Origin of the sequence: Kitasatospora sp. NPDC059795 (assembly GCF_042732175.1) — a bacterium.
Taxonomy (GTDB): Bacteria; Actinomycetota; Actinomycetes; order Streptomycetales; family Streptomycetaceae; genus Kitasatospora.
In genome coordinates, this window is record NZ_JBHWID010000021.1 from 1 (window position 1) to 89,588 (window position 89,588).

An 89,588-nucleotide genomic window follows, 5' to 3' on the forward strand; every position below is an offset into this window, starting at 1 on the left:
GGTTACATTCCGAACCCGGAAGCTAAGCCTCACAGCGCCGATGGTACTGCAGGGGGGACCCTGTGGGAGAGTAGGACGCCGCCGAACAATCTTTCTGGAGAAGCCCCCTGACGGGATGTCAGGGGGCTTTTCTGTTGTAAGGTCAATCCGCACACTTGTCGTTGGTACCACAGGAGGCTCCCCACCGTGGAGGTTCAGGAGACGCGCGTCCAGACCGACCGGGTCCTTACGATTCCCAATCTGCTGAGCATGGCTCGGCTGGTGGGCGTGCCGATCTTTCTGTGGTTGGTGTTGTGGCCGGTCTTCGGGGGGCCGAAGAACGACGGGTGGGCGATTGTCATCCTGATGCTGAGTGGCGTCAGTGACTATCTGGACGGGAAGCTGGCGCGGCGGTGGGGGCAGGTCAGCCGGCTGGGGCAGTTGCTGGATCCGGCGGCGGACCGGCTGTACATCGTGTCGACGCTGGTGGGGCTGACGTGGCGGGAGATCCTGCCGTGGTGGCTGACGGCGTTGCTGGTGGCCCGGGAGGCGTTCGTCGGGGTGGTGCTGCTGCGGCTGAACCGGGCCGGATACGGGCCGTTGAACGTGAGTTTTGTGGGGAAGGCGGCCACGTTCAATCTGATGTACGCGTTTCCGCTGTTGCTGCTGGGGGTCGGTGACGGATGGGTGCACCGGGTTGCGGAAGTGGTGAGTTGGGCGTTCATCTGGTGGGGGACGACGCTGTACTGGTGGGCCGGCGCGATGTATGCCGTTCAGGCTCGGCAGATGCTGCAGGCGGAGCGTACGGCTGCTGTTTGAGATCGGGCTGAGACGTTTCACACGGCCTCCACGGTGAGTCGGATCATTTCTTCCGGGTAGACATGCGTCGGACCGGTTTGATGGACCCGCAGGGGTTCACCACCGCGAAGGAGGACGCACCCGTAATGAAAGCCGTTGTGATGGCGGGCGGGGAGGGCACTCGACTCCGCCCGATGACTTCCAGCATGCCCAAGCCACTGTTGCCGGTCGCCAATCGGCCGATCATGGAGCACGTGCTGCGGTTGCTGAAGCGGCACGGCCTCACTGACACCGTGGTGACTGTGCAGTTCCTGGCGTCGCTGGTGAAGAACTACTTCGGCGACGGTGAGGAACTGGGGATTCACCTCACCTATGCCAACGAGGAAACACCGCTGGGGACGGCCGGCAGCGTCAAGAACGCGGAGGACGCGCTGCGGGACGATTCGTTTTTGGTGATCTCCGGTGACGCGCTGACGGATTTTGATCTTTCCGAGCTGATTGCTTTTCACCGGGAGAAGGGCGCACTGGTCACGGTGTGCCTGACCCGGGTGCCGAACCCGTTGGAATTCGGTATCACGATCACCGATGACGAGGGCAAGGTCGAACGCTTCCTGGAGAAGCCCACCTGGGGGCAGGTGTTCTCGGACACCGTGAACACCGGTATCTACGTGATGGAGCCGGAGGTGTTCGACTACGTGGCCGCGGGGGAGTCGGTCGACTGGTCGAGCGACGTGTTCCCGCAGTTGCTCAAGGAGGGCAAGCCGGTGTTCGGCTATGTCGCCGAGGGCTACTGGGAGGACGTGGGCACCCACGAGAGCTACCTGAAGGCCCAGGCGGACGTGCTGGAGGGGAAGGTCCAGGTCGAGCTGGACGGCTTCGAGATCTCACCCGGGGTGTGGGTGGCCGAGGGCGCCGAGGTGGACCCGGAGGCGGTGCTGCGCGGGCCGCTGTACATCGGCGACTACGCCAAGGTCGAGGCCGGCGTGGAGCTGCGCGAGCACACCGTGCTGGGGTCGAACGTGGTCGTGAAGCGCGGCGCGTTCCTGCACAAGGCGGTGGTGCACGACAACGTGTACGTGGGGCCGCAGTCGAATCTGCGCGGGTGCGTGGTCGGGAAGAACACCGACGTGATGCAGGCCGCGCGGATCGACGAAGGGGCGGTGATCGGCGACGAGTGCCTGATCGGCGAGGAGTCGATCATCGCGGGCAACGTCCGGGTGTACCCGTTCAAGACGATCGAGGCCGGCGCGTTCGTCAACACGTCGGTGATCTGGGAGTCCCGCGGCCAGGAGCACCTGTTCGGGGTGCGCGGTGTGTCGGGCATCCTGAACGTGGAGATCACGCCGGAGCTGGCGGTGCGGCTGGCGGGGGCGTACGCGACGACGTTGAAGAAGGGCGCCACCGTCACCATCGCGCGTGACCACTCGCGTGGTGCGCGGGCGTTGAAGCGGGCGATGATCTCGTCGCTGCAGACCAGTGCGATCGACGTGCGCGACCTGGAGAACGTGCCGATGCCGGTGGCCCGGCAGGCGACGGCGCGGGGGAGTGCGGGCGGGATCTTCCTGCGGACCACGCCGGGGGTGCCGGACTCGCTGGACATCCTGTTCTTCGACGAGCGCGGTGCGGACCTGTCGCAGGCCGGGCAGCGGAAGCTGGACCGGGTGTACGCGCGGCAGGAGTTCCGGCGGGCGTTCCCGGGCGAGATCGGCGACCTGCTGCACCCGGCGAGCGTCTTCGACTCGTACGCGACGAACCTGCTGCGGGCGGTGGACACCACCGGGGTGCGGGAGGCCGGGCTGAAGGTGGTGGTGGACGCCGCGCACGGCAGTGCGGGGCTGGTGCTGCCGAGCATCCTGGGCCGACTCGGGGTGGAGACGCTGACGGTGGCCGGCGGTCTGGACGAGGCGCGGCCGACCGAGGGCGCGGACGAGCGGCGGGCGGCGCTGGCCAGGCTGGGTGAGCTGGTGGCGTCCTCGCGGGCCGCGTTCGGGGTGCGGTTCGACCCGGTCGGCGAGCGGGTGTCCTTCGTGGACGAGCAGGGCCGGGTGATCGAGGACGACCGGGCGCTGCTGGTGCTGCTGGACCTGGTCGCGGCCGAGCGCCGGGCCGGGCAGGTGGCGCTGCCGGTGACGACGACCCGGATCGCCGAGCAGGTGGCGGCGTACCACGGCACCCAGGTGATCTGGACGACGACCTCGCCGGACGACCTGGCGAAGGCCGCGGCGGCGGACGGCACGATCTTCGGTGGCGACGGGCGCGGCGGTTTCGTGGTGCCGGAGTTCTCCGGGGTGCTGGACGGCGCGGCGGCGTTCGTCCGGCTGGTGGGCCTGGTGGCGCGGACGCAGCTGACGTTGAGTCAGATCGACGCGCGGATCCCGCAGGCGCACATCCAGAAGCGGGACATCGCGACGCCGTGGGCCGCGAAGGGCATGGTGATGCGTTCGGTGGTGGAGGCGGCGGGCAACCGCAAGCTGGACACCACGGACGGGGTGCGGGTGGTCGAGGCCGACGGCCGGTGGACGCTGGTGCTGCCGGACCCGGCGGAGGCCGTCACGCACCTGTGGGCGGAGGGCCCGGACGACGAGGCGACGGAGCGGCTGCTCGACGAATGGGCCGCAGTCGTGGACGGCGCCGGGAGGTAGTGCGGAGAAGTTCTGGTGGGGGCGGGCCTGCGGGTCCGTCCCCTCCGGGCGTTTGTCACGATCGTGTGCCGAATAGGCCTTGCGGGCCCGGGGGCTGGTCGTGGGCCGCCGCGCGGTCGTGAAACGATGTGGCGCATGCCAGCAACGTCGACGCCGAATGACCCGGACGGGCGATTCCGCCGTCCGGACGCATCGATGTCCCTGCTGACCACGGTGATGGACCACTCGCTGGACGACGGGTACGCGGAAGCGGCCCGGGCGCGCGGGGCGGAGGGCCGGTCGCGGTTGCCGACGACGGCGAAGGGGCGGCTGGTGCTGGCGCTGGGGCTGGCGTTGGCGACGACGGTGGTGACGGTCGGGGCGGTGAACACGCAGGAGGCGGCGCCCGTCCTGGCGCAGGAGCGGGACGCCCTGGTGAGCCGGGTCAACGACGCGAACAAGGCGGCGGACGCGCTGCAGCGGCAGGTCGAGGAGGACCGCGACAAGGTCGCGGACGCCCAGGCGCAGGCGCTGCAGTCCGGTGACGACGGCGGGCTGGCGCGGCTGGCGGCGCAGACCGGCACGGGGGAGATCGCCGGGCCGGGCGTCAAGCTGGTGATCGAGGACGCGGCGGGTACGGGCACCGGCGGCAATGTGAGCAACCCGCGGAACGCGGACGGCTTCGGCAACAAGGGCCGGGTGCAGGACCACGACCTCCAGTACGCGGTGAACGGCCTGTGGCTGGCGGGCGCGGAGGCGGTGTCGGTGAACGGGCAGCGATTGACCGCGCTGTCGGCGATCCGGGCCGCGGGCGACGCGATCCTGGTGGACAACCGGCCGCTTGTGCCGCCGTACACGCTGCTGGCGATCGGGGACGGGCCGCGGCTGGCGCAGGCGTTCCAGGAGAACGAGGGCGGCCACTACCTGAAGGTCATCCAGGACAGTTACGGGATCCGTTCGACGGTGTCCGCGCAGAAGTCGGTGACGCTGCCGGCCGCGCTGGGCGTGACGCTGCGGGTGGCCGGGCCGGAGTCGCCGGAGCCGTCGCCCGGGCCGTCGCAGTCGCCGTCGCCGCAGTCCTCGTCGCCCGCACCGCAGTCGTCGGCGCCCGCGAAGCCGAAGTCGCCGACGCCGTCGAAGTCCACGCGTTCGAGTGCGAAGTCCACTCCCACCGGAACAGGAGCAGCTACACCGTGATTGCCGTACTTGGTCTCGTGATCGGCGTGGTCGTCGGCATCTTCGTGCAGCCGGAGGTGCCGAACGCGGTGGTGCCGTACCTGCCGATCGCGGTGGTGGCGGCGCTGGACGCGGTGTTCGGCGGTGTCCGGGCGATGCTGGACGGGATCTTCGACGACAAGGTCTTCGTGGTGTCGTTCCTGTCGAACGTGGTGGTGGCCGCGCTGATCGTGTTCCTGGGCGACCAGCTGGGCGTGGGCTCGCAGCTGTCCACCGGCGTGGTGGTGGTGCTGGGCATCCGGATCTTCTCGAACGCGGCGGCGATCCGTCGGCATGTGTTCAGGGCCTAGGGGGCGGTTGTGAGCGAGGAGAAGAAGCCGCAGGAGCAGGGCCAGGAGCAGCCGGCCGAGGCGAAGGAGCCGGAGCAGCCGGAGCAGTCGAAGGAGCCGGAGACGGCGGAGCCCCGGGTCGAGCCCGAGGTCGAGCCCGAGCCCGGGACGGTGGCGGAGAAGGCCGAGGAGCCGGTGGCGGCGCGTCAGGCCGCACCGGTGCCGGTGGCGTTGCCGTCGGACGGCCGGGAGCAGCTGAAGGCGGCGCTGTGGCCGCCGCGGGTGTCGCGCGGTCAGTTGGTGGTGGCGCTGCTGCTGTTCGCGCTGGGGCTGGCGCTGGCGATCCAGGTGCGGTCGACGAACGACCACAGCCAGCTGCGCGGGGCGCGGCAGGAGGACCTGGTGCGGATCCTGGACGAACTGGACGGCCGGCAGCAGCGTCTCCAGTTCGAGAAGACGCAGCTGGAGCAGAACCTGGCGCAGTTGGAGAACTCGTCCAACCAGGCCAAGGAGGCGCAGGAGCAGACCCGGAAGCGGGCGTCCGAGCTGGGGGTGCTGGCGGGGACGGAGAAGGCGACCGGTCCGGGGATCGTGCTGACGATCGATGATCCCCAAGGGCAGGTGAAGGCGGATATGCTGCTGGACACCCTGCAGGAACTCCGAGCGGCGGGGGCGGAGGCGATTCAGATCAACGACGTGCGCGTGGTGGCCGGGACGTATTTCACCGACAACGCTTCGGGCAGCGGTGTGCGGATCGACGGGAAGAGCGTGTCGCAGCCGTTCCGCTTCACCGTGGTGGGCAACCCGCAGGATCTGACTCCGGCGCTGAACATTCCCGGTGGTGTGGTGCGCAGCTTGGAGAAGCAGCAGGCGCGGGCGACCATCGTCCAGCAGCAGAAGGTGGTGGTGGACGTGTTGGCCACCCCGCGGCCGTTGCAGTACGGCAAGCCGGCGGCGAAGTGACGGGGCGCGCTCCGTACGGTTCGTCAGCTGCGGGAAGCCCCCGGTGGTGGGCGCCCGCAGGGAGTCGGCGACACTGGGTCTTGTCGATCGTCAGTTTCCGGCCGGATGCCGGGCTTACCGCCACATCGAGCCCTGAACCCTGCCCCGCGGGCGGTTCTGTCACACGCAAGGGGATTCGCCCGTGAGTTTTTTCTCGAAGCTTTTCGGCCGTAACAAGAAGGCGGCGGCGGAGGCGCCGACCGCCCGGTACCGCCAGGACGACGCCGGGGTGCCGGCGGCGCGTCCGGCGCCGGACGGGCAGCGTCCGATGTACCGGGAGGACGTGACCCAGGGGGCCGGCGTGCCGACCGGGCAGATCGACGCGGGTTACGGCGCGTCGGTTGATTCGTCGGGCGCGCCGCGCATAGGTTTCCCGTCAGGACCCTCAACCTCCGGTGGAGGGTTTGCCCCGGACACCTACGCCGGGCACCCCCAGTCGGGTGTGCCGCGCCAGGAGGCTGTGAACATGGCTGGCACCAGCCCGTGCCCGCGGTGCGGGAACCAGAACCCGGCGCAGGCCCGGTTCTGCTCGAACTGCGGTACTCAGCTGCGTGGCGGCGGTTTCCCGGAGGGCGCGGCGGAGACCACGTCGACCATTTCGATCTCCGGCATCGAGTCGTACGACCCGACCGCGACGTCAACGGGCGCCACTCCGACGCTGTCGGCCGAGGTGATGGCGGCGATCGACGCGCTGCCGCCGGGTTCGGCGCTGCTGATCGTGCAGCGCGGCCCGAACTCGGGGAGCCGGTTCCTGCTCGACTCGGACGTCACCACGGCGGGCCGTCACCCGCAGGGGGACATCTTCCTGGACGACGTGACGGTGTCGCGTCGGCACGTGGAGTTCCGCCGGCAGCCCGACGGTGGCTTCTCGGTCGCGGACGTGGGCAGCCTGAACGGCACCTACGTCAACCGGGAGCGGATCGACGAGGTGCTGCTGAGCAACGGCGACGAGGTGCAGATCGGTAAGTACCGGCTGGTGTTCTTCGCCAGTCACCACCGGGGGTACTGACCACTTCTCCGTTTGGAGCCCGAGTGACCCCACAGACTCCGACCCCGTCCCTCGGGTCCTCGCCCGTGCCGGCTTCGCGCCGCGCGGGCGAGGCGCGCCGACGGGGTGACGAACTGCTGTCCATCGGCGCGGTGCTGGCCTTCCTGCGGGACGACTTCCCGGAGGTGACGATCTCGAAGATCCGCTTCCTGGAGGCGGAGGGCCTGGTCGAGCCGCAGCGCACCCCGTCCGGCTACCGGAAGTTCTCGGCGGCGGACGTGGAGCGGCTGGCGTACGTGCTGCGGATGCAGCGCGACCACTATCTGCCGTTGCGGGTGATCCGCGAGCACTTGGACGCGATCGAGCGCGGCGAGCAGCCGCCGGCGCTGCCGGGGCCGGACGCGCGTCCGGGGCCGGTGGAGGAGGCGGACCGGGAACTGGCCGGGTCGTCGTCGGTGGGCGGGGTGCGGCTGGGCCGGGCCGAGCTGATCGCGGCGGCGGAGGCGCAGGAGCGGGAACTCGTCGAGTGGGAGGCGTACGGACTGGTGCAGCCCGGGCCGGACGGCGGGTACGACGGCGAGGCGCTGCAGATCGCGCGGCTGGTGGCGGAGCTGGGCCGGTTCGGTCTGGAGCCGCGGCACCTGCGGGCGATGAAGGCGGCCGCGGACCGCGAGGTCTCGCTGGTGGAGCAGGTGGTGGCGCCGTTGCGGCGGCACCGCAACCCGCAGACCCGGGCGCACGCGGAGGCGACGGCGCGGGAGCTGGCGACGCTGTCGGTGCGGTTGCACGCGGCGATGGTCCAGGCGGGGCTGCGGGCGCGGACATGAGCGGCCGACGGGCGGGCGGCGTCCGGATCGCGGCGGCCGGTGCCTGCTGCGCTTTCCTATCGGGGGCGCGCGCCATAGGGTTGCTGGTGTGAATGAGCTCGATGTTGTGGGTGTCCGGGTGGAGATGCCCTCCAACCAGCCGATCGTGCTGCTGCGGGAGGTCGGCGGGGACCGCTACCTGCCGATCTGGATCGGGCCGGGGGAAGCCACCGCGATCGCTTTCGCCCAGCAGGGCATGACTCCGGTGCGGCCGCTGACGCACGACCTGTTCAAGGACGTGCTGGAGGCGACCGGCCAGCAGCTGACCGAGGTGCGGATCAACGACCTTCGGGACGGGGTGTTCTACGCGAACCTGGTGTTCTCCGGCGGTGTGGAGGTCAGCGCGCGTCCGTCCGACGCGATAGCGCTGGCGCTGCGCACCGGTACGCCGATCTTCGGGAGCGAGGAGGTGCTGGCGGAGGCCGGCATCTCGATCCCGGACGAGCAGGAGGACGAGGTCGAGAAGTTCCGGGAGTTCCTGGACCAGGTCTCGCCGGAGGACTTCGGCGGCGGCCCGCAGTAGCCGCCGGTTCGGCCCGCAGCGGCCGACCGTTCCCGCGGCGGGGCGACCACCGGTGACCGGTGCTGGACGCTCTGCTAGCGGGGCAGGCCACGGCCCGCAACTCGGCTGTGGTAGAAATCCATTCCGCTACCCGCACATGGGGCACGAATAACCACTCGATGGGGTGAAGTTTGTGCGAGGCCCCGGCGTGGCGATCGTTGACGGTGCTCGGGCCACTGCCTACCGTCAGGTGATGGCCCGCCGGACGGGCCGCCCGCAGCCTGGGCCCTTCGGGTCCGTGCGGTGCCACAGGGGCCTTGAGGCGGAATGGACGGAGGTTGGCGATGAGCGGCACCGGCGACGAGACGCGTTCCGGAGCCCTGTGCGCGGTGCACGTGCCGCGCGCCGGCCGCGGTCCGATCGGGCGGCCCTGGCGGCCCGAACCGGACGGTGACGACCTGCCCCGACTCGGCCGTTTCCCGGCCGTCCAGCCCGGGCAGCCCGCGATCGAACGGCTCACCCCCACCTCCGCCCTGGTCGGCTACCGCGGCCCCACGGCCTGCGCGGCCGCCGGCATCACCTACCGGCAGCTCGACTACTGGGCGCGCACCGGCCTGCTGGAGCCCTCGGTGCGCACCGGCCACCCGGCCGGCGCACAGCGGCTGTACAGCTTCCGGGACATCCTGCTGCTGAAGATCGTCAAGCGGCTGCTGGACGCCGGGGTCTCGCTCCAGAACATCCGGGTGGCCGTCACCCACCTGCAGTCCGCGGACCAGGCCGGGCTGGCGGGCCTGACCCTGATGTGCGACGGCGCGACGGTGTACGAGTGCACCTCCCCGCAGCAGGTCGTCGATCTGCTGAACGGCGGCCAGGGCGTGTTCGGCATCGCGGTCGGCGCGGTCCGGCAGGAGCTGGAGGCCACCCTCGGCCGACTGCACGGCGAGCGCACCGACACCGGCGAGACGCTGCTCGGGCACGACCCGGCCGACGAGCTGGCGCAGCGCCGCAACCGCGCGGTCTGACCGGCCGGCCACGGCCTCGGGAACCGGTCGGGTGGGCGGTTCGTCCACTCCCGTGTGCAGACGATCATGCAGGGGCTCGGGCGGCGCGGACGGTGGCTGCTGACGTGGCGGCCGTCCGGTTGGGGCAGCAGGCGCGGGCAGCGGCGCCGGTTCCAGGCGCTGGTGGTGTGCGCGGTGCTGGGCGTCACGCCGAACGCCTGGCTCTTCGTGACGCAGAACCACAAGATCGGCACCGTGCAGAGCGTGCCGGCCGCACCGGTCGCGGTGGTGTTCGGCGCCGGCCTGATGGAGGGCAGGCCCTCCCCGTACCTGGCGCACCGGCTGGACGCCGCCCTGGAGCTGTACCGGGCGGACAAGGTGCAGGCGATCCTGGTGACCGGCGACAACGGCACCCGCGAGTACGACGAGACCGACGCGATGCGCGCCTACCTGATCGAACGCGGCGTGCCCGAGGTACGGGTGGTCGGCGACTACGCGGGCTTCGACACCTGGGACTCCTGCACCCGCGCGCACCGCATATTCGGGGTGAACAAGGCGGTGCTGATCAGTCAGACCTTCCATGTGCGGCGGGCGTTGGCGCTGTGCCGGGCCGCCGGGATCGACTCGTCCGGCGTCGGCGTGGAGGAGTGGCACGACACCACCTGGCGCTACGGCGAGGTGCGGGAGATCGGCAGCGCGGCGAAGGCGTTCCTGAACGTGGTGGTGCGGCCCGATCCGGCGCTGCTGGGGCGGCACGAGGACGGGGTGGCGCGGGCGTTGGCGGACGCGGCGCGAGGGTAGAGCTCCGGCGGGGAGGGGACGGTCGGGGGGCTGTCGGGCTGCGTGGGGCCGGGCGCGGGCCGGGTGGGGGCCGGGTGGGGGCTCGGTTCGGTGGTTCGGTTCGGTGGTTCGGGCGGGGGATTGCCCGGGGATTGTCGGTGGGGCGCGGGATGATCGGGCGGTGCGGTCCGTGCCGAGCATCATCCACCTCGACATGGACGCCTTCTTCGCGGCGGTGGAGCAGGCGTCCAAGCCGAGCCTGCGCGGAAAGCCGGTGGTCGTGGGCGGTCTTGGCGGGCGGGGCGTGGTGGCCACTGCCTCGTACGAGGCGCGGAAGTTCGGCGTGCACTCGGCGATGCCGACGGCGCAGGCGCGGCGGCTGTGCCCGAACGCGGCGTTCCTGACCGGCCGGTTCGAGGCGTACCGGGCCAACAGCGAGATCGTCATGGGCCTGCTGCGGGAGCGCTCCCCGCTGGTCGAACCGCTCAGCCTGGACGAGGCGTTCGTCGACCTGGAGGCCGGGCCGTACGGGCCGGCGCTGGCCGCCGCGACGCCCGCCGAGGGCGCGCAGCTGGTGCTGGCGCTGGCGGAGGACCTGCGGGCGGACATCGTGGAGCGGACCGGGCTGACGGCCTCGGTCGGGGCCGCCGCGTCCAAGCTGATGGCGAAGATCGCCTCCGAGCAGGCCAAACCGGACGGGCTGGTGCTGATCGAACCCGGCTCGGAGCAGTCGGTGCTCGCGCCGATGCCGGTGCGGGCGCTGCCGGGCATCGGGCCGGCCACCGAGCAGGCGCTGCGGCGGGCCGGGCTGACGAGCGTCGCGGATCTGGCGGAGGCCGGGTTCGAGGATCTGGTCGGGCTGCTGGGGAAGGCGCACGGGGCGGGCGTCTTCCAGATGGCGCTGGGGTGGGACGAGCGGCCGGTGGTGCCGGACCGGGACGCGAAGTCGGTCTCGGTGGAGGACACGTTCGAGGTCGACCTGGCCGATCGGGACCGCATTCTGCGCGAGATCGACCAGTTGTCCGCGCGGTGCGTGCGACGGCTGCGGGCGGCCGGGCGGTCCGGGCGGACGGTGGTGCTGAAGGTGCGGCGGTTCGACTTCTCGACGCTGACCCGGTCGGAGACGCTGCGCGGGCCGACGGACGATCCCGAGGTGATCGGCGCGACGGCGCGGCGCCTGGCGATGCAGGTGGACATCACGGGAGGTGTGCGGCTGCTGGGGGTGGGCGTGACGCAGCTCGCGGACTACACGCAGGAGGATCTGTTCGCGCAGTTGGAGCGGGAGGAGAGGGGAGAGAGGGAGAAGGAAGGGGAGGGGGAGGGGGATGGGGCGGAGGTCGGTGAGGTGGAGGAGGTGCCGGCCGAGCCCGTGGTCCGGCGGTGGTGGCCGGGGCAGGACGTGACGCACCGGGAGTACGGGCCGGGGTGGGTGCAGGGGAGCGGGGTCGGGCGGGTGACGGTGCGGTTCGAGACGCCGTACTCGGAGCGGCCGGGGCGGGTGCGGACGTTTTCGGTGGATGACGAGGGGTTGGAGGCTTCGGGGGCGCTTCCGCTCAGGCCTCCGGCGGTTGAGGGGTAGGGCGGGGGCGGGCGGGGCGGGGTTTTGGGGTGGGGCAGCAGCTCGGGGCGCCTTGGGGTGTGGGGCACCAGGTAGGGGAGGCGAGTTGGGGGAGGGGGGTGGCTGGGCGCGCAGTTCCTCGCGCCCCTGGTTTCGCACCCTCTCGCGCCTTCGGGGCGTGGGGGCGGGTTGGGGAGGCGAGTTGGGGGAGGGGGGTGGCTGGGCGCGCAGTTCCTCGCGCCCCTGGATTCGCGTCCGGTGGTGCAAGACGGACACCCCCCGCCGATGCCCTGGGCGGGGGGTGTCCGTGTGACTCGCGTGTGTCCAGTACGCGAGGGGGACGCCGTCAGGCGTCGGTCTTGGCGAGGGCCGGGGTGGGCTGCTCGGTGGGGGTGGAGGCGGGCTTGGTGGCGCGGATGGCGAAGGGGACGATCGCGGCGACCAGGCACATGGCTCCGGCGATCCAGAACGCGTTCTGGTAGGCGTTCAGGGTGGGGAGGTGGACCGGGATGGGGAGCTTGAGGGTGTCGCCGGTGAGGATCGCGGCCATCACGGCGGTGCCGATGGCGCCGCCGACGGTGCGCAGGACGGCGTTCATGCCGTTGGCGATGCCGGACTGCTCGGCGGGGACGGCGCCGTTGATGTAGGCGGGCATGGCGGCGTAGGCCAGGCCGACGCCGAGGCCGAAGACGGCGGAGGAGAAGTAGATGTCGAACTCGGCGTCGTGGCGCAGCGCCAGGTAGGCCATGGCGACGGCGCCGAGCAGGCCGCCGAGGACCAGCGGGAGGCGGGGGCCGCGGCGGGCGATGAGCAGGGCGCCGACGGGGGCGGCGACCATGGAGCCGATCGCGGAGGGCAGCAGCATGATGCCGGCGTGCAGGACGGTGGCGGTGAAGCCGTAGTGGGTGAGCTTCTCCGGGGTCTGCGCGAAGTTGCTGATCACCATGAACGAGCCGTACATGCCGAAGCCGATGAGCAGGCCGGAGATGTTGGTGAAGGCGACGGCGGGGCGGGCCATCATCTTCAGGTCGACCAGCGGGTGGGCGACCTTGGCCTCGACCAGCAGCCACAGCAGGGCGACGACGGCGGCGACGGCGAACAGGCCGAGGGTGCGAGTGGAGCCCCAGCCCCATTCGTTGCCGCGGCTGACGGCGATCAGCAGGGCGGACAGCCAGCCGGCCAGGGTGAGCGCGCCGAGCGGGTCGGCGCCGCCGTTCTTGTCGACGACCGGGTCGCTGGGCACCCGCAGGATCACCAGCGCGACGGCGGCCAGACCGAAGACCAGGCCCATCCAGAAGATCGACTTGTAGTCCCAGTGCTCCAGCAGCAGGCCGGTGGCGACCAGACCGAGGCCGGAGCCGACGCCCATCGAGGCGGAGATGGCGGCGACGCCGGCGGTGACCTTCTGCTTCGGCAGTTCGTCACGGACGATGGCGATCGCCAGCGGCAGCACGCCGCCGCCCGCGCCCTGGAGCACCCGGGCGACGACCAGCAGGCCGAAGGAGTGGGTGCAGACCGCGAGGCCGGAGCCGAGCACCAGGCCGGCCAGCGAGATCAGCAGTACGGGCTTGCGGCCGCGCAGGTCGCCGAAGCGGCCCAGCAGCGGGGTGAGGACCGCTGCGGAGAGCAGGTTGGCCGTCATCAGCCAGGTGATGTCGGAGCCCGACACCTTCAGCTCGGCGGCCAGGCTCGGAAGGATCGGGACGACTGCGGTCTGGACCACGCTGTAGGCCAGCATGGCGAGGATCAGCGCGGGCAGGACCTTGGCGCTGGTGGGTTTGGCGGCCGCGGCGGTGGGCTGTGGTGCCTCACTCACGGGAATCCTCCGGGTTGCTTCATACGGCGATAGTGCAGGGACTGAAGTAACGATCCAGGGAGATGCTTCAATCTGTCAAATATCTAATGGTTAAACTTTGGCAAAGTCGAAGCCCCGGCCCGCCGAGGCGGACCGGGGCCGGGAGTTGGCGATCCGTCAGACCGGAGAGGTCGCCGGAGACTGCGGCTGCGCGTTCCACGGCTGGTGCTGCCGGGCGGAGGCGTCGCCGTCCGCGGCGGTGGTCGGGCCGTGCACCTCGACCTGCTCGCGGCGCAGCTCCTCGCGGACCACCTCCTCCTCGGTGTACCGCTCCACCACCAGCCGCACCCGTTCCACCGGCGCCAGGTACTTGCGGATCACCGGGCGCTCCTCGCGCAGGGTGACCTCCTCGACGGCCTCGGCGATCTCCTGGTCGCTCAGTGCCGCGCGCTCCGCCTCCGACACCGGGATGCGCTCCACCCGCACCCGCTCGCGCACCAGCGGCACCCGGCGCTCCACCGCCTCGGTGGTCACGTACTTGCGCAGCCGGGTGGTGCCGACGGTGTGCCACTCGGTGGTGATGTCCAGGCGCTCCTCGCGGCAGGTGATCTCCACCGGCGCGTTCTGCTTGCGGGGGTGGTCGGTCCGGGCGGCCGGCTCGGCGGGGCGGGCCGGCTGCTCCGGCGCGGCCTTCGGCTTCGGCGGGGCGTAGCCCGGCGGCGCCGGGGCCGGGCCCTGGACCGGGCCGGGCGAGGCGGAGGCGAGGTCGCCGAAGTCGCGGTCGGCGAAGTCGCGGTCGGCGACCTTCTCCGAGTACTCCTTCGGGCCGGCCGGGGGCGCCGCGGCGAACCGGGCGGGCTGCCGGCCGCCCGCCGTGTCCAGGCCGTAGTAGCGGTACAGCTCCAACTCCTGCTCCGGCGAGAGGTGCTGGCCCACCCCGAAGTCCGGGGACTCTTTGATCAGCGACTTGTCGTACGGGACGTGCAGCTCGTCGCCGGAGAACTCGCTGGTGGTCAGCGGGACGAAGGCGTCCCGGCCGAAGATCCCGGTGCGGACGGCCGCCCACTCCGGCTCCCCGGTCGCGTCGTCCAGGTACACCTCGTCGACCGTGCCGATCTTGTCACCGTTCCGGTCGACCGCCTTGTGTCCGATCAGGTCGCGCGGATCGATATCGGTCTGCACGCTGTCCTCCGGTTGCTGCTCCTGGGAGACCCGTCGGGGGAGCGGTCGGAGGAGCGTGCCGGACCGCTATTCCACACCAAAAGGTACGTAACGGACGGTGTCGCTCCGAGCGCCGCCGTACGGGGCGGTTCGCAGGGCCGTACCGGTGATCGTCCAGGTCGGCGCTGGTACCCTGGGCGGCGACCGCCGAGCCCGCTCGGGAGAGTCCCGGCCCCCTGATTCGAGAGGGTTGCGGGACGCCGAAGGAGCAACCCCTCCCCGGAATCTCTCAGGCATCCGTACCGAGTGGGACCAGGTCACTCTGGAAAGCAGGGCAGGACCGTCGGCACCGAAGCCATCGGACGCTGCTCTCGCCGACGGTGCAAGCCGACCGGGCCACCACCCGGGCGCGCGAAGCTCTCAGGTACCGATGACAGAGGGGGAGGCTGACGGGTTCGTGCGCCCCGACGCTCCCACAGCGGCCGGCCGGCGTGCGTACCACCGCCGGTCCGCGACCAGGAGGCCCGACCCCCATGAACGCCCAGCCGACGCTCACCGAGCTTGAGCAGGCCAGCCCCTTCGAGCACCGCCACATCGGCCCCGACAGCGACGCCCAGCAGAAGATGCTGGCCCAGGTCGGCTACACCTCGCTGGACGAACTGTCCGACGCGGCCGTGCCGGACGCCATCCGCAGCCTCACCGCGCTCGGCCTGCCCGCCGGCCGCAGCGAGGCCCAGGTCCTCGCCGAGCTCCGCGAGCTCGCCGGCCGCAACCAGGTCCTCACCTCGATGATCGGCCTCGGCTACTACGGCACCTTCACCCCGCCGGTCATCCTGCGCAACGTCCTCGAGAACCCCGCCTGGTACACCGCCTACACCCCGTACCAGCCGGAGATCTCCCAGGGCCGCCTGGAGGCCCTGCTCAACTTCCAGACCGCGGTCTCCGACCTGACCGGCATGGCCACCTCCGGCTCCTCGCTGCTCGACGAGGGCACCGCCGCCGCCGAGGCGATGGCCCTGGCCCGGCGCGTCACCAAGGTCAAGGGCGGCGTCTTCCTGGTCGACGCCGACACCCTGCCGCAGACCCTCGCCGTGATCGAGACCCGCGCCGAACCGACCGGCGTCGAGGTCGTCACCGCCGACCTGTCCGACGGCATCCCGGCCGAGATCGCCGAACGCGGCGTCTTCGGCGTGCTGCTCCAGTACCCCGGCGCGTCCGGCGCCGTGCGCGAGATCAAGCCCGTCATCGAGCAGGCCCACCAGCTCGGCGCGGTCGTCGCCGTCGCCGCCGACCTGCTCGCCCTCACCCTGCTGCGCTCGCCCGGCGAGCTCGGCGCCGACATCGCCTGCGGCACCTCGCAGCGCTTCGGCGTCCCGATGGGCTTCGGCGGCCCGCACGCCGGCTACCTCGCCGTGCGCGCCGAGTACGCCCGCAACCTGCCCGGCCGCCTGGTCGGCGTCTCCGTCGACGCCGACGGCAACCGCGCCTACCGCCTCGCCCTGCAGACCCGCGAGCAGCACATCCGCCGCGAGAAGGCCACCTCCAACATCTGCACCGCGCAGGTGCTGCTCGCCGTGATGGCCTCCATGTACGCCGTCTACCACGGCCCCGACGGCCTCGCCGACATCGCCCGCCGCACCCACCGCTACGCCGCCGCACTCGCCTCCGGCCTGCGCGCGGGCGGCGTCGAGCTCGCCCACGAGGCGTTCTTCGACACCGTCACCGCGATCGTGCCCGGCAAGGCCGACGAGGTCGTCGCCGCGGCGCTGGCCGGTGGCGTGAACGTGTACAAGGTCGACGGCGACCGCGTGTCGGTCTCGTGCGACGAGACGACGACGCGTGAGCACCTGGCGGCCGTGTTCGCCGCGTTCGGGGTCTCCGGGGAGATCGCCGAGGACGCGGACGCGCTGCCGGCCGCGCTGCTGCGCGAGGACGAGTACCTGACGCACCCGGTGTTCCACAGCCACCGCTCCGAGACGGCGATGCTGCGCTACCTGCGCCGCCTGTCGGACCGTGACTACGCGCTCGACCGCGGCATGATCCCGCTGGGCTCCTGCACCATGAAGCTCAACGCGACCACCGAGATGGAGCCGATCACCTGGCCCGAGTTCGGTCAGCTGCACCCGTTCGCGCCGGTCGACCAGGCGGCGGGCTTCCTGACGCTGATCCGCGGGCTGGAGCAGCAGCTGGTGGAGGTCACCGGGTACGACGCCGTGTCGATCCAGCCGAACGCGGGCTCGCAGGGCGAGCTGGCCGGTCTGCTGGCCGTCCGGGCCTACCACCGGGCGAACGGCGACACCCAGCGCGACGTCTGCCTGATCCCGTCCTCGGCGCACGGCACCAACGCGGCCTCGGCGGCGATGGCCGGCATGCGGGTCGTCGTGGTCAAGACGCTGGCCGACGGCGACGTCGACGTCGAGGACCTGAAGGCCAAGATCGAGCAGCACCGTGAGCAGCTCGCCGTGCTGATGGTCACCTACCCGTCCACCCACGGCGTGTTCGAGACCCAGATCACCGAGATCTGCGCGCTCGTCCACGAGGCCGGCGGCCAGGTGTACGTCGACGGCGCCAACCTGAACGCGCTGGTCGGCCTCGCCAAGCCCGGCAAGTTCGGCGCGGACGTCTCGCACCTGAACCTGCACAAGACCTTCTGCATCCCGCACGGCGGCGGCGGCCCCGGCGTCGGCCCGGTCGCGGTGCGCGAGCACCTCGCGCCGTACCTGCCCAACCACCCGCTTCAGGCCGAGGCCGGCCCCGCGACCGGTGTCGGCCCGATCTCGGCCGCGCCGTGGGGCTCCGCGGCGATCCTGCCGATCTCCTGGTCGTACGTGCGACTGATGGGCGGCGAGGGCCTCAAGCGCGCCACCCAGGTGGCCGTGCTGAACGCCAACTACATCGCCAAGCGGCTCGCCCCGCACTTCCCGGTGCTGTACACCGGCCCCGGCGGGCTGGTCGCGCACGAGTGCATCATCGACCTGCGGCCGCTCAGCAAGGAGACGGGCGTCAGCGTCGACGACATCGCGAAGCGCCTGATCGACTACGGCTTCCACGCGCCGACGATGTCGTTCCCGGTGGCCGGCACGCTGATGATCGAGCCGACGGAGTCCGAGGACCTGTACGAGATCGACCGGTTCTGCGAGGCGATGATCGCTATCCGCGGGGAGATCGAGAAGGTCGGCTCGGGCGAGTGGGCGGCGGACGACAACCCGCTGGGCAACGCGCCGCACACCGCGGCGATGCTGGCGGGGGAGTGGACGCACTCCTACACCCGCGAGGAGGCGGTCTTCCCGGCGGGTGTGAACCCGGCGGACAAGTACTGGCCGGCGGTGCGACGCATCGACGGCGCGTACGGCGACCGGAACCTGGTGTGCTCGTGCCCGCCGCTCAGTGAGTACGACGCCTGAGTGGTGACCGCATAGAGCCGGAGCCGCCCGTCGAGGGATCTTTCCTCGGCGGGCGGCTCCGGCGTTGGGGTCAGAAGGCGCCTGCGGCGGGACAGGGACGCATAGCGAAAGCCGCCCGTCGGGGGAGTTCCCTCGGCGGGCGGCTCTGGCGTTGGGTCTTCCGCTGCGCGCAGCGCCCCTGGCGGGGCGGAAGGCGAAGGCGCCTGCGGCGGGGCCCTGCGGGGCTGGGGGCGGGAGGCGCCTTCGGCGGGGGGTGGGGGGGGTCAGGAGTAGACGGGGCCCGTGAACTTTTCGCCGGGGCCGGTGCCGGGGGCGTCGGGGATGAGGGAGGCTTCGCGGAAGGCGAGCTGGAGGGAGCGGAGGCCGTCGCGGAGGGGGGCGGCGTGGAAGTTGGAGATCTCGGGGGCTCCGGCGGTGACCAGGCCGGCGAGGGCGGTGATCAGCTTGCGGGCCTCGTCGAGGTCCTTGTCGGCCTCGCCGCCCTCGGCCAGGCCGCACTTGACGGCGGCGGCGCTCATCAGGTGGACGGCGACGGTGGTGATCACCTCGACGGCGGGGACCTCTGCGATGTCGCGGGTCAGGTCGTCGAAACCGAGGGCCTGGTCGGACTCGGGCGAGTGGTCGGGCTGGCTGGTCAAGGTGTCACTCCGGGATGCTGGTGCGAAAGCGCAGTACAAAGGGAGGGTACAAGGCGGGCGGAGGCGGACCGGAATACCGGTCGGCCCCGGAACGCTGGTATGCTTCGAGACTGACCGGCCAGGAACCCGATTCGGGAGCCAGGCCAGCAAGTGGAGGCTCCACTTCAGGAGGCCCGAGAGGGCAACCGCGACAGTCTCCCACCCGAGCGGCCGAAGGGTCGACGGGTCCGGTCCGTGGCGAGCGCCGCAAGGAATGCTTGCTGCCAGTGGTGTCCGTCAGGGCATCCCGGAACGTGTGGAGCCCCGCCTGTACCGTGCGGGGCTTTTTTCGTGCGTTCGGTGCTTCTGCCAGACGGCGGAGGGGCAGCGAAGCATGAATGAAGCCCCGCCCAGTGGTCGAAACCACTACGTGCGACCGCCGTCCGACGGCCGCATCGAAGAAGGTGCAACCGAGGAGGCCCCATCAGCACCGAGCCCCGCATCAACGACCGGATTCGCGTCCCCGAGGTGCGACTCGTCGGTCCCAGCGGCGAGCAGGTCGGCATCGTCCCGCTCGCGAAGGCGCTGGAGCTTGCCCAGGAGTACGACCTGGACCTGGTCGAGGTCGCCGCCACGGCGCGCCCGCCGGTGTGCAAGCTCATGGACTACGGCAAGTTCAAGTACGAGTCGGCCATGAAGGCCCGTGAGGCGCGCAAGAACCAGGCGCACACGGTCATCAAGGAGATGAAGCTCCGGCCGAAGATCGACCCGCACGACTATGACACCAAGAAGGGTCACGTCGTCCGGTTCCTCAAGCAGGGCGACAAGGTCAAGATCACGATCATGTTCCGCGGTCGTGAGCAGTCTCGCCCCGAGCTGGGCTTCCGACTGCTGCAGCGGCTCGCGGAGGACGTCCAGGAGCTCGGCTTCGTGGAGTCCGCGGCCAAGCAGGACGGCCGAAACATGATCATGGTTCTCGGCCCGCACAAGAAGAAGACCGAGGCGATGGCCGAGGCCCGCGCCGCCGCCGACGCCCGCAAGGCGGAGCGGCTGGGTCGCGGCCCGGCCGCGGATCAGGCGGACGAGGCCGACGAGGTGGATCAGGTCGAGGAGACCGAGACCGCCGAGGTGGACCAGGTCGAGGAGACCGAGACCGCCGAGGTCGAGCCCGTTGCCGAGACCGCCGAGGTCGAGCAGCCCGCCGAGACCGCCCAGGACGCCTGAGCCTTCGGGTTCAGAATCCGGGCGGGATCGGCACCGGTTCCGGGGCATCCGTCCCGGAGACGAGATCCATCCAGTTCCGGCCCGCACCCCCGGGGTGCGGGCCGCGAACGGACCGACGAGGAGATACGGCGACATGCCGAAGCAGAAGACGCACAGCGGCGCCAGCAAGCGCTTCAAGATCACTGGCTCCGGGAAGGTGCTGCGCGAGCGTGCCGGCCGTCGCCACCTGCTTGAGCACAAGCCCTCGACGCTGACCCGCAAGCTGGCCGGCAACGCCGAGATGGCCCCCGGCGACGCCAAGAAGATCAAGAAGCTTCTCGGCAAGTGATCGCCCGCCCGCGGCCACGCTGCGGGCACAGCTGATCCTTTCCGACCGAATCGAATAACGGACCGGCGGCACGAACCCGGGGTCCGGAACCAAGGAGTAATGAAGTGGCACGCGTCAAGCGGGCAGTGAACGCCCACAAGAAGCGCCGGGTCATCCTGGAGCGCGCCTCCGGCTACCGTGGCCAGCGCTCGCGCCTGTACCGCAAGGCCAAGGAGCAGGTCACCCACTCGCTCGTTTACAACTTCAACGACCGCAAGAAGCGCAAGGGCGACTTCCGTCAGCTGTGGATCCAGCGCATCAACGCCGCTGCCCGCGCCAACGGCATGACCTACAACCGCTTCGTGCAGGGCCTGAAGGCCGCGGGCGTCGAGATCGACCGCAAGATGCTCGCCGAGCTCGCGGTCAACGACACCGTCGCGTTCCGCGCGCTGGTCGAGGTTGCCCAGAAGGCGCTGCCGGAGGACGTCAACGCCCCCAAGGTCGCCGCCTGATCCAGGCCGTGCCCTGACTGCTTTCCCGGACCCGCAGGCCGCCCGGCCTGCGGGTCCGTGCGTTGTTCCCTCTTGTCCTCCCGCCCCTCCGTGACGAAGAACGTGAGCATGAGCATCGAGACCCCCCTGCTGACCTCCCTGCGCTCCCCGCGCGTCGTCGCCGCCCGCCGTCTGGCCAAGCGCAACCAGCGGAGCAAGGAGCGGCGTTTCCTGGCCGAGGGCCCGCAGGCCGTGCGGGAGGCGGTGGCGTTCGGGCGGCTGCCCGGCGGGGAGCACGCCGTGGTGGAGGTCTACCTGACCCGGGAGGCCGCCGAGCGGCACGCCGAGATCGTGGAGGCGGCGCGGGCCGAGGGGCTGCCGGTGCTGACCGCGACCGAAGAGGTGATCGCGGAGATCTGCGACACCGTCACCCCGCAGGGCATCGTCGCGCTGTGCCGGTTCATCGACACGCCGTTCGAGCAGGTGCTGGCGGCCCGGCCGAAGCTGGTCGCGGTGCTCGCGCACGTGCGCGACCCCGGGAACGCGGGCACGGTGCTGCGGACGGCGGACGCGGCGGGCGCGGACGCGGTGGTGCTGACCGACGCCTCGGTCGACCCGTACAACCCGAAGGCGGTGCGGGCGTCGGTGGGCAGCCTGTTCCACCTGCCGGTCGCCACCGGGGTGCCGGTGGAGGAGGCGGTGGCGCGGCTGCGGGAGGCCGGGGTGCGGGTGCTGGCCGCGGACGGCGCCGGGCAGCGCGACCTGGACCAGGAGCTCGACGAGGGCACCCTTGAGGGCTCGTGCGCGTGGGTGTTCGGCAACGAGGCGTGGGGCCTGCCGGAGGAGACCCGGGCGCTGGCGGACGAGGTGGTGCGCGTCCCCATTCACGGGCACGCGGAGAGCTTGAACCTCGCCACGGCCGCCGCCGTGTGCCTGTACGCCTCCGCGCGCGCCCAGCGCTCCCCCGGCGGGTGTCGCGGCACGGCCTGAGCGCGCTAGGGTCGGTCCTCAAAGCCGGTGCGGGCGGGGGAGGACACCCATGGGCGGCGACGACGGCTTGGCGACCCTGGAACCGGACGACCTGCCGGACGGGCTGGTGGTCGCGGACGCACAGGGCCGGGTGGTGGTGTTCAACCGGGCCGCGGAACGCATCACCGGCCGCTCCGCGCACTGCGCGATCGGCGTCGGACTGGAGCAGGCGTTGCCGCTGGAGGACCTGGACGGGCGGCGCTGGTGGCCGCTGACCGACCCGTACGGCGGGCTGGCGGTGCGCAGCGGGCAGCCCGAGCGGAACCTGCTGCTGCCCGGCGGCCGCGAGGTGCTGGTGTGCGCCCGCTACGTGCGGGAGCGGCCGGGCGGGCCGGTGCGGCGGGTGGTGGTGACGCTGCGCGGCACCGAGGCGCGGCGGCGCACCGAGCGCAGCCACGCCGAGCTGATCGCGACCGTCGCGCACGAGCTGCGGTCGCCGCTGACCAGCGTGAAGGGCTTCACGGCGACGCTGCTGGCGAAGTGGGAGCGCTTCAACGACGGCCAGAAGCGGGTGATGCTGGAGACCGTCGACGCGGACGCGGACCGGGTGACCCGGCTGATCGCGGAGCTGCTGGACATCTCGCGGATCGACGCGGGCCGGCTGGAGATTCGCCGCCAGCGCCTGGACCTGGCGGCGGCGGTGCGCCGGCACGTGGAGGGGAAGGTCGCGGCGGGCATCCCCGAGGAGCGGTTCGACATCCGGGTCGCGGGGCCGCTGGGCGAGCAGTGGGGCGACCCCGACAAGATCGACCAGGTGCTGGCGAACCTGCTGGAGAACGCGGTCCGGCACGGCGAGGGCACCGTGACGATCGAACTCGGGCCGGCCAACGACGTGGTGGAGGCCGCCGGTTCGCCGCCGCGGACGATCGAGGGCACCGCCGTCACCGTCAGCGACCAGGGCACGGGCATCGCGGAGGAGGCGATGCCGCGGGTGTTCACCCGGTTCTGGCGGGGCTCCAAGCGCGGCGGGACGGGCCTCGGGCTGTACATCGTGAAGGGCATCGTGGAGGCGCACGGCGGGGTGATCCGGATCAGTCGGGCCGAGGGCGGCGGGGCCCGGTTCCGGTTCGTGCTGCCCGCCGGCATCCCGGACTTCATGCTCTGATCGTCTCCCGCCCGGTGGTCGCCCCACGTGGCCGGTCGCGGCCTGCGACTACACTCGACCCCTGGCGTTCTCGCGGACGCCCGGCGAGGCAGCAGACCTGATCACGAGCAGGAGCACGGGAAGCATAGAGATGTCGGCACCCAACAAGTCGTACGACCCGGTCGAGGTCGAGGCCCTCAAGCCCGAGGTGGTGGAACAGGCCCGGGACGAGGCGATCTCCGCCTTCGCCGCCGCCGCCGACCTCGACGAGCTCAAGCAGGCGAAGGTCGCGCACACCGGCGACCGCTCCCCGCTCTCGCTCGCCAACCGTGAGATCGGCGCGCTGCCCCCGCAGGCCAAGGCCGCCGCGGGCAAGCTGATCGGCCAGGCCCGCGGAGCGGTCAACCAGGCCCTCGCCAAGCGGCAGACCGAGCTGGAGGCGGAGCGCGACGCCCGGGTGCTGGTCGAGGAGGCGGTGGACGTCACGCTGCCCTACGGCCGTGTCCCGCGCGGTGCCCGGCACCCGCTGACCACGCTCGCCGAGCGCATCGAGGACACCTTCGTCGCGATGGGCTACCAGGTGGCGTCCGGCCCCGAGGTCGAGGCGGAGTGGCTGAACTTCGACGCCCTGAACCTGCACGCCGACCACCCGGCCCGCTCGATGCAGGACACCTTCTTCGTCGAGGCCCCCGACGGCACCGCCGACTCCGGCATCGTGCTGCGCACCCAGACCTCGCCGGTGCAGATCCGCGCGATGCTGGCCGGCGAGCCGCCGCTGTACGCGGTCTCCCCGGGCCGGGTGTACCGGACCGACGAGCTCGACGCGACGCACACCCCGGTGTTCCGCCAGGTCGAGGCGATCGCGGTGGACGAGGGCCTGACCTTCGGCCACCTGAAGGGCACCATCGAGGTGCTGGTGGAGAAGCTGATCGGCGGCGGCCTGGAGCTGCGCTGGCGGCCCTCGTACTTCCCGTTCACCGAGCCGAGCGCCGAGATCGACCTGCAGTGCTTCGTGTGCCGCGGCGCCTCGGTGGGCAACCCCGACCGTCCGTGCCGGACCTGCTCCTCCGAGGGCTGGATCGAGCTGGGCGGCTGCGGCGTGGTCAACCCCCGCGTGCTGGTCGCCGCGGGCATCGACCCGAACCGCTACAGCGGATTCGCGTTCGGCCTGGGCCTGGAGCGGATCCTGATGAACCGTCACAACGTCGCCGACATGCGCGACATGGTCGAGGGTGACGTCCGCTTCACCCTCCCGTTCGGGATGGAGATCTGATGCGCGTCCCGCTTTCCTGGCTGCGCGAGTACGTCGACCTGCCGGCGGGTGAGACCGGACGCGACGTCGCGGCCCGGCTGGTCCGCGCCGGCCTTGAGGTCGAGACGGTCGAGCAGCTCGGCACCGACATCAAGGGCCCGCTGGTGGTCGGCGAGGTCCTCTCCATCGAGGAACTGCCCGGCTTCAAGAAGCCGATCCGGCACTGCTTCGTCAACGTGGGCAACGCCAACGGCACCGGCGAGCCGCAGGAGATCGTCTGCGGCGCGACCAACTTCCGGGTCGGCGACAAGGTCGTGGTGATCCTGCCCGGCGGCGTGCTGCCCGGCCCGTTCCCGATCGCCGCCCGGCAGACCTACGGCCACACCTCGGCCGGCATGATCTGCTCCGCCCGCGAGCTGGGCATGGGCGACGACCACAACGGCATCATCGTGCTGCCGCCCGAGTACGAGGCCGGCACCGACGCGATCGAGCTGCTCCAGCTGGTCGACGAGGTCCTCGACATCGCCGTCACCCCGGACCGCGGCTACTGCCTGTCGATGCGCGGCGTGGCCCGCGAGGCCGCCGCCGCGTACGGCCTGCCGCTGGCCGACCCGGCGCTGCTGGACGTGCCGCCGGCGAACTCGTACGGCTACCTGGTGAAGGTCGCCGACCCGGTCGGCTGCGACCGCTTCGTGGCGCGCACCGTCACCGGCGTGAACCCGGCCGCGCAGTCGCCGATCTGGCTGCAGCGCCGCCTGCAGAAGTCCGGCATCCGGCCGATCTCGCTGGCCGTCGACATCACCAACTACGTGATGCTGGAGGTCGGCCAGCCGCTGCACGCGTACGACCGCGAGCGCGTCGACGGGCCGATCCAGGTCCGCCGCGCCGCCGACGGCGAGACGCTGACCACGCTGGACGGCGTCAAGCGCAAGCTGTCCGCCGAGGATCTGCTGATCTGCGACAACTCCGGCCCGATCGGCCTGGCCGGCGTGATGGGCGGGGCGACCACCGAGATCCTGGAGCCGGTCTACGACCCGGAGACCGGCGTCGTCACCGGCTCCACCGAGATCATCATCGAGGCCGCGCACTTCGAGCCGGTCGCGATCGCCCGCTCCGCGAAGCGCCACAAGCTGCCCTCCGAGGCGTCCAAGCGCTTCGAGCGCGGCGTCGACCCGGAGGCCACCCGGGCCGCCGCGCAGCGCGCCGTGGACCTGCTGGTGCTGATCGCCGGCGGCACCGCCGAGGCCGGTGTCACCGACATCGCCGCCCCGCGCCCGGTGCGCACCATCACCATCGACGCCGGCCTGCCCGACCGCGTCGCCGGCGCCGAGTACGGCCGCGAGACCGTCACCCGCCGCCTGCAGGAGGTCGGCTGCGGGGTCGTCGGCGCGGACGTCCTGGAGGTCACCCCGCCGTCCTGGCGGCCCGACCTGACCGACCCGTACGACCTGGTCGAGGAGGTCGTCCGGCTGGAGGGCTACGACAACGTCCCCGCCCGGATGCCCACCACCCCGCCCGGCCGCGGCCTGAGCGAGGCGCAGCGCTTCCACCGCCGCGTCGGCGTGGCGCTGGCCGGCGCCGGCTACGTGGAGATCAACGCGTACCCGTTCGTCGGCGAGGCCGCGTTCGACGGCCTCGGCCTGGACGCGGACGACGCGCGCCGCCGCACCGTGAAGCTGGTCAACCCGCTGAACGACGCCGAGCCGGCGCTGCGCACCACGCTGCTGCCGGGTCTGCTGGGCGCGCTGCGCCGCAACGTGGGCCGCGGCAACACCGACCTGGCGCTGTTCGAGACGGGCACGGTGTTCCTGCCGAAGGCGGAGCCGAAGGTCGCGCCGCGACTGCCGGTCGACCGCCGCCCGACCGAGGAGCAGCTCGCCGAGCTGGACGCGGCGCTGCCGGACCAGCCGCGCCGGGTCGCCGTCGCGCTGACCGGCGAGCGGCTGCCGTCGGGCTGGTGGGGCAAGGGCGCGCCGTCCGGCTGGGCGGACGCGATCGAGGCGGCCCGCACGGTCGCCGCGGCCGCGGGTGTGGAGCTGACGGTCCGCCAGGCGCAGTACGCGCCGTGGCACCCGGGCCGCTGCGCCGAGCTGCTGGTCGGCGACGAGGTCGTCGGCCACGCCGGTGAGCTGCACCCGCGGGTCATCAAGGCGCTGCACCTGCCGGAGCGGACCTCCGCGATGGAGATCGACCTGGACCTGGTGTTCGAGGACGGCCGCCGGGTCTCCGGCCCGCCGGTCTCGGCGTACCCGGTGGCGACGCAGGACGTGGCGCTGATCGTGGACGCGGGCGTGCACGCGGCGGACGTGGAGGCGGCGCTGCGCGAGGGCGCGGGCGAACTGCTGGAGTCGCTGCGGCTGTTCGACGTGTTCACGGGCGAGCAGGCCGGTGAGGGCAAGAAGTCGCTGGCGTACACGCTGCGCTTCCGTGCCGCGGACCGGACGCTGACCGCGGACGAGGCGTCCGCGGCGCGCGAGTCGGCGGTCGCGGTGGCTGCGGAGCGCACCGGCGCGGTGCTGCGCGGGGCCTGACGCGACGGGCGGAGCCCCGCCGGGCCGGGACCTTCGGGTCGCGGCGCGGCGGGGCTCCGTCGTGTCTGCCTGCGGGCGGGGCTGCCTGCGGGTGGGGCTGCCTGCGGGTGGGGCTGATTGCGGGCGGGCCGTGGGCAGGCGGGGCTACTTGCAGGCAGGGCTGATTGCAGGTGGGGCTACTTGCAGATGGTGTCCTTCAGGACGGTGACGATCTTGTCGCCGTCCGTGGGGGTGAGGCCCTTGGCGTCGGGGAACTTGCTCACGGCGAGGGCGCCGAGGCCCGCGCTGTCGGCGGAGGGCTTCTTGATCTCCTTGCAGATCTCGGCGGCGGCGTCGATCGCCTTCTGCTGATCGTCGATCAGGTCCGGGTTGATGCCCTTCAGGCCGGTGAGCATGTTGAGTTCGGCGTCGATCGCCTGGTCCCAGTTGTCGTCCGAGGGTTCCGCGGCGGCCGGCGTCTTGGCCTTGCTCTTGGAGCCGGTGCCCGGGAAGTCGCACGAGGTGAGAGTGAGGGCGACACCGAGGGCCAGGCAGCCCAGGGCGGTTCGCGTGATGACGGATCGCATGGGGGACACTGTGCCAGAACGGCGGCGCGGGGCGGGTTCGGTCCCGAAAAGGTGTGCGGGACACCACGGTTGACGGGTGCTTCGCGGTGGGCGGCTTTGGGGCGGGCGGCGCCGTTCGGGCGGGCGGTGGCTTCCGGGTGGGCCGCGGGCGTTACAGCGGGCGGTGCATGATGTGCAGTCCGACGAGGCCGTGGGCGGGGTGGCGGAAGCCCTCCGGGACGGTGCCGAGGACGGTGAACCCGAGGGACTCGTACAGGCGCACGGCGGGCGTGTTGGTGGCGACCACGGCGTTGAACTGCATGGCGCGGAAGCCCTGTTGGCGGGCCCAGTCGAGGGTGTGCGCGCACAGGGCGCGGCCGATGCCGCGGCCGGCGTGGTCGGGGTCGACCAGGTAGCTGGCACTGGCGACGTGCGCGCCGTTGCCCCACTGGTTGTTGTTCATCTTGGCGGTGCCGAGGACGGCGCCGTCCTCGTCCACGGCGACGACGGTGCGGTTGGGGGCCGTCAGCAGCCACCAGGCGCGGGCGGTGTCGGCGTCGAGGTCGACCGGGTAGGTGAAGGTCTCGCCGGCGCGGACGATGCGTCGGAAGAACGGCCAGATGGCGGCCCAGTCCTCGGGGGTGGCGTCGCGGATCATCATCCGGGACAGCATGGCGGTGCCGCGCCGGGTGGTCCAGCGGTTTTCCGCCGTGTGCTGCGTCGCGTGTCGTGCTGTGCCGCGGGGCGGCGCGGTGGGGGCGGCGGGCGAGTTCCGGCGGCTTTGTCGGCGAGTACCCATCAGATCCGGTCGGACGTCTTGCGGGTCTGCGAGGCGTTCGCTTCAATCCTGGTTAGGAAACTTTCCTAACCCTCTCCTGCGGGCACTCCCATGCCCGCAGCCGGCCGACGGAGCGTCAGATGCAGACCAAGCACCGCACCACCCGCGCCGCCCTCGCGGTCCTGTTCGCCGCCCTCCCGCTCACCCTGGCCGCCGCCGGGACGGGCACCGCCGCCGCGGCGTCCGTGGGCCTGGACGACCCGCACAAGAAGGACATCGCCATGCAGTTGGTCTCCTCGGCGGAGAACTCCTCGCTCGACTGGAAGGCCCAGTACGGGTACATCGAGGACATCGGCGACGGGCGCGGCTACACGGCCGGGATCATCGGGTTCTGCTCGGGCACCGGCGACATGTTGGAGCTGGTGCAGCATTACACCGACCTCAAGTCCGGCAACGTGCTGGCGAAGTACCTGCCCGCACTGAAGAAGGTCAACGGCAGCGAGTCGCACTCCGGCCTCGGCAGCGCGTTCGTCAACGACTGGAAGTCCGCCGCCAAGGACACCGTCTTCCAGACCGCGCAGAACGACGAGCGCGACCGGGTGTACTTCAACCCCTCGGTGAAGCAGGCCAAGACCGACGGGCTGCGCGCGCTCGGCCAGTTCGTCTACTACGACGCGATCGTGATGCACGGCCCCGGCACCAGCTCCGACTCCTTCGGCGGCATTCGCGCGGCCGCCATGAAGAAGGCCAAGACGCCCGCCCAGGGCGGCGACGAGGCGACCTACCTGAACGCCTTCCTGGACGCCCGGAAGGTGGTCATGAAGCAGGAGGAGGCGCACGCCGACACCAGCCGGGTCGACACCGAGCAGCGGGTGTTCCTGAACGCCAAGAACTTCGACCTGAACCCGCCGTTGAAGTGGAAGGTCTACGGCGACGCGTACCAGATCAACAGCTGATCGCACCGTCGGTCGCGTGCCCGGTTCCCGCGCTGGCCGGGGCCGGGCGCTCGCGATTGTCGATGGTTCGTCAACACACCTACTGCGCACGGTTATTACAACTTGGACACAACCGGGGTGTCGGGGCTCGGCCGGTCGGTAGCGTCGGCCCCGACCCGCGCCCGTTTCCGAGGGGGAGCCATGCGCATCCGAGCGACCGTCGTCGCCGCCGCCTGCCTGACCGCCGTCCTCGCGGTGGCCGGCTGCGCACCGGCCGGCGGCGTGCGCGACCTGGCGTTCGAGGCCGACCGGGCCGCCGGCGACGTCGAACTGACCGCCTGCGCCGTCGACGACGAACTGCACTGGCCCGCCGCGACCGTCAGGATCACCAACCACTCCGCCACCACCAGCAACTACGTGGTGCAGATCGCCTTCCTCGACCGCTCCGGCCGCCAGGTCACCGAGGGCGTCGCCGCCGCCAGCACCCTCGCCCCCGCGCAGGACGCCCTCGAACAGGCCCAGGGCACCGCAGACCCGAACGGCCCGGTCAGCTGCCGGGTCGTCGACATCGCGCGGTACGCCACGCCCTGACCCCCTGATCGGCAAGGCCCGGAACGGCCTCGGCCGTCGCCCGCCGGGAAGCAGGGGACGGCCGAGGGGCGGTGCGGAAGGTCAGGCGGTGTAGTCGTAGAAGCCGCGGCCGGACTTGCGGCCCAACAGGCCCGCGTCCACCATCCGCGACAGCAGCGGCGGGGCGGCGAACAGCGGCTCCTTGTACTCCTCGTACATCGACTCGGCGATCGACACGATGGTGTCCAGACCGATCAGGTCGCACAGCCGCAGCGGGCCCATCGGGTGGGCGCAGCCGGCCTCCATGCCCTTGTCGATGTCCGCGGCCGTCGCCACGCCCGACTCGAACATCCGCACCGCCGACAGCAGGTACGGCACCAGCAGCGCGTTGACCACGAAACCGGCCCGGTCGCGGGCCCGGATCGGCTCCTTGCCGAGCACCTCGACGGCGAACTGCTCGGCGCGGGTGGTGGTCTCCGCCGAGGTGGTCAGCGTCGGGATGACCTCGACCAGCTTCTGCACCGGCGCCGGGTTGAAGAAGTGCAGGCCGATCACCTGCTCCGGGCGGCTGGTCGCCGCCGCCAGCTTCACGATCGGGATCGAGGAGGTGTTCGACGCCAGGATCGCGTCACGGCGGGACACCACCTGGTCCAGCGTCTGGAAGATCTTGACCTTGATGTCCTCGCGCTCCGCGACCGCCTCGACCACCAGGTCACGGTCGTGGAAGTCCGACAGTTCGGTGGTGAACGCCAGCCGCGACAGCGCCTCGTCGCGCTGCTCCTCCGTCAGCTTGCCGCGTCGAACGGCGGTCTCCAGGGAGTTGGTCAGCCGGGTCCGGCCCAGCTCCAGCGCCTCGCCACTGGCCTCCGAGACCAGCACGTCCAGGCCGGAACGGGCGAAGACCTCGGCGATGCCCGACCCCATGAGGCCGCAGCCGACTACTCCGACACGCGCGATGTCACTCACTCAGATGCCCTTCACGTGGAGCTGGGGGTCACCCAGCCGGTGGTGTCACGGCCACCGCACCCCGGTCGGGGCCCGGCAGTCCGCCCGGACGACGGTACTACCTGCCTTAACGCTCGTTCACCCCGGACCGGTCCCGGCCCCGCCCCACCGATCGGGTGAGTGTCGGCGGTGCGCCCGCGTCCGCCGCGCGGCCGGGACCAGAATGCGAACGTCCATCCGCAGGAGGGAGCAGGCAGGTGGGAACCGGATCACTCGCCGGACAGGTCGGACTGGTCACCGGCGCCGGGCGCGGCATCGGCCGGGAGATCGCCATCGGCCTCGCCGCCGAGGGCATGGCCGTCGGCCTGCTCGGACGCACCCAGCAGACGCTGATCGACACCCTCAAGGAGTGCGTCCGGCACGGGTCGCGCGGCGTCGCCGTCACCGCCGACGTCTGCAACCCCGGCGCCGTCCGCGAAGCCGTCCGCGCCGTCGAACGCGACCTCGGACCCGTCGACCTGCTGGTCAACAACGCCGGGCAGGTCGACCGCGCCGAAGTGCCGATCTGGGAGACCGACCCCGTCCAGTGGTGGCAGGTCGTCGAGACCAACCTGCGCGGCCCCTACAACCTGCTGCGGCACCTGCTGCCCGGGATGGTGGAACGCGGACGGGGCCGGGTCGTCAACCTGAACAGCGGATTCGCGCTGCGCCCCGACGGCGACTACACCGCGTACGCGACGTCCAAGGGCGCGCTGCTGCAGCTCTCCGACAACATCGCCGACTCGGTCGGGCAGCACGGCATCGTGGTGCTCGACATCAGCCCCGGCGCCGTCGAGACCGAGATGACCGCAGGGATGCCGATGTTCCACGACAGGAAGACGTGGGGCTCCATTCCGTACATGGTCGCCGTCACGGTGGACGCCGCGCGGGGGCGGTTCGACGCGCTGCACGGCCGCTTCCTGCACGCCGGGCGGGACAACCTGGAGACGCTGGTCTCCGCCGCCGAGGCCATCCGGGCCGTGGACGCGCGCACGCTGCGGCTGCGGGCGTACGGGGCGGACGATCCGATGGGCTGACGGTCGGATGAGCTGGTGCTCGGATGAGCTGGTGGTCGGTTGACGGTTCCGGTCGGCGGTTTCTAGAGGTCGAGCAGGGCGGCGAGGTCGGATTCGGGGAGGGAACCGGCCGGGCGGCCCTCGCGGGCGAAGTCGCCCGCCAGCTGTTGGAGGGTGGTGTTGAGGGGCGTCGGCACGCCGTGCAGGCGGCCGAGCAGGACGATCTCGCCGTTCAGCCAGTCCGCCTCGATGTCGCCGGTGCCGCGCGCCAGACTCTGCCAGGACGAGCCGCCGCCGCGCTCCACACCGGGCAGCGGCATCAGCGTCATCCGGTCGCCGCGCCGGGCTCGCTGCTCCTCCTCCGACGGGTGGGCGATGCCCGCCGCCGCCAGGACCGCCCGGCCCTCCGCCTGGCCGCGCTCCCACAGCCGCATGCGCAGCTCGCCGTCGATCGGTCCTGCCACCGCCTCCAGGGCGTTCGGGAGGTTGCTCAGCAGCTTTCCGTACTTCCAGTCCATCACCCGATCGGTGACCGGGGCGTCGAAGAACGAGGCGGTGAGGTCGGCCGAGATCCGCTCCGCGAGGTCGTCCGTGCCGTGCGGGAAGCGGCCCAGGTGCAGCATGCCCGTGCGCGGTGCGCCCGCCGCCGAGACCCGGCCCGGCTCCAGGTGCGCGGACGGCAGCCACACGCACATCCCGTACACCCGGGCGAAGCGGCGCAGCGCCAGGCGTTCGTTCTCCACGCCGTTCTGCGCGCACACCAGCGGCAGCCGCTCGCCCGCCGTGCCGCCGCCCTCGACCGGGCGGGGCGCCCACTGGTCGATCAGCTCCGCCGAGTGCTGGGTCTTCACCGCCAGCACCAGGACGTCGTCCGGCCGCAGCTCGATCTCCTCCGGCCCGCCGATCGCCGGGACGGGCAGCCGGTGCGCGCCGTCCGGGGTGGTCAGGTGCAGGCCGTCCTTGCGCAGTGCCGCGAGGTGCGGGCCGCGGGCGACCAGGACCACGTCGTGGCCGCTCTGGTGGAGACGTCCGCCGATGGTGCCGCCGACCGCGCCGGCGCCGAGGAAGAGATAGCGCATGGGTCGAGCATCGCACGTGCGGGGGAGGGGAGTTGAGGGGGTCTGCTACGAGCAGAGTGTGCGGGGGTGGGGAGTTGAGGGGGTCTGCTACGAGCAGAGTGTGCGGGGGTGGGGAGTTGAGGGGAGCTGAGGGGAGGTGAAGGGAGCTGGGGCGGGCTGCTAGGAGCAGAGTTCGGAGGCGGTCACTGCGTGCAGGCCCTTGGCGGTGAGTCCGTCGAGGACGGCGGGGAGGGCTGTCACGGTGCCCTGGTGGTCCATGTGGAGGGCGACCACCGAGCCGGCCGCCGCGGAGTTGAGCACCCGTTTGGTGATGGTGTCCGGGCCGGGGTCGGTGTAGTCGAGCGGGTCGATGTCGAAGGACAGGATGTGGTCGTAACCGACCTGCTGTGCCTGTTCCTTGACCATTCGTGTCGCATATTGCGCGGCGGACGGGCGGAACCAGCGACCTATCGATCCGGTCAGGCGTTGGAGGCGTTCGGCGCACTGGGCTATCTCGTCGCGGGCCTGCTCCGGGCGCATCGAGGATATGTCCAGGTGGTTCTGGGTGTGGTTGCCGAGTTCGTGGCCGCCGTCGAGTATTCGCCGCGCCATCTGCGGCTGCTCGTCCAGCCAACTGCCCACCACCAGCACAGTCAGCCGCGCCCCGTGCTCCTCGGCGGCCTCCAGCAGCGCCGTCGCGAGGGCCGGGTCGCCCTGGCCGTGGAAGGTCAGGGCGAGTTGGGGACGGCTGTGCGGGCCGCTGATCACCTCCTGCGGGGTGTCCGGGGCGAGCGGCGGCAGGGCGGACGCGGAGGGGGCGGCGGGTTCGGTGCCGGCTTCGGGTTCGGCGGACGGGCTTTCGGCGAGGTGGGAGGGCTGCGGGCGGGCGGCGACGGAGTCGGTGCCGTGATGGTTCCGGTCGGCGGCGTGACTGCACGTGGCGGTGAGCCCGGCGGTGGCGGTGATCGCGGCCAGACGGGCGGAGGAACGCAGCACAGTGCGGCGGTCGAGAGTCATCGCGGCCCACCCTATGCGGAGGCCTCGGCGGTGCGACAACGGTTGCCGCCCAGACGGGTGGACGGGTGGACGGGGGTGAGAGGGGATGGGTGGGGAGGGGCGGGCGGTGGGCGTCAGGTGGGGACGGAGGCCTCGGTGGGGGTCTTGGCGAGGGCTTTGGCAGGGCGGGGCGGGCCGAGGAGGAGGGCGGCGGTGACGAGCGCGGCTCCGAGGAGTTGGAGCGGGGTGGGGGCGGTGGAGGTGAGGACCGCGCCGGACAGGGTCGCGGTGAGCGGGATCAGGCCGCCGAACAGGCCGGCGTGCTCCGGGGTGAGACGGCTCAGCGCCGAGTACCAGAGCAGGAAGGCGGTGGTGGTCATCAGCAGGGCGAGGAAGAGCAGGGCGAGCAGTTCGGCGACGGTCGGGAGACGGAGGGGGGAGGAGGAGACCGCGGCTGTCACGGCGAACAGGGGGACGGCGAGGGCGGTGGTGTACGCGGAGACCCGGACCGGGCCGAGACGTGGCAGGAGCGGCACCGCGAGGAGGGAGAACGCGGCCTCGCAGAGGAGCGTTCCGGCGGCGCACAGCACGCCGGTCGTGTCGCCGTGGCCGAAGCCCTGGGTGAGCGCGGCGCCGAGGACGACGAGGGCGGCGGCCAGAAGGAGGCGTCCGGCGGGGCGGCGGCGGGTGAGGAGCGGGCCGAGGACGCCCATGAGGAGAGGCGTGCCGCCGACGATGCTGCCGACGACGGCGGGGTCGGTGTGGCGCAGGGCGGTGACGAGGAGGAGGTTGAACGCGAAGAGGCCGGTGGCGGAGAGGGCGAGGAGAAGCCCGAGCTCGCGGGGGGTCGGGCGGGTGGCGAGCCTTGGTTGGCGGCGGACGAGGGGGAGGAGGATGGCGGCGGCGAGAGCGTAGCGGAGGGCCTGGCCGGCGGCGACGGGGTAGGAGGAGAAGGTCGCGGTGACGCCGGTGGAACAGCCGAGAAGGGTCATGGCGGCGGCGGCTTGCAGGGTGCCGGTGGCGCGAGGGGTGGTGACGGGCATGACTGCGACGCTAGGGGGGAAGTGGTTCGGTTCCCAGGGCCACTGACGGGCCGCTGGAGAGGACCACTTTGGGGGAGGGAGAGCCCCTGACCGGGCCGGGCTCCTGCCGGTGTCCGCCATGATGGGGGCATGCGGGAGTTGCTGATCGAGTGGGGGGACGGGGCGGACGGGCTTGTGGGGCGGGTGGTGCGGGGGTTGCGGGAGGCCGTGCGGGAGGGGCGGTTGGGGGCGGGGGAGCGGTTGCCGGGGAGCCGGGCGTTGGCGGCGGAGTTGGGGGTGTCGCGGGGCGTCGTGGTGGAGGCGTACGAGCAACTCGCCGCGGAGGGTTACCTGGTGGGGCGTCGCGGGTCGGGGACGCGGGTCGCCGCGGGGGTCGCGGTGGCGGGGCCGGGGCGGGTGGAGCGGGCGGTGCCGGCCGAGTGGCGGTACGACCTGAAGCCGGGGACCCCGGACCTCGGGGCGTTCCCGCGGGCGGCATGGGCGGCGGCGGTGCGGCGGGCCTTGCAGGGGGCGGCCAACAGTGAGCTGGGATATCCGGATCCGGCCGGACTCCCGTTGCTGCGAGGGGAGTTGGCGGCGTACCTGGGCCGGGTGCGGGGGGTGGTGGCGCGGCCCGAGCGGGTGGCGGTGGTGAGTGGAGTGGGGCAGGGACTGGCGTTGCTGTTGCAGGTGCTCGCGGCGGGCGGGCGGCGTCGGATCGCGGTGGAGGACCCGGGTTCGCCGGGCACGCTGGAGCTGCTGCGGGCGCACGGGGTGCGGCCGGTGGGCGTCCGGGTGGACGAAGAGGGCCTGGTGGTGGGGGAGTTGGCGGCGAGCGGGGCGCAGGCGGTGCTGGTGACGCCGGCCCACCAGTACCCGACGGGGGTCGTGCTCTCGGCGCGTCGGCGGACCGAGCTCGCCGCGTGGGCGCGGGCCGGCGGGCTGGTGATCGAGGACGACTACGACGCCGAGTTCCGGTACGACCGTGAACCACTGGGCGCCGTCCAGGGGTTGGCGCCGGAACGGACGGTGTACCTGGGGTCGCTCAGCAAGACGCTGGCACCCGGGCTGCGGCTGGGCTGGGCCGTGCTGCCGGAGCACCTGAGGGAGGAGTTCGCGCACGCCAAGCAGTACGCGGATCTCGGTACCGGCGCGATCGACCAACTCGCCTTCGCCGCCCTGCTGGAGAGCGGCGGCTACGACCGTCACCTGCGCACCGTCCGCCCGCGCTACCGGGCCCGCCGGGACGCCCTGGTCGAGGCGCTGCGCACGCACCTGTCGGAGGCCGAACTGCGGGGCGTGGCAGCCGGGTTGCACCTGTACCTGGACCTGCCGGACGGGGTGGACGAGCAGACGGTGGCGGACGCGGCGCTGCGCCGGGGGGTGCGGGTGGCGACGGTCGGGCCCGGGCGGCTCGGGCCCGGGCGTCCGGCAATTGCCGTGGGGTATGCGGGAGTTGTCGAGCAGCGGCTGCGGGACGCGGCGGCGCTGCTCGGCGAGGCGGTGCGGGAGGCGAGTTGACGGAGCGTCAGATCGAGGTGAGGTGGCCGGTGGCGGCGTAGATCAGGGTGGCGAGCAGGAGCAGCACGGCGGACAGGCAGACGGCCTGGACCAGGCCGCGCTGTCGGTGCGGGGCGAGGCCGAGCGCGGCGCCGGCGGCTATGCCGGTGAGCAGGCCGCCGAGGTGGCCCTGCCAGGAGGTGATGCTTGCGGAGATCACCATCCACAGCACCATGGTGCCCAGCAGTTGGTTGCCGCCGAGCGGGTCGTAGCCCTGGCGGCGGCTGAGGATCCAGTAGCCGCCGGCCAGGCCGAAGACCGCGCCGGACGCGCCGAGGGTCTCGGTGTGCGGGGCGATCAGGTAGACCAGGGTGGAGCTGCCGAGGGCGGCCAGCAGGTACAGGCCGAGGAAGCGCAGCACGCCGAGACGGTCCTCGACGACCCGGCCGAGCGTCCACAGCCAGTACATGTTGAACACGATGTGGGTGATCGCGATCGGGCCGAGGCCGGTGTACGCGTCCGGCTGCAGGTGCAGGAACGTTCCGGTCAGCAGCCGGTACCACTCGCCGTGCGCGACGCCGGCCTGGTGGTACATCGTCGCGAGGTCCAACGGGTCGTCGTTCGGGTTGTTCTGTATCGAGCCCGCGCCGAGCATGTCGAACTGCGGGACGATCCCCGGCCGGACCAGTTCGAGCACGTACGCGGCGATGTTCAGCACGATCAGCGCGATGGTGGCGTACGGCCGGGAGGTGATCCGCCCGCCGAACACCGTGCGGGCCTGCCGGACGCTCTGGTGGCCGGACTTGACGCACTCCACGCACTGGTAGCCGACCGCGGCGTCGCGCCGGCAGTCCGGGCAGACGTTGCGGTCGCAGCGGGTGCAGCGCACGTACGACTCGCGGTCGGAGTGCCGGAAGCAGGTCGGTGACGGAGCCTCAGGAGCCGGGGCTCCCGGGGCGGGCTGTGCGGCGTCCATGGTGGGGCCTCCTCGGGGCAGTGGTGCTCGGCCGAGGGGCGTCCACGGCGATGGTCCACGACGAAACGGCGCTCACCCTAGAACACCGCCGGGGGTCGATGCGACGTCAGCCCTGGTGCGCCTCACGGCGGGTACGGGCGCGGGCGGTGGTTCACCAGCTGTCGGTCGCGGCGTGGCTCGGGCCGGTGGTTGTGGCGGGTGTCAGCGGCGGACGGTGCTGAGGATGGTGAACTTCGGGCTGCCTGCCACGGTGCGGCAGTTGCCGAAGAGGCGGCGGAGTTTGACGTGGTAGCCGAGGTGGCGGTTGCCGACCACGCGGAGTTCGCCGCCGGGGCGCAGGACGCGGCGGGCGCCGGTGAACATGCGCCAGGCGATGGCGTCCGTGGTGGCCTGGTGGGAGTGGAACGGGGGGTTCAGCAGGACCACGTCGACGGAGGCGGTCGGGATGTCCGCGAGGGCGTCGCCGACCAGGAACTCCGCGGGGGCGTCCGGGCCGAGGGCGGTGCGGAAGGTCTCCTCGGCGGAGGCCACGGCCTGGAACGACTCGTCCACGAAGAGGAGTTCGGCGTGCGGGGCGGTCAGGGCGGCGGCGGTGCCGACGATGCCGTTGCCGCAGCCGAGGTCGACGATGCGGCGGGCGTCGCTCAGATCGGGCAGGTGCTGGAGGAGGAAGCGGGTGCCGATGTCGAGGCGGTCCGCGCAGAACACGCCCGCCTGGTTGGCGACCTGGCGGCCCGACAGCACGCCGATGTCGTCCGGGAGGCGGTAGCGCAGCGGCCACGGGTTGGCCGGGGGAGTCAGCGCCCGGTCGGGGGTGGTGTGGATCAGGCGGGCCTTGCGGACGGCCAGCGAGGTACGGGTCGGGCCGAGGATCCGCTCGAACAGCTGGAGGGTGGAGGTGTGGATCTCGGTGACCATGCCGGTGCCGAGGACGACGGTGTTCTCGTGCAGGGCGGGCGCGAGGCGGTGCAGCTGGTCCTCCAGCAGCGCCAGGCTCTTGGGCACGCGGACCAGCAGTACGTCGATCCGCCGCGGGGGTTCCTGCTGGGTGGTGCGGACGTCCACCAGGGCCGGGTCGAGGCCGTTGCGGGCCAGGTTCGCGGTGATCGCGCGGGCGGACAGGTACGAGTCGGTGATCGCCGTCAGCGGGCCGGCCGTCCCCGCGAGCGCCGCGGAGATCGCACCCCAGCGGTCGCCGAGGACGGTCACCGCGCCGTCCAGCGGCACCGGGCCGGCGCCCTCGGGCCCCTCCTTCAGATACCGCAGCAGGTACTCGTCGGCGGCGTCCCGGGCACGCAGCTGCTCACGCGGGTTCTCCGGGAATCGGGCCAGCTCGAAAGTGCCCCAGGCGGTGGTGAAAGAGTCGTTCATCGTGCCCCCAGGCTATCGGAGGGGGCGAGGGCCGCCGGACGGCGGCGGAGGCGAGGGGCGGCATGCGACGGCGGGACAGGGGGCGCACCACCGTCTCCTTTCCCGCTGCGCTGCGGGCCGCTGTCGATCTCGGTGGTGACACCGACACCGTTGCCGCCGTCACCGGGGCGCTCGCGGGTGCGGTGTACGGCGTCGACGGGATCCCGGGGGAGTGGGCGGCGGTGCTGCACGTGCCGCTTCCGCCGACCCGACGGGTGCTGGGGGCAGGGGAGTTGGCGGCGCTGGCGGAGGCGCTGGAAGCGGCGGGACGGGTGGCGGGACGGGGTGGCGCCCCCACGAGCCCCTGACGGGACTCGACGACGGCGGGGAAGGCGGCGGCGGCGGGCGGGGCGGGTGTCAGTCGGTGGTGAAGACCAGGCTCGCGTTGTGGCCGCCGAAGCCGAAGGCGTTGGTGAGGGCGGCGTCGGTGGTGATCGGGCGGGCGGTGGTGACCAGGTCGAGGTCGGCGGCGGGGTCGGGGGTGGTGAGGTTGCGGATCGGCGGGACGAGCTGGTCGTGCAGGGAGTAGGCGGTGGCGAGGGCGGCGAGGGCGCCCGCGGCGCCGAAGAGGTGGCCGGTCATGGACTTGGTGGCGGTGACGGCGGGGCGGTGCGGGCCGAAGACCCGTGCCAGGGTCTCCGCCTCGGTGAGGTCGCCCTTGGGCGTGGAGGTGGCGTGGGCGTGCACCACGCCGATCCGCTCCGGGGCGACGCCGGCCTCGGCGAGGGCGCGGCGCACGGCGCGGCTCTGCCCGTCCGGGTGGCCGGCGGTGATGTGGTGGGCGTCGGAGGTGACGGCGGCCCCGGCGAGCGTCGCGTAGGAGCGTCGGCCCGGGCGCAGTGAGGCGCGTTCCAGGACCAGGACGGCCGCGCCTTCGCCGATCACGAAGCCGTCCCGGTCCAGGTCGAACGGGCGGGAGGCGTGCTCGGGGTCGTGGTTGCGCAGCGAGTGCGCGCGGGCCTGGGCGAACCCGGCCAGCGGCAGCGGGTGCAGGCAGGCCTCGGTGCCGCCCGCGATCACCATGTCGGCGCGGCCGAGGCGGATCAGGTCCAGGCCGAGGGCGACCGCCTCCGCGCCGGACGCGCAGGCGCTGACCGGCGTGTGGGCGCCCGCGCGGGCCCCGAGGTCGATCGACACCCAGGCGGCCGGGCCGTTCGCCATCAGCATCGGCACGGTGTGCGGCGAGACCTTGCGGACGCCGGAGCGCTCCAGGATGTCGTCCTGCTCCAGCATGGTCACGGCGCCGCCGGTGCCGGTGCCGATCACCACGGCGAGCCGTTCGCCGTCGATCTCCGGCCGGCCGGCGTCCGCCCACGCCTCGCGGGCGGCGATCAGCGCCAACTGCTCGCTGCGGTCGAGGCGTCGGGCCTCGATGCGGTCGAGTGCCTCGGAGGGTTCGACGGCGAGCTGCCCGGCGATCCGGATCGGCAGTTCGGCCAGCCAGTCGCGTTCGATCGGCCGGATGCCGTTGCGGCCCTCGCGCATCGCCTGCCAGGTGGCCGGGGCGGTGCCGCCGAGCGGCGTGGTGGCCCCGAGGCCGGTGACCAGGACGCTGTCGGTTTCCATGCGCACGGTGGAGCTCCCTTTGTGTGAATGGCACAACGAACGCCGGCCCGGCGGTCGGCCGGGTCGGTCCATGTCGGCCACTCTGCCAAGCGGGAAGGGGGAGTTCGGGTACCGGACGGCACTGATTCGGGTCCGACGATTTTGGAGGGACCGGACAGGTTGAGCTGACGGTCCGTCGGGAAGGCGGACGGGCTCCGGGCGTCAGGGGAGCAGCGTGCGGGCGCGGTCCAGGAGGGCGCCGAGGGCCAGGTCGAAGGCGGTGTCGGCGCGGGCCGGGCCGGCGGCGTCCAGGGCGGCGGCGAGCAGCGGGGTGTCGGCGTCGGTGTCCCAGACCGTCGCGGGCGCGGCCAGGTCGAGCGCGGAGCCGAGGACGAGGCTCTCGAAGGCGGTGAGCAGCGGCATCACCGTGGGCGGCGGGAAGCCGGCCTCGCCGAGCAGGGCGACCGCCCGCTCGTAGTGGGCGAGCACCTCGGGCGCGACGACCTGACTGGTCGTCAACAGCGGGATGGCGCGCGGGTGGGCGGCGAACGCGGCCCGGTAGGAGCGTGCCCAGGCCTCCAGGGCGGCGTCCCAGGGGCGCAGATCGAGTGCGGTCAGGTCGATCCCGGAGGCGATCTGGATGCGCAGGAGTTCGACGATGCCGGTGCGGCCGTCCACGTGGTGGTAGACGGAGGCGGTCTGCACGCCGAGCCGGCGGGCGATCTGCGGGACGCTGAAGTCGCCGTGCTCGTCGACCAGGGCGAGTGCGGTCGCGCCGATCCGTTCGCGGTCGAGCAGGGCCTTGCTGGGCCGTCCCACCGGTGTGCCCCTCTCGTGTGGTGTGCGTCGAGACTGCCGTTCCGACCTCGGGAAACGCCTCGGAAATCGGGTCTTCCCAGAGGGTAGTCGGCCGGGCTATGGTGCCGAAACCAACGGAAACCATCAACCTTTAGGTTTATGGTCCCCGGAGCCGGACCCCCACCAGCCGGCCGCCTGAAGGGTTCCCCATGACCGAAACCCCCGCCCCCGCGCCCACCCTCCGCGGCGGCAGCCTCGGCACCGCCGACATCGCCTTCTTCGTGGTCTCCGCCGCCGCGCCGCTCACCGTGATGGCCGGCGTCGCCCCGCTCGCCCTGCTGATCGGCGGCATCGGCGCCCCCGCCGGCTACCTCGCCGCAGGCATCACGCTGACCGTCTTCGCGGTCGGCTTCACCGCGATGAGCCGACACGTCCGCAACGCCGGCGGCTTCTACGCCTACATCACCCGCGGCCTCGGCCGGCCCGCCGGATTCGGCGCCGCCCTGCTCGCCCTGCTCGGCTACCTCGGCATGAACATCGGCGTGTACGGCCTGCTCGGCACCGCCACCCACGACACCGTGAAAGCGCTAACCGGACACGACGTTCCGTGGCTGCTGCCCGCACTGATCGGACTGGCCGTCATCTGGTACGGCGGCTTCCGCTCGATCGACTTCGGCGCGAAACTGCTCGGCGTCCTGCTGCTCGCCGAGACCGGCATCCTGGTGCTGCTGGCCGCCGCGGTGCTGCTCAGGGGCGGTGCGCACGGCCTGAGCCTGGCGTCGTTCGCGCCCGGCAACGTGCTGACCGGCGGCATGCCCGGCGTCCTCGCGATGGCGTTCGCCGCGTTCACCGGCTTCGAATCCACCGTCATCTACCGCCGCGAGGCCCGGAACCCCGACCGCACCGTCCCGCGCGCCACCTACCTGGCCGTCGCCTTCCTCGGCCTGTTCTACGCCTTCGTGGTGTGGACCGTCATCCAGGCGTACGGTGACGCCGAGGTCGTGGCCGCCGCCGCCGACGACCCGGGCGGACTGTTCTTCACCGCCATCGACCAGTACGTCGGCGGCTGGGCCGCGGACCTGATGCACGTACTGATCGTCACCAGCATCCTGGCCTCGCTGCTCGCCTTCCACAACGCCACCAGCCGCTACGGACTCGCCCTCGCCGAGGAGGGCCTGCTGCCCCGCGCGCTCGGCCGGATCCACCCCCGGCACCGCTCCCCGTACGTCGCCGGGATCGCGCAGACCCTGCTCGGACTGCTCGTCGTCGCACTCTTCGCCGCCGCCGGGGCGGACCCCTACCGGCAGCTGCTGCTCTGGGTGAACACCCCCGGCATGCTGTCCCTGGTCGCGCTCCAACTGCTGGCCGCGATCGCCGTCCCCTGCTGGTTCCGCCGCCGCAGCCACGGCGAGGGCGTGCTGCGCACCGTCGTCGCGCCGGTCGTCGCCGCGCTGCTGCTGGCCGCCGCGCTGTGGCTGGTGATCGACCACATCGAGCTGCTCACCGGCGCGTCCGACACCGTCAACCGCGTCCTGATCGCCGTCGTCCCCGCCGTCTTCGCCGCCGGCGTGCTGTACGCGCTGCGCACCCGCTCCCGGCGGCCGGAGGTGTACGCGGCCTTCGCCGCCGAACCGCCGTCGGAGGCGGCCCCGGACGCGCCGTCCGCGGCCGACCTCCCCGTGCGCAGCGCCGCCTGACCCAGACTCGAACCGCACCCCCCGCACCCTCAGGAGCACGCCATGTCGCCCGACATCATCGTCCTCGCCCGCACCGTCCACACCCTCGACGCCGCCCACCCCGCCGTCACCGCCGTCGCCGTCGAGAACGGGCTGATCGCCGCCGTCGGCGACGCCGCCGACGCCCGCGACTGGGCCGGACCCGGCACCGAGACCATCGACCTCGGCGACGCCGTCCTCGTCCCCGGCCTGGTCGACGGGCACAGCCACCCCGCGTTCGGACTCGAACTCTCCGACGGCGTCGACCTGTCCGACGTCCAGGACCTCGACGCGCTGCGCGCCGCCCTCGCCCGCGCCGAACGCCTCGACGGCTGGGTGCTCGCCTGGAACCTCGACCACAACGTGTTCGGCGGCCGGCCCGTGCACCGCGCCCTGATCGAGGACGTCCTCGGCCCCGAGGTGCCCGCCTTCGTCCGCCTCTACGACGGCCACTCCGCGCTCGCCACCGGCGCCGCGCTGCGCGCCGCCGGCATCACCGGGCCGCGCGAGTTCGCCCAGCGTGCCACCGTGGTCTGCGACCCCGACGGCACCCCCACCGGCCACCTGATCGAGCACGCCGCGATGGACCTGGTCGACGCCGTCCTGCCCAGCCGCCCGCTCGCCGAACGCCGGGACGCCCTCCACGAGTTGCTGCTGGAGATGGCCGCCGGGGGCCTGGCCGGCGCGCACGTGATGGACGCCGGCGGCGACATCCTCGACCTGGTCCGCGCCATCGAGGCCGACCGCCACCTGCCGCTGCGGCTGCGCATCGCCCCCTGGTGCATGCCCGGAGCGAGCGCCGCCGACCTGCGCCAACTCGCCGACCTCCAGGGCGAGTCCGGCCGCAACTGGCTGGTCGGCGGCGTGAAGCTCTTCATGGACGGCACCGTCGAGGGCGGCTCAGCCTGGCTGGAACGCCCCGACTGCCACGGCGAGGGAACCGCCGCGCTCTGGCTCGACCCCGCCGAATACACCGACGTCGTCCGGCGGTTGGACGCGTACGGGGTGCGCACCGCGACCCACGCCATCGGCGACGCGGGCGTGCGCCACGTCCTCGACACCATCGCCGGCCTGCCGTACACCGCCCGGGGCCGGCACCGGATCGAGCACATCGAGACGCTCGGCGACGAACAGGCCCGGCGCTTCGCCGAGTTGGGTGTCCACGCGTCGATGCAGCCCACCCACTCCGCGTACACCCGGGCCGACCACACCGACGCCTGGTCCACCCGCCTCGGCGTCGAACGCGCCGAACGCGCCTGGATCTGCCGCACCCTGCGCGACACCGGCGCGACCCTCGCGCTCGGCTCCGACTGGCCGATCGCCCACCACGACCCGCGCGGCGTCCTCGCCTACGCGCAGCTGCGCCGCCACGCCGGCACCGACACCGCGCCCGTCGTCCCCGAGCAGGCCCTCACCGCGCTGATGGCCCTGGAGGGCTACACCACCCACGCGGCGCGCGCCGCAGGCGAGTTCGACCGTACCGGCCGGATCGCCCCCGGCCTGCGCGCCGACCTCAGCGCCTTCGCCCTCGACCCGCTGACCGCACCGGCCGACGAGTTCGCGACCAGCACCGTGCCGCTGACCATGTCGGGCGGCGTGGTGACGAACCGTCAGGTCTGAACAGCCTCCAGGTAGGAGTGGAGCGCTGCCGCGCCCGCGAGGAGGGCGCGGGCGCGGGTGGTGAGGCGGTGCTGCCAGGCGGCGAGGGTGGGGCGGAGGGCGTCCGGGTGGCCGGCGGTGCGCAGGCGGTGGAGGATCTCCGCGGTGCGGGCCAAGTCGTGCCCGCCGCGCCGGAGTTGCTCGGCGATCTGCAGCTCGCGGACCTGGCCGGGAGTGTACGTCCGGTAGCCGGTGCGGGCGTCCCGGGACGGGGTGACCAGCCCGGCACGCTCCCACTCGCGGAGGGTGGCCGGGTGCAGCCCGAGCCGGTGGGCGACCGGGCCGATGTGGGTGAACTCGGCCTCGACGGACTGGGATCGGTCGGCCGGAAGGTGCTGGAGGGCGGTGCGGACCGCGTCCAGGGTGCGGCGGTCCTCGGCGAGGAGGGCATGGCTGTCGTCGATCAGCCGCAGTGCCTCGTCCGGCTGCCCGGCGTTGACGGCGCACAGGATGGCGGCGGCGGCGCGGTGGCCGTGCCCCGGCAGCAGCGCCAGGAAGGCGCGGAGCGCGGCGGCGTGCCGCTCGCCGTACTGCCGGTACCCGTGCGGGGACCGCTCGGCGGGCGGCAGGATGCCCGCCTCCTCGTAGTTGCGCACCGCCTGGGTGGACAGGCCGTGCTCCCGGGCCAGATCGATCGGCCGTAGCGCCATGATGGAGACTTTTCTGCTCGATTCTCGGGGTGAGAGCGGAAAAGTTTACATCGTCACTTCAACGATACGGTGGAAGTCATGACTGTCTCGCCCGCGCTCCGGGACGCTGCTCGTCCCTTCTCGCCGTCCGCCGTCACCGACCTCCTCCCGCCCGGCACCAGGGTGCTGGCCCTGGGCGAACCCACCCACGGCGTCGAGGCGTTCCTCGACCTCCGCAACGAACTCTTCCGGCACCTGGTCGTCGAACACGGCTACCGGTCGATCGCCGTGGAGAGCGACTGCCTGGCGGCGCTCGACGTGGACGCCTACGCGGCCGGCGCGGAGGGCGAACTCGACACGGTGGTGTGGGAAGGATTCAGCCACGGCTTCGGCGAGTTCGCGGGCAACCGCGAACTGGTCCGGTGGATGCGGGAGTTCAACGGCGCGCTGGGGGCGGGGGAGGAACGGCTGCGGTTCTACGGGGCGGACGGTCCGCTGGAGATGACCGGCGCGGCGGCGCCCGGGCCCCCGCTGATGCGACTGCGGGACTTCCTGGCGGCCCACCTGGCAGTTGAACTGCCGGTGGGGGAGGAGGAGTTGGCGGACGTATGCGGGCCGGACGGGCGGTGGACCGAGCCGGCGGCCTCCTTCGACCCCGGGCGATCGGTGGGGCGGACCGACGACGCGCTTCAACTGCGGCTGATCGCCGACGAGTTGGCGGCGCTGATCGCGGCGAACGGGCCGCAGTTCGCGGCGGAGGCGGACCCCGAGGCGTACTGGCGGGCGCAGGTGGACGCGCGGACCGCGACCGGGTTGCTGCGGTACCACGCGGCGATGGCGGACACCGGTTCGGACCGCTTCAACTCGCTGATGCGGCAACGGGGTCTGATGATCGCCGACAATCTCGAAGCGCTCACCCGACGCGAGGCGCGGCGCGGCCCCACACTGGTCTTCGCCCACCACCGCCACCTGCAGCGCGAGGCCGCCCGCATCCCGCTCGGCACCGGCGAGCTGCGCTGGTGGAGCGCCGGCTCCCTGCTCGCCGACCGCCTCGGCGAGGGCTACGCGTTCGTCGCCACCGCGTTCGGCCACCGGGCACCCGACGACCACCCCGCCCCCGACACGCTGGAGGGCCGGCTCGCGGCCCTCGGCGAAGCCCGCGCGGTCCTCGACCCGCGCCTGCTGGCTTCGGCGACGGCCGGGACGGTGATGCCGCGAGTACCGGCGGACCACACGTACATCGGGCTCGACCCGGAGACGCTGGGGTCGGTGGACGGGGTCGTGTTCGTACGGGAGATCCCCCGACAGGCGGGGATGTTCGGCGGCGGGTGAAGACCCGCGGGGCGGCGGCCGGGCCGCGGCTTGCCGGGCCGATCGGGTGTTATTGAGGCCCGGCAGGAGCCGGGGAGGCTGGCGGGCGTCGGGCCGCGCGGCGGGTGTTGGGGAGGGCGGGCGTGCGAAGGGCGGGAACGGCGATCGGCGTGCTCGCGGCGGAGGAGTTCGGCAGGCGGGGCCGCGCGCGGGCACCCCGACCTCCGGGCGAGGGGTAATGCGTGGCGGCGGGTGGGCGCGGTCGGGGAGGATGCCGGGATGCGTCGTCATGTGTGGGCCGGGCTGGCCGAGAACCCTGCGCTGCCGGTCGAGGCGGTGGACCGGCTGGTGGAGCTGCCGGAGCTGTCGATGGAACTGTCCGAGCGGAGTGTGCTGACGGCGGGGCAGGTCGAGGTACTGGCCGGGCGCGGCGTCGTGGAGGCGCGAATCCTGGCGGAGAGCGGGCAGTTGACCGCCGCGCGGGTCGATCCGGTGCGGCAGCCGGTGGCCGCGCTCGGCCTGCTGAGGGCCGGGCTCGCACCCACCCGGTGGGCCGCCGTGCTGGTCGAACGGCCCGAGCTGCGCGCGGAGTTGGCGGCCTGCCCGGGCCTCCCGGCGGAGGTGGCGCGGCGGCTGGCGGGCGACGCCGAACTCGCCGTGGTGGTCGAACTGGCCGAGGAGACCACCGACCCGGAGGTCGCCGCGCTACTGGCGGCCCACCCGTCGGAACACGTCCGCGCCGCACTCGGGTTCAACGAGGGCGCGCCGCCCGCCGTCCTGGCCGACCTGATCAACGACCGTCCACCGCTGGCGAGTTGCGACACCTGTGCGCGACACCCCGTCCCCTGGGTGCACCCGCCGGACTGCCCGGACCCGGACTGCACCCTGCCCGGTGGCGCGGCGTGCGACGGGACACACCAGTACGCCCGGCACATGATCCTGAGAGTCGTGCTCTGGAACCCGGCCACGCCCGTCGCCGCGGCGATGCGGTACCTCGACGCCCCGTCGGCGTTCCTGCGGGAGAGACTCGCCGCCCGCACCGACCTGCCCGCACACGCCTACGCCGCGCTCGCCGCCGACCCGGCGATCTGGGTGCGCGAGCCACTGGCGAGCAACCCCGCGATCGGGGACGAACTGCTGCGGCGCCTGGCCGAGGACCCGTCCGACGAGGTACGCCGAAGTGCCGCCCACCATCCGCTGATCGCGCTGGACGTCCTCGACCGGCTGTGCGGCACCGTTCGGCTCGGGCCGCTGCTGCCGCCCCGGATCGCCGCCGCCACCCGGGCCGAACTGGACGCGACGGCCACCGCCGCCAACCCCGAACTGCGCCGCCTCACCGCACTCCGCCGCGACCTGCCCGACCCCGTCCGCGACCTGCTCGCCGCCGACCCCGTCGCCAAGGTCGCCGCCGCCGTCGCCCCCCACCCCGGCCTGGACGACGGGCAGTTGAGAGCCATGCGCCGACGGCACGGCCGCGCCGTCGCGGCCGGAATCGCTGCCAACCCCGATGCGAGTACCGACCTGCTCGCCGAACTCGTCCACGCCGACCACAACGTCGCCACCCTGCGCGCCCTCGCCGACCACCCCGCCGCCGACGGGGCCACCCTCACCGCCTGCCTGCGCGACGCCCGCGCCCGCCGCAAGGCCGCCGCCCATCCGGCCCTTCCGCTGCCCCAACTCCTGGCCATGCTCGACGACTCGGACCCGGTGACCGCCCAGAGCGCCGCGGCCAACCCGGCGTTGCCGGTGGCCGAACTGCTGCGCCTGATGCCTGGGGCGGGTTGACGGCCACAGGGCCTGACGGCTCAACGGCTTGACGGCACCGGGACCATGGCCGTGTGAACACTCAACTCCCGCCCGACACAACGGCCGAGAGGCTCGCCCAGGTCCGCTGGATCGCAGGCGGGACAGCGGCCGGAAAGAGCACGGCGGCCCGCGCGCTCGCCGAACAGTACGGCGTCGAGATCTTCAACGGCGATCGCGCGGAACACAGTTGGCTCGCCCGCTGCACGCCGCAACGCCACCCGCACCTGGCCGCACTCCGCGGCACGCCGCCGGGCGGCGGGTGGGAGGGGCGGACGCCGGAGCAGGTGTTCCGGTCGATGGCGGGCCTGCACGGCGAGACCGTCGACTTCCTCGTCGACGACCTCGACGACCTCGACGAGCTCTGCGAGCGCTGCGGCCGCTGCGGCCGCGGAACGGCCGAACGGCTCGTCGTGGTCGACTACTTCGGCATCCTGCCCGACCACCTCGCACCGCTGCTCACCCGGCCCGAACAGGCAGTCTTCCTGCTGCCCACACCCGAGTTCCGCGCCGAGGCCCTCCGGGCGCGCTACGCCGACCGGCAGCGCGCCCGGGCGACCTGGGGCAGCGGCGACCCCTCGGACCTGCTGGCGCTCCGGTTGGCGCGCGACGCCCTGTGGGACCGGGAGGTCCGCCGCCAGGCGGAGCGGCACGGCCTCGACGTCGTCACGGTGGACGGCAGCGTCCCGGCGGCCGAGCGGACCCGGTGGCTGGCCGCACGGTTCGGCCTGGCCGGGCCCGGCGGCGGGCAGCCGCCGCACCGCTGAGCCCGGACCGGCCGCCCCAAGCGGGGCGTCAGCTGCGGCGTCGGCTGCGGCGTCAGTTGTGGAGAAAGCCCTCCAGGGACGCCGCGAGGGCCACCGGCGTCTCGTACATCGGGTAGTGGCCGCTGCCGCCCAGCTCCTCGAGTTCGGCGTTGGGGTAGTGGGTGAGGAAGGTGCCGCGCATCACGTCGGCGGTGAGGGCGAGGTCGTGCTCGCCGACGATCACCTTGACCGGCACCGGGTTGCCGCTGATCCGCTGCTCCAGGTCGGCCGTCGCCCAGTCGCGGACGTAGCCGCCGAACGCCTCGGGGCTGGACAGCCGGAGCGACTGGTTGACCATGCGCTCCAGCCAGATCCGGCCGGCCCGCTGCCCGGTGACCAGGTCGAGGATCGCGAGGCGCTTCTCCGGGTCCTCGGCGGCGCCGTAGAACAGCGCCTCGCCCGCCTCGTCCAGCGGGTACGCCCCGGCCGGCACCGGGGCCAGGCCGACCAGCTTGCGCACCCGCAGCGGCGCCTCGGCAAGGACCTGCTGGGCCGCTTTCCCGCCCATCGAGTGGCCGACCAGGGAGAAGCGTTCCCAGCCGAGTTGATCGGCCAGGGCGAGCGCGTCCGCGGCGATCTCGGCGAGCGTGTACGCGCCGGCGACGTCCTTGCGCTGCCCGTAGCCGCGGTAGTCGAGGAAGGCGTAGCTGAAGGCGTCGCCGTCGAGGTAGTCGAGGAACGGGCCCCAGCCGGCGCTGGTGCCGAACCAGTCGTGGAGGACCAGGACGTGGTGGTCGCCGGTGCCGGTCAAGCGGTGAGCAATCGTCATGCACTCGGTCGTTCCCCGAGAACCGCCCGCCCGAACGGCCGGTCCGCCAGTTCGTACGCGGGGACGGAGGCAGGCCGTAGGCTCGGGACCCGTGAACAGCGCGGATGGCCGACAGTTCCCCGCCGCACTGGCCGCCGTGACGGCCGCCGTCCTGGGCGGAGCGGGCGACCGGATCGACTTCGAGCCGTACCCGGGGTTCCTGTCCGCCGAGGACACCGCCTTCTGGTTCCGGGCCTGGACGGGCAACGAGGAGACGGACGGCCGGGAGTTCCGGGTGTTCGGACAGGACGGCAGCGGCGGGTTCGCGGCGTTCTGGCTGGTCCGTGCGGGGCGGCCGTTGGACGAGCAACCGGTCGTCCATCTCGGCTCCGAGGGCGGGACCGCCGTGGTGGCCCGCGACCCGGCGGCCTTCCTGTGGCTGCTGGCAGGCGGCTGCGGGCCCACCGAGGCCGCCGAACCCCGACAGTGCCGGACCGCCCGGACGTGGCCCGAACTCCTTTCCGTCGCCGAGGAGTTGGCGGCCGGGCGGAGGCAGTCGCCCGCCGAGGTGATCGAGGAGGCGGCCGCGGAGTTCCCCGGGTTCGACGACACGATCCAGGAGCTCTGCCGCTGAGCGCGCGGCGCGCGTCTCCGGACGGTCAGCGGTGGTGGCGCCCGGCCGGCGGGTCGAGCAGCCGGTTCGCCAACTCGCGGGCGGCGGAACGGTGGTCTGGGGAACGGTGGTCTGGGGAACGGTGTTCGGCGGAACGGTGTTCGGCGGAACGGTGTTCGGCGGAACGGTGGTCGGCGGAACGGTGGTCGGGGCGCGGGAAGGGGACGCGCGGGCCCCGGAGGCGGTCGTCCGGGACGGTGCGGCCGAGGGCGGAGACCCAGTCGGGGCACTCCAGGACGACCACGTGGGCCTCCCGGTGCGCGGCGTCGTCCTTGTAGTCGTCGTGCGGGGCGAGGTGCAGGCGCAGCCGGGTGTCGTCCAGCCACTCGGCGGCGAGCACCTGGCGGCCCCAGTCGTGCGCGAACATCGCCCGCTCGGTGCCGTTGTCGAGGCCCAGCAGCAGCAGTTGGCCCTCGAAGTGGTAGCCGCCGTCGTAGTCGCCGATGCCCACCGCGAGCAGCGGCTTGCCCGGGTGGAACGCCAGCGCGTGGACGGGGTACGCGCAGTCGGTCCGGCGCAGCAGCCGGGGCCGGGCACCGGTCTCGAACAGGCCGAGCGTCATGGCGTCGCCGTACTCGTCGGCGCACGCCACGGCGAGCAGCCGGCGGGCGGGGTCGGCGACGGCGAGGGCGGGCTCGCCGAGGGCGGCGAGCTCGGAGAGGGCGGTCACGGGGGCAACTCCGGTGCGGGGGAAGGGCGGTGGATCAGTGCGGCGGGGCGCCCGTCCAGATCACGTCCTTGCGTTCCAGCCGGGTGCCGTGGGTGAACTGGAGCGAGAACGGGTCGGCCGAGGCGTTCGGCAGGCCGTACGTCTCCAGTGCGGTCGCCTCCTGGCCGGGCGCGAGGGACTGCGGCAGGCCCTTGTACTGGCCGCCGCCGAACAGCGGGTGCAGCAGGGTGCCGTTGGCGTCCTTGACGATGAGCAGGCCCGAGCCGTACAGCGACAGTTCGGCGGACGTGGTGTTGACCACCGTCACCTGAACCTGCACGAACGTCGCGTCCTCGGGGAGCTGTGCGCCGCCGCTGCGGCTCGGCGTGGTGGCCGTCGGCCGGGCCATGGTGACCTTCAGGCCGTCGGGGTAGGTGTAGGTCCCGCCGAAGGACAGGCGACGGGCCCGCTCGTCGGCGGCCTTCGCCTCCTGCTCGGCGGCGCTCCGCTGCCGCTGCTCGTCCGCGAGGCGCTGCCGCTCGGCCGTGCTGTGCTGCTGCTCCTGCACCGTGCGGTCGTGCTCGCGGATGGTGTCGCGCAGCTCGACGACGGCGAGGACGCCGGTGCCGACGGACGCCAGCAGGCCCACGCCGCCCAGGACGACGCCGGTCAGCGCCAACCCCCGGTTGGTGGCCAGGCCCTTGCGGGCCAGGTTCATGCCGATGATGCCGAAGATCACCGCGAGCAGGGCGGGCAGCCAGGTGAACCAGAACAGGATCAGCGGCAGCGAGAGCACCACGGCGACGATCCCGAGCACCAGCGCCGTCACGCCCATGCCGTTCCGCGCCTGCGGGGCCGGGGCGGTGAACGGCTGCTGCCAGTACCCGCCCGCCGCGACCGGTGCCTGCGCCACCGGCGGGACCGCGTTCGGATCCGGCGCGGCCCACGGGTTCTTGACGGGCTGCGCCGCCGCCGCGGTTTCGACGGCCAGCGCGGCGGCCGGTGCGGCCTCGACGGTGGGCTCGGACTCGGGGCGGTCGGGCGGGGCGGGAACGGTCATGCGAAACCTTGGGCTCAGGGACGGCGGTGATCGGCGCACCGATCGCGACCAGGAAGTCTCTCCTGAACCGCCGACCTCAGGCGAACCGGTTTTCGTATCGTCCCACGAGTAGTGGACGGCGCCGGGCGAAGGTCAGACCGGGCGAAGGTCAGACCGGGCGAAGGTCAGGCCGGGCCGAGATAGGTGCGGACCACAGCGGGTTGCCCGGCGGCCGTGAGCCAGCCCCCGGGCGCGGTGCCCAGGTGCCGCCACCCGGCCCGCTCGTACAGCGCGATGGCTCCCGCGGCGTCGGACGCGACCTCCAGCACCGGCCGGCACCCGCCCTCGGTCGCCGCTTGCACCGCCCGGTCCAGCAGCGCACAGGCCAGCCCCGTCCGGCGGGCCGACACGTCGACGAACAGCCGTGCCACGGCCGCGAGCTGCTCGGCCGGGAGCCCGGCCGCCGCGGCCAGGCCGGGCTTCGCACGGGTGAGCGCCACATGCCCGAGCACGGCCGGCCCGTCGACAGCGACCCACCCGCCGATCAACTCCCGCGGCGTCAACCAACGTTCCGGCTCGGTCGGCCACACCGCCGGGTACCCGCCGGCCCGGTGGACGGCGGCCAACACCCGGACGCAGGAGGGCAGGTCGTCGTTCTGTCGCGGACGGATCACCGGTTCGGCCACCCCCTGATCATCGCACTGCGCACCTCACGTGGCGCAGTCGAGGACGCGGCCGTCGGCGAAGGGGCGGGCGGCCAGGGTGCGGTCGAGGTGGAAGGCGGTGGTCACAGGATGATCCTGGCAGCTCGTCGGAGGTGGGAATCTTCGTGGGGGAACGGTAGTTGGGCTCTTCGGTCGACGGACGGCCGGGTGAGCGGACGAGCGGGGGCGCGGCGATGGCGCGGCAGGGTGATGCGGTGCAGGGTGATGCGGTGCGGGGCGATGCGGTGCAGGGCGCCGTGGCGGCGGGGTTCGAGGGTGTGCGGGACGAATTCGCCGCGGTGCTGGGCGAGATGCACGTCGCGCCGGAGGCGCAGTTGGCGGTGCACGTCGGCGGGCGGCGGGTGGTCGACCTGTGGGCCGGCGGCGGGACGGACGCCGACACGCTGATGAACGTGTTCTCGATCTCCAAGGGCGCGGCGCACCTGGTGGTGGCGCTCCTGGTGCAGGACGGCGTGCTCGATCTGGACCGCGAAGTAGCCTCGTACTGGCCGGAGTTCGGCGCGCACGGCAAGGACCGCCTGACGCTGCGCGAGCTGCTCGCGCACCGCTCCGGCGTGGTCGGCGTGGACGGCGGCTTCACCGCCGAGGAACTCGCCGACGACCGGCTGATCGCGGCCCGGCTGGCGGCCCAACGGCCGTTCTGGGAGCCGGGATCGGGGTACGGCTACCACGCGTTCGTGATCGGCGCGCTGACCGGCGAGGTGGTGCGGCGGGTGACCGGCCGCTCGATCCAGGAGATCTTCGAGGAGCGGGTCCGCGCCCCGTACGGGCTGGACTTCTACCTCGGCCTGCCCGAGGAGTTGGAGGCGCGCCGCGCCGAGACGCTGCCGCTGGTGCCGACGCCGGAGGAGGCCGAGCAGCTGGCGGCCCGGACGCTCGACCCGACCAGCATCGTCGCCGCCGCCGGCAACCGGAACGGGCCCGCGCCGACCGACCTGGTGGAGTTCGCCAACACCCGTGCGGTGCGCGCCCTCGGGCAGGCCTCGGCCGGCGGCGTCGGCACCGCGCGCGGCGTGGCGCGGATGTACGCGGCGGCGATCGGGGAGCTGGACGGCCGGGCCCCGCTGCTGAAGCCGGAGACCGTCGCCGAGTTCGCCCGTCCGCAGTTCCACGGCATCGACCTGTGCACCGGACTGGAGGACGCGTTCGGCCTCGGTTTCGAGCAACTCACCGGGATCTTCCGCCCGTTGAGCCTCGACGCGTTCGGCCACAGCGGCGCCACCGGCTCGCTCGGATTCGCCGACCCGGCCACCGGTCTCGCCTACGCCTACAACCGTCGGCGCTTCGGTTTCCCGTCCCGGTACGGCGCGGGCCCGGAGAACCACCGCCTGATCGCGGCCGTCCACCGGGCGCTCCGGGCGTCCTGACGCACACGTCGCGGCAGGCCGGCCCCCATGGGGGTGGGGCCGACCTGCCGCGGGCGGTGGGGGTCAGTGCGCGGAGTGCCGGTTCTCGTCGCGGCTCTCGACCTGGACGGCCGGCTCCAGCGGGGAGGCGATGTCCTGCGGCTGGCTGCGGGAGGCCCAGTCGCGGATGCCCAGCAGCACCATGACGAAGAAGATGCCGTAGACGATGCCGGAGAAGTACAGCTCCGAGTGGATGGCCAGCGGCACGCCGACCAGGTCCACGGCCAGCCAGACGAACCAGAACTCGATGTAGCGGCGGGCCTGGCTGTACATGGCGAGGATCGAGCCGACGAAGATCCAGGCGTCCGCGAGGACCATCCACCACGGCGCGCCCGGGTAGAACGAGGCGTCGGTCGCCTTGAGCAGCCCGGCGAACGCCCCGGTGCCGAGCGCCATCGCGGCTATCAGGACGGTGCGCTCGGTCCAGGTCGCCCAGCGGACGTTGATGCTGCCCTCCTTCTCGCGGCTGCGCTTCCAGGTGGCCCAGCCCCAGGTCGCCGACACGATGATGACGACCTGCCGGGCGGCGTTGCCGCCGAGGTGCACGTTCAGGCTGGCGATCAGCAGGAACACCGAGCCGAGGATCTGCACCGGCCAGGCCACCAGGGACCGCCGCAGGGCCAGCCAGACGGTGGCGAGCGCCAGGATGTTGCCCAGGAAGTCGGACCAGTAGACGGGGAGTCCGAAGAAGCTGAACTGCTCGTTCAGCCAGTGGAATGCGCTCATTGCTCACACCTTTGTTCGTTCGGAGCGAGGAGGGGGAGGAGCGGCCGGCCCCGCTACGGGGGAAGCGGGAGAGCGGGGCCGACCGGGCTTGTGGGGAAAGGAAACTGACGGAACGTCAGGTGAAGACCGGCCGCGCGCGGCGGCCGTGCGCAGAGTCGAGCAGTGCCTCCGAGCGGCGGACGTCCGCCCGGGCGGCGAGCAGCAGCTCGTCCACCGAGGCGAACCGGACGGTGTCGCGGATCCGGGCGACGAACCGGAGTTCGACGCGTTCGCCGTACAGGTCGTCCGACGTGTCGTGGCAGTACACCTCGGTGTGGATCAGCGGACCGTCCTCGAAGGTGGGGTTGGTGCCGATGCTGATCGTCGCGCGGTGCACGCCACCGGTGGCCGGGCGGGCCAGCCAGCCGCTGTAGACGGCGGGCGGTGGAACGTCCGAACCGGGGTCGGGGGAGACGTTGGCGGTGGGGAAGCCCAGCCCCCGGCCCCGTCCGGCACCGTGGACGACGGTGCCGGACAGGCGGGTCGGGACGGACTCAGGCATGCGGGGACAGCTCGCGGAACTGGCTGGTGTGGAACACCAGCGGCTCCACGCCGGGGAACAGTTCGGCGGTGAGCAGCTTCATCAGGACGATCTCGTGGTCGCCGCCGTCGTACACCGCGCCGACCGTGGCGGTCAGCCACAGCGCGGCGCCCTCGATCAGCACGGCGCCGTCCGCCGTCGCCTGCCAGTCGGTGCCCTCGAAGCGGTCGCCCGCCCGGGACGCCAGCCGGCGGCACTGCGCGCCCTGGCCGTGGCTGAGCACGCTCAGCCCCAGCACCGGCAGGTCCGCCAGGCGCGGCCAGGTGGTCGAGGTGCGGGCCACACTGACCGCGATCATCGGCGGTTCCAGCGAGATCGACACGAACGAGCTCGCCGCGAACCCGTCCGGCGCGCCGTCGCGCAGCGCGCCGATCGCGACCACACCGGTGGGGTACGCCCCGAAGGCCCGGCGCAGCACGTCCGCACTCAGGTCCGGGCCGCTGCGCTCCGGTGCGGTGGTGGGGTGGGGGGCGGGAATGGCCATGGCCGTCGCCGTCCTCTCGTCACGGGTGGGGGTGGGTCAGTGGCGGTACCGGGCGGCCGGGTGGCTGGCCGGCAGCGCCCGGTCGTCGGCGCCGGTCAGGCGCTCGCGCAGCGACTCGCCGTCCGCGTACTCGCCGCGGAACACGCCGCGGGCGCGCAGGATCGGCAGCACCGACTCGACGAACTCGACGGTCGACGCGGGCTGCACGGGCGGCGAGAGCAGGAAGCCGTCCAGGTCCGCGCCCTCGGCGAGCGCGCAGATCTCGTCGGCGATCTCCTCGGCGGTGCCGACCACCGGACGGGCGCCGACGCCGTGGGTGTGCCAGTCGGCGAGCACGTCGCCGACCGTCTTGCCGGCGAACCGGGCGACCTGGGTCTGGGACATCTCGGTGGACAGCTCGCTCATCGGGGTGTCCGGCGCGTACGAGGACAGGTCCAGGCCGGTGAACATCGCGTACGAGGCCACGGTGACCTCCGGGCGCTGCGCGTCCAGGATCCGCTGCCAGCGGCGCTCGGCGTCCTGGGTGGTCGCGCCGACCACGCAGGAGAACGCCGACATGACCTTGACCTGGTCGGCGGAGCGGCCGGCCTTCACCGCCTCCTCGCGGATCGCCCTGGTGTGGCCCGCCAACTGCTCGACGCTGCCGCTGCCGACGAACATGCACTCGCCGTGCCGTCCGCCGACCCGGCGGCCCGCCGGGGACGCGCCCGCCTGGAACAGCACCGGGGTGCCCTGCGGGGAACGCGACGTGTTGCCGTAGCCGCGCGAACGGAAGTACGGGCCCTCGTGCTCGACCAGGTGCACCTTCGCCGGGTCGGCGAACCGGCCCGCCTTGTCCTTCTCCAGGGCGTCCGGCTCCCAGGCGCCCTCCCAGTACTTGTAGACCAGCTCCAGGAAGTCCTCGGCCATCGCGTACCGGTCGTCGTGCGCCACCATGTCCATCCCGAACGCCTTCACGGCCGTGTCGGCGGTGCCGGTGGTGACGATGTTCCAGCCCAGCCGGCCGCCGGACAGCTGGTCCAGGGTGGCCAGGCGGCGGGCGAACGCGTACGGCGGCTCCACCAGCACCGAGCCCGTCACCACCAGGCCCAGGTCGGTGGTCGAGGCGAGCAGCGCCGAGGCGACCACGAACGGGTCCAGGCGCGGCAGGTCGAGGGTCTCCTCGGTGGCGATCGGCGGGCGCACCCCGTTGATCTCCGACCAGCCCCAGGCGTCCGCCAGGAACAGGAAGTCGAACTTGGCGTCCTCGCAGAGCTGCGCGACCTCGCGCCAGTAGCCGAGCGTGTCGAACTCGTGCCGACGGCTGTCGGGGTGCCGCCAGGTGGCGGTGCCGCTCGCGTTGGTCTGGGCGTTCTCGAACAGTCCGAGCTTGAGGCTGCGCATGGGTGTTCTCCGTTGAACCGGTGGTACAGGGAAGCTGACGATTCGTCAGAAAAGGCTGAGTAGAGTCGAGTTGGAAAGATTGCTGCCGTGCGGTCAGCAGGCGGGTGGGGGGTCGAGCTGCGCCGCGGACGGCATCGAGGACTGCGCGCCGAGCCCGGTGACCGCCAACGAGGCTGCCCGGACGGCGCGTTCGGCGGCGGCGAGCAGGTCGCTGCCGCGGGCGAGGGAGTCGGCGAGCGCCCCGCAGAAGGTGTCGCCGGCGCCGACCGTGTCGACGGCGTCCACCACCGGCGCGGGCAGGTGGACGGCCGGGCGGCCGGGCTGCTTGACCAGCGCCCCGTCCGCTCCGAGCGTCACCACTACGGCGTCGCACGGCAGTTGGACGCTCTCCAGCAGCTCGCGGGCGCCGTCCGGACCGGTCGGTCGCTCGACGCCCAGCAGGGTGGCGAGCTCGCCCAGGTTGGGGACCAGGACGTCCACGGCCGCCAGCACCTCGGACGCGACCGGCCGCGCCGGGGCCGGGTTGAGGACGACCCGGCCGCCCTGCTCCCGCGCCCGCAGCACCGCCGCCGCGACCACCTCGGGTGAGATCTCGTGCTGCACCAGCAACACCTCGCCCGCGCAGGCCAGTTGGGCCGGAAGGTCGGCGACCGTGAGCGCCGCGTTCGCGCCCGGGTTGACCACGATGGTGTTCTCGCCCGCATGGTCGACCACCACCGAGGCGATCCCGGTGCTGGCGTCCTCGGCCGGGAGCACCGCCGCGACGTCCACGCCCTCGGCGGCCAGCGCCCGCAGGATCGTCTCCGCGTCCGCCCCGACCCGGGCCACCAGCCGTACCCGCGAACCGAGCCGGGCGGCCGCCACGGCCTGGTTGGCGCCCTTGCCGCCGACGCCCTCCACGAAGCGCTCCGCGAGCACGGTCTCGCCAGGTCGCGGCAGGTCCTGAACGGTCAGCACAAGATCGCGGTTGACCGAACCGACGACGGTGATGGACGGCATCTGTGCTCCTCGGGAGCTCCATGGGAGATCGATCTCCCACACTCTGGCCCAGCCCTCACCCACCGTCAAGTACCCTCGTGCTGCGCATTCCGCCGACTCGGGCGCACCGGTCCGCGGCCGACCGATCCGAGACCGCGCCGACACCGTTTCGACATCGGACCCGCGTCGGCGCACCCACCAAGGCCGCCGCCAACACCATGACCGACCACGCCTCTTGGCACCGTTCCCGACCGGGGAGGACCCCAGTGACAGCGCCCCGACTCCTCGATGTGGCCGCGGCCGCGGGCGTCTCCCGCGCGACCGCCTCGCGCGTCCTGGCCGGCACCCCGCGCAACGTCGACCCCGAACTCGCCCGCCGCGTCGAGGACGCCGCCCGCGAACTCGGCTACCGCACCAACCACTCCGCGCGGGCCCTGCGCACCGGCACCACCGGCACCGTCGGCGTCGTCGTCCCCTCCCTCGCCAACCCCTACTTCGTCCAGCTCGCCGACGCCATCGCCCAGCAGGTCCGCGCCGCCGGCGGCCAACTCGTCGTCTCCGACGCCGCGAACTCCGTCGACATCGAGGCCGAACAGATCGAGACCCTGCTCAGCGGACGCGTCGACGGCCTGGTCGTCGTCCCCGTCTCCGCCGCCGGCTCCGGCCCCGCCGTCCGCGCCGCCGCCAAACGGGCCCCCGTCGTCCAGTTCGACCGCTGGGCGCGCCGCTCCGGAACGGTCGCCGTCACCCTCGACAACGCCGCCGCGATGCGCCTGCTCCTCGACCACCTCGACACCCTCGGCCGCCACCGGATCGCCCTGGTCGCCGCCGACCAGGCCTCCTCCTCCGGCGCGGAACGCCTCGCCGCGTTCACCTCCGCCCGCGGCGACGGCGCCGCCACCGTGCTGCTCCCCAGCTTCACCACCGACGCCGGTCGCACCGCCGGACGCCGGATCGCCGAGCGGCGCGACGAGATCGACGCCGTCGTCTGCGGGGCGGACGTCCTCGCCGTCGGCCTGGTCTCCACCCTGCAGCGCTCGGCCGTGTCCGTCCCCGGGGAGATCGCCGTCACCGGCTTCGACGACACCGAGATACTCGAACTCCTCGACCCGCCCATCACCTCCATCCGCCACCCGCTCGCCGCGATGGCCGAACGGGCGCTCACCCTGCTCCAGGCGTCGGCGCGGGAACGGGCGGAGAACGTGGAACGCTTCGCCCCGCAACTGGTGGTCCGGGCCTCCACCGACGCCAACGCCTGACGGCCGGCCGGGCCGTCGGCCGCGCACCCGGCACTTGAGTATCCGTACTCACGCGGGCCCCGTCGGCGGCCACGAGACTGTTCGGACACGTCGGGCCGTTCGGGCCCGGCGGTGACGGAGGGGGAAACCATGAAGCGGACGACTTTCGCCAGGACGGCTGCGCTGACGGCCGCGCTGGCGGCCGTGACGGGCGCCGCGGTGGCGGTGGGGCCGGCGTTCGCCGGGCAGAGCGGGAGCGCCGAGCACGGGACGCCCGGGACGGGGCAGATCCTGCCGCACCCGGGGCCCGACGGGGTGCTGTGGATCCCGGATTGGATCGGTGACGGCGGGGCCGTCACGGTCGCAGGCAACTCGATGCCCGCCACGGTGACGGTCGGCTGCCGGGGCGGCAGCGGCAGCGCGGGCGAGGTGCAGGTCCGCTTCACCCCGTCCTACGGCGACCTCACCCCGGTGGAGTTCACCGTCGCCTGCCCCGCCGACACGGTCGGCCTGGGTTCGGTGGTGGTGGCGGCCGAGACGAGCCGCTCCTTCCAGGTCGGGGTCACGGCCTCGGCGCCGGACGTGCACTGGGGACTGACGGTCACTCAGCCGGACGCCTGACCGGTCCGCCGCCGCTCACCACGGCCGCCGCATCCTGCGGGCCACGAGGCCGCACGGGAGCGCGGCGAGCCACATGGAGAGCCCGGCGGTGGGCGAGACGGCCCACGCGACCGCCGCGGTCGCCGCGGCGATCAGGATCGTCCCGGCATGGTCCACCGCCGTGCTCCGGACGACCCGCCGCGGGATCGCGCGGGCACGCAGCGGGGCGTGCCGCAGGAGTCTGACGAACAGCAGCAGGTGCAGCAGGTTGGCCGCGCAGATCGTGGCGGCGTAGAACGTCACCACCAGCGGCTCGCGCCCCCCGTAGTCGGACAGCATGGCCGTCGGGAACGGCAGCAGTGCCACCGCGCCGAGACTCGCCAGCGTCAGCTGGATCGACGCGCGGTCGACCCGCCCGACGAACTCGAAGATCTGCCGGTGGTCCCGCCACAGCGCGGCGATGACGACGAAACTCAGGCCGTACGTGCCGAGTCGGGGCCACACGTCGTGGAGCGCGTGCGTGAACTGCGCGTGCTCCAGCCCGCCCGGCACGGAGATGTTCAGCACGAGCAGGGTCAGGGCGATCGCGTAGACGCTGTCGGACAGCGCGACCAGCCGCCCCGGGGAGCTGTACGCCCCCTCGGGCGCAGTGCCGGCGGCGTCGCTGTCCGTGGCCATGCGGTCACTCTAGGGCGGCGGCGCCGACCGGCCCCGCAGCCGGGCGGGCGACACGGCCGTGTCGAGGTCGGCCCCGGTGCAGGTGCTGTCGGTGACACCGAGGTGCTTCTCCAACTCGCCCTCCGGCGGCGCGACTTCCGTTCTCGCGAGGAGTGCCGCGGCTGCCTGCGCCCTACGCGTCAGTGCGGCGCGAGCACGCAGAACTCGTGCCCCTCCGGGTCTGCCAGCACCGTCCACGGGACGTCGCCCTGGCCGAGGTCGACCGGCGTCGCGCCGAGGTCCAGCAGGCGGGCGACCTCGGCGGACGGGTCGCCGCCGGGCAGCAGGTCGAGGTGGAGGCGGTCGGGGGCGAGGCGGCCGTCGGTGGAGCGGAGGAACTCCAGGTAGGGGCCGGTTCCGGCGGCGGCGCGCAGCGACGCGTGGGTGTCGGCGACCTCGTGCACCGTCCAGTCGATCGCCCCGCCCCAGAACCGGGCCATCGCCCGCGGGTCCGCGCAGTCGACCACGACGGCGGCGATCGGGCCGGTGTCCCGGTAGACCTCGCGGGGCTCCAGCACACAGAACTCGTTGCCCTCGACGTCGGCGAGGACCGTCCACGGGACGTCGCCCTGGCCGAGATCGACCGGCGTCGCGCCGAGCGCCAGCAGACGGGCGACCAGTTCGGCCTGGTGGGCGGGGGAGTGGGTGGCGAGGTCGAGGTGGGTGCGGTTCTTGACCGGGCCCTTGGCCTCCGGGACGGGCACCAGGTCGAGGCCGACGGCGGTGGGGTGCGGCCACACCAGCTCGCCGGGCGGCGCGACGTACGTGGTCACACCGGGGTGGTGGGCGGTCCAGCCGAGGGCCTGCGCCCAGAAACGGCCGACCGCCACCGGGTCGACGGCCTTGATGATCAGATGGGCGGGTCGCAGTGCCATGCCGGCGATCCTATGCACCGCGACCCGCCCCGGGCCGATCGGGCGTCAGGTCCCGGATTCGGCCCGGAACCGGTTCATCGAGGCCTGGATCCGGAGCCAGGTCGGATCGCCGGGGGCGGTCTCCGTCACCGTGGCGAGGTCGTCGTCCGTCCAGTCGCGGGTGCCGTCGGTGAGGACGAGGTGGTCGTCCAACTCGCCTTCCAGCGGAGCGTCTTCCGTCCCTGCGAGGAACACCGCGACGTCGTCGTTCGGTTCGACGGCGGGGGCGGGAGCATCAGCCCGCACCGACAGCAGGACGAGTCCGCCGTCGGCGCGGGCGACCAGCAGGTCGCCGGTCGCGGTGGCGGCCAGGGCGGAGACCGGGACGTCGTCGGGGGAGGCGTGCTCGGTGGCCTCCTCGGACTCGACGTCGAGTTCGAGGAGCGAGCCGGTGGGCGTGCCGATCCACAGCGTGCCGGGCCGGGCGTCCCAGGCGAGGTTGTCGTGCGGCCACTCCACCGAGCGGTCCTCGGAGAGCGTCGTCGACAGGACGCTCCGCAGCGAGGGGAAGGCGAAGACGTCCAGCGAGTCGACGTACGCGTTGCCGCGGACCGCGACGTGCCGCCCGTCGGCGCTGAACAGCGGGGCGCCGTAGCCGTCGACGTCCAGGATCAGCGTCTGCCGCAGCGTCCGCATCGCCGACGCGGGGCCGTCGCCGGGGCGGGCGAACAGGCAGGACGTGGCACCCTGGTCGCTGGACAGGGTGGCGACCAGCGCGCCGGAGGGGTGGACGGAGACGCCGGTGTCCCACTGCCGGGCGGTGGCGGTGACCGCGCCGGTGCCGGGGTCGAGGACGTCCGATCGCTCCCAGCCGTCCTCGGCGGACGGCGCGGCCCACAGCGTCCCGCCGTCCGGGCTGAACGCCAGGGCGTCGTACGCCGTCCCGGCCGGGGTGCGCACCGGATCGGCCGACCCGTCGGCGGCCCACCGCAGCAGGGACTCCCCGTCCGCCACGACCAGCAGCGGCCGGTGCGGGTGCCAGGCGACCGTCTGCGGCCGCGAGTCGCCCCACGGGGACGTGCCCGGTTCGACGTCGAGCACGGCCAACTCCCGCAGGTGCCCCTCCGCGAGGTCGAGAACGCGGACGGCGCGGCTGCCGCTCGACGTGGCGACGGCCAGCGGCAGTCGCGGGTGGCAGGTCAGCCGCTCCGCCGGGAAGGCGCTGTCGCCCGGTATGCGGGCCAGTGCTGCGAGTTCGGTCATGGCGGCACGCTAGAACCCGGGTACGACAACCGCGGGGGAGCCGGTACGACAGTCGGCATTCTTGCATGATTTTGCCGAGCTGCGTATATTCATGCTGGGATTCAGGAGGGAATGCCATGGTATTGCGAGTTGCTGTCGCCGGAGCGAGCGGGTATGCGGGCGGCGAGGTGCTGCGGCTGCTGCAAGGGCATCCGGAGGTGGAGATCGGGGCGCTGACCGGCGGCTCCAACGCGGGGCAGCGCTTCGGCGCGCTGCAGCCGCACCTGATCGGGCTGGCCGACCGGGTGCTGGAGCCTACGAACGCGCAGACGCTGGCGGGGCACGACATCGTGTTCCTCGGCCTGCCGCACGGCCAGTCCGCCGAGGTCGCCGCCCAGCTGGGCGAGGACGTCCTGGTGGTGGACCTCGGCGCCGACCACCGGCTGACGTCCTCGGCGGACTGGGAGCAGTTCTACGGCTCCCCGCACGCCGGCACCTGGCCCTACGGGCTGCCCGAACTCCCGGGCCACCGCGAGGCGTTGAAGGGCAGCAAGCGGATCGCGGTACCGGGCTGCTACCCGACCGCCGTGACGCTGGCGATGTTCCCGATGTACGCCGCGGGCCTGGCCGAGCCGGAGGCGGTGATCACCGCCGCGTCCGGCACCTCCGGCGCGGGCAAGGCCGCCAGGACGCACCTGCTGGGCAGCGAGGTGATGGGCTCGATGAGCCCGTACGGCGTCGGCGGCGGCCACCGCCACACCCCGGAGATGGCGCAGAACCTGACCCCGCTCGCGGGCGAGCCGGTCACCGTCTCCTTCACGCCCACCCTGGCCCCGATGCCGCGCGGCATCCTCGCCACCTGCTCCGCAAAGGCCAGGCCCGGCACCACCGCCGAGCAGCTCCGCGCCGCGTACGAACAGGCCTACGGCGACGAGAAGTTCGTCCACCTGCTGCCCGAGGGCCAGTGGCCGCACACCTCGTCCGTCTACGGCTCGAACGCCGCCGTGCTGCAGGTGGTGCTGGACGAGTACGCCGGGCGGATCATCGCGATCAGCGCGATCGACAACCTGGTGAAGGGCACCGCCGGCGGCGCGGTGCAGAGCATGAACATCGCCCTCGGACTGCCCGAGGAGCTCGGTCTCCCGCTGAATGGAGTCGCACCATGACGGACACTCGGAACCTCGGCGTCACCGCGGCCAAGGGCTTCCGCGCGGCGGGCGTCACCGCCGGCATCAAGGCGTCCGGCACCCCGGACCTGGCGCTGGTCGTCAACGACGGCCCGCAGCGCGCCGCCGCCGGCGTGTTCACCTCCAACCGGGTGCAGGCCGCGCCGGTCAAGTGGTCCCGGCAGGTGCTGAAGGACGGCGAGCTGGCCGCCGTCGTCCTCAACTCCGGTGGCGCGAACGCCTGCACCGGCCCGGAGGGCTTCCAGGACACCCACGCCACCGCCGAGAAGGTCGGCGCCGAACTCGGCGTCGGCGCGATCGAGGTCGCGGTCTGCTCCACCGGCCTGATCGGCCAGCGGCTGCCGATGGACAAGCTGCTGCCCGGCATCGAGCTGGCCGCGAAGGAACTCGGCGGCACCGGCGGCGAGGCCGCCGCGATCGCCATCAAGACCACCGACACCGTGCACAAGACCGCCCAGGTCACCGCCCCGGCGGGCTGGACGGTCGGCGGCATGGCCAAGGGCGCGGGCATGCTCGCCCCGGGCCTGGCCACCATGCTGGTCGTCGTCACCACCGACGCCGCCGTCGACGCCGCCGGCCTGGACGCCGCGCTGCGCGACGCCACCCGCACCACCTTCGACCGGGTCGACTCCGACGGCTGCATGTCCACCAACGACACGGTGCTGCTGCTCGCCTCCGGAGCGTCCGGCGTCAACCCCGAGCAGGGCGAGTTCGCCGAGGCCGTGCGCACCGTCTGCGCCGACCTGGCCCGCCAGCTGATCGGCGACGCCGAGGGCGCGTCCAAGGACATCCGGATCGACATCGTCAATGCCGCCACCGAGGACGAGGCCGTCGACGTCGCCCGCACGATCTCCCGCAGCAACCTGCTCAAGTGCGCCATCCACGGCGAGGACCCCAACTGGGGCCGGGTGCTGTCCGCGATCGGCACCACCTCCGCCGCCTTCGACCCCGACCAGCTGGACGTCGCCATCAACGGCGTCTGGGTCTGCCGGGGCGGCGGCGTCGGCGACGACCGCGACCTGGTCTCCATGAAGGGCCGCGAGGTCGTCATCACCGCCGACCTGAAGGCCGGCCGGGCCTCCGCCAGCATCTGGACCAACGACCTGACCGCCGACTACGTGCACGAGAACAGCGCCTACTCCAGCTGACCCGGGGGAATCGACACACGCCATGCAGATCGCACCCAAGGGCGAACAGGCCCGCAGCAACGCCGCCCTGCCCAAGGCCCGCACCCTGATCGAGGCGCTGCCCTGGCTGGAGCGCTTCCACGGCAAGACCGTCGTCATCAAGTTCGGCGGCAACGCCATGGTCGACGAGGAGCTCAAGGCCGCCTTCGCCCAGGACGTGGTCTTCCTCCGCTACGCCGGCCTGCACCCCGTCGTGGTGCACGGCGGCGGCCCGCAGATCAGCGCCCAGCTCGACCGGCTCGGCCTGGAGTCCTCGTTCACCGCCGGCCTGCGCGTCACCACCCCCGAGACCATGGACGTGGTCCGGATGGTGCTCGCCGGGCAGGTCCAGCGCGAACTCGTCGGCCTGCTCAACGCGCACGGCCCGTTCGCCGTCGGCATGACCGGCGAGGACGCCCACACCATGACGGCGGTCAAGCGCTACGCCGTGGTCGACGGCGAACAGGTCGACATCGGCCTGGTCGGCGACATCGTCAACATCGAGGCCGGCGCGGTCAAGGCGCTGATCGCCGACGGCCGCATCCCGGTGATCTCCTCGATCGCCCGCGGCGCCGACGGCCACATCTACAACATCAACGCCGACACGGCCGCCGCCGCCATGGCGGTCGCGCTCGACGCCGAAATGCTGGTCGTGCTCACCGACGTCGAGGGCCTCTACCAGGACTGGCCGAACTCCGACGACGTGATCAGCCAGCTCAGCGCCTCCGAACTGGAGGAGATGCTCCCGACCCTGGCCACCGGGATGCTCCCCAAGATGGAGGGCTGCCTGCGCGCCGTCCGCTCCGGCGTCGGCACCGCCCGCGTCCTGGACGGACGGGTCCAGCACAGCCTGCTGCTGGAGATCTTCACCGACGAGGGCATCGGCACCATGGTCGTGCCCGACGACGAGACCACCGTACTGGGGGGCCTGGCATGAGCGACACACCGAGCAGCAACGCAGCCATCACCGAGCGGTACCGGCACACCCTGATGCACAACTACGGCACCCCGCGCATCCCGCTGGTGCGCGGCGAGGGCGCCCTGCTGTGGGACGCCGACGGCAACGAGTACCTCGACCTGGTCGGCGGCATCGCCGTCAACGCACTCGGCACCGCGCACCCCGCGATCGTCGAGGCCGTCACCGGCCAGATCGCCACCCTGGGCCACGTCTCCAACCTGTTCATGGCCGAGCCGACCGTCCAACTCGCCGAGAAGCTCGTCGAGTTGGCCGGCCGCCCGGCCCGGGTGTTCTTCTGCAACTCCGGCGCCGAGGCCAACGAGGCCGCCTTCAAGATCTCCCGGCTGACCGGCCGCACCCACCTGGTCTCCGTCCAGGGCGCCTTCCACGGCCGCACCATGGGCGCCCTCGCGCTCACCGCGCAGCCCGCCAAGCAGGAGCCCTTCAAGCCGCTGCCCGGCGACGTCACGCACGTCCCGCTCGGCGACGTCGAAGCCCTCCGGCAGGCCGTCACCACCGACACCGCCGCCGTCTTCATCGAGCCCGTCCAGGGCGAGAACGGCGCGATCCCGATGCCCGACGGCTACCTGTCGGCCGCCCGCGAGATCACCCGCGCCACCGGCACCCTGCTGGTCCTGGACGAGATCCAGACCGGCATCGGCCGCACCGGCCAGTGGTACGCCCACCAGGCCGAGGACGGCGTCGACCCGGACATCGTCACCCTCGCCAAGGGCCTCGGCGGCGGCCTGCCGATCGGCGCCGTGCTCGCCTTCGGCGACGCCGGCGAACTGCTCGCCCCCGGCCAGCACGGCACCACCTTCGGCGGCAACCCCGTGGTCGCCGCCGCCGGCCTCGCCGTGCTGCGCACCATCGAGGAGCAGGGCCTGCTGGAGCACGTCAGCAAGCTCGGCGAGCGCCTGCGCCACGGCATCGAGGCGATCGGCGACCCGCTGGTCGCCGAGGTCCGCGGCAAGGGCCTGCTGCTCGGCATCGTGCTCACCCGGCCGGTCGCCGCCCAGGTGCAGACCGCCGCGCAGGACGCCGGCTTCCTGGTCAACGCCGCCGTCGCGGACGCCGTACGCCTCGTCCCGCCGCTGATCCTGACCGAGGAGCAGGCCGACCGGTTCCTCGCCGCGCTGCCCGCGATCCTCCGAACGGTCCGCGAAACGGCCCCCGACGCGAACAGCTGAGCGTCTTTCAGGAGAATCATCAGTTATGACCGAACCCCGCCCCGAGTCGACCACGGCAGGCCCCCTGCCGCAGGTCCCGCAGACCCGCACCGCGCGACACCGCCGGATCGTGGACCTGCTGACCCGCCAACCCGTCCGCTCACAGAGCCAGTTGGCCAAACTGCTCGCCGACGACGGCCTCGTGGTCACCCAGGCCACCCTCTCCCGGGACCTGGACGAACTCGGAGCGGTGAAGATCCGCAACCGGGACGGCGCGCTCATCTACGCCGTCCCGGCCGAGGGCGGCGACCGCACCCCGCGCGCCCCCATGGGCGAGTCCGCCAGCGAGGCCCGGATGGCCCGGCTGGCGGGCGAACTGATGGTCTCCGCGACCGCCTCCGGCAACCTGGTCGTGCTGCGCACCCCGCCCGGCGCCGCCCAGTTCCTGGCCTCCGCGATCGACACCGCCGAGGTGTTCGAGATCATCGGCACCATCGCCGGCGACGACACCGTGCTGCTGATCAGCCGCGACGCGGCCGGCGGGCAGGCGCTCGCCGACCACCTGATGCAGCTCGCCCAGGCCAAGTCGCAGTAGCCCTCCCGACCTGCGACAGACCCACTGAGTGCCACCGGTTTGGCAATGCATACGCACTCGTGCATACTTATGCCTAACGCCGCATGAAACCTGTACTGAAGGAGAAAGCCGTGACTGAGCGCGTCGTACTCGCCTACTCGGGCGGTCTGGACACGTCCGTCTGCATCGGCTGGATCGCCGAGGAGACCGGCGCCGAGGTCATCGCCGTCGCGGTCGACGTCGGCCAGGGCGGCGAGGACCTCGACGTCATCCGCCAGCGCGCGCTCGACTGCGGCGCCGTCGAGGCCGAGGTCGCCGACGCCCGCGACGAGTTCGCGAACGAGTACTGCCTGCCGGCCCTCAAGGCCAACGCCCTCTACCAGGGCCAGTACCCGCTGGTCTCCGCGCTGTCCCGCCCGGTGATCGTCAAGCACCTGGTCGCCGCCGCGCAGAAGCACGGCGCCACCACCGTCGCCCACGGCTGCACCGGCAAGGGCAACGACCAGGTCCGCTTCGAGGTCGGCATCCAGTCGCTGGCCCCGAACCTGAAGTGCATCGCCCCGGTCCGCGACTACGCGATGACCCGCGACAAGGCGATCGCCTTCGCCGAGGCCAAGAACCTCCCGATCGTCACCACCAAGAAGAACCCGTACTCGATCGACCAGAACGTCTTCGGCCGCGCCGTCGAGACCGGCTTCCTGGAAGACATCTGGAACGCCCCGATCGAGGACGTCTACGAGTACACCCAGAACCCGGCCACCCCGCGCGAGGCCGACGAGGTGGTCATCACCTTCGACGCCGGCGTCCCGGTCGCCATCGACGGCCGCAAGGTCTCCGTCCTGCAGGCCATCGAGGAGCTGAACAAGCGGGCCGGCGCCCAGGGCATCGGCCGCCTCGACATGGTCGAGGACCGCCTCGTCGGCATCAAGTCCCGCGAGATCTACGAGGCCCCCGGCGCGATCGCCCTGATCACCGCCCACCAGGCCCTGGAGAACGTCACCGTCGAGCGCGAGCTGGCCCGCTACAAGCGGCAGGTCGAGCAGCGCTGGGCCGAGCTGGTCTACGACGGCCTGTGGTTCTCCCCGCTCAAGCGCGCCCTGGACGGCTTCGTCGACGAGGCCAACCAGGCCGTCTCCGGCGAGATCCGGATGGTCCTGCACGGCGGCCGCGCCGTCGTCAACGGCCGCAAGTCCGACCAGTCGCTGTACGACTTCAACCTCGCCACCTACGACACCGGCGACACCTTCGACCAGTCCATGTCCAAGGGCTTCATCGAGATCTTCGGCATGTCCTCGAAGATCGCCGCCCGCCGCGACCTGGCCTGATCGACCAGCAGTAGCCAGCCCCGGTCGCCGTATCCGCCACGGCGGCCGGGGCGCCTCCACAACCGGACCCACCCTCGAAGGAGCCCACGCGATGACCGCCGACAAGCCCGCAGACGTCCGCCTCTGGGGCGCGCGCTTCGCCGACGGCCCCTCCGAGGCCCTCGCCAAGCTCTCCGCCTCCGTCCACTTCGACTGGCGGCTCGCCCCCTACGACATCGCCGGCTCCAAGGCCCACGCCCGGGTCCTGCACAAGGCGGGCCTGCTCGGCGACGCCGAGCTGGACGGCATGCTGGCCGGCCTCGACCAGCTGCTGGCCGACGTCGAGTCCGGCGCGTTCGTCGGCACCGTCGCCGACGAGGACGTCCACACCGCCCTGGAGCGCGGCCTGCTGGAGCGCCTCGGCGCCGACCTCGGCGGCAAGCTGCGGGCCGGCCGCTCGCGCAACGACCAGATCGCCACCCTGTTCCGGATGTACCTGCGCGACCACGCCAGGACCATCGGCGCGCTGATCCTCGACCTCCAGCACGCCCTGGTCGGCCTCGCCGAGGCCCACCCGGACACCGCGATGCCCGGCCGCACCCACCTCCAGCACGCCCAGCCCGTGCTGTTCGCGCACCACGTGCTCGCCCACGTCCAGGCCCTCGGCCGGGACGCCGAGCGGCTGCGCCAGTGGGACACCCGCACCGCCGTCTCCCCGTACGGCTCCGGCGCGCTGGCCGGCTCCTCGCTGGGCCTCGACCCGCAGGCCGTCGCCGCCGAACTCGGCTTCGAGCGCGGCTCGGTGGGCAACTCCATCGACGGCACGGCCTCCCGCGACTTCGTCGCCGAGTTCGCCTTCGTCACCGCGATGATCGGCATCAACCTCTCGCGGATCGCGGAGGAGATCATCATCTGGAACACCAAGGAGTTCGGCTTCATCACGCTGCACGACGCCTTCTCCACCGGGTCGTCGATCATGCCGCAGAAGAAGAACCCCGACATCGCGGAGCTCGCCCGCGGCAAGTCCGGCCGCCTGATCGGCAACCTGACCGGCCTGCTCGCCACCCTCAAGGCGCTGCCGCTGGCCTACAACCGCGACCTCCAGGAGGACAAGGAGCCGGTCTTCGACTCCTGCGACACCCTGGAAGTCCTGCTGCCCGCCTTCACCGGCATGATCGCCACCCTCACCGTGCACCGCGAGCGCCTCGAAGAGCTCGCCCCGGCCGGTTTCTCGCTCGCCACCGACATCGCCGAGTGGCTGGTCAAGCAGGGCGTGCCGTTCCGCGTCGCCCACGAGGTGGCCGGCGCCTGCGTCAAGGTCTGCGAGGCCGAGGGCATCGAGCTGTCCGACCTGACGGACGAGCAGTTCGCCGCGATCTCCACCCACCTGACGCCGGACGTCCGCACGGTCCTGTCCGTGCACGGCGCCATCGCCTCCCGCAACGGCCGCGGCGGCACCGCCCCCTCGGCGGTCGCCGTCCAGCTCGCCGAGATCAAGCAGGACCTGGCCGACCAGCAGGCCTGGATCGGCTGAGACCGCACGAGCTCAGGGGGTCGGACGAACCGTCCGGCCCCCGTTCTCGTCGGCGCCTCGGGTCAGCGGCTCGCGTTGGCGACGATCTCCTCGCCGGTGAGCGCGTCGACGACGTACGACACCCCGGGCTTGGCGGGGTCGGGATCGGCCAGCAGGGTGACCGCCCAGCAGGCCCGCCAGTTGCCGTCCGTCTTCAGCGCCAGCAGGAACGCGCCCTTGGCCGGACCGGAGTGCTTGGACGTCACCGCCGCGATCGCCGCCTCCTTGGTGACGGTCACGGCGGGCAGGTCGGGGTCGTCGACGATGCGCGAGTTGACCTGCGCGACCCGGCCGTCCGGGTCCACGTCGATGTCCAGCCGCATCGGCAGCAGCAGCCCGTCGGCGCGGAAGCGCCGGTACTGCACGGTGCGCCGGGCGGTCGCCGGGTTCGCCCGGTAGACATCCACGTCGGCGCCGCTCGTGACATCGGGGAACCACTTCGCGGCGAACGCGTCGGCCGCCGCCCGGGCCTCCTCGTCGCTGCCGCCGGTCGGCGGGGCGAACGGGATCAGCGACCCGTAGACGAGCCGGCCCGACGGCCACTCCAGGCGGAAATTGCCGGTGGCGGTGGTGACGAGGAGCTGCTCCGGCGTCTCGCCCATCGCCGCCGAGTGCTGCACATTGGCCACCTCCGTGCCCGGCCCGTACAGCAACTCCGCGTTCCGGCGGGCGAGTTCGAGCTGGTCCGCGTCGTGGGCCGGGGACAGCGCGGCATCGCTCCAGGTCGGCGTCACCGCCACCCGCTGCACCACCGCCACCGGCACCAGCAGGACCACCAGCGCCACCGCGCCGAGCGACCACTCCCGCCGCCCCGGCCACGCCCGCCGCAGCGCCACCGCCAACGCCACCCCCAGCAGCGCACCGGCTGAGTTGGCCACGAAGTCGCCGGAGTCGCAGGCCCGACCGATCCCCGGCGTCAGCGACTGCACGGTCTCGGTGACGGCCGACCAGCCGACGCACGCCGCGAGCACCGTCGCGGGCCGCCGCGTCGCGTGCGCGGCGAAGAACGCCAGTGGAACGAACATCGCGACGTTCATCAGCCCCTGCTGGGTGCTGAACGCCGCCGCGAAGTCCCGGCTGTACAGGCACATCCGGGACGCCGCCCCCGATCCGCCGGTCGGGTACAGCGTGGCCGTCAGCACCCCGGCCGCCGACACCCCGCCGAGCACCGCCGACCAGCGGGGCCAGCTGCGGGCCTTCCCGACGAAGAACGACAGCGCCCCCAGCAGCAGGGCGGTGACCAGGAACGCGGGCAGCAGGCCGGGGTTCCCGTTGAAGATCGCGCGAATCATTGAGCATCCAGGTCGGAAGGGAAGGTGCGAACGGCCCGCGCCCCTTTCGGGCGCGGGCCGCGGACGGCGCGTGTCAGCACATGTACACGGGCGGCGTCTGGAACGACCCCTGGCCGGTCACGTCGAGGATGCCGACCACCTGGGCGCAGTAGTCGATGGTCTGGTTCTGCCAGCGGAAGTACTTGGTCTGGCCCGCCGACTGGGTGAAAGCGCCCTGGTCGTACAGCGTCCCGTGGCCCGCGTTGTACGCGAAGCGCGCGGTGATGGTGCCGCCGCCGGTCTTCTCGAAGGTGTCGTGTATGTCGTTGCCGAAGTTCGTGCCCTGGTAGACGGCCACGTACAGGGTGCCGTTGCTCAGCTTGGTGCAGGAGACCTCGTAGTTGCAGTTGCCGCCGGCCTCCTGGACGCCCTTGGCGGCCGGTTCGGTCACGGCGACGGAGGCCGAGCCGATCAGCTGCCCCGGCTGGTCCGCCGCGGAGGCGGCGGTGGTCGCTCCGGACAGGGCCAGAACGGAGACGGCCGCGGCCGTGGTCGCGGCAAGACGGTGGACGAGTCGCATACTTCCCCCCAGATATGAAGGCGAATGAAGGACGTGCTTCCGGCGGCCGCGGCCGGGTTTTCCGGTGCGGCCGGGACGATGATGTCCGGTGCGTATGGGGAGGGCAAGCAGCCATGGGGCGGCAGAGCATGGCGGATGTGACTGTCCGTTACATGTCAGTGCGGGAACGAAAAGGGCATCGGAGACGGACGGTCGGATATTCCGGTTGCTTGATCACGGTAGGCGAAAATGATCAGTGACGGGCATCACTCCGGAAAAGCAATGGCAATGCATTCGCCATGGGAATCCGGATTCCGCCGCTCCGATTCCGGTGGAGCGGGCAGCGGGCAGCCCGCCTAGGCTGGGGCCATGGCCGACGCAGCCGTGACGCTTGCCGAGGGGTTCCGGGGGCGGATCGTGGTGCCCGGGGACGCGGAGTACGACCGGGCGCGGGGGGTGTGGAACGCGGCGGTGGACCGGCGCCCCGCGGTGATCGCGCAGTGCACCGGCGTCGCGGACGTGCTGCAGGCGGTCGCCGTGGCCCGGGAGCACGGGCTGCCGGCGGCGGTCCGGGGCGCGGGGCACAGCCTGGCGGGCCTGGGGACGGGCGAGGGCGCGATGCTGATCGACCTGTCCGGCCTGACGGGGGTGCGGGTGGACCCGGAGCGGCGGACCGCCCGGGCGCAGCCGGGAGTGACCTGGGGCGGGTTCGACCACGAGACGCAGGCGTTCGGCCTGGCCGCGCCGGGCGCGCCCTACTCGGCGGCGGGCATCGCGGGGACCACGCTCGGCGGCGGCATCGGCTGGCTGGCCAGGGCGTACGGGCTGACCTGCGACAACCTGGTGGAGGCGGATGTGGTGACCGCCGAGGGCCGGCTGCTGACGGCGAGCGCTGCCTCGCACCCGGAGCTGTTCGCGGGGCTGCGCGGCGGCGGCGGGAACTTCGGCGTGGTCACCTCGTTCACGTACCGCCTGCACCGGGTGGGCCCGCACGTGCTGTGCGGGGCGCTGTACCTGCCCGGGGAGGCGCTGGCGGAGACGGTGGCGGCGGTGCGGGACTTCATGGCGCAGGCCCCGGACGGGCTGACGGCGGCGTGCGAGTTCGGCCGTCCGCGCGGGGTGTCGGAGCTGCCGGCGGGGAAGGCCGCGGTGCGGATCGGCCTGTGCTGGGCCGGGCGGGCGGACCGCGGCCGGGAGGTGGTGGCGCCGCTGCGCGCGCTGCCGGGCGTGGTCGCGGACACCGTGCAGACCCGCCCGTACACGCTGTGGCAGCAGATGCTGGACACCGGCCGGGGTCCGGGCGCGGGCGTGTTCGGCCGCTCCGAGTTCCTGTCGGTGCTGGACGGCGCGGCGATCGACTGCCTGGCCGAGCAGGTGGCCGCCCTGCCCTCGCCGGACGCGCACGTCCAGCTGGCGTTCCTGGGCGGCGCGGTGGCCCGGGTGGGCGCGGAGGACGGCGCGTACACCTACCGGCAGGCCCCGTACCTGCTGAGCGCGGTGGGCCGGTGGACGACCGGCCCGGCGGAGCCGCAGGTGGCGTGGGCGCGGCGGTGCTGGGAGGCGATGCGGCCGTTCTCCTCCGGCGGGGCGTACGTGAACCTGATGGGCCTGGAGGGGCAGGGCCGGGTGGTGGAGGCGTACGGGCTGGCGAAGTACGAGCGGCTGGTGGCGCTGAAGGACCGCTACGACCCGGGCAACCTGTTCCGGGTGAACCAGAACATTCGTCCGAGCGGGTGAGGGAGGACGCTCGACGGGGCGGCGTGACGCTCGCCACGTCGGGCGTCCGCGAGGTTGAGAGCGGCGGTCGGCGGGGTAGAGCGCTGGCGAACGTCTCTCTTGACGGTAGCCCGACCGTCCGGATACTGAGCGTCAGCGCGTCAGTTCCGACGTCTCGGACCACCGTCCGGTGGGACGTGTCGCGCTTTTCCCGGGCCGGGCCGATCCCCGTCCGGGCGCACCTCGGACAAGGCCGGTGCCAGACCCTCACTCGCGCGCGCCGGGCGATTGACGATGGAGGCCCCCTCACATGGGCATGAGTGTGATCATCGCAGCGGCACGACCGGATGAAGCGGAGCAGATCCTCAAGCTCCAGTACCTCGCCTTCCAGAGCGAGGCCGAGCTGTACAGCGACTGGAACCTCGAACCGCTGACCCAGAGCCTGGAGAGCCTCCAGGCCGAACTCGCCGAGCACCGCGCCCTGGTGGCCCGCCTGGGCGACGAGGTGGTCGGCTCGGTGCGCGGCTGGGTGGACGAGGCCGGCGTCGGCCAGATCGACCGGCTGGCCGTGCACCCGCGGATGCAGCGGCACGGCCTCGGCCGCCGCCTGCTGACCGCGCTGGAGGCGCAGCTCACCGAGGACGGCGCCAGTGCCGGCTTCGAACTGTTCACCGGCCACCGCAGCGGCAGCCTGCGGCTGTACCGGCGCCTCGGCTACCGCGAGACCGAGGTCCGCGAGGTCTCCCGGCGGATGTCGATCGTCACCCTGGCCAAGCCCGGCGAGACCTCGCTGGCGGCCTGAACCACCCCTGCGGCGCCCGTCCCGAACACCGGGGCGGGTGCCGCGGCCTTGTCCCGCAAGGGTCGTGTCCAGATGCCGGACAGCGCGTCCTGGGAGTTGGGACGTTCACCAAATGTCTGATTTACTGGGTTCCATGACCACGACGACGACATGCATCCCCACCGGCGCGACGCCGGCAGGTGAGCGACGCATGTGCCGTCGAATGCGTCGAATGTGTTGTCGCTGAGGCTTGCGCCCGGCGCGCCCCGCTGACGTCCCGCCCACCGAAGACTCGACAGAGCCACGCCTTCCGCGCGGCCATTTTCGACCGGTGACCCACGGCCCGACGCCGGCACCCACTCTTCCTCCCGGCACCAGGTGCCGTCCGGCGCGGACGCCTCCACGGCAGTCCGCCGATGAACATCCGCCGACGAACAACGGAAGCAGCTGTGATCACCACCAAGGGCCTGACCAAGGTCTACCGTTCCCGGGGCCGTGACGTCCTGGCGCTGGACAGCGTCGACCTGCACGTGCGGGAGGGCGAGGTCTTCGGCGTCGTGGGCACCAGCGGCGCCGGCAAGTCCACCCTGATCCGGTGCGTCAACCTGCTGGAGCGGCCCACCTCCGGCACCGTCACCGTGGACGGCGTCGAGCTGACCGCGCTGGCCGGCAGCGAGCAGCGCGCCGGACGCGAACTGCGCGAGGCCCGGCGGCGGATCGGCATGGTCTTCCAGCACTTCAACCTGCTGTCCTCGCGCACCGTCCAGCAGAACGTCGAACTCCCGCTGGAGATCATCGGCCTGGACCGGCACGACCGCCGCCGCAAGGCCGCCGAGCTGCTCGACCTGGTCGGCCTCGCCGACAAGGCCGGCAGCTACCCGAGCCAGCTCTCCGGCGGCCAGAAGCAGCGCGTCGGCATCGCCCGCGCACTGGCCGGCGACCCGAAGGTGCTGCTCTCCGACGAGGCCACCAGCGCCCTCGACCCGGAGACCACCCGCTCGATCCTCAAGCTGCTGCGCGACCTCAACCAGCAGCTCGGCCTCACCGTGCTGCTGATCACCCACGAGATGGACGTCATCAAGTCGGTCTGCGATTCCGCGGCCCTGATGCGCGGCGGCAAGGTCGTCGAGACCGGACAGCTCACCGACCTGCTCGCCGACGGCCACTCGCGGATCGCCCGGGACCTGTTCCCGCTCGGCGACTTCGGGTCCGGCGCCGCGGACCGCACCGTCCTGGAGATCACCTTCCAGGGCGACGCGCCCGCCCAGCCGTTCGTCTCCCAGCTGGCCCGGACGTACCAGATCGACATCAACATCCTCGGCGCCGCCGTGGAGACCATCGCCGGCCGCCTGGTCGGCCGGATGCGGGTCGAACTGCCCGGCAGCCACACCGACAACGTGGTGCCGATCGGCTACCTGCGCCAACAGGGACTCCAGGTGGACGTCCTCGACCTGTCGAACGGAGCGGCGGCATGACCTGGGACCGGATGCAGGAACTGATGTGGCCCGCCACCTGGGAGACCCTCGGCATGGTCGGCCTGGCCGGCCTCGCCACCCTGGTGGTCGGCCTGCCGCTCGGGCTGCTGCTGGTGCTCACCGGCCAGGGCGGCCTGCTGCAGAACCAGGCCGTCAGCCGGGTGCTCGGAGTGATCGTCAACGTCGGGCGCTCCATCCCGTTCGTCATCCTGATCGTCGCGGTGATCCCGTTCACCAAGCTGCTCGCCGGGGGCACCTCGCTCGGCTGGCAGGCCGCCACCGTCCCGCTCGCCATCGGCGCCATCCCGTTCTTCGCCCGGCTGGTGGAGACCGCGGTGCGCGAGGTGGACGGCGGACTGATCGAGGCGCTCAAGGCGATGGGTGCCGGGACCGGCACCATCGTCCGCAAGACCCTGCTGCCGGAGAGCCTGCCGTCGCTGGTCTCCGCCTTCACCACCACGCTGATCGCGCTGATCGGCTACTCCGCGATGGCCGGCGTGGTCGGCGGCGGCGGGCTCGGCGACCTCGCCATCCGCTACGGCTACCAGCGCTTCGAGACCGCCTTCATGTGGGTCATCGTCGCCGAGATCGTGATCATCGTCACCGCGCTGCAACTGCTCGGCGACCTGACCGCCCGCCGACTCGGCCACCGCGGCAACTACCGCAGCACGCTGAGCCTCCTCCGCGCCGCGAAGGCCGCCAAGGCCGCGCCGCGCGCCGAGAAGACCGTCGAGGACCTCGCGTCCTCGCACTGAACCACCGCTCCCCACCAGGAGCGGCCCCGGCCCACCAGGGTCGTTCGCAACCCGCAGAAAGGCACTTTTCGTGCGTAACGTTCTGAAGACCGCCGTCCTTGCCGCCACCGCCACCGGCCTCGTCGTCGGCCTCACCGCCTGCTCCAGCTCCGGCAGCTCCGACTCCGCTGCCTCGGCCGACCCGAACAAGCCGCTGGTGATCGCCGCCAGCTCCACCCCGCACGCGCAGATCCTCAAGTTCGTGCAGGACAACCTGGCGTCGCAGGCCGGCCTCAAGCTGGACATCAAGGAGGTCAGCGACTACGTGACCCCCAACACCTCGGTCCAGGACGGATCCGCGGACGCGAACTTCTTCCAGCACCAGCCCTACCTGGACGACTTCAACAAGAAGAACGGCACCGACGTGGTCTCCGTCGAGACCGTCCACCTGGAGCCGCTCGGCGTCTACTCCAAGAAGGTCAAGGGCATCGCCGACCTCAAGGACGGCGCCCAGATCGCCGTCCCGAGCGACGCCACCAACGAGGGCCGGGCGCTCAAGCTGCTCGCCGACAACAACGTCATCACCCTCAAGGACGGCGCCGGCACCACCGCCACCGCCGACGACATCGCCTCCAACCCCAAGCACCTGAAGTTCAAGGAGCTGGAGGCCGCCCAGCTGCCGCGCGCCCTCGACGAGGTCGACGCCGCCGTCATCAACGGCAACTACGCGCTCGGCGCCAACCTCAAGCCGTCCACCGACGCGCTGGTGCTGGAGAAGGCCCAGGGCAACCCGTACGCCAACATCCTGGCCGTCAAGAAGGGCCACCAGGACGACCCGCGGGTCAAGAAGCTCGCCGAGCTGCTGCACTCCGACGCGGTCAAGAAGTACATCGACGACACCTTCCAGGGCGCCGTCATCCCCGCCTTCTGATCCACGCCCCGGAATTCCCGCGGTGCCCCCGGCCTCCCCGCCGGGGGCACCGTGCCGACGAGCCGCGAGGGACGGAACAGGTACGCTGACACGCCCGAAGAGGGCGGGGCGTACGGTGTCCACGACCCGGCGAGGAGAGACGGCATGGTTGCGAACTTCCCCGAGACAGCCATCAGCACCGACCGGCTGCTGCTGCGCGCCCTTGAGGAGCAGGACGCCCCCGGCCTGACCGCGATGCTCTCCGACGAACTCGTCCAGACCTGGACCGACCATCCCCGGCCCTACGCCGAGGCCGACGCCCGGGATCTGATCGCCCGTCAGGCGCCCGAGCGCCGCACCCGGGGGCGCGGAATCGTCTTCGCCGTCACCGAACACCTCACCCAGCGGCTGGTCGGCCTCCTCGAACTCGACCGCACCGACTGGCGCCTGCGCGCCACCGAGGTCCGCTGCGTCACCGCCCCCTGGGCCCGCGGCGAGGGCTACGCGCCCGAAGCCGTGCTCGGCACCGCCCAGTGGCTGTTCGAGGACCGCGGCTTCCAGCGCCTCGAACTGCGCACCCCCGCCGGCAACACCGCCGCCCAGCAGGTCGCCCAGAAGACCGGCGCGATCAGCGAAGGCGTGCTCCGCAACGCCGCGATAGTCCGCGGCGGGGAATGGGGCCCCGGCCCGGAGGAGCACACCGACCTGATCGTGTGGAGCCTGCTCCCCGAGGACCTCGACCCGCCCGAACCCGCCCATCCCGCCGACCGGCACCACGCCCTGCGCCCCAGAACACGCCCCTGAACACGCCCCGGGCGCGCGCCACGGCTCCGCACCACCCCGGCCACGCGGTAGCCTCTGCCGAGGGAGCGCCGACCGCGAAGCACACACCGCACCGGCACACCCACCAGGGGCGGAACACGGCGTAGGGAGAATAGCCGCAGATGGCTGACCGGATCACGGTCATCGGGTGGGACGGCACACCACTGACCCAGGCGGCCGCCGGCGCACTCGCCGCAGCCACCCTGGTCGCCGGAGCGGGCTACCAGCTCGCCGCACTCCCCGTACCGGAACGCGCCGAACGCATCGGCCTCGCCGACCTGCGGGCCGCCGCCCGCCGCCTCGCCGACCACCGCGGCACCGCCGTCGTCGTCGCCGAGGGCGACCCCGGTTTCTTCGGCGTCGTGCGCACCCTGCGCCGCCCCGAGTACGGCCTCGAACTCGAAGTGCTGCCCGCCGTCTCCTCGGTGGCCGTCGCCTTCGCCCGCGCCGGCATGCCCTGGGAGGACGCCCAGGTGGTCTCCGCGCACGGCGGACGACTGCGCCGCGCCGCCAACGTCTGCCGCGCGCACCCCAAGGTCGCCGTCCTCACCACCGCCGACGCCGGCCCCAGCGAACTCGCCCTGATGCTACGCGGCGTCCCCCGCACCTTCGTGGTCTGCGAGGCCCTCGGCACCCCCGACGAGGACGTCACCGTCCTCACCTCCGAACGCGTCCCCGACCACGACTGGCGCGACCCCTCCGTCGTCCTGGTCATCGGCAACGTCCCGCCCACCGAGGCCGCCGCCGGCTGGCTGGCCGGCAAACCCCTCGACCACCCCGGACCGCAGCGCGGCTGGGCGCTCCCCAGCCGGGCGTACGCGGGCGCGGACACCGATGGCAAGCGCCCCCGCGCACTGCCCCCGCACGTCCGCGCGCTGGCGCTCGCCCGCCTCGCACCCACCCCCGGCGACCTGCTGTGGACCGTCGGGGCCGGCGACGGCGCGCTCGCCGTCGAAGCCGCCCGGTTCGGCGCCGCCGTGGTCGCCGTCGAGGCCGAACCCGCCGACTGCGCCCGGATCGCCGCCAACGCCCGCAAGGCCGGCGTCGAGATCGAGACCGCCGCCGGCACCGGACCGGACGTCCTCGGGGCGCTCCCCGAGCCCGACGCCGTCGCCGTCGAGAACGGCGGCCCCGCCATGGTCGGCGCCGTCGTCGCCCGCAGACCCGAACGCGTCGTCGCCGTCGCCCGCAGCCTCGCCGAAGCCGGCGAGACCCGGCAGATCCTCGACGCCGCCGGCTACCGCACCGACGGCCTGCTGCTCCAGTCCGCCCCCCTGCGCGCCGAACCGGCCGCCGGCGGCGGCCCCTCCTTCGGCCGCGGCGACTACACCCTGCTGATCTGGGCCGAACCGCGCGACTGATCGTCAGTCCCCGACGGTACGGTGATCCCCGTCGCATCCGGACAGGGTTTCGAGAACGGTTCGGCCGTGCCCGGTAGGGTTTTCCCCGGGGGCAACTCGTCAAGGCTGCACCGTGTCCGATTCGGCACGGTTACCGCCGATTTGACGCGCTGCAACCCGAACGGCCCGCTTCGCGGGCATTCGACGCGGTGCGCACCAGCCCGGAAGAATGCCGTGAGGGTCCGAAAGCGGCCGCGCCGTCGTGCCGGTTGCCCGGGGCTGTCGTTGTTTCTGATGGCAACGCCACCCCTGCGGGTGACGACCGATGAAGTAAGGGACGGGTCGGTGCGGCTCCGCCCCGGCGAAGTGGGCGGGACCTCCGGGAACCCGCCGAGGACGCGCAAGCGGCCTGGAAGGAGCATTGACATGACCGACGGCGGCCACGCCCCCCACGCCGGTCCCCTCGCGCCCGAAACCGGGCCCGGCGGACCCGTTCCGGAGCACCACCTCGGCGCGCCCCTTCAGCAGGCCGCCCCCGGATGGAACGGCGAACAGCGGCCCGCGTACACCTTCCTCGACCAGCCCGACGGCGACGAGGACGACGACGTGCTGCTGATGCCCGCCCCCCAGACCGCCTGGGGCGACGCCGTGCACGGCGTCGTCGAGATGGGCGAGCCCGCCGACGGCGCTGCTGCCGCTGCCACCGAGGCCGCCACGGAGGAGCAGCCGCCCGGTAGCCCCGTCGCGCCGTCCTGGCCGCCGCTCGCCCCGCCGGTGCTCACCGCGGAGGACGCCCCGGCCGCGCAGCCGGGCGCCCCGCAGGCGCAGCAGGCCGCCGCGCCGCTGCTGACGCCGCCCCAGCAGCGCCGCCCGCTGCACGCCGGCCCGCCGATCCCGGACCCGTCGCTGATGACCGGTCACGTCCCGGTCCGCTCGCTGGCCGACCGCGGCCCGTCCACCCCCGGCGGCACGCCCGCGTTCGGAGTGCCCGCGGCCCCCGCCGAAACGGTGCAGCAGCCGCAGCCGCAGCCGCAGCCGCCGCAGGCCGTGCAGGCCCAGGTGGCGCCCGCACAGCCCGTGCTGGTGCCCGCGCCCGTGCAGCCGGAGGTGGTGGAGGCCGCCGCGGCCGCCGTCGCCGCCGAGCAGGCCGCGTCGGCTGCGCCCGCCGAGCAGGCCGTGCTGGCGGAGCAGGCTGCACCCACGGAGCAGGCCGCGCCGGCTGCGCCCGCCGAGTCGGCTGCACCCACGGAGCAGGCCGAGTCGGCTGCGCCTGCCGAGCAGGTTGTTCCGGCCGAGCAGGCCGCACCTGCCGTCCAGGCCGTGCCCGTTGAGCAGGCTGCGCCCGTCGAGTCGGTCGCACCTGCCGAGGAAGCGCCCGCCGCCGAACCGGAGGCCGCCGCCGCTCAGCCGATCGCCGTCGAGCCGGTGGCCGCTGCCGAGCCGATCGCGGTCGAGCCCGCTGCACCCGTCGTGGCCGAGGTCCCTGCGCAGCCCACGCCGGAGGCCGTGGCCGTCGCCGCGCCCGCCGCGAGCCTGACGCCCGTGTTCGTCGAACCGGTCGAGCCCGCGGCCCCCGCCGCCACCCCGGCACCTGTCGCCGAGGTCCCGGTTGCCCAGGCCGCTGCTGTCGAGGCCGCTGCCGTCGAGGTGCCGGCCGCAGAGACGCCCGCCGTCGCCGAGCCCGCTGCCGAAGAGGCCCCGGCGGACGCCCCGACGGCCGAAGCTGCGCCCGTCGCGGACGCCCCGGCGGAGGAAGCACCTGCTGCCGAGCCCGTGCCCGCGGCTGAGCCCGTGCCCGCCGCCGAGTCCGTGCCCGTCGTCGAGCCGGTCGCGAGCGAGGCCGTGGCCACCGAGCCCGTCGAGGCCCCGTCGGAGCCGCAACCCGAGGCCGCCGCTGACGCCCCGTCGGCCGAGCAGCCGGAGGCACCCGCCGTCGAGCAGCCGACCGAGCAGCCCGCCCCGCAGGAAACCGAGCCCGCAGCCGAGGCCCAGGCCGAGGCCGAGCAGGCCCCCGAGCAGGCCGAGAAGCCGGCCGGACGAGGTGCGCACCGCCGCATCTCCGCATTCCTCGCCGCGCCCGCCGGACTGCCGCTGCTACAGCCCGGAACCCCGCAGCCCGCCGAGGCCACCGAGCCGGTTGCCGAGGCCACTGCGCCCGTCGCCGACGCCGCCACCGCGCCCACCGAGGAAGCGGAAGCCGTCGTCCCCGTCGAGGAACCGGCAGCCGACCCCGCCGCCGAGACCGAGGCCGAGCCCGTCGCGGAGCCGGCTGCCGTCGAGACCCCGGCCGAGCCCGAGGCCGAGGCCGCACCGGAGCCCGCCGCAGCCACCGAAGCCGAAGCCGAGACCCCGGCCGAGACCGAAGCCGAAGCCGAGACCGAAACCGAAGCGGAGACCGACCCCGCCGCCTCCACCGACCCGGCCGACCCCGCCGCTTCCACCGAGGCCCCCGAGGCCCCCGAAGCCCCCGTAGCCCCGGAGGAGGACCGCGGCCCCGCCGCGCCCGCCTACGACGACGCGGGCCGCGAGGCCGTCCACCAGGTGATCCGCGAGCGCCGCGACGTCCGCAACGGCTTCCGCCCGGACCCGATCCCGCACGAGGTGCTGATCCGGGTGCTGGAGGCGGCGCACACCGCGCCGAGCGTCGGCTACTCGCAGCCGTGGGACTTCGTGGTGATCCGCTCCGCCAAGACCCGCCGGAAGATGCACGAGCTGGCAGAACGTCAGCGCGAGGCGTACGCGGACTCGCTGCCCAAGGGCCGGGCGAAGCAGTTCAAGGAAATCAAGATCGAGGCGATCCTCGAAACCCCGGTCAACATCGTGGTGACCGCCGACCGCACCCGCGGCGGCCGGCACACGCTGGGCCGCCACACCCAGCCGCAGATGGCCCCGTACTCGGCGGCCCTCGCGGTGGAGAACCTGTGGCTGGCGGCCCGCGCCGAGGGCCTGGGCGTCGGCTGGGTGAGCTTCTTCGACGACGAGGAACTGGTCCGCGAACTCGGCCTGCCCGAGCACCTGGAGGTCGTCGCCTACCTGTGCGTCGGCTTCGTGGACGCGTTCCCGGACGAGCCGGAGCTGGCGCAGCAGGGCTGGGCGAAGAAGCGCCCGCTGTCCTGGGTGGTGCACGAGGAGCAGTACGGCAACCGCGCCCTGCCCGGCGAGGAGCCGCACGACCTGCTCTCCGACACGCTGCGCGGCATCCGCCCGCTGGACGCCAAGGCGCTCGGGGAGGCGTGGGACCGGCAGAAGCGGATGACCAAGCCCGCCGGGTCGCTCGGCGTGCTGGAGATCATCGCGGCGCAGCTGTCCGGTCTGGCCCGCAGCTGCCCGCCGCCGATCCCGGAGCCGGGCTGCGTGGCGATCTTCGCCGGCGACCACGGGGTGCACGCCCAGGGCGTGACGCCGTGGCCGCAGGAGGTCACCGCACAGATGGTCGGGAACTTCCTGGCCGGGGGAGCGGTGGTCAACGCGTTCGCCGCGCAGATCGGCACCGAGGTGTGCGTGGTGGACGTCGGCGTCGCCGCCGAACTGCCGGACGCCATCCAGAACGGCCGCACCACCGGCCTGCTGCCGCGCAAGGTCAAGCCCGGCACCGACGACATGACGCAGGGCCCGGCGATGAGCCGCGACGAGGCCGTCCGCGCGATCGAGGTCGGCATCGAGACCGCCCGCGACCTGGTCGCGGCCGGCAACAAGGTGCTGATCACCGGCGACATGGGCATCGCCAACACCACCGCCTCCGCCGCGCTGATCTCGGTGTTCACCGAGACCGACCCGGCCGAGGTGACCGGTCGCGGCACCGGCATCGACGACGCCACCCACGCCCGCAAGGTCGAGGTGATCCGCCAGGCCCTCGACCTGCACAAGCCGGACCCGGCCGACCCGATCGGCGTGCTCGCCGCCGTCGGCGGGCTGGAGCACGCCGCGATCGCCGGCTTCCTGCTCGGCGCGGCCTCGCTGCGCACCCCGGTCATCCTGGACGGCGTGATCGCCGGCTCGGCCGCGCTGGTCGCCAGGGCCATCGCACCGGAGGTGCTGGCGGCCTGCATCGCGGGTCACCGCTCCGCCGAGCCGGGCCACCAGACCGCGCTCGCCAGGCTCGGCCTGCGCCCGCTGATCGACCTGGACCTGCGTCTCGGCGAGGGCACCGGTGCCCTGCTCGCCCTGCCGTTGGTGCAGAGCGCCGCCCGGGCGATGCACGATGTAGCCACCTTCGACTCCGCCGGAGTCACCGAGAAGGCCTGACCCACCATCCGGCACCCGGCCGCCCCCGCTCCACCGAGCGGGGGCGACCACCGCCGGCCCGTACCCGGCCAGAGGGCGCGCCCGGTACGGGGTTCCCGCACCGCTGCCCAACCCAGGAGCTCCCGCCGATGACCGCGCCGCACCCGCACCCGTCCACCCAGGGCCTCACCCCGTACCCCGTCGGGCTGCTGCTGGCCGGCCGCCGCGTCGTCGTGATCGGCGGCGGCCAGGTCGCCCAGCGCCGCCTGCCCGCACTGATCGCCGCCGGCGCCGACCTGCACCTGATAGCGCCGGCCACCACCCCGGCCGTCTCCGCGATGGCCGACGCCGGTGAACTCACCTGGCACCAGCGCCCGTACGCGGACGGCGACCTGGCCGACACCTGGTACGTCCTGGTCGCCACCGACGACCCGGACGTCAACACCGCCGTCTCCGCCGAGGCCGAACGCCTCCGGGTGTTCTGCTCCCGCAGCGACGACGCCTCCGCCGCCACCGCCTGGACGCCCGCCTCCGGCCACGACGCCGGCGCGACCGTCGCCGTCCTCACCGGCGACCCCCGGCACTCCGCCGCCCTCCGCGACTCCATCCTCGCGGGCCTGCGCGACGGCTCCCTCGCCGCCCGCCAGTACCGCGCCCGCGGCGCGGGCGTCGCCCTGGTCGGCGGCGGCCCCGGCGACCCCGACCTGATCACCGTCCGCGGACGCCGACTCCTCGCGGACGCCGACGTGGTCGTCGCCGACCGGCTCGCCCCCCGCGAGCTGCTCGCCGAACTCCCGCCGCACGTCGAGGTGATCGACGCCTCGAAGATCCCCTACGGCCGCTACATGGCCCAGGAAGCGATCAACCAGACCCTGATCGACCACGCCAAGGCCGGAAAGTTCGTGGTCCGCCTCAAGGGCGGCGACCCGTACGTCTTCGGCCGCGGCGGCGAGGAACTCCTCGCCTGCCTGGACGCGGGCGTCCCCGTCACCGTCGTCCCCGGCATCTCCTCCTCCATCAGCGTCCCCGCCGCCGCCGGCATCCCCGTCACCCACCGCGGCCTCACCCACGAGTTCACCGTGATCTCCGGCCACGTCGGCCCCGGCGAGCGCTCCCTCACCAACTGGCAGGCCGTCGCCGGTATGACCGGCACCCTGGTCCTGCTGATGGCCGTCGACAAGATCGCCGCCATCGCCGCCGAGTTGTTGAAGCACGGCCGCCCCGCCGACACCCCCGTCGCCGTCGTCCAGGAGGGCACCACCTCCGCCCAACGCCGCATCGACGCCACCCTCGCCACCATCGGCGACACCGTCCTCACCGAGGGCATCAAGCCCCCGGCGGTCATCGTCATCGGTGACGTGGTCGACGTTCTGGGCTGAAGGCCCCGCGTCTGCGGTCGGTCACGGGGGCGCCGAGCGTTCCGCCGTTCCAGTCCCCTGCTCCGACCTCTTCCGATTCCCCCCACGTGCGAAAATCATCCAGTGTCTGAGCCCATCACCGTCACCGACGCCGCCGACCCCCGGCTGAGCGACTACACCGACCTCACCGACGTCGAGCTCCGCCGTCGGCGCGAACCGGCCGAGGGCCTGTTCATCGCCGAGGGCGAGAAAGTCATCCGCCGGGCCCTCGCCGCCGGCTACCGCATGCGGTCGATGCTGCTCACCGCGAAGTGGCTCGGCGTGATGGCCGACGTGATCGAGGAGGCCGACGCCCCCGTCCATCTCGTCGAGCCCGCCCTCGCCGAGCGCGTCACCGGCTACCACGTGCACCGCGGCGCCCTCGCGTCGATGGAGCGCAAGCCCCTGCCGACCGCGGCCGAGGTCCTCGACGGCGCGCGTCGCGTCGCCGTGCTGGAGGGCCTGGTCGACCACACCAACCTCGGTGCGATCTTCCGTTCGGCGGCGGCTCTCGGCATGGACGCCGTCCTGCTCTCCCCGGACTGCGCCGACCCGCTCTACCGACGTGCCGTCAAGACGTCCATGGGCGCGGTGTTCTCCGTCCCGTACGCCCGCCTCGACCCGTGGCCGGACTCCCTCGCCGCCGTCCGCGAGGCCGGCTTCGAACTGCTCGCCCTCACCCCGTCCGGCGCCGAGGACTTCACCGTCGCCAAGTCCCACCTGCTCCCCAGAGCGGCCCTGATGCTGGGCGCCGAGGGCGACGGCCTGACCCCGAAGGCCCTCGCCGCCGCCGACCAGCGGGTACGCATCCCGATGGCCCACGGCATCGACTCGCTCAACGTCGGCGCCGCCGCCGCGATCGCGTTCTACGCGGTGAACCACGGCTGACTCCCGTCCCTGCCAGGGGAGTTGAGACTCGACACGGTTAAACGGTAGACATGCCGCCATGATCACCGACCGCACCGTGGCGCTGCGCCGCCTCACCCTCCCCGGCTACCGGGGTCCACTGCTGCTGGCCGCCCTGATGGCCACCGTCGTGGCGCTGCCCGAGGGAGGACTGCACCGCGCGATGAAACTCGCCGCGATGGTGGGCGGAATGTTCCTGTCGCTGCTCAGGGTGGCTCCGACGGTCGCACCACTGATGCTGCTGCCGATCGCGTTCCCGTTCTTGCTGATCGCCGTCGTGGTGATCGGTGCGACGGTCGAACGGCCGCTCACCCGCCCGCGCCGCCCCGGCGCCAGCGCGCTGCTCGGCCTCGCGCTGGGCTGCGCCGCCGTCGTGCTGGGCTTCAGCGTCCCGGGCTGGGACCTTGGCCTGCTCGGCGTCGGCGGGTTGACGCTGGTCGGCCTGCCGCTCGCCTGGCTGCTGTGGCAGCAGTGGCCCGTCGCCCGCAACGCCGAGTCCCCGTCCGGCCGTTGGCGCTGGGCGGTGGCGCCGCTGCTGCTCGCCGCCACCGTGCTGACGGTCACCCGGACCGACCCCGCCGAGGCCCGGTTCGCGCTGGCCCGCCCAGCCCTCACCGGTTGGGCCGAGCACGCCCTGGCCACCGGCACGGCCGACCAGGGCTGGGTCGCGGGCTACCGCGTCATCGGGACCGAGTTCACCGGCGACGGTGTGAGGTTCGCCATCGGCGGCACCGGCGCGTTCGCCCCCCACGGCTACGCGTACTTCCCGCCCGGCACCACCCCGCCGACCAAGCGGGGCTACTACAACCCGCTGGGCGACGGCTGGTACGACTGGGAGGAGCACGACCGCTTCTAGAGCGCCATCTTCTAGAGCGCCGCCAGCACCGCCTCGTCGGCCCCGTCCAGCACGAACCCGTTGTCGAAGCGCACCCGGACCGACGAGCGCGGCCCCCGCACCTGGAACGCCTCCCAGTGCGGCGTCAACGTGGCGATCTGGCCCTCCAGTTGCTTGAGGCTCTCGGCGGGCATGGTGTGCCCGTAGTCGTCGTGCAGCGCCCGCAGCCGCTCGTACTCGCGGACCTCCTCGGGTGCCGCCACCTCCCCGACCACGTGCTCGACGGTGCCCTCGACGCCCGCCCCCAGCAGCAGGACGCCCACGGGCTCCCCGCTCCCGGACGCGTCCCCCAGCTCCACATCCACCACCAGCTTGACGCGCACTCCCGCGACCAGCGCCATCGCTCCCGTACCTCCTGGTCTCGCCCGATTTCCGCGGATCATTATCCGCCGTGACCGGCCGATGACCCGTCAGGCTGCCCGGCGGGCCGCCGGCGGCGATATCGGCTGCGGCGCCGGCCGGCCCGGCTTGTGATGGCGACGGCCCGTCAGGTCGCCCACCCGCAGCACCAGGTCGGGCGACGGGGGAGCGGGCCAGACCGTCAGCCGGTGCTCCTCGACGGGGCGGGCGGCGGTGTCGGTCTCCCGGCCCCGGTCGCGTCCCCGGGTCTGCACCCGGATCCGGTACCAGCCGCGGCCCGCGTGCGCCAGGTTGCCGGCCTCGGCGATGTCCACCCCGTCCCAGGCCCGCAGCCGCAACTCGCCGCTGCTGTACAGCGAAAGCTCCACGGCGCTCTCCCACTCCGGCCCGGGCTCGGCCGGCCGCTCCGCGGCCCGCTCCACGCCGAGCCGGATCAGCCCGGTGTGGGTGCCGCACAGCACCGTCAGGTGGTCCGGGCAGCCGGCGGCCACCCCGTTGCCGTGGAACAGCCGGGCCAGCGCGTGCGCGTCCCAGCCGTCCGGCAACTCCGGCCCGTACAGGAAATACTGGCAGTACGCGACGTGCATCGCGTCGGTCGTCCACATCATGCGGCACATGCTCCCGCCGGGCACTGACAGCCCGTCACCGCTGCCGTCACCGCTACTGCCGCCGGGGCCGGCGGATCAGTGCGAGCCGGACACGCCCGCACCCGGCCAGGACTCCTCCAGGCTGCCGTCGGGCCGGACGGTGTACCGGGTCGAGGAGACCGCGCCGGTGCGCTCCACCCGTTCCTCGCGGATCAGCGCGCCGTTCTCCACCCGCCACACCGCCCCGGCCTCGGGGTTCGCGGCGGACGCCCGGCCGGCGATCAGCACCGGGGTGTCGCCGTTGAAGCCGTACAGCTGCACCAGGTCGACGGGGACGGAGCCCTCGACCCGGCGCAGCACCACCAGCGTCGCCGGGGCGTCCCGGTAGCGGGCCGGCAGCACGGCGGACAGGCTGACCGGCGCGCCCGCGTCGGTGGAGTGGCTGTCGTGCAGCTGGATCGCGGGGCCGCCCGCCGGGTCGGGGTAGCTGCGGTTGGGCCAGTCCGCGGACGGCGGGCTGCCGAGCGCCGGGCCCAGGCCCGAGCCGCCGTGGCCGACCGTGTTCACCCCGTCCACCGACAGCGTCGCGCCCGTGGTCGGCTTCACCGGGGCCGTCGCGGTCGGCGCGGGCAGGCCCTGGGTGCTGCGGTTCTCGCAGCCCTGCGCGACGGCGATGGCCAGCGCCACCCCGATCGTCACGGTGACGAACACCACCAGCCTTTGCCGCATCAGCCGTTGACGGGCCGTCGGACGGGCGGGGCCGGGCACCCGCCCGGGCGGGGGAGTGCGGTCGCGGCCGGGCAGCGGGGTGCGCTCCCGACCGGCGGAACCGGCGGCGGGTCGGCGCTCGCGCACCGTGTCGCCGTCCCGGACCGGGCGCCGCACCCGCTCGGTGCGGGCGTCCGGGTGCACCTCCTGCCGGGGCATCGGCTGCGCGGCCGCCACCGGCCGTCCACCGGCCGCCGCGACGTCGGCAGCGGGCTGCGCGGCCGCTGCCGCGGGACGGGCGGGCGCCGGGCGGGCGGCGGGCGGCGCACCGGCCGAGGCACGCGGAGCGTCGGCGGCGGACCGCCGGACGGCGCCGGGC

Annotated in this window: 80 protein-coding genes, 1 rRNA gene, 2 pseudogenes and 1 riboswitch; of the genes and pseudogenes, 52 read left to right on the forward strand and 31 right to left on the reverse strand. The window is 73.0% G+C overall.

Annotated features, from left to right (window positions below):
- The 12 genes from rrf to ACFV4P_RS31420 form a co-directional block, all read left to right on the forward strand.
- Positions 1–87 (forward strand): 5S ribosomal RNA (gene rrf, locus ACFV4P_RS31365); the annotation flags it as partial.
- A gap of 99 nt (positions 88–186) precedes the next feature.
- The gene (locus ACFV4P_RS31370; protein WP_073817300.1) at positions 187–798 is read left to right on the forward strand and encodes a CDP-alcohol phosphatidyltransferase family protein; all 612 of its coding nucleotides are present in this window, start codon (positions 187–189) and stop codon (positions 796–798) included.
- 125 nt (positions 799–923) lie between these two features.
- The gene (locus tag ACFV4P_RS31375) at positions 924–3,419 is read left to right on the forward strand and encodes a mannose-1-phosphate guanyltransferase (RefSeq protein WP_073817296.1); all 2,496 of its coding nucleotides are present in this window, start codon (positions 924–926) and stop codon (positions 3,417–3,419) included.
- A gap of 195 nt (positions 3,420–3,614) precedes the next feature.
- Positions 3,615–4,595: a DUF881 domain-containing protein gene (locus tag ACFV4P_RS31380; RefSeq protein WP_380476873.1), complete on the forward strand. Its 981-nt coding sequence runs from the start codon at positions 3,615–3,617 to the stop codon at positions 4,593–4,595.
- Positions 4,592–4,924 carry a small basic family protein gene (locus tag ACFV4P_RS31385; protein ID WP_035860433.1) on the forward strand — a complete coding sequence of 111 codons (333 nt, stop codon included), beginning with the start codon at positions 4,592–4,594 and terminating at the stop codon, positions 4,922–4,924. The genes ACFV4P_RS31380 and ACFV4P_RS31385 overlap by 4 nt, the downstream gene beginning before the upstream one ends.
- A gap of 9 nt (positions 4,925–4,933) precedes the next feature.
- Positions 4,934–5,866, forward strand: a complete 933-nt coding sequence (locus ACFV4P_RS31390) for a DUF881 domain-containing protein (protein WP_380476874.1) — start codon at positions 4,934–4,936, stop codon at positions 5,864–5,866.
- Positions 5,867–6,371: 505 nt separating this feature from the next.
- Positions 6,372–6,914, forward strand: a complete 543-nt coding sequence (locus ACFV4P_RS31395; RefSeq protein WP_043908899.1) for an FHA domain-containing protein — start codon at positions 6,372–6,374, stop codon at positions 6,912–6,914.
- A 65-nt stretch (positions 6,915–6,979) separates the two neighbouring features.
- A complete protein-coding gene (locus tag ACFV4P_RS31400; RefSeq protein WP_380476941.1) occupies positions 6,980–7,720 on the forward strand; it encodes a MerR family transcriptional regulator in 741 nt (246 codons plus the stop codon).
- Positions 7,721–7,808: 88 nt separating this feature from the next.
- Entirely contained in the window at positions 7,809–8,282 is a 474-nt protein-coding gene (locus ACFV4P_RS31405; protein ID WP_073817280.1) for a bifunctional nuclease family protein, read from the forward strand.
- Between the two features lie 323 nt (positions 8,283–8,605).
- Positions 8,606–9,283 carry a MerR family transcriptional regulator gene (locus tag ACFV4P_RS31410; RefSeq protein WP_380476875.1) on the forward strand — a complete coding sequence of 226 codons (678 nt, stop codon included), beginning with the start codon at positions 8,606–8,608 and terminating at the stop codon, positions 9,281–9,283.
- 66 nt (positions 9,284–9,349) lie between these two features.
- Positions 9,350–10,063, forward strand: a complete 714-nt coding sequence (locus ACFV4P_RS31415; protein WP_380476876.1) for a vancomycin high temperature exclusion protein — start codon at positions 9,350–9,352, stop codon at positions 10,061–10,063.
- Positions 10,064–10,223: 160 nt separating this feature from the next.
- Positions 10,224–11,621 (forward strand): DNA polymerase IV, encoded by a 1,398-nt coding sequence (locus ACFV4P_RS31420; protein WP_380476877.1) that lies wholly within the window; start codon positions 10,224–10,226, stop codon positions 11,619–11,621.
- 325 nt (positions 11,622–11,946) lie between these two features.
- Here the strand turns inward: ACFV4P_RS31420 and ACFV4P_RS31425 are convergent, their stop codons facing one another.
- Both ACFV4P_RS31425 and ACFV4P_RS31430 read right to left on the reverse strand, forming a co-directional pair.
- Positions 11,947–13,416 (reverse strand): MFS transporter, encoded by a 1,470-nt coding sequence (locus ACFV4P_RS31425; protein WP_380476878.1) that lies wholly within the window; start codon positions 13,414–13,416, stop codon positions 11,947–11,949.
- 156 nt (positions 13,417–13,572) lie between these two features.
- Positions 13,573–14,577, reverse strand: a complete 1,005-nt coding sequence (locus tag ACFV4P_RS31430) for a PRC and DUF2382 domain-containing protein (protein WP_380476879.1) — start codon at positions 14,575–14,577, stop codon at positions 13,573–13,575.
- Positions 14,578–14,764: 187 nt separating this feature from the next.
- Positions 14,765–14,871: riboswitch (glycine riboswitch) on the forward strand.
- A 218-nt stretch (positions 14,872–15,089) separates the two neighbouring features.
- On the opposite strand from ACFV4P_RS31430, the gene gcvP reads away from it, so the two are divergent.
- Positions 15,090–17,960 carry an aminomethyl-transferring glycine dehydrogenase gene (gene gcvP / locus ACFV4P_RS31435; protein ID WP_380476880.1) on the forward strand — a complete coding sequence of 957 codons (2,871 nt, stop codon included), beginning with the start codon at positions 15,090–15,092 and terminating at the stop codon, positions 17,958–17,960.
- Positions 17,961–18,223: 263 nt separating this feature from the next.
- On the opposite strand, the gene ACFV4P_RS31440 is transcribed toward gcvP, so the two are convergent.
- On the reverse strand, positions 18,224–18,598 hold the full coding sequence (locus ACFV4P_RS31440; protein WP_380476881.1) for a DUF1844 domain-containing protein: 375 nt from the start codon (positions 18,596–18,598) through the stop codon (positions 18,224–18,226).
- Between the two features lie 462 nt (positions 18,599–19,060).
- Between ACFV4P_RS31440 and infC the strand changes: the two genes are divergently transcribed.
- The 7 genes from infC (at position 19,061) to pheT (ending at position 26,495) form a co-directional block, all read left to right on the forward strand.
- Positions 19,061–19,801 carry a translation initiation factor IF-3 gene (gene infC, locus ACFV4P_RS31445; protein WP_380476943.1) on the forward strand — a complete coding sequence of 247 codons (741 nt, stop codon included), beginning with the start codon at positions 19,061–19,063 and terminating at the stop codon, positions 19,799–19,801.
- A gap of 133 nt (positions 19,802–19,934) precedes the next feature.
- Positions 19,935–20,129, forward strand: coding sequence for a 50S ribosomal protein L35 (gene rpmI / locus ACFV4P_RS31450; protein WP_030268653.1), 195 nt, complete (start codon positions 19,935–19,937; stop codon positions 20,127–20,129).
- A gap of 104 nt (positions 20,130–20,233) precedes the next feature.
- Positions 20,234–20,620: a 50S ribosomal protein L20 gene (gene rplT, locus ACFV4P_RS31455; protein ID WP_380476882.1), complete on the forward strand. Its 387-nt coding sequence runs from the start codon at positions 20,234–20,236 to the stop codon at positions 20,618–20,620.
- Positions 20,621–20,734: 114 nt separating this feature from the next.
- On the forward strand, positions 20,735–21,589 hold the full coding sequence (locus ACFV4P_RS31460; protein WP_380476945.1) for a TrmH family RNA methyltransferase: 855 nt from the start codon (positions 20,735–20,737) through the stop codon (positions 21,587–21,589).
- 49 nt (positions 21,590–21,638) lie between these two features.
- Positions 21,639–22,733, forward strand: coding sequence for an ATP-binding protein (locus tag ACFV4P_RS31465; protein ID WP_380476883.1), 1,095 nt, complete (start codon positions 21,639–21,641; stop codon positions 22,731–22,733).
- A gap of 130 nt (positions 22,734–22,863) precedes the next feature.
- On the forward strand, positions 22,864–23,985 hold the full coding sequence (pheS, locus tag ACFV4P_RS31470) for a phenylalanine--tRNA ligase subunit alpha (protein WP_380476884.1): 1,122 nt from the start codon (positions 22,864–22,866) through the stop codon (positions 23,983–23,985).
- On the forward strand, positions 23,985–26,495 hold the full coding sequence (gene pheT / locus ACFV4P_RS31475; RefSeq protein WP_380476885.1) for a phenylalanine--tRNA ligase subunit beta: 2,511 nt from the start codon (positions 23,985–23,987) through the stop codon (positions 26,493–26,495). Before pheS ends, pheT begins: the two co-directional genes overlap by 1 nt.
- A gap of 176 nt (positions 26,496–26,671) precedes the next feature.
- Here pheT and ACFV4P_RS31480 read toward each other — a convergent pair whose 3' ends face one another.
- Together ACFV4P_RS31480 and ACFV4P_RS31485 are read right to left on the reverse strand one after the other, a co-directional pair.
- On the reverse strand, positions 26,672–27,061 hold the full coding sequence (locus tag ACFV4P_RS31480) for a hypothetical protein (RefSeq protein ID WP_380476886.1): 390 nt from the start codon (positions 27,059–27,061) through the stop codon (positions 26,672–26,674).
- A 151-nt stretch (positions 27,062–27,212) separates the two neighbouring features.
- Positions 27,213–27,701: a GNAT family N-acetyltransferase gene (locus ACFV4P_RS31485; RefSeq protein WP_380476887.1), complete on the reverse strand. Its 489-nt coding sequence runs from the start codon at positions 27,699–27,701 to the stop codon at positions 27,213–27,215.
- A gap of 257 nt (positions 27,702–27,958) precedes the next feature.
- Here ACFV4P_RS31485 and ACFV4P_RS31490 point away from each other — a divergent pair, with 257 nt between their 5' ends.
- Both ACFV4P_RS31490 and ACFV4P_RS31495 read left to right on the forward strand, forming a co-directional pair.
- Positions 27,959–28,774 carry a chitosanase gene (locus tag ACFV4P_RS31490; protein WP_380476888.1) on the forward strand — a complete coding sequence of 272 codons (816 nt, stop codon included), beginning with the start codon at positions 27,959–27,961 and terminating at the stop codon, positions 28,772–28,774.
- A 180-nt stretch (positions 28,775–28,954) separates the two neighbouring features.
- On the forward strand, positions 28,955–29,344 hold the full coding sequence (locus ACFV4P_RS31495; RefSeq protein ID WP_380476889.1) for a hypothetical protein: 390 nt from the start codon (positions 28,955–28,957) through the stop codon (positions 29,342–29,344).
- 81 nt (positions 29,345–29,425) lie between these two features.
- Here the strand turns inward: ACFV4P_RS31495 and ACFV4P_RS31500 are convergent, their stop codons facing one another.
- Positions 29,426–30,289 carry a 3-hydroxybutyryl-CoA dehydrogenase gene (locus ACFV4P_RS31500; RefSeq protein WP_380476890.1) on the reverse strand — a complete coding sequence of 288 codons (864 nt, stop codon included), beginning with the start codon at positions 30,287–30,289 and terminating at the stop codon, positions 29,426–29,428.
- Between the two features lie 236 nt (positions 30,290–30,525).
- Between ACFV4P_RS31500 and ACFV4P_RS31505 the strand changes: the two genes are divergently transcribed.
- On the forward strand, positions 30,526–31,344 hold the full coding sequence (locus ACFV4P_RS31505) for an SDR family NAD(P)-dependent oxidoreductase (RefSeq protein WP_380476891.1): 819 nt from the start codon (positions 30,526–30,528) through the stop codon (positions 31,342–31,344).
- Between the two features lie 62 nt (positions 31,345–31,406).
- Here the strand turns inward: ACFV4P_RS31505 and ACFV4P_RS31510 are convergent, their stop codons facing one another.
- The 3 genes from ACFV4P_RS31510 to ACFV4P_RS31520 form a co-directional block, all read right to left on the reverse strand.
- Positions 31,407–32,402, reverse strand: a complete 996-nt coding sequence (locus ACFV4P_RS31510) for a ketopantoate reductase family protein (protein WP_380476892.1) — start codon at positions 32,400–32,402, stop codon at positions 31,407–31,409.
- 159 nt (positions 32,403–32,561) lie between these two features.
- Positions 32,562–33,398, reverse strand: coding sequence for a polysaccharide deacetylase family protein (locus ACFV4P_RS31515; RefSeq protein ID WP_073817226.1), 837 nt, complete (start codon positions 33,396–33,398; stop codon positions 32,562–32,564).
- A gap of 113 nt (positions 33,399–33,511) precedes the next feature.
- Complete coding sequence (locus ACFV4P_RS31520; protein ID WP_380476893.1) at positions 33,512–34,420, reverse strand: DMT family transporter; 909 nt, start codon at positions 34,418–34,420, stop codon at positions 33,512–33,514.
- Between the two features lie 129 nt (positions 34,421–34,549).
- Between ACFV4P_RS31520 and ACFV4P_RS31525 the strand changes: the two genes are divergently transcribed.
- Positions 34,550–35,920, forward strand: coding sequence for a PLP-dependent aminotransferase family protein (locus tag ACFV4P_RS31525; protein ID WP_380476894.1), 1,371 nt, complete (start codon positions 34,550–34,552; stop codon positions 35,918–35,920).
- 7 nt (positions 35,921–35,927) lie between these two features.
- Here the strand turns inward: ACFV4P_RS31525 and ACFV4P_RS31530 are convergent, their stop codons facing one another.
- On the reverse strand, positions 35,928–36,875 hold the full coding sequence (locus ACFV4P_RS31530; RefSeq protein WP_380476895.1) for a rhomboid family intramembrane serine protease: 948 nt from the start codon (positions 36,873–36,875) through the stop codon (positions 35,928–35,930).
- Between the two features lie 201 nt (positions 36,876–37,076).
- A complete protein-coding gene (locus tag ACFV4P_RS31535) occupies positions 37,077–38,246 on the reverse strand; it encodes a methyltransferase (RefSeq protein WP_380476896.1) in 1,170 nt (389 codons plus the stop codon).
- 83 nt (positions 38,247–38,329) lie between these two features.
- Here ACFV4P_RS31535 and ACFV4P_RS31540 point away from each other — a divergent pair.
- Positions 38,330–38,593 (forward strand): annotated as a pseudogene (locus ACFV4P_RS31540) (ADP-ribosylglycohydrolase family protein); the annotation flags it as partial.
- A gap of 49 nt (positions 38,594–38,642) precedes the next feature.
- Here the strand turns inward: ACFV4P_RS31540 and ACFV4P_RS31545 are convergent.
- Positions 38,643–39,857, reverse strand: a complete 1,215-nt coding sequence (locus ACFV4P_RS31545) for a beta-ketoacyl-[acyl-carrier-protein] synthase family protein (RefSeq protein WP_380476897.1) — start codon at positions 39,855–39,857, stop codon at positions 38,643–38,645.
- 195 nt (positions 39,858–40,052) lie between these two features.
- A complete protein-coding gene (locus tag ACFV4P_RS31550; protein WP_380476898.1) occupies positions 40,053–40,649 on the reverse strand; it encodes a TetR/AcrR family transcriptional regulator in 597 nt (198 codons plus the stop codon).
- A gap of 188 nt (positions 40,650–40,837) precedes the next feature.
- Here ACFV4P_RS31550 and ACFV4P_RS31555 point away from each other — a divergent pair, with 188 nt between their 5' ends.
- Both ACFV4P_RS31555 and ACFV4P_RS31560 read left to right on the forward strand, forming a co-directional pair.
- Complete coding sequence (locus ACFV4P_RS31555) at positions 40,838–42,325, forward strand: APC family permease (RefSeq protein WP_380476899.1); 1,488 nt, start codon at positions 40,838–40,840, stop codon at positions 42,323–42,325.
- Positions 42,326–42,367: 42 nt separating this feature from the next.
- Complete coding sequence (locus ACFV4P_RS31560; RefSeq protein WP_380476900.1) at positions 42,368–43,963, forward strand: amidohydrolase; 1,596 nt, start codon at positions 42,368–42,370, stop codon at positions 43,961–43,963.
- On the opposite strand, the gene ACFV4P_RS31565 is transcribed toward ACFV4P_RS31560, so the two are convergent.
- Positions 43,954–44,652: a MerR family DNA-binding transcriptional regulator gene (locus ACFV4P_RS31565; RefSeq protein ID WP_380476901.1), complete on the reverse strand. Its 699-nt coding sequence runs from the start codon at positions 44,650–44,652 to the stop codon at positions 43,954–43,956. The two genes, ACFV4P_RS31560 and ACFV4P_RS31565, sit on opposite strands and share 10 nt — an antisense overlap.
- A 78-nt stretch (positions 44,653–44,730) precedes the next feature.
- Here ACFV4P_RS31565 and ACFV4P_RS31570 point away from each other — a divergent pair, with 78 nt between their 5' ends.
- From ACFV4P_RS31570 to ACFV4P_RS31580, 3 genes are all read left to right on the forward strand, one after another.
- Complete coding sequence (locus ACFV4P_RS31570) at positions 44,731–45,963, forward strand: erythromycin esterase family protein (RefSeq protein WP_380476902.1); 1,233 nt, start codon at positions 44,731–44,733, stop codon at positions 45,961–45,963.
- Between the two features lie 258 nt (positions 45,964–46,221).
- A complete protein-coding gene (locus ACFV4P_RS31575; protein ID WP_380476903.1) occupies positions 46,222–47,727 on the forward strand; it encodes a hypothetical protein in 1,506 nt (501 codons plus the stop codon).
- 53 nt (positions 47,728–47,780) lie between these two features.
- The gene (locus ACFV4P_RS31580; protein ID WP_380476904.1) at positions 47,781–48,512 is read left to right on the forward strand and encodes a hypothetical protein; all 732 of its coding nucleotides are present in this window, start codon (positions 47,781–47,783) and stop codon (positions 48,510–48,512) included.
- 52 nt (positions 48,513–48,564) lie between these two features.
- Here the strand turns inward: ACFV4P_RS31580 and ACFV4P_RS31585 are convergent, their stop codons facing one another.
- A complete protein-coding gene (locus ACFV4P_RS31585; protein WP_380476905.1) occupies positions 48,565–49,320 on the reverse strand; it encodes an alpha/beta fold hydrolase in 756 nt (251 codons plus the stop codon).
- A gap of 91 nt (positions 49,321–49,411) precedes the next feature.
- On the opposite strand from ACFV4P_RS31585, the gene ACFV4P_RS31590 reads away from it, so the two are divergent.
- Positions 49,412–49,933 (forward strand): SMI1/KNR4 family protein, encoded by a 522-nt coding sequence (locus ACFV4P_RS31590; RefSeq protein ID WP_380476906.1) that lies wholly within the window; start codon positions 49,412–49,414, stop codon positions 49,931–49,933.
- A 25-nt stretch (positions 49,934–49,958) separates the two neighbouring features.
- Here the strand turns inward: ACFV4P_RS31590 and ACFV4P_RS31595 are convergent, their stop codons facing one another.
- The 3 genes from ACFV4P_RS31595 to ACFV4P_RS31605 form a co-directional block, all read right to left on the reverse strand.
- Positions 49,959–50,642: a hypothetical protein gene (locus ACFV4P_RS31595; RefSeq protein WP_380476907.1), complete on the reverse strand. Its 684-nt coding sequence runs from the start codon at positions 50,640–50,642 to the stop codon at positions 49,959–49,961.
- A 34-nt stretch (positions 50,643–50,676) separates the two neighbouring features.
- The gene (locus tag ACFV4P_RS31600) at positions 50,677–51,681 is read right to left on the reverse strand and encodes a hypothetical protein (protein WP_380476908.1); all 1,005 of its coding nucleotides are present in this window, start codon (positions 51,679–51,681) and stop codon (positions 50,677–50,679) included.
- A 164-nt stretch (positions 51,682–51,845) separates the two neighbouring features.
- Complete coding sequence (locus ACFV4P_RS31605; RefSeq protein WP_380476909.1) at positions 51,846–52,346, reverse strand: GNAT family N-acetyltransferase; 501 nt, start codon at positions 52,344–52,346, stop codon at positions 51,846–51,848.
- A 212-nt stretch (positions 52,347–52,558) separates the two neighbouring features.
- Between ACFV4P_RS31605 and ACFV4P_RS31610 the strand changes: the two genes are divergently transcribed.
- Complete coding sequence (locus ACFV4P_RS31610) at positions 52,559–53,752, forward strand: serine hydrolase domain-containing protein (RefSeq protein ID WP_380476910.1); 1,194 nt, start codon at positions 52,559–52,561, stop codon at positions 53,750–53,752.
- 63 nt (positions 53,753–53,815) lie between these two features.
- On the opposite strand, the gene ACFV4P_RS31615 is transcribed toward ACFV4P_RS31610, so the two are convergent.
- The 5 genes from ACFV4P_RS31615 to ACFV4P_RS31635 form a co-directional block, all read right to left on the reverse strand.
- Complete coding sequence (locus ACFV4P_RS31615) at positions 53,816–54,517, reverse strand: nicotinamide mononucleotide transporter family protein (RefSeq protein WP_073817168.1); 702 nt, start codon at positions 54,515–54,517, stop codon at positions 53,816–53,818.
- Positions 54,518–54,632: 115 nt separating this feature from the next.
- Positions 54,633–55,058 (reverse strand): riboflavin kinase, encoded by a 426-nt coding sequence (locus ACFV4P_RS31620; RefSeq protein WP_380476911.1) that lies wholly within the window; start codon positions 55,056–55,058, stop codon positions 54,633–54,635.
- Positions 55,051–55,581 carry a flavin reductase family protein gene (locus ACFV4P_RS31625; RefSeq protein ID WP_073817162.1) on the reverse strand — a complete coding sequence of 177 codons (531 nt, stop codon included), beginning with the start codon at positions 55,579–55,581 and terminating at the stop codon, positions 55,051–55,053. Before ACFV4P_RS31625 ends, ACFV4P_RS31620 begins: the two co-directional genes overlap by 8 nt.
- A 36-nt stretch (positions 55,582–55,617) precedes the next feature.
- Positions 55,618–56,964, reverse strand: coding sequence for an NtaA/DmoA family FMN-dependent monooxygenase (locus ACFV4P_RS31630; RefSeq protein WP_380476912.1), 1,347 nt, complete (start codon positions 56,962–56,964; stop codon positions 55,618–55,620).
- Between the two features lie 93 nt (positions 56,965–57,057).
- A complete protein-coding gene (locus tag ACFV4P_RS31635; protein WP_380476913.1) occupies positions 57,058–57,963 on the reverse strand; it encodes a ribokinase in 906 nt (301 codons plus the stop codon).
- A 245-nt stretch (positions 57,964–58,208) separates the two neighbouring features.
- Between ACFV4P_RS31635 and ACFV4P_RS31640 the strand changes: the two genes are divergently transcribed.
- Together ACFV4P_RS31640 and ACFV4P_RS31645 are read left to right on the forward strand one after the other, a co-directional pair.
- Entirely contained in the window at positions 58,209–59,201 is a 993-nt protein-coding gene (locus ACFV4P_RS31640) for a LacI family DNA-binding transcriptional regulator (protein WP_380476914.1), read from the forward strand.
- 129 nt (positions 59,202–59,330) lie between these two features.
- Entirely contained in the window at positions 59,331–59,801 is a 471-nt protein-coding gene (locus ACFV4P_RS31645; protein ID WP_380476915.1) for a hypothetical protein, read from the forward strand.
- A gap of 15 nt (positions 59,802–59,816) precedes the next feature.
- Here the strand turns inward: ACFV4P_RS31645 and ACFV4P_RS31650 are convergent, their stop codons facing one another.
- The 3 genes from ACFV4P_RS31650 to ACFV4P_RS31660 all read right to left on the reverse strand — a co-directional run bounded on the left by ACFV4P_RS31650 (position 59,817) and on the right by ACFV4P_RS31660 (position 62,614).
- Positions 59,817–60,458, reverse strand: coding sequence for a TMEM175 family protein (locus ACFV4P_RS31650; RefSeq protein ID WP_380476916.1), 642 nt, complete (start codon positions 60,456–60,458; stop codon positions 59,817–59,819).
- A 179-nt stretch (positions 60,459–60,637) separates the two neighbouring features.
- On the reverse strand, positions 60,638–61,372 hold the full coding sequence (locus tag ACFV4P_RS31655; protein WP_380476917.1) for a VOC family protein: 735 nt from the start codon (positions 61,370–61,372) through the stop codon (positions 60,638–60,640).
- A 45-nt stretch (positions 61,373–61,417) separates the two neighbouring features.
- Entirely contained in the window at positions 61,418–62,614 is a 1,197-nt protein-coding gene (locus tag ACFV4P_RS31660; protein ID WP_380476918.1) for a hypothetical protein, read from the reverse strand.
- A gap of 116 nt (positions 62,615–62,730) precedes the next feature.
- On the opposite strand from ACFV4P_RS31660, the gene argC reads away from it, so the two are divergent.
- The 7 genes from argC (at position 62,731) to argH (ending at position 70,485) form a co-directional block, all read left to right on the forward strand.
- A complete protein-coding gene (gene argC / locus ACFV4P_RS31665) occupies positions 62,731–63,759 on the forward strand; it encodes an N-acetyl-gamma-glutamyl-phosphate reductase (RefSeq protein WP_380476919.1) in 1,029 nt (342 codons plus the stop codon).
- Positions 63,756–64,928: a bifunctional glutamate N-acetyltransferase/amino-acid acetyltransferase ArgJ gene (gene argJ, locus ACFV4P_RS31670; protein ID WP_380476920.1), complete on the forward strand. Its 1,173-nt coding sequence runs from the start codon at positions 63,756–63,758 to the stop codon at positions 64,926–64,928. Before argC ends, argJ begins: the two co-directional genes overlap by 4 nt.
- A gap of 22 nt (positions 64,929–64,950) precedes the next feature.
- Complete coding sequence (gene argB / locus ACFV4P_RS31675) at positions 64,951–65,883, forward strand: acetylglutamate kinase (protein WP_073817135.1); 933 nt, start codon at positions 64,951–64,953, stop codon at positions 65,881–65,883.
- A complete protein-coding gene (locus tag ACFV4P_RS31680) occupies positions 65,880–67,094 on the forward strand; it encodes an acetylornithine transaminase (protein WP_380476921.1) in 1,215 nt (404 codons plus the stop codon). The genes argB and ACFV4P_RS31680 overlap by 4 nt, the downstream gene beginning before the upstream one ends.
- 25 nt (positions 67,095–67,119) lie before the next feature.
- On the forward strand, positions 67,120–67,668 hold the full coding sequence (locus ACFV4P_RS31685; RefSeq protein ID WP_073817129.1) for an arginine repressor: 549 nt from the start codon (positions 67,120–67,122) through the stop codon (positions 67,666–67,668).
- 110 nt (positions 67,669–67,778) lie between these two features.
- Positions 67,779–68,972 (forward strand): argininosuccinate synthase, encoded by a 1,194-nt coding sequence (locus ACFV4P_RS31690; protein WP_380476922.1) that lies wholly within the window; start codon positions 67,779–67,781, stop codon positions 68,970–68,972.
- Between the two features lie 91 nt (positions 68,973–69,063).
- Positions 69,064–70,485: an argininosuccinate lyase gene (argH, locus tag ACFV4P_RS31695; protein ID WP_380476923.1), complete on the forward strand. Its 1,422-nt coding sequence runs from the start codon at positions 69,064–69,066 to the stop codon at positions 70,483–70,485.
- Between the two features lie 62 nt (positions 70,486–70,547).
- Here the strand turns inward: argH and ACFV4P_RS31700 are convergent, their stop codons facing one another.
- Both ACFV4P_RS31700 and ACFV4P_RS31705 read right to left on the reverse strand, forming a co-directional pair.
- Positions 70,548–71,816, reverse strand: coding sequence for a VanZ family protein (locus ACFV4P_RS31700; protein ID WP_380476924.1), 1,269 nt, complete (start codon positions 71,814–71,816; stop codon positions 70,548–70,550).
- Between the two features lie 73 nt (positions 71,817–71,889).
- Positions 71,890–72,375, reverse strand: a complete 486-nt coding sequence (locus ACFV4P_RS31705) for a hypothetical protein (RefSeq protein ID WP_380476925.1) — start codon at positions 72,373–72,375, stop codon at positions 71,890–71,892.
- A gap of 348 nt (positions 72,376–72,723) precedes the next feature.
- Between ACFV4P_RS31705 and ACFV4P_RS31710 the strand changes: the two genes are divergently transcribed.
- The 11 genes from ACFV4P_RS31710 to ACFV4P_RS31760 all read left to right on the forward strand — a co-directional run bounded on the left by ACFV4P_RS31710 (position 72,724) and on the right by ACFV4P_RS31760 (position 87,515).
- Positions 72,724–74,091 carry an FAD-binding oxidoreductase gene (locus tag ACFV4P_RS31710; protein WP_380476926.1) on the forward strand — a complete coding sequence of 456 codons (1,368 nt, stop codon included), beginning with the start codon at positions 72,724–72,726 and terminating at the stop codon, positions 74,089–74,091.
- A 289-nt stretch (positions 74,092–74,380) separates the two neighbouring features.
- The gene (locus ACFV4P_RS31715) at positions 74,381–74,872 is read left to right on the forward strand and encodes a GNAT family N-acetyltransferase (RefSeq protein WP_380476927.1); all 492 of its coding nucleotides are present in this window, start codon (positions 74,381–74,383) and stop codon (positions 74,870–74,872) included.
- A gap of 428 nt (positions 74,873–75,300) precedes the next feature.
- Positions 75,301–76,326 carry a methionine ABC transporter ATP-binding protein gene (locus ACFV4P_RS31720; protein WP_380476928.1) on the forward strand — a complete coding sequence of 342 codons (1,026 nt, stop codon included), beginning with the start codon at positions 75,301–75,303 and terminating at the stop codon, positions 76,324–76,326.
- Positions 76,323–77,081, forward strand: coding sequence for a methionine ABC transporter permease (locus ACFV4P_RS31725; protein WP_380476929.1), 759 nt, complete (start codon positions 76,323–76,325; stop codon positions 77,079–77,081). The genes ACFV4P_RS31720 and ACFV4P_RS31725 overlap by 4 nt, the downstream gene beginning before the upstream one ends.
- Positions 77,082–77,151: 70 nt before the next feature.
- Positions 77,152–77,991 carry a MetQ/NlpA family ABC transporter substrate-binding protein gene (locus ACFV4P_RS31730; RefSeq protein ID WP_380476930.1) on the forward strand — a complete coding sequence of 280 codons (840 nt, stop codon included), beginning with the start codon at positions 77,152–77,154 and terminating at the stop codon, positions 77,989–77,991.
- A gap of 144 nt (positions 77,992–78,135) precedes the next feature.
- Positions 78,136–78,774, forward strand: a complete 639-nt coding sequence (locus ACFV4P_RS31735; RefSeq protein WP_380476931.1) for a GNAT family N-acetyltransferase — start codon at positions 78,136–78,138, stop codon at positions 78,772–78,774.
- Between the two features lie 140 nt (positions 78,775–78,914).
- Positions 78,915–80,153, forward strand: a complete 1,239-nt coding sequence (cbiE, locus tag ACFV4P_RS31740) for a precorrin-6y C5,15-methyltransferase (decarboxylating) subunit CbiE (protein ID WP_380476932.1) — start codon at positions 78,915–78,917, stop codon at positions 80,151–80,153.
- Positions 80,154–80,558: 405 nt separating this feature from the next.
- Positions 80,559–84,377, forward strand: coding sequence for a nicotinate-nucleotide--dimethylbenzimidazole phosphoribosyltransferase (gene cobT, locus ACFV4P_RS31745; protein WP_380476933.1), 3,819 nt, complete (start codon positions 80,559–80,561; stop codon positions 84,375–84,377).
- A gap of 128 nt (positions 84,378–84,505) precedes the next feature.
- Entirely contained in the window at positions 84,506–85,735 is a 1,230-nt protein-coding gene (gene cobA, locus ACFV4P_RS31750; protein WP_380476934.1) for a uroporphyrinogen-III C-methyltransferase, read from the forward strand.
- 102 nt (positions 85,736–85,837) lie between these two features.
- A complete protein-coding gene (locus ACFV4P_RS31755; protein ID WP_380476935.1) occupies positions 85,838–86,641 on the forward strand; it encodes a TrmH family RNA methyltransferase in 804 nt (267 codons plus the stop codon).
- 58 nt (positions 86,642–86,699) lie between these two features.
- Positions 86,700–87,515, forward strand: coding sequence for a hypothetical protein (locus ACFV4P_RS31760; RefSeq protein ID WP_380476936.1), 816 nt, complete (start codon positions 86,700–86,702; stop codon positions 87,513–87,515).
- 11 nt (positions 87,516–87,526) lie between these two features.
- On the opposite strand, the gene ACFV4P_RS31765 is transcribed toward ACFV4P_RS31760, so the two are convergent.
- From ACFV4P_RS31765 to ACFV4P_RS31775, 3 genes and pseudogenes are all read right to left on the reverse strand, one after another.
- The gene (locus ACFV4P_RS31765; protein WP_380476937.1) at positions 87,527–87,895 is read right to left on the reverse strand and encodes a hypothetical protein; all 369 of its coding nucleotides are present in this window, start codon (positions 87,893–87,895) and stop codon (positions 87,527–87,529) included.
- A gap of 69 nt (positions 87,896–87,964) precedes the next feature.
- On the reverse strand, positions 87,965–88,522 hold the full coding sequence (locus ACFV4P_RS31770) for a hypothetical protein (RefSeq protein ID WP_380476939.1): 558 nt from the start codon (positions 88,520–88,522) through the stop codon (positions 87,965–87,967).
- A 75-nt stretch (positions 88,523–88,597) separates the two neighbouring features.
- Positions 88,598–89,588, reverse strand: a pseudogene (locus ACFV4P_RS31775) (hypothetical protein); the annotation flags it as partial.

Bases quoted from the DNA above. Each gene is read 5' to 3' on its own strand.
- ACFV4P_RS31765 (WP_380476937.1), bottom strand. From the start codon at position 87,895: ATGGCGCTGGTCGCGGGAGTGCGCGTCAAGCTGGTGGTGGATGTGGAG.
- ACFV4P_RS31525 (WP_380476894.1), top strand. From the start codon at position 34,550: ATGCGGGAGTTGCTGATCGAGTGGGGGGACGGGGCGGACGGGCTTGTG.
- ACFV4P_RS31615 (WP_073817168.1), bottom strand. From the start codon at position 54,517: ATGAGCGCATTCCACTGGCTGAACGAGCAGTTCAGCTTCTTCGGACTC.
- ACFV4P_RS31375 (WP_073817296.1), top strand. From the start codon at position 924: ATGAAAGCCGTTGTGATGGCGGGCGGGGAGGGCACTCGACTCCGCCCG.
- ACFV4P_RS31560 (WP_380476900.1), top strand. From the start codon at position 42,368: ATGTCGCCCGACATCATCGTCCTCGCCCGCACCGTCCACACCCTCGAC.
- pheT (WP_380476885.1), top strand. From the start codon at position 23,985: ATGCGCGTCCCGCTTTCCTGGCTGCGCGAGTACGTCGACCTGCCGGCG.
- ACFV4P_RS31650 (WP_380476916.1), bottom strand. From the start codon at position 60,458: ATGGCCACGGACAGCGACGCCGCCGGCACTGCGCCCGAGGGGGCGTAC.
- ACFV4P_RS31380 (WP_380476873.1), top strand. From the start codon at position 3,615: ATGTCCCTGCTGACCACGGTGATGGACCACTCGCTGGACGACGGGTAC.
- cbiE (WP_380476932.1), top strand. From the start codon at position 78,915: ATGGCTGACCGGATCACGGTCATCGGGTGGGACGGCACACCACTGACC.
- argC (WP_380476919.1), top strand. From the start codon at position 62,731: ATGGTATTGCGAGTTGCTGTCGCCGGAGCGAGCGGGTATGCGGGCGGC.
- ACFV4P_RS31465 (WP_380476883.1), top strand. From the start codon at position 21,639: ATGGGCGGCGACGACGGCTTGGCGACCCTGGAACCGGACGACCTGCCG.
- ACFV4P_RS31660 (WP_380476918.1), bottom strand. From the start codon at position 62,614: ATGACCGAACTCGCAGCACTGGCCCGCATACCGGGCGACAGCGCCTTC.
- ACFV4P_RS31760 (WP_380476936.1), top strand. From the start codon at position 86,700: ATGATCACCGACCGCACCGTGGCGCTGCGCCGCCTCACCCTCCCCGGC.
- rpmI (WP_030268653.1), top strand. From the start codon at position 19,935: ATGCCGAAGCAGAAGACGCACAGCGGCGCCAGCAAGCGCTTCAAGATC.
- ACFV4P_RS31535 (WP_380476896.1), bottom strand. From the start codon at position 38,246: ATGAACGACTCTTTCACCACCGCCTGGGGCACTTTCGAGCTGGCCCGA.
- cobT (WP_380476933.1), top strand. From the start codon at position 80,559: ATGACCGACGGCGGCCACGCCCCCCACGCCGGTCCCCTCGCGCCCGAA.
- ACFV4P_RS31565 (WP_380476901.1), bottom strand. From the start codon at position 44,652: ATGGCGCTACGGCCGATCGATCTGGCCCGGGAGCACGGCCTGTCCACC.
- ACFV4P_RS31530 (WP_380476895.1), bottom strand. From the start codon at position 36,875: ATGGACGCCGCACAGCCCGCCCCGGGAGCCCCGGCTCCTGAGGCTCCG.
- ACFV4P_RS31715 (WP_380476927.1), top strand. From the start codon at position 74,381: ATGGGCATGAGTGTGATCATCGCAGCGGCACGACCGGATGAAGCGGAG.
- ACFV4P_RS31410 (WP_380476875.1), top strand. From the start codon at position 8,606: ATGAGCGGCACCGGCGACGAGACGCGTTCCGGAGCCCTGTGCGCGGTG.
- ACFV4P_RS31735 (WP_380476931.1), top strand. From the start codon at position 78,136: ATGGTTGCGAACTTCCCCGAGACAGCCATCAGCACCGACCGGCTGCTG.
- ACFV4P_RS31635 (WP_380476913.1), bottom strand. From the start codon at position 57,963: ATGCCGTCCATCACCGTCGTCGGTTCGGTCAACCGCGATCTTGTGCTG.
- ACFV4P_RS31490 (WP_380476888.1), top strand. From the start codon at position 27,959: ATGCAGACCAAGCACCGCACCACCCGCGCCGCCCTCGCGGTCCTGTTC.
- argH (WP_380476923.1), top strand. From the start codon at position 69,064: ATGACCGCCGACAAGCCCGCAGACGTCCGCCTCTGGGGCGCGCGCTTC.
- pheS (WP_380476884.1), top strand. From the start codon at position 22,864: ATGTCGGCACCCAACAAGTCGTACGACCCGGTCGAGGTCGAGGCCCTC.
- ACFV4P_RS31570 (WP_380476902.1), top strand. From the start codon at position 44,731: ATGACTGTCTCGCCCGCGCTCCGGGACGCTGCTCGTCCCTTCTCGCCG.
- ACFV4P_RS31480 (WP_380476886.1), bottom strand. From the start codon at position 27,061: ATGCGATCCGTCATCACGCGAACCGCCCTGGGCTGCCTGGCCCTCGGT.
- ACFV4P_RS31625 (WP_073817162.1), bottom strand. From the start codon at position 55,581: ATGGCCATTCCCGCCCCCCACCCCACCACCGCACCGGAGCGCAGCGGC.
- ACFV4P_RS31680 (WP_380476921.1), top strand. From the start codon at position 65,880: ATGAGCGACACACCGAGCAGCAACGCAGCCATCACCGAGCGGTACCGG.
- ACFV4P_RS31520 (WP_380476893.1), bottom strand. From the start codon at position 34,420: ATGCCCGTCACCACCCCTCGCGCCACCGGCACCCTGCAAGCCGCCGCC.
- ACFV4P_RS31515 (WP_073817226.1), bottom strand. From the start codon at position 33,398: ATGACTCTCGACCGCCGCACTGTGCTGCGTTCCTCCGCCCGTCTGGCC.
- ACFV4P_RS31700 (WP_380476924.1), bottom strand. From the start codon at position 71,816: ATGATTCGCGCGATCTTCAACGGGAACCCCGGCCTGCTGCCCGCGTTC.
- ACFV4P_RS31645 (WP_380476915.1), top strand. From the start codon at position 59,331: ATGAAGCGGACGACTTTCGCCAGGACGGCTGCGCTGACGGCCGCGCTG.
- ACFV4P_RS31630 (WP_380476912.1), bottom strand. From the start codon at position 56,964: ATGCGCAGCCTCAAGCTCGGACTGTTCGAGAACGCCCAGACCAACGCG.
- ACFV4P_RS31620 (WP_380476911.1), bottom strand. From the start codon at position 55,058: ATGCCTGAGTCCGTCCCGACCCGCCTGTCCGGCACCGTCGTCCACGGT.
- ACFV4P_RS31705 (WP_380476925.1), bottom strand. From the start codon at position 72,375: ATGCGACTCGTCCACCGTCTTGCCGCGACCACGGCCGCGGCCGTCTCC.
- ACFV4P_RS31575 (WP_380476903.1), top strand. From the start codon at position 46,222: ATGCGTCGTCATGTGTGGGCCGGGCTGGCCGAGAACCCTGCGCTGCCG.
- ACFV4P_RS31485 (WP_380476887.1), bottom strand. From the start codon at position 27,701: ATGATGATCCGCGACGCCACCCCCGAGGACTGGGCCGCCATCTGGCCG.
- ACFV4P_RS31495 (WP_380476889.1), top strand. From the start codon at position 28,955: ATGCGCATCCGAGCGACCGTCGTCGCCGCCGCCTGCCTGACCGCCGTC.
- ACFV4P_RS31770 (WP_380476939.1), bottom strand. From the start codon at position 88,522: ATGATGTGGACGACCGACGCGATGCACGTCGCGTACTGCCAGTATTTC.
- ACFV4P_RS31610 (WP_380476910.1), top strand. From the start codon at position 52,559: ATGGCGCGGCAGGGTGATGCGGTGCAGGGTGATGCGGTGCGGGGCGAT.
- ACFV4P_RS31585 (WP_380476905.1), bottom strand. From the start codon at position 49,320: ATGACGATTGCTCACCGCTTGACCGGCACCGGCGACCACCACGTCCTG.
- ACFV4P_RS31685 (WP_073817129.1), top strand. From the start codon at position 67,120: ATGACCGAACCCCGCCCCGAGTCGACCACGGCAGGCCCCCTGCCGCAG.
- argJ (WP_380476920.1), top strand. From the start codon at position 63,756: ATGACGGACACTCGGAACCTCGGCGTCACCGCGGCCAAGGGCTTCCGC.
- ACFV4P_RS31725 (WP_380476929.1), top strand. From the start codon at position 76,323: ATGACCTGGGACCGGATGCAGGAACTGATGTGGCCCGCCACCTGGGAG.
- ACFV4P_RS31555 (WP_380476899.1), top strand. From the start codon at position 40,838: ATGACCGAAACCCCCGCCCCCGCGCCCACCCTCCGCGGCGGCAGCCTC.
- ACFV4P_RS31510 (WP_380476892.1), bottom strand. From the start codon at position 32,402: ATGCGCTATCTCTTCCTCGGCGCCGGCGCGGTCGGCGGCACCATCGGC.
- ACFV4P_RS31395 (WP_043908899.1), top strand. From the start codon at position 6,372: ATGGCTGGCACCAGCCCGTGCCCGCGGTGCGGGAACCAGAACCCGGCG.
- ACFV4P_RS31655 (WP_380476917.1), bottom strand. From the start codon at position 61,372: ATGGCACTGCGACCCGCCCATCTGATCATCAAGGCCGTCGACCCGGTG.
- ACFV4P_RS31415 (WP_380476876.1), top strand. From the start codon at position 9,350: ATGCAGGGGCTCGGGCGGCGCGGACGGTGGCTGCTGACGTGGCGGCCG.
- argB (WP_073817135.1), top strand. From the start codon at position 64,951: ATGCAGATCGCACCCAAGGGCGAACAGGCCCGCAGCAACGCCGCCCTG.
- gcvP (WP_380476880.1), top strand. From the start codon at position 15,090: ATGAACGCCCAGCCGACGCTCACCGAGCTTGAGCAGGCCAGCCCCTTC.
- cobA (WP_380476934.1), top strand. From the start codon at position 84,506: ATGACCGCGCCGCACCCGCACCCGTCCACCCAGGGCCTCACCCCGTAC.
- ACFV4P_RS31600 (WP_380476908.1), bottom strand. From the start codon at position 51,681: ATGACCGTTCCCGCCCCGCCCGACCGCCCCGAGTCCGAGCCCACCGTC.
- ACFV4P_RS31710 (WP_380476926.1), top strand. From the start codon at position 72,724: ATGGCCGACGCAGCCGTGACGCTTGCCGAGGGGTTCCGGGGGCGGATC.